This window comes from Streptomyces sp. NPDC029151 (assembly GCF_055564315.1).
In genome coordinates, this window is sequence record NZ_JBVHWQ010000006.1 from 282681 (window position 1) to 393617 (window position 110937).

The 110937-nt window shown below is 72.7% G+C and carries 106 protein-coding genes (2 of these 106 running past the window's edge); 43 read left to right on the forward strand and 63 right to left on the reverse strand.

Going from position 1 to position 110937, the window contains the following annotated elements; all coding sequences use genetic code 11:
- The 5 genes from ACZ4VF_RS23610 to ACZ4VF_RS23630 all read right to left on the reverse strand — a co-directional run.
- Positions 1-166, reverse strand: partial view of an N-acyl-D-amino-acid deacylase family protein gene (locus ACZ4VF_RS23610; protein ID WP_467928310.1) — the 5' end (the start) only. 1565 nt of this gene lie to the left of the window's left edge; the window shows 166 of its 1731 coding nt (coding positions 1-166); its start codon is at positions 164-166; its stop codon lies beyond the left edge, outside the window.
- Between the two features lie 11 nt (positions 167-177).
- Entirely contained in the window at positions 178-1296 is a 1119-nt protein-coding gene (locus ACZ4VF_RS23615; RefSeq protein WP_467928311.1) for an LLM class flavin-dependent oxidoreductase, read from the reverse strand.
- A 96-nt stretch (positions 1297-1392) separates the two neighbouring features.
- Entirely contained in the window at positions 1393-2163 is a 771-nt protein-coding gene (locus ACZ4VF_RS23620) for an SDR family NAD(P)-dependent oxidoreductase (protein ID WP_467928313.1), read from the reverse strand.
- 10 nt (positions 2164-2173) lie between these two features.
- Positions 2174-3088, reverse strand: a complete 915-nt coding sequence (locus tag ACZ4VF_RS23625) for a TIGR03619 family F420-dependent LLM class oxidoreductase (RefSeq protein ID WP_467928633.1) — start codon at positions 3086-3088, stop codon at positions 2174-2176.
- A 5-nt stretch (positions 3089-3093) separates the two neighbouring features.
- Positions 3094-4320 carry an amidohydrolase family protein gene (locus ACZ4VF_RS23630; RefSeq protein ID WP_467928314.1) on the reverse strand — a complete coding sequence of 409 codons (1227 nt, stop codon included), beginning with the start codon at positions 4318-4320 and terminating at the stop codon, positions 3094-3096.
- A gap of 209 nt (positions 4321-4529) precedes the next feature.
- Here ACZ4VF_RS23630 and afsR point away from each other — a divergent pair, with 209 nt between their 5' ends.
- Together afsR and afsS are read left to right on the forward strand one after the other, a co-directional pair.
- Positions 4530-7493, forward strand: coding sequence for an SARP-family global regulator AfsR (afsR, locus tag ACZ4VF_RS23635; protein ID WP_467928315.1), 2964 nt, complete (start codon positions 4530-4532; stop codon positions 7491-7493).
- 200 nt (positions 7494-7693) lie between these two features.
- A complete protein-coding gene (afsS, locus tag ACZ4VF_RS23640) occupies positions 7694-7873 on the forward strand; it encodes a regulatory protein AfsS (protein ID WP_467928317.1) in 180 nt (59 codons plus the stop codon).
- A gap of 187 nt (positions 7874-8060) precedes the next feature.
- Here afsS and ACZ4VF_RS23645 read toward each other — a convergent pair whose 3' ends face one another.
- Complete coding sequence (locus tag ACZ4VF_RS23645; protein ID WP_467928318.1) at positions 8061-8681, reverse strand: ATP-binding protein; 621 nt, start codon at positions 8679-8681, stop codon at positions 8061-8063.
- A 116-nt stretch (positions 8682-8797) separates the two neighbouring features.
- On the opposite strand from ACZ4VF_RS23645, the gene ACZ4VF_RS23650 reads away from it, so the two are divergent.
- Genes ACZ4VF_RS23650 through ACZ4VF_RS23660 form a run of 3 tightly spaced genes read left to right on the forward strand, consistent with a single transcriptional unit; the run spans position 8798 to position 10833 of the window.
- Positions 8798-9652 carry a helix-turn-helix domain-containing protein gene (locus ACZ4VF_RS23650; RefSeq protein WP_467928319.1) on the forward strand — a complete coding sequence of 285 codons (855 nt, stop codon included), beginning with the start codon at positions 8798-8800 and terminating at the stop codon, positions 9650-9652.
- The gene (locus tag ACZ4VF_RS23655) at positions 9630-9836 is read left to right on the forward strand and encodes a DUF397 domain-containing protein (protein WP_467928320.1); all 207 of its coding nucleotides are present in this window, start codon (positions 9630-9632) and stop codon (positions 9834-9836) included. The genes ACZ4VF_RS23650 and ACZ4VF_RS23655 overlap by 23 nt, the downstream gene beginning before the upstream one ends.
- A gap of 58 nt (positions 9837-9894) precedes the next feature.
- Entirely contained in the window at positions 9895-10833 is a 939-nt protein-coding gene (locus ACZ4VF_RS23660) for a hypothetical protein (protein ID WP_467928321.1), read from the forward strand.
- A gap of 1371 nt (positions 10834-12204) precedes the next feature.
- On the opposite strand, the gene ACZ4VF_RS23665 is transcribed toward ACZ4VF_RS23660, so the two are convergent.
- Complete coding sequence (locus tag ACZ4VF_RS23665) at positions 12205-13785, reverse strand: FadD3 family acyl-CoA ligase (protein WP_467928323.1); 1581 nt, start codon at positions 13783-13785, stop codon at positions 12205-12207.
- An 84-nt stretch (positions 13786-13869) separates the two neighbouring features.
- Here ACZ4VF_RS23665 and ACZ4VF_RS23670 point away from each other — a divergent pair, with 84 nt between their 5' ends.
- The 3 genes from ACZ4VF_RS23670 to ACZ4VF_RS23680 are packed head-to-tail and all read left to right on the forward strand — an operon-like array spanning position 13870 to position 16207.
- Positions 13870-15024, forward strand: a complete 1155-nt coding sequence (locus ACZ4VF_RS23670) for a lipid-transfer protein (RefSeq protein WP_467928324.1) — start codon at positions 13870-13872, stop codon at positions 15022-15024.
- A 5-nt stretch (positions 15025-15029) separates the two neighbouring features.
- The gene (locus ACZ4VF_RS23675) at positions 15030-15437 is read left to right on the forward strand and encodes a Zn-ribbon domain-containing OB-fold protein (protein ID WP_467928325.1); all 408 of its coding nucleotides are present in this window, start codon (positions 15030-15032) and stop codon (positions 15435-15437) included.
- On the forward strand, positions 15434-16207 hold the full coding sequence (locus ACZ4VF_RS23680; protein WP_467928326.1) for an enoyl-CoA hydratase/isomerase family protein: 774 nt from the start codon (positions 15434-15436) through the stop codon (positions 16205-16207). The genes ACZ4VF_RS23675 and ACZ4VF_RS23680 overlap by 4 nt, the downstream gene beginning before the upstream one ends.
- A 3-nt stretch (positions 16208-16210) precedes the next feature.
- Here ACZ4VF_RS23680 and ACZ4VF_RS23685 read toward each other — a convergent pair whose 3' ends face one another.
- From ACZ4VF_RS23685 to kbpA, 3 genes are all read right to left on the reverse strand, one after another.
- The gene (locus tag ACZ4VF_RS23685) at positions 16211-16762 is read right to left on the reverse strand and encodes a hypothetical protein (RefSeq protein WP_467928328.1); all 552 of its coding nucleotides are present in this window, start codon (positions 16760-16762) and stop codon (positions 16211-16213) included.
- 195 nt (positions 16763-16957) lie between these two features.
- Positions 16958-19318 (reverse strand): protein serine/threonine kinase AfsK, encoded by a 2361-nt coding sequence (gene afsK / locus ACZ4VF_RS23690; RefSeq protein WP_467928329.1) that lies wholly within the window; start codon positions 19316-19318, stop codon positions 16958-16960.
- A 179-nt stretch (positions 19319-19497) separates the two neighbouring features.
- Complete coding sequence (gene kbpA / locus ACZ4VF_RS23695; protein WP_467928330.1) at positions 19498-20232, reverse strand: AfsK-binding protein KbpA; 735 nt, start codon at positions 20230-20232, stop codon at positions 19498-19500.
- Between the two features lie 122 nt (positions 20233-20354).
- Here kbpA and ACZ4VF_RS23700 point away from each other — a divergent pair, with 122 nt between their 5' ends.
- A complete protein-coding gene (locus tag ACZ4VF_RS23700; protein ID WP_467928332.1) occupies positions 20355-21002 on the forward strand; it encodes a TetR family transcriptional regulator in 648 nt (215 codons plus the stop codon).
- A gap of 73 nt (positions 21003-21075) precedes the next feature.
- Here the strand turns inward: ACZ4VF_RS23700 and ACZ4VF_RS23705 are convergent, their stop codons facing one another.
- Complete coding sequence (locus ACZ4VF_RS23705; RefSeq protein ID WP_467928333.1) at positions 21076-21528, reverse strand: Lrp/AsnC family transcriptional regulator; 453 nt, start codon at positions 21526-21528, stop codon at positions 21076-21078.
- A gap of 82 nt (positions 21529-21610) precedes the next feature.
- Here ACZ4VF_RS23705 and ACZ4VF_RS23710 point away from each other — a divergent pair, with 82 nt between their 5' ends.
- Positions 21611-22228 (forward strand): LysE family translocator, encoded by a 618-nt coding sequence (locus ACZ4VF_RS23710; protein ID WP_467928334.1) that lies wholly within the window; start codon positions 21611-21613, stop codon positions 22226-22228.
- Between the two features lie 86 nt (positions 22229-22314).
- On the opposite strand, the gene ACZ4VF_RS23715 is transcribed toward ACZ4VF_RS23710, so the two are convergent.
- Both ACZ4VF_RS23715 and ACZ4VF_RS23720 read right to left on the reverse strand, forming a co-directional pair.
- On the reverse strand, positions 22315-22794 hold the full coding sequence (locus ACZ4VF_RS23715; RefSeq protein ID WP_467928335.1) for a nitroreductase/quinone reductase family protein: 480 nt from the start codon (positions 22792-22794) through the stop codon (positions 22315-22317).
- Positions 22794-23978, reverse strand: a complete 1185-nt coding sequence (locus ACZ4VF_RS23720; RefSeq protein ID WP_467928337.1) for an acyl-CoA dehydrogenase family protein — start codon at positions 23976-23978, stop codon at positions 22794-22796. Before ACZ4VF_RS23720 ends, ACZ4VF_RS23715 begins: the two co-directional genes overlap by 1 nt.
- 75 nt (positions 23979-24053) lie before the next feature.
- Here ACZ4VF_RS23720 and ACZ4VF_RS23725 point away from each other — a divergent pair, with 75 nt between their 5' ends.
- On the forward strand, positions 24054-25223 hold the full coding sequence (locus ACZ4VF_RS23725) for a thiolase C-terminal domain-containing protein (RefSeq protein ID WP_467928338.1): 1170 nt from the start codon (positions 24054-24056) through the stop codon (positions 25221-25223).
- Between the two features lie 31 nt (positions 25224-25254).
- Here the strand turns inward: ACZ4VF_RS23725 and ACZ4VF_RS23730 are convergent, their stop codons facing one another.
- Positions 25255-26229: a CorA family divalent cation transporter gene (locus ACZ4VF_RS23730; RefSeq protein WP_467928339.1), complete on the reverse strand. Its 975-nt coding sequence runs from the start codon at positions 26227-26229 to the stop codon at positions 25255-25257.
- A gap of 135 nt (positions 26230-26364) precedes the next feature.
- Between ACZ4VF_RS23730 and ACZ4VF_RS23735 the strand changes: the two genes are divergently transcribed.
- Positions 26365-27030 carry a pyridoxine/pyridoxamine 5'-phosphate oxidase gene (locus tag ACZ4VF_RS23735; RefSeq protein WP_467928341.1) on the forward strand — a complete coding sequence of 222 codons (666 nt, stop codon included), beginning with the start codon at positions 26365-26367 and terminating at the stop codon, positions 27028-27030.
- A 106-nt stretch (positions 27031-27136) separates the two neighbouring features.
- Entirely contained in the window at positions 27137-27643 is a 507-nt protein-coding gene (locus tag ACZ4VF_RS23740) for a carboxymuconolactone decarboxylase family protein (protein WP_467928342.1), read from the forward strand.
- Here the strand turns inward: ACZ4VF_RS23740 and ACZ4VF_RS23745 are convergent.
- Together ACZ4VF_RS23745 and ACZ4VF_RS23750 are read right to left on the reverse strand one after the other, a co-directional pair.
- Entirely contained in the window at positions 27624-28103 is a 480-nt protein-coding gene (locus tag ACZ4VF_RS23745) for a Zn-ribbon domain-containing OB-fold protein (RefSeq protein ID WP_467928343.1), read from the reverse strand. The genes ACZ4VF_RS23740 and ACZ4VF_RS23745 overlap by 20 nt on opposite strands.
- Positions 28103-28552, reverse strand: a complete 450-nt coding sequence (locus ACZ4VF_RS23750) for a DoxX family protein (protein WP_467928345.1) — start codon at positions 28550-28552, stop codon at positions 28103-28105. The genes ACZ4VF_RS23745 and ACZ4VF_RS23750 overlap by 1 nt, the downstream gene beginning before the upstream one ends.
- 234 nt (positions 28553-28786) lie before the next feature.
- Between ACZ4VF_RS23750 and ACZ4VF_RS23755 the strand changes: the two genes are divergently transcribed.
- The 4 genes from ACZ4VF_RS23755 to ACZ4VF_RS23770 all read left to right on the forward strand — a co-directional run bounded on the left by ACZ4VF_RS23755 (position 28787) and on the right by ACZ4VF_RS23770 (position 33708).
- Positions 28787-29965 carry a flavin-containing monooxygenase gene (locus tag ACZ4VF_RS23755; protein WP_467928346.1) on the forward strand — a complete coding sequence of 393 codons (1179 nt, stop codon included), beginning with the start codon at positions 28787-28789 and terminating at the stop codon, positions 29963-29965.
- Positions 29966-30072: 107 nt separating this feature from the next.
- Positions 30073-32292, forward strand: coding sequence for an acetate--CoA ligase family protein (locus ACZ4VF_RS23760; protein WP_467928347.1), 2220 nt, complete (start codon positions 30073-30075; stop codon positions 32290-32292).
- A complete protein-coding gene (locus ACZ4VF_RS23765) occupies positions 32289-33074 on the forward strand; it encodes an enoyl-CoA hydratase/isomerase family protein (RefSeq protein WP_467928348.1) in 786 nt (261 codons plus the stop codon). The genes ACZ4VF_RS23760 and ACZ4VF_RS23765 overlap by 4 nt, the downstream gene beginning before the upstream one ends.
- A gap of 34 nt (positions 33075-33108) precedes the next feature.
- Positions 33109-33708, forward strand: coding sequence for a flavin reductase family protein (locus ACZ4VF_RS23770; protein WP_467928350.1), 600 nt, complete (start codon positions 33109-33111; stop codon positions 33706-33708).
- A gap of 364 nt (positions 33709-34072) precedes the next feature.
- Here the strand turns inward: ACZ4VF_RS23770 and ACZ4VF_RS23775 are convergent, their stop codons facing one another.
- A complete protein-coding gene (locus ACZ4VF_RS23775) occupies positions 34073-35413 on the reverse strand; it encodes an MFS transporter (RefSeq protein WP_467928351.1) in 1341 nt (446 codons plus the stop codon).
- Positions 35414-35451: 38 nt separating this feature from the next.
- Here ACZ4VF_RS23775 and ACZ4VF_RS23780 point away from each other — a divergent pair, with 38 nt between their 5' ends.
- Positions 35452-36474, forward strand: coding sequence for a GlxA family transcriptional regulator (locus tag ACZ4VF_RS23780; protein ID WP_467928352.1), 1023 nt, complete (start codon positions 35452-35454; stop codon positions 36472-36474).
- On the opposite strand, the gene ACZ4VF_RS23785 is transcribed toward ACZ4VF_RS23780, so the two are convergent.
- The 4 genes from ACZ4VF_RS23785 to ACZ4VF_RS23800 form a co-directional block, all read right to left on the reverse strand.
- Entirely contained in the window at positions 36379-37650 is a 1272-nt protein-coding gene (locus tag ACZ4VF_RS23785; RefSeq protein WP_467928354.1) for an MFS transporter, read from the reverse strand. The genes ACZ4VF_RS23780 and ACZ4VF_RS23785 overlap by 96 nt on opposite strands.
- 102 nt (positions 37651-37752) lie before the next feature.
- Positions 37753-38808 (reverse strand): alcohol dehydrogenase catalytic domain-containing protein, encoded by a 1056-nt coding sequence (locus ACZ4VF_RS23790; protein WP_467928355.1) that lies wholly within the window; start codon positions 38806-38808, stop codon positions 37753-37755.
- The gene (locus ACZ4VF_RS23795; RefSeq protein ID WP_467928356.1) at positions 38808-39965 is read right to left on the reverse strand and encodes an acyl-CoA dehydrogenase family protein; all 1158 of its coding nucleotides are present in this window, start codon (positions 39963-39965) and stop codon (positions 38808-38810) included. Before ACZ4VF_RS23795 ends, ACZ4VF_RS23790 begins: the two co-directional genes overlap by 1 nt.
- Positions 39966-40101: 136 nt before the next feature.
- Entirely contained in the window at positions 40102-41013 is a 912-nt protein-coding gene (locus ACZ4VF_RS23800) for an SDR family oxidoreductase (RefSeq protein WP_467928358.1), read from the reverse strand.
- A 99-nt stretch (positions 41014-41112) separates the two neighbouring features.
- Here ACZ4VF_RS23800 and ACZ4VF_RS23805 point away from each other — a divergent pair, with 99 nt between their 5' ends.
- Positions 41113-42039 carry a cyclase family protein gene (locus tag ACZ4VF_RS23805; protein ID WP_467928359.1) on the forward strand — a complete coding sequence of 309 codons (927 nt, stop codon included), beginning with the start codon at positions 41113-41115 and terminating at the stop codon, positions 42037-42039.
- A 264-nt stretch (positions 42040-42303) separates the two neighbouring features.
- Here ACZ4VF_RS23805 and ACZ4VF_RS23810 read toward each other — a convergent pair whose 3' ends face one another.
- From ACZ4VF_RS23810 to ACZ4VF_RS23830, 5 genes are all read right to left on the reverse strand, one after another.
- Positions 42304-42777, reverse strand: a complete 474-nt coding sequence (locus ACZ4VF_RS23810) for an ATP-binding protein (RefSeq protein WP_467928635.1) — start codon at positions 42775-42777, stop codon at positions 42304-42306.
- Between the two features lie 18 nt (positions 42778-42795).
- Positions 42796-42933 carry a hypothetical protein gene (locus ACZ4VF_RS23815; protein WP_189294915.1) on the reverse strand — a complete coding sequence of 46 codons (138 nt, stop codon included), beginning with the start codon at positions 42931-42933 and terminating at the stop codon, positions 42796-42798.
- Positions 42934-43330: 397 nt separating this feature from the next.
- Entirely contained in the window at positions 43331-44530 is a 1200-nt protein-coding gene (locus ACZ4VF_RS23820) for an acyl-CoA dehydrogenase family protein (RefSeq protein WP_467928360.1), read from the reverse strand.
- Between the two features lie 2 nt (positions 44531-44532).
- On the reverse strand, positions 44533-45666 hold the full coding sequence (locus ACZ4VF_RS23825) for an acyl-CoA dehydrogenase family protein (RefSeq protein WP_467928362.1): 1134 nt from the start codon (positions 45664-45666) through the stop codon (positions 44533-44535).
- Positions 45666-46862, reverse strand: a complete 1197-nt coding sequence (locus tag ACZ4VF_RS23830; RefSeq protein ID WP_467928363.1) for an amidohydrolase family protein — start codon at positions 46860-46862, stop codon at positions 45666-45668. Before ACZ4VF_RS23830 ends, ACZ4VF_RS23825 begins: the two co-directional genes overlap by 1 nt.
- A gap of 117 nt (positions 46863-46979) precedes the next feature.
- Between ACZ4VF_RS23830 and ACZ4VF_RS23835 the strand changes: the two genes are divergently transcribed.
- On the forward strand, positions 46980-48488 hold the full coding sequence (locus ACZ4VF_RS23835; protein ID WP_467928364.1) for a class I adenylate-forming enzyme family protein: 1509 nt from the start codon (positions 46980-46982) through the stop codon (positions 48486-48488).
- A gap of 92 nt (positions 48489-48580) precedes the next feature.
- On the opposite strand, the gene ACZ4VF_RS23840 is transcribed toward ACZ4VF_RS23835, so the two are convergent.
- Positions 48581-49234 (reverse strand): TetR/AcrR family transcriptional regulator, encoded by a 654-nt coding sequence (locus tag ACZ4VF_RS23840; RefSeq protein ID WP_467928366.1) that lies wholly within the window; start codon positions 49232-49234, stop codon positions 48581-48583.
- Between the two features lie 154 nt (positions 49235-49388).
- On the opposite strand from ACZ4VF_RS23840, the gene ACZ4VF_RS23845 reads away from it, so the two are divergent.
- The 4 genes from ACZ4VF_RS23845 to ACZ4VF_RS23860 all read left to right on the forward strand — a co-directional run bounded on the left by ACZ4VF_RS23845 (position 49389) and on the right by ACZ4VF_RS23860 (position 51569).
- Entirely contained in the window at positions 49389-49781 is a 393-nt protein-coding gene (locus tag ACZ4VF_RS23845; protein WP_467928367.1) for a VOC family protein, read from the forward strand.
- Positions 49782-49850: 69 nt separating this feature from the next.
- The gene (locus ACZ4VF_RS23850; RefSeq protein ID WP_467928369.1) at positions 49851-50507 is read left to right on the forward strand and encodes a CatB-related O-acetyltransferase; all 657 of its coding nucleotides are present in this window, start codon (positions 49851-49853) and stop codon (positions 50505-50507) included.
- 143 nt (positions 50508-50650) lie between these two features.
- Positions 50651-50998, forward strand: a complete 348-nt coding sequence (locus tag ACZ4VF_RS23855; protein WP_467928370.1) for a YciI family protein — start codon at positions 50651-50653, stop codon at positions 50996-50998.
- A gap of 103 nt (positions 50999-51101) precedes the next feature.
- Positions 51102-51569 (forward strand): nuclear transport factor 2 family protein, encoded by a 468-nt coding sequence (locus tag ACZ4VF_RS23860; protein WP_467928371.1) that lies wholly within the window; start codon positions 51102-51104, stop codon positions 51567-51569.
- A 17-nt stretch (positions 51570-51586) separates the two neighbouring features.
- Here the strand turns inward: ACZ4VF_RS23860 and ACZ4VF_RS23865 are convergent, their stop codons facing one another.
- Together ACZ4VF_RS23865 and ACZ4VF_RS23870 are read right to left on the reverse strand one after the other, a co-directional pair.
- Positions 51587-53098, reverse strand: coding sequence for a zf-HC2 domain-containing protein (locus ACZ4VF_RS23865; RefSeq protein WP_467928373.1), 1512 nt, complete (start codon positions 53096-53098; stop codon positions 51587-51589).
- The gene (locus ACZ4VF_RS23870; RefSeq protein ID WP_467928374.1) at positions 53095-53652 is read right to left on the reverse strand and encodes a sigma-70 family RNA polymerase sigma factor; all 558 of its coding nucleotides are present in this window, start codon (positions 53650-53652) and stop codon (positions 53095-53097) included. The genes ACZ4VF_RS23865 and ACZ4VF_RS23870 overlap by 4 nt, the downstream gene beginning before the upstream one ends.
- A gap of 335 nt (positions 53653-53987) precedes the next feature.
- Here ACZ4VF_RS23870 and ACZ4VF_RS23875 point away from each other — a divergent pair, with 335 nt between their 5' ends.
- Both ACZ4VF_RS23875 and ACZ4VF_RS23880 read left to right on the forward strand, forming a co-directional pair.
- Entirely contained in the window at positions 53988-54368 is a 381-nt protein-coding gene (locus ACZ4VF_RS23875) for an STAS domain-containing protein (protein WP_467928375.1), read from the forward strand.
- A gap of 149 nt (positions 54369-54517) precedes the next feature.
- A complete protein-coding gene (locus ACZ4VF_RS23880) occupies positions 54518-55030 on the forward strand; it encodes an EF-hand domain-containing protein (protein ID WP_467928376.1) in 513 nt (170 codons plus the stop codon).
- Between the two features lie 13 nt (positions 55031-55043).
- Here ACZ4VF_RS23880 and purU read toward each other — a convergent pair whose 3' ends face one another.
- Complete coding sequence (gene purU, locus ACZ4VF_RS23885; RefSeq protein ID WP_467928378.1) at positions 55044-55931, reverse strand: formyltetrahydrofolate deformylase; 888 nt, start codon at positions 55929-55931, stop codon at positions 55044-55046.
- Positions 55932-56003: 72 nt separating this feature from the next.
- Entirely contained in the window at positions 56004-56501 is a 498-nt protein-coding gene (locus ACZ4VF_RS23890; RefSeq protein ID WP_467928379.1) for an SCO4402 family protein, read from the reverse strand.
- Positions 56502-56633: 132 nt separating this feature from the next.
- Between ACZ4VF_RS23890 and ACZ4VF_RS23895 the strand changes: the two genes are divergently transcribed.
- A complete protein-coding gene (locus ACZ4VF_RS23895) occupies positions 56634-57959 on the forward strand; it encodes an ABC transporter substrate-binding protein (RefSeq protein WP_467928380.1) in 1326 nt (441 codons plus the stop codon).
- A 61-nt stretch (positions 57960-58020) separates the two neighbouring features.
- On the opposite strand, the gene ACZ4VF_RS23900 is transcribed toward ACZ4VF_RS23895, so the two are convergent.
- Together ACZ4VF_RS23900 and ACZ4VF_RS23905 are read right to left on the reverse strand one after the other, a co-directional pair.
- Entirely contained in the window at positions 58021-59709 is a 1689-nt protein-coding gene (locus ACZ4VF_RS23900; protein WP_467928381.1) for a hypothetical protein, read from the reverse strand.
- 201 nt (positions 59710-59910) lie between these two features.
- Complete coding sequence (locus ACZ4VF_RS23905; protein ID WP_467928382.1) at positions 59911-61296, reverse strand: transcriptional regulator; 1386 nt, start codon at positions 61294-61296, stop codon at positions 59911-59913.
- A 286-nt stretch (positions 61297-61582) separates the two neighbouring features.
- Here ACZ4VF_RS23905 and ACZ4VF_RS23910 point away from each other — a divergent pair, with 286 nt between their 5' ends.
- Entirely contained in the window at positions 61583-62248 is a 666-nt protein-coding gene (locus ACZ4VF_RS23910; protein ID WP_467928384.1) for a bifunctional DNA primase/polymerase, read from the forward strand.
- Positions 62249-62365: 117 nt separating this feature from the next.
- Here ACZ4VF_RS23910 and ACZ4VF_RS23915 read toward each other — a convergent pair whose 3' ends face one another.
- Together ACZ4VF_RS23915 and ACZ4VF_RS23920 are read right to left on the reverse strand one after the other, a co-directional pair.
- Complete coding sequence (locus ACZ4VF_RS23915; RefSeq protein ID WP_467928385.1) at positions 62366-63250, reverse strand: alpha/beta fold hydrolase; 885 nt, start codon at positions 63248-63250, stop codon at positions 62366-62368.
- 345 nt (positions 63251-63595) lie between these two features.
- A complete protein-coding gene (locus ACZ4VF_RS23920) occupies positions 63596-64288 on the reverse strand; it encodes a metal-dependent transcriptional regulator (protein WP_059250541.1) in 693 nt (230 codons plus the stop codon).
- Between the two features lie 226 nt (positions 64289-64514).
- On the opposite strand from ACZ4VF_RS23920, the gene ACZ4VF_RS23925 reads away from it, so the two are divergent.
- Complete coding sequence (locus tag ACZ4VF_RS23925; RefSeq protein ID WP_467928386.1) at positions 64515-65270, forward strand: SIS domain-containing protein; 756 nt, start codon at positions 64515-64517, stop codon at positions 65268-65270.
- A gap of 111 nt (positions 65271-65381) precedes the next feature.
- Here ACZ4VF_RS23925 and ACZ4VF_RS23930 read toward each other — a convergent pair whose 3' ends face one another.
- Both ACZ4VF_RS23930 and pdxH read right to left on the reverse strand, forming a co-directional pair.
- Positions 65382-66779: a PAS domain-containing protein gene (locus ACZ4VF_RS23930; RefSeq protein ID WP_467928387.1), complete on the reverse strand. Its 1398-nt coding sequence runs from the start codon at positions 66777-66779 to the stop codon at positions 65382-65384.
- Between the two features lie 529 nt (positions 66780-67308).
- Positions 67309-67995: a pyridoxamine 5'-phosphate oxidase gene (gene pdxH, locus ACZ4VF_RS23935; RefSeq protein WP_467928389.1), complete on the reverse strand. Its 687-nt coding sequence runs from the start codon at positions 67993-67995 to the stop codon at positions 67309-67311.
- 176 nt (positions 67996-68171) lie between these two features.
- On the opposite strand from pdxH, the gene ACZ4VF_RS23940 reads away from it, so the two are divergent.
- A complete protein-coding gene (locus ACZ4VF_RS23940; protein WP_467928390.1) occupies positions 68172-69272 on the forward strand; it encodes a citrate synthase 2 in 1101 nt (366 codons plus the stop codon).
- Between the two features lie 37 nt (positions 69273-69309).
- Here ACZ4VF_RS23940 and ACZ4VF_RS23945 read toward each other — a convergent pair whose 3' ends face one another.
- The 13 genes from ACZ4VF_RS23945 to ACZ4VF_RS24005 all read right to left on the reverse strand — a co-directional run bounded on the left by ACZ4VF_RS23945 (position 69310) and on the right by ACZ4VF_RS24005 (position 88189).
- Positions 69310-70335, reverse strand: coding sequence for an isopenicillin N synthase family dioxygenase (locus ACZ4VF_RS23945; RefSeq protein ID WP_467928391.1), 1026 nt, complete (start codon positions 70333-70335; stop codon positions 69310-69312).
- Positions 70336-70575: 240 nt separating this feature from the next.
- On the reverse strand, positions 70576-71184 hold the full coding sequence (locus ACZ4VF_RS23950) for a TetR/AcrR family transcriptional regulator (RefSeq protein WP_467928392.1): 609 nt from the start codon (positions 71182-71184) through the stop codon (positions 70576-70578).
- Positions 71172-71948: an enoyl-CoA hydratase family protein gene (locus tag ACZ4VF_RS23955; RefSeq protein ID WP_467928394.1), complete on the reverse strand. Its 777-nt coding sequence runs from the start codon at positions 71946-71948 to the stop codon at positions 71172-71174. The genes ACZ4VF_RS23950 and ACZ4VF_RS23955 overlap by 13 nt, the downstream gene beginning before the upstream one ends.
- Positions 71945-73513, reverse strand: coding sequence for a 4-coumarate--CoA ligase family protein (locus ACZ4VF_RS23960; RefSeq protein ID WP_467928395.1), 1569 nt, complete (start codon positions 73511-73513; stop codon positions 71945-71947). The genes ACZ4VF_RS23955 and ACZ4VF_RS23960 overlap by 4 nt, the downstream gene beginning before the upstream one ends.
- A 24-nt stretch (positions 73514-73537) precedes the next feature.
- Complete coding sequence (locus tag ACZ4VF_RS23965; RefSeq protein ID WP_467928396.1) at positions 73538-74728, reverse strand: acyl-CoA dehydrogenase family protein; 1191 nt, start codon at positions 74726-74728, stop codon at positions 73538-73540.
- Positions 74729-74735: 7 nt separating this feature from the next.
- The gene (locus tag ACZ4VF_RS23970; RefSeq protein ID WP_467928397.1) at positions 74736-76583 is read right to left on the reverse strand and encodes an acetyl/propionyl/methylcrotonyl-CoA carboxylase subunit alpha; all 1848 of its coding nucleotides are present in this window, start codon (positions 76581-76583) and stop codon (positions 74736-74738) included.
- Positions 76584-76591: 8 nt separating this feature from the next.
- On the reverse strand, positions 76592-78190 hold the full coding sequence (locus tag ACZ4VF_RS23975; protein WP_467928398.1) for an acyl-CoA carboxylase subunit beta: 1599 nt from the start codon (positions 78188-78190) through the stop codon (positions 76592-76594).
- A complete protein-coding gene (locus ACZ4VF_RS23980) occupies positions 78187-79863 on the reverse strand; it encodes an acyclic terpene utilization AtuA family protein (RefSeq protein WP_467928399.1) in 1677 nt (558 codons plus the stop codon). Before ACZ4VF_RS23980 ends, ACZ4VF_RS23975 begins: the two co-directional genes overlap by 4 nt.
- Entirely contained in the window at positions 79860-80654 is a 795-nt protein-coding gene (locus tag ACZ4VF_RS23985; RefSeq protein WP_467928400.1) for a TIGR03084 family metal-binding protein, read from the reverse strand. Before ACZ4VF_RS23985 ends, ACZ4VF_RS23980 begins: the two co-directional genes overlap by 4 nt.
- A gap of 783 nt (positions 80655-81437) precedes the next feature.
- A complete protein-coding gene (locus ACZ4VF_RS23990; protein WP_467928402.1) occupies positions 81438-82415 on the reverse strand; it encodes an EamA family transporter in 978 nt (325 codons plus the stop codon).
- Between the two features lie 87 nt (positions 82416-82502).
- Positions 82503-84575, reverse strand: a complete 2073-nt coding sequence (locus tag ACZ4VF_RS23995; protein ID WP_467928403.1) for an ABC transporter ATP-binding protein — start codon at positions 84573-84575, stop codon at positions 82503-82505.
- 85 nt (positions 84576-84660) lie between these two features.
- The gene (locus tag ACZ4VF_RS24000; protein WP_467928404.1) at positions 84661-84792 is read right to left on the reverse strand and encodes a hypothetical protein; all 132 of its coding nucleotides are present in this window, start codon (positions 84790-84792) and stop codon (positions 84661-84663) included.
- A 199-nt stretch (positions 84793-84991) separates the two neighbouring features.
- Positions 84992-88189 carry an FAD-binding and (Fe-S)-binding domain-containing protein gene (locus ACZ4VF_RS24005; protein ID WP_467928405.1) on the reverse strand — a complete coding sequence of 1066 codons (3198 nt, stop codon included), beginning with the start codon at positions 88187-88189 and terminating at the stop codon, positions 84992-84994.
- Between the two features lie 156 nt (positions 88190-88345).
- On the opposite strand from ACZ4VF_RS24005, the gene serC reads away from it, so the two are divergent.
- Positions 88346-89464 (forward strand): phosphoserine transaminase, encoded by a 1119-nt coding sequence (serC, locus tag ACZ4VF_RS24010; protein ID WP_467928407.1) that lies wholly within the window; start codon positions 88346-88348, stop codon positions 89462-89464.
- Positions 89465-89538: 74 nt separating this feature from the next.
- On the opposite strand, the gene ACZ4VF_RS24015 is transcribed toward serC, so the two are convergent.
- From ACZ4VF_RS24015 to ACZ4VF_RS24025, 3 genes are all read right to left on the reverse strand, one after another.
- Positions 89539-90441: an RpnC/YadD family protein gene (locus ACZ4VF_RS24015; protein ID WP_467928408.1), complete on the reverse strand. Its 903-nt coding sequence runs from the start codon at positions 90439-90441 to the stop codon at positions 89539-89541.
- 159 nt (positions 90442-90600) lie between these two features.
- Positions 90601-90780, reverse strand: coding sequence for a DUF397 domain-containing protein (locus tag ACZ4VF_RS24020; protein ID WP_467928409.1), 180 nt, complete (start codon positions 90778-90780; stop codon positions 90601-90603).
- Positions 90781-90798: 18 nt separating this feature from the next.
- A complete protein-coding gene (locus ACZ4VF_RS24025) occupies positions 90799-91644 on the reverse strand; it encodes a helix-turn-helix domain-containing protein (RefSeq protein ID WP_467928410.1) in 846 nt (281 codons plus the stop codon).
- Between the two features lie 138 nt (positions 91645-91782).
- Between ACZ4VF_RS24025 and ACZ4VF_RS24030 the strand changes: the two genes are divergently transcribed.
- Together ACZ4VF_RS24030 and ACZ4VF_RS24035 are read left to right on the forward strand one after the other, a co-directional pair.
- A complete protein-coding gene (locus ACZ4VF_RS24030; RefSeq protein WP_467928412.1) occupies positions 91783-92205 on the forward strand; it encodes an ATP-binding protein in 423 nt (140 codons plus the stop codon).
- Positions 92198-92377 carry a hypothetical protein gene (locus tag ACZ4VF_RS24035; protein ID WP_467928413.1) on the forward strand — a complete coding sequence of 60 codons (180 nt, stop codon included), beginning with the start codon at positions 92198-92200 and terminating at the stop codon, positions 92375-92377. The genes ACZ4VF_RS24030 and ACZ4VF_RS24035 overlap by 8 nt, the downstream gene beginning before the upstream one ends.
- Here the strand turns inward: ACZ4VF_RS24035 and ACZ4VF_RS24040 are convergent.
- Both ACZ4VF_RS24040 and ACZ4VF_RS24045 read right to left on the reverse strand, forming a co-directional pair.
- Complete coding sequence (locus tag ACZ4VF_RS24040) at positions 92367-93215, reverse strand: helix-turn-helix domain-containing protein (RefSeq protein WP_467928414.1); 849 nt, start codon at positions 93213-93215, stop codon at positions 92367-92369. The genes ACZ4VF_RS24035 and ACZ4VF_RS24040 overlap by 11 nt on opposite strands.
- An 18-nt stretch (positions 93216-93233) precedes the next feature.
- Complete coding sequence (locus ACZ4VF_RS24045) at positions 93234-94001, reverse strand: DUF6879 family protein (RefSeq protein ID WP_467928416.1); 768 nt, start codon at positions 93999-94001, stop codon at positions 93234-93236.
- Positions 94002-94175: 174 nt separating this feature from the next.
- Between ACZ4VF_RS24045 and ACZ4VF_RS24050 the strand changes: the two genes are divergently transcribed.
- Both ACZ4VF_RS24050 and ACZ4VF_RS24055 read left to right on the forward strand, forming a co-directional pair.
- Positions 94176-94409, forward strand: a complete 234-nt coding sequence (locus tag ACZ4VF_RS24050; RefSeq protein WP_467928418.1) for a DUF397 domain-containing protein — start codon at positions 94176-94178, stop codon at positions 94407-94409.
- Between the two features lie 83 nt (positions 94410-94492).
- Positions 94493-94963 carry a hypothetical protein gene (locus ACZ4VF_RS24055; protein ID WP_467928420.1) on the forward strand — a complete coding sequence of 157 codons (471 nt, stop codon included), beginning with the start codon at positions 94493-94495 and terminating at the stop codon, positions 94961-94963.
- Positions 94964-95013: 50 nt separating this feature from the next.
- Here ACZ4VF_RS24055 and ACZ4VF_RS24060 read toward each other — a convergent pair whose 3' ends face one another.
- Both ACZ4VF_RS24060 and ACZ4VF_RS24065 read right to left on the reverse strand, forming a co-directional pair.
- Positions 95014-96582, reverse strand: a complete 1569-nt coding sequence (locus tag ACZ4VF_RS24060; protein ID WP_467928422.1) for an alpha/beta fold hydrolase — start codon at positions 96580-96582, stop codon at positions 95014-95016.
- A 193-nt stretch (positions 96583-96775) separates the two neighbouring features.
- Positions 96776-97756 carry a WD40 repeat domain-containing protein gene (locus ACZ4VF_RS24065; RefSeq protein WP_467928423.1) on the reverse strand — a complete coding sequence of 327 codons (981 nt, stop codon included), beginning with the start codon at positions 97754-97756 and terminating at the stop codon, positions 96776-96778.
- A gap of 212 nt (positions 97757-97968) precedes the next feature.
- On the opposite strand from ACZ4VF_RS24065, the gene ACZ4VF_RS24070 reads away from it, so the two are divergent.
- Both ACZ4VF_RS24070 and ACZ4VF_RS24075 read left to right on the forward strand, forming a co-directional pair.
- Positions 97969-98652, forward strand: a complete 684-nt coding sequence (locus tag ACZ4VF_RS24070; RefSeq protein ID WP_467928425.1) for an SGNH/GDSL hydrolase family protein — start codon at positions 97969-97971, stop codon at positions 98650-98652.
- Positions 98653-98729: 77 nt separating this feature from the next.
- Positions 98730-99287 carry a Uma2 family endonuclease gene (locus ACZ4VF_RS24075; protein ID WP_467928636.1) on the forward strand — a complete coding sequence of 186 codons (558 nt, stop codon included), beginning with the start codon at positions 98730-98732 and terminating at the stop codon, positions 99285-99287.
- Here the strand turns inward: ACZ4VF_RS24075 and ACZ4VF_RS24080 are convergent.
- Positions 99284-100393, reverse strand: coding sequence for a hypothetical protein (locus tag ACZ4VF_RS24080; protein WP_467928426.1), 1110 nt, complete (start codon positions 100391-100393; stop codon positions 99284-99286). The two genes, ACZ4VF_RS24075 and ACZ4VF_RS24080, sit on opposite strands and share 4 nt — an antisense overlap.
- 198 nt (positions 100394-100591) lie before the next feature.
- On the opposite strand from ACZ4VF_RS24080, the gene ACZ4VF_RS24085 reads away from it, so the two are divergent.
- Both ACZ4VF_RS24085 and ACZ4VF_RS24090 read left to right on the forward strand, forming a co-directional pair.
- Entirely contained in the window at positions 100592-101077 is a 486-nt protein-coding gene (locus ACZ4VF_RS24085; RefSeq protein ID WP_467928428.1) for a carboxymuconolactone decarboxylase family protein, read from the forward strand.
- Positions 101078-101229: 152 nt separating this feature from the next.
- A complete protein-coding gene (locus tag ACZ4VF_RS24090; protein WP_467928429.1) occupies positions 101230-102225 on the forward strand; it encodes an aldo/keto reductase in 996 nt (331 codons plus the stop codon).
- A 176-nt stretch (positions 102226-102401) separates the two neighbouring features.
- On the opposite strand, the gene thpR is transcribed toward ACZ4VF_RS24090, so the two are convergent.
- On the reverse strand, positions 102402-102974 hold the full coding sequence (thpR, locus tag ACZ4VF_RS24095) for an RNA 2',3'-cyclic phosphodiesterase (protein ID WP_467928430.1): 573 nt from the start codon (positions 102972-102974) through the stop codon (positions 102402-102404).
- Between the two features lie 53 nt (positions 102975-103027).
- On the opposite strand from thpR, the gene ACZ4VF_RS24100 reads away from it, so the two are divergent.
- The gene (locus ACZ4VF_RS24100; protein ID WP_467928431.1) at positions 103028-103552 is read left to right on the forward strand and encodes a GNAT family N-acetyltransferase; all 525 of its coding nucleotides are present in this window, start codon (positions 103028-103030) and stop codon (positions 103550-103552) included.
- Between the two features lie 132 nt (positions 103553-103684).
- Here ACZ4VF_RS24100 and ACZ4VF_RS24105 read toward each other — a convergent pair whose 3' ends face one another.
- A complete protein-coding gene (locus tag ACZ4VF_RS24105; RefSeq protein ID WP_467928433.1) occupies positions 103685-104956 on the reverse strand; it encodes an MFS transporter in 1272 nt (423 codons plus the stop codon).
- A 102-nt stretch (positions 104957-105058) separates the two neighbouring features.
- Positions 105059-105496 carry a MarR family winged helix-turn-helix transcriptional regulator gene (locus tag ACZ4VF_RS24110; RefSeq protein ID WP_184965703.1) on the reverse strand — a complete coding sequence of 146 codons (438 nt, stop codon included), beginning with the start codon at positions 105494-105496 and terminating at the stop codon, positions 105059-105061.
- 154 nt (positions 105497-105650) lie between these two features.
- Here ACZ4VF_RS24110 and ACZ4VF_RS24115 point away from each other — a divergent pair, with 154 nt between their 5' ends.
- A complete protein-coding gene (locus ACZ4VF_RS24115) occupies positions 105651-105833 on the forward strand; it encodes a ribbon-helix-helix protein, CopG family (RefSeq protein WP_189294974.1) in 183 nt (60 codons plus the stop codon).
- Between the two features lie 16 nt (positions 105834-105849).
- On the opposite strand, the gene ACZ4VF_RS24120 is transcribed toward ACZ4VF_RS24115, so the two are convergent.
- Entirely contained in the window at positions 105850-107301 is a 1452-nt protein-coding gene (locus ACZ4VF_RS24120; RefSeq protein WP_467928434.1) for an NCS2 family permease, read from the reverse strand.
- A 150-nt stretch (positions 107302-107451) separates the two neighbouring features.
- On the opposite strand from ACZ4VF_RS24120, the gene ACZ4VF_RS24125 reads away from it, so the two are divergent.
- Positions 107452-107718, forward strand: coding sequence for a DUF2530 domain-containing protein (locus tag ACZ4VF_RS24125; protein WP_467928435.1), 267 nt, complete (start codon positions 107452-107454; stop codon positions 107716-107718).
- Positions 107719-107767: 49 nt separating this feature from the next.
- Positions 107768-110134, forward strand: coding sequence for an HAD-IC family P-type ATPase (locus ACZ4VF_RS24130; RefSeq protein ID WP_467928437.1), 2367 nt, complete (start codon positions 107768-107770; stop codon positions 110132-110134).
- A 36-nt stretch (positions 110135-110170) separates the two neighbouring features.
- Here ACZ4VF_RS24130 and ACZ4VF_RS24135 read toward each other — a convergent pair whose 3' ends face one another.
- A protein-coding gene (locus ACZ4VF_RS24135; protein WP_467928438.1) for a hypothetical protein crosses the window boundary here: on the reverse strand, positions 110171-110937 show its 3' portion. 16 nt of this gene lie beyond the right edge of the window; the window shows 767 of its 783 coding nt (coding positions 17-783); the start codon falls outside the window, past its right edge; its stop codon occupies positions 110171-110173.

The following is a 110937-nucleotide window of genomic DNA, read 5'->3' on the forward strand; positions in this document are numbered from 1 at the left end:
AGCCGGGGGTGAGGACGAGGCCGTGCGCGTCCTCGGTGCCGCGGGCCGCCTCGGTGACCGTGCCGACGGCGGCGACCCGGCCGTCGCGGATGCCGACGTCGGCGGTGACGGCGGGCGCACCGGTGCCGTCCACGACGGTGGCGCCCCTGATCAGGTGGTCCAGCATGCCGGGCCCCCTCACACAGCCTGGCGGAACCGCGAGGTCCGGTGCACCGGATCGGTGTCGATCTTCGGGATCACGTGCTCCCCGATGAGCCGGATCGTCCGCAGCGTCTCCTCCTTCGGCACCCCCACCGGGAGCCCGAAGCTCAGCTGGTCCGCCCCCGCCTGCTCCCAGCGCTTGCACTGGCGCAGCACCTCGTCCGGATCGCCGCAGATCAGCAGCTCCTCCTCGATCAGCAGCTCCACGAACTCCGGGGTGTACGGGGGCAGCGTCTCGGGCCACACCGGGAACCCCTCCGGCCGCGGGAAGGTGTCGTGGTAGCGGAAGACCAGCGACGGCAGGTAGTGCAGCCCGCCGTTCACCGCGGTCTCGACGGCCTCGGCGTGCGTGGGCGCGCAGATCGCGGTGGTCGTGACCATCACGTTGTCGTTGACGAAGTCCCCGACCGGCTCGGCGTCGACGATCGCCGTCTTGTACTGCTCCAGCACCCATTCCATGTCGGACACCTTCTGGATGCTGAAGCCGAGCACCCCGAGTCCCTTCTTCGCGGCCATGGCGTACGACGGCGGGGACCCGGCCGCGTACCACATCGCCGGGTGCGACTTCCCGTACGGCTTCGGCAGGACCTTGCGGGGCGGCAGCTGCCAGTGCTTGCCCTGGAAGCCGGCGTACTCGTCCTGGAGCCACATCTTCGGGAACTCGGCGATGGTCTCCTCCCAGATCTCCTTGGTGTGGTTCATGTCGGTCACACCCGGTATGAACCCGAGGATCTCGTGGCTGCCCGCACCCCGCCCGCTGCCGAACTCGAAGCGGCCCTCGCTGAGGTGGTCCAGCATGGCGACCTTCTCGGCGACCTTCACGGGGTGGTTGACCTGGGCCAGCGGGTTGAAGATCCCGGAGCCCAGGTGGATCCGCTCGGTGGCGTGGGCGAGGTAGCCGAGGAAGACGTCGTTGGCGGACAGGTGCGAGTACTCCTCCAGGAAGTGGTGCTCGGAGGCCCAGGCGTACTTGAAGCCGGACCTGTCCGCCTGGATGACGTACTCGGTCTCCTCCATCAGCGCCTTGTGCTCGGCCAGCGGGTCGGTCTCGGCGCGCTTGCCGACGTATCCCTGTACGAAGAGCCCGAATTCCACGGCGGTTCACCCTCCCCGGTCCCGAACTATCTGACACATCGTCAGTTTCGATGACTGTCGCACCGGCCGCACGGAGGGTCAATAGCTGACGATCGGTCAGATCACGCTGATCCCGGCCAGCCACCCGCCGTCGATGACGAACGGCTGCCCGGTGATGTACGACGAGTCGTCGCACGTCAGGAACAGCGCCAGCCGCGCCACCTCCTCCGGCCTCCCGATCCGCCCCAGCGGCACCAGCCCCCGGTACAGCTCGTCCAGGGCGCGGCTCGTCTCCTCCGGGTCGGCGTCCGGGTCCAGCCGGGCCGGGTTCGACATCGCGGTGTCGACGGCGCCCGGGCAGACCGCGTTGACCCGGATCCGCCGGTCCGCCAGCTCCAGCGCCGCCACCCGGGTCAGCCCCAGCACCGCGTGCTTGGTGGCGGCGTACGTGCCCACGGCCGCCATGCCGGTCAGCGCGGTGTAGGAGGCGGTGTTGACGATCGTGCCCCCGTCGGCCATCCGGGGCGCCACCGTCTTCATCCCCAGGAAGCAGCCGACCTGGTTCACCTGCACCACCCGCATGAACTCGTCCAGCGGCGTGTCCACGAGGGCGTTGAACCGCAGGATGCCCGCGTTGTTGACCAGCCCGTCGACGCGCCCGTACTCCCGCACGACGGCGGCCACGGCCTCCCGCCAGCCGTCCTCCGTCCCCACGTCCAGATGGACGTACAGCGCCCCGATCTCCTCGGCGAGCGCCTTGCCCTGGTCGTCCAGCACGTCCGCCACGACCACCCGCGCGCCCTCCGCCCGGAACAGCCGCGCCTCCTGCTCTCCCTGTCCCCGCGCCGCGCCGGTGACGATCACGACGCGTCCGTCCAGCTTGCCCATGCCGTACTCCTCAGAGGTCGGGGGCCACTTCGGCTCCGAAGGCCGCCATCTGGTCGGTGAGTTCGGTACGGCCGCGGCTGCGGAACCGCACCTGGATCTGGTCCACGCCCATCGCGCGGTACGCGCGCAGGGACTCGGCGAGCGCCCGCGGCGGCCCGCTGAGCGTGCGCCGCCCCACGTCCCAGCCGGGCCGGCCGACGTACAGGGGCTCGGTGATCGCGCCGACGGTGAACGGCGCCTCGACGCCCGCCTCCTCCCGCAGCGCCCTCAGCCGGGTGACGGCGGCCGGCAGCCGCTCCCGCGGGTCCCCCTGCGGCAGCCAGCCGTCGCCCTTCAGCGCGGCCCGGCGCACGGCGGCGGGCGAGGAGCCGCCGACCCAGAGGGGGACGGACGGCTGGGCGGGGCGCGGCCGCTGCCCCAGTCCGGCGAAGTCGTAGCGCTCCCCGTGGTGTTCGGGGAACTCGTCGGGTCCCAGGGCGGCCCGCAGCGCGTCGATGGTCTCGTCCAGCACGGCCCCGCGCCGCTCGAAGTCGGCGCCGAGCACCTCGAACTCCTCCCGCACGTGCCCGGCCCCCACCCCCAGCACGAGCCGCCCGCCGGAGAGGTGGTCGAGGGTGGCGTACTGCTTGGCGGTGAGCAGCGGATGCCGCAGCCCCACGACCGCCACATGACTGAGCAGCCGCACCCGGCCGGTGACGGCGGCGAGATGGGCGAGGGTGGCCACCGGGTCGTACCAGACGGTGCTCATGGCCGGGGCGAGGCGGCGCGGTACGCCCACGTGCTCGCAGCAGGCGACGTACGCGAACCCCGCCGCGTCGGCCGCCCGCGCCACGGCGACCAGGTCCTCCGGTCCGGCCGCGGTCTCCCAGGGCTCGGTGTAGAGGGTGCTCTGCGACTGGACGGGCAGCTGGATGCCGTAGGCCAGGGCGCTCACGCCCGCCACAGCCCCTCCGGGGTGAGCCCGAGCAGCTCGATGGCGTTGCCCCGGACGATCCGGGTCACGGTCTCCGGGTCCAGGTGCCCCATCTGGGCCTCGCCTACCTCGCGGGACCTGGGCCAGGTGGAGTCGGAGTGCGGGTAGTCGGTCTCGTACAGGACGTTGCCGACACCGATGGCGTCGAGGTTCCCGAGCCCGAAGGCGTCGTCGAAGAAGCAGCCGTGGACGTGCTCGGCGAACAGCTCGGACGGCGGCCGGGTGACCTTGCCGGCGACCCCGCCCCACCCCCGGTTCTCCTCCCACACCACGTCGGCGCGCTCGAGGATGTACGGGATCCAGCCGATCTGCCCTTCCGCGTACATCACCCTCAGGTTCGGGAAACGCTCGAACTTGCCGCTCATCAGCCAGTCGACCATCGAGAAGCAGCAGTTGGCGAAGGTGATCGTGGAGCCCACGGCGGGCGGAGCGTCGGCGGAGGTGGACGGCATCCGGCTGGACGACCCGATGTGCATGGCGATGACGGTGCCGGTCTCGTCGCAGGCGGCGAGGAACGGATCCCAGTCGTCGGTGTGGACGGACGGCAGCCCCAGATGCGGCGGTATCTCGGAGAAGGCGACGGCCCGGACGCCGCGTTCGGCGTTCCGCCGCACCTCCCGCGCGGCCAGACGGGCGTCCCAGAGGGGTATCAGGGTCAGCGGCACCAGCCTCCCGCGCGCCCGGTCCCCGCACCACTCCTCCACCATCCAGTCGTTGTAGGCCCGGACGCAGAGCAGGGCGAGTTCCTTGTCGGCGGCCTCCGTGAACGTCTGCCCGCAGAAGCGGGGGAAGGTCGGGAAGCAGAGCGCCGACTGGACGTGGTTGACGTCCATGTCCGCGAGCCGGGCGGGCACGTCGTACGACCCGGCCCGCATCTGCTCGTAGGTGATGACTTCCAGCCGCACCTCGTCCCGGGCGTACCCCACGGCGGTGTCGAGACGTGTGAGCGGCCGGCGCAGGTCCTCGTACACCCACCAGTCGCCGACCGGCCCCTCGTCGGAGCCCGGGGTGCCCATCACGGGCTTGAAGCGGCCGCCCAGGAAGGTCATCTCCTTCAGCGGCGCCCGCACGATCCGGGGCCCGACGTCCCGGTACTTCCTGGGCAGGCGGTCCTGCCACACGCCGGCGGGTTCGACGGTGTGGTCGTCGACGGAGATGATCAGCGGGAACTGTGTGGTCTCCATACGCCTCACCGTAGCGCCGATCTGACGAACCGTCAGCTACGCTGCCGGGCGACCGGAGTGCGGAGGGAATGTGAGGACCTTGTGGACCACCGCGCGAACCCCGGTGATCGGCCATGATCGGCTGTGATGGGCGTCTCGCACGGCTGACGCAACCGCCCCGAACAAGGCAAACTGACGGGGTTGTTCGTGATGCCGAGGGGGGCGAACGCATGGACGGTGGGCCGCGAGTGCCGCAGCAGCGGCGCGCCGACTCCGTGACCGTCGCGGAGCCGGCGGCGTTGCGCTTCGGCGTGCTCGGTCCGGTGCGTGCCTGGCGCGGCGAGGAGGCGCTCCCGACGGGCTCCCCCCAGCAGCGCGCCCTGCTGGCCGCACTCCTGCTGCGCGAGGGCCGCACGGCCACGGCCGCGGAACTGATCGACGCGCTGTGGGGGTCCGAGCCGCCCTCCCAGGCCCTGGCGGCGGTCCGCACCTACGCGTCCCGGCTGCGGAAGGCACTCAGCCCCGGGGTCCTCGTCAGCGAGTCCGGCGGTTACGCCGTCCGCGGCCTGCGCGAGGGCGCCCTGGACCTGGCGGTCGCCCAGGACCGGGCGGCGGAGGCGGAGAAGGCGCGGGGGACGGGTGACCTGGGCCGGGCCCGCACGCTCCTGAACCAGGCCCTCGACCTGTGGGACGGCGAACCCCTGGCCGGAGTCCCCGGCCCGTACGCCGAGGCTCAGCGGGCCCGCCTGGAGGAGTGGCGCCTGGTCCTCCTCGAATCCCGCCTCGACCTCGACCTGGAACAGGGCTGCCACGCCGAGGCGGTCTCGGAACTGACGGCGCTGACCGCGGCACACCCGTTGCGTGAACGGTTGCGGGAACTGCTGATGCTGGCGCTGTACAGAAGCGGGAGGCAGGCGGAGGCACTGGCCGTGTACGCCGACACCCGCCGCCTGCTGGCGGAGGAACTGGGCGTCGACCCCCGCCCCGGCCTCAGCGAGCTCCAGCAGCGCATCCTCCAGGCGGACCCGACCCTGGCGGAGCCGTCGGCCCCCGCGGCGGGACCTTCGTCGCCCCCGGTCCGCCCGGCCCAGCTCCCGGCCTCCGTCCCCGACTTCACCGGCCGCTCCTCCTTCGTCTCGGACCTGACGGAGGTCCTCGCCTCGGCGTCCGAGGCGGAGGGCCGGATCATGGCGGTGTCGGCCCTCGCCGGCATCGGAGGCGTGGGCAAGACGACGCTGGCGGTGCACGTGGCCCACCGGGCCAGGGGGGCCTTCCCGGACGGCCAGCTGTACGTGGACCTCCAGGGCACGGGGCCGAGGCCGGCGGAGCCGGAGACGGTACTGGGCTCCTTCCTGCGGGCCCTGGGCACGGCGGACGCGAACATCCCCGACAGCATGGAGGAGCGGGCGGCCCTCTACCGCTCGGTCCTGGACGGCCGCAGGGTCCTGGTCCTGCTGGACAACGCCAAGGACGCGGCACAGGTCAGGCCCCTGCTGCCGGGAACCGAGGGCTGCGCGGCCCTGGTCACCTCCCGCGTCCGCATGCTGGACCTGGCCGGCGCCCATCTGGTGGACCTGGACGTCATGTCTCCCGACGAGGCGCTGGCGCTGTTCACGCGGATCGTGGGCGAGGAACGGGTGTCCTCGGAACGGAAGGCCGCGCTGGATGTCGTGGCCGCGTGCGGTTTTTTGCCCCTGGCGATCCGCATCGCCGCGTCCCGCCTGGCGGCGCGCCGCACGTGGACGGTGTCCGTCCTGGCGGCCAAGCTGGCGGACGAACGCCGCCGGCTGGACGAGCTGCAGGCCGGCGACCTGGCGGTGAAGGCGACCTTCGAGCTGGGCTACGGGCAACTGGAACCGGCCCAGGCCCGCGCGTTCCGGCTCCTGGGCCTGGCCGACGGCCCGGACATCTCGCTGGCCGCCGCGGCCGCGGTCCTGGACCTCCCCGCCGAGGACACCGAGGACCTGCTGGAGTCCCTGGTGGACACGTCGCTGCTGGAGTCCGCGGCGCCCGGACGGTACCGGTTCCACGACCTGGTACGGCTGTACGCGCGGGCCTGTGCGGAGAGGGACGAGCGGTCGCCCGGTGAGCGGGGGGCGGCTCTGTCCCGGTTGCTGGATTTCTACCTGGCCACGGCGGCGCGGGTGTACGCCATCGAGCGGCCGGGGGACCGGCTGGTCGAGCATCTGGAACCCACCGAGTACCCGGGACTGCGTTTCAGCGATCGCCAGGAGGCGCTGGACTGGTTGTATTCCGAGGCCAACTGCCTCCTGGCATCGGCTCGCCAGGCCTTGGGCGGTTCCAGGATCCGCCGGGGGGTGGACCTGCTGTGGGCTGCGAAGGATCTGGGAGAGTCCGGGGCCAACTCCAAGCAGTACGAGTCCGTCGCACTCACCGCCAGAGACGCCGCACAGGCCTCGGGCGACGCACACTGCGAAGGCCGTGCACGCACGGTCCTGACCAACGTTCACCTCGTCGCCGGGCGTTACGGCGAGGCCGACGAGGAAGCCCGGCTGGCGGGCCTGCTCGCGGACACGGCCGACGATCCCACGCCGGTCTTCTGGACGAGTAACGACCGGGGGATCATCGGCCTCAACCAAGGCCGGTACGCGGACGCCGAACAACATCTGATCCGGGCCATCGAGGCATCGCGCTTCGACGGGAACCTCGCCGGTGAGGCGAGCGCTCTCTGCAACCTGTCGCGCGTTCACCTGGCCATGGGACGGACAGGCCATGCCATCACGCTGGCGCAGCAGGGCATCGACCTGTACGACCGCCTCGGAGCCGCCGTACGTCTGGCCAACGCACGGTACGCCCTGGGACTCGCGCTGACCCAGGCCGGACGCCCCTCCGAGGCTCTCGCGGAACTCACGGACGCCCTGAACACGTTCCAGATGAACCGGCAGCGCCTGTGGGAAGGCACGACCCACTTCCGTATCGCGCAGGCCCATCTCGCGGCGCGACAGCACACGTTGTCCGCCACGCACGCCGAACAGGCACTGGCCATCGGGTGCATCGGCGGTGACCGGGTACGCGCCGGCGTCCTCACCACCCTGGGCCGTTCGCTGTCCGCCTTGGGGCAGGTCGATCGCGCACGGGTCTGCTGGCTCGAAGCACTGCCTCTGTACGAGCAATCGGGCTCCCCGGAGGCCGACGGCGTACGGACGCTGCTGTCGCCGCTCTCCACGGCCTGAGGGACGACGGCCGCGTTCATCGATTGTTTATGCCGCGCTGACATGCTCAACGCATCGATCCGTCGCGTCGGGGGGCAGGCGGGTCGCCGAGGGACTCAGCCGGTATGCGAGAGTCCTGTCAGGTCCCTGCCCGGCGATCTCGGGGGAGTTGCCGGGCGGGGACCGCTCAGACCCAACTCATCTTCAGGGGAGCTGCGCACATGGCCGAGGCCAAGAAGCCCGAGGACATCACCACGATGGACAACCACTCGCCGGTCCCGCCGATCGACGAAGTGATCACCACGATGGACAACCACTCGCCGGTCCCGCCGAGCGACGCGATCACCACCATGGACAACCACTCGCCGGTCCCGCCCGCCCTGGACCTGAAGGGCAAGTAGATCCGGAGAACTTCCATCCCGACGGGGGGCGGCCGCGGCGGCGCGGAGGGGGAGCCGTCGCGGCCGAGGTGTGTTCGGGGCAGGATCCACAAGCCCGGCACCGGCGGACGGCAACGCGCCCGTGAGCGGACGAGGGGCCGGGCGACAGCCCGGCCCCTCGGCGTGTCCGCCCCGCCGAGGTGACCGGTCACTCCACCTCCGCCAGCTCGCACCACACCGTCTTCTCCGCCCCCTGCTCCACCCCCCACCCGACGGCCACCGCGTCGATCAGGGCGAGTCCGCGGCCCGTCTCGTCGGCGTCCGAGGCGGATACCAGCACGGGGAGGGCCTTCGCCTCCGGGTCGGTGACCTCGACGCGGATGCGCCCACCGCCCGTCCGGTACACCCGTACGCGGACGCAGACCCCCTCCCCCACGTGCCGGATGACGTTGCCGACCAGTTCGGTGACACAGAGCTGTACGTCCGCGCAGGGCGCGTCCAGGTAGCGGCGGACGGTACGGCGCAGCCCCTGGAGCGCCTTCGGTACCGCGACGACCTCCACGTCCAGGGGCTGCCGACTCCCTGCGAGCCCTTCACCCCGCAGCACACTCGTGAGTCTGCGCGCCGTCGCCGTGTTGCAGTTGCCGAGCGCGACCAGGCCCGCCGGCGACTGGTACGCGCCCGCGAAGCTCGGCAGGTCCACCCGGAGGGAAGGCAGGGTGATGCCGTATGCGGACAGCGCGTCGCGCAGGTCGTCCACGCAGAGGGTGGTGTCGCAAGCGGAGCTGCCGCGCTGGGCTGAGGGGGTGTTCGAGGACGCCACGGTCACGCACGCCTTCCTTTGCTTCTCTCTGTGATGAAACGGCTACAGAGTGATGCCCGCGTCGGTACCTTTTGAAGAGGTTTCGGCTGCGCAGGCGCAAGTGGCAAACGGCGGTGACGAGCATGCCCCCACGCAAGGACCCGGACGCCTCGGCGAACGTGCCCTCCTTCTACGGCGCCGAGTTGCGCTACCAGCGTGAGCTGGCGGGGCTCACCCTGGAGCAGTTGGCGGAGGGAAGCTTCCGGGGCGTGCCGTTCCTGAGCCAGATCGAGCGGGGCGAGCGGCGGATGCCGGTGGATCTGGCCCGGCACGTCGACAAGATGCTGGGGACGGACGGGTTTTTCGAGCGGCGGTGTGAAGACGCCGCCAAGGCACGGCGGTCGGGGCACCCGCTCTATTTCGAGGACATGCCGGACCTGGAGAAACAGGCGGAGACTCTGGAGGAGTGGGCACCCAACGTCATTCCTGGGCTTCTGCAGACCGAGCCGTACATGCGGGTGCTCATGCGTCACGTGCAGCCGTTGCCCTCACAAGAGCTGATCGAGAAGCGTGCCCGCGCACGGTTGAAGCGGGCGGAGCTGTGGAACCGCGCGGACCGCCCTTCCTACTGGGCGATCCTCCACGAGGCGGTCATCCGAAATCCGCTGCTCCCCCCTGCGCAGATGGTCGCACAGTTGGAACACATCCTCGCGGTGATCCAGTCCACGGGCAGCGTTTTACAGGTCGTCCCGCAAACAACCGCCGCGCACCCGCTCATGTACGGCATGGCCAAGATCATGACCTTCCCTGACGCACCCCCGCTGGTGTGGACGGAGAGCAACTTCGACGGGCAGGTTGTCGACTATCCGGCCCTCGTGAAGAGGTACCGCAGCTCTTACGATCTGCTCAGGGCCGTCGCACTTCCGCCTGAAGCGTCCCTGTCCCTGATCGAAGAAGCAGCGAGGAACTACGGACATGAAGCGCAGCAAGGAGATTGACCTGAGTGCTGGCACCTGGTGCAAGAGCAGCTACAGCAACGGAGAGGGCGCCGACTGCGTGGAGGTCGCCCACGGAGTACCCCACGTCATCCCCGTCCGCGACTCCAAGAGGCCCCAGGAGGGACCCGTACTCCTCTTCCACCCCCGCGCCTGGAGCACTTTCCTCGGCTCCCTGAAGGACTGACGCCGCCCGGTTATCCACAGGGCAAGCGACAGGCGACGATCTCTGCGATCTTGCCCGAGTGGAGCGGACCGACCTGAGGGCGCTGGCGGACAGAGGCGTCCTCCTCACCTCACGTGCCGTGGAGGCCGGCTGGCCTCGGCGCAGCCTGACACGGGTGCTGCGCGGGGAGGGCTGGACGCAGCTCCGGCACGGCGCCTGGGCCGAGCCGGGGCGTGACCCGGACCTGCTTACCCACCTCCGGGCCGTCCAGCTCCGCGTGCCGCAACTCGTGGTGAGCCACGGTTCGGCGGCCGCTCTCTGGCGGATCGAGTTGCTCGGCGGTGGCCGCGAGGCGCTGCTGGACTTCACCGACCCGCACCGCAGCATGCACCGGCTGGGCGACGGCGTGCGCGTGCACCGGATGACGCTCGGCGGAGGTGACGTGGTGGAGCGGCAGGGACTACGGCTCACCACCCCGATCCGGACGTGCGCCGACCTCCTCCGACGCGGCCCCAGGCACGAGGCGGTCGTCGCCGTGGACTCGGCCCTGACGTACCGCAGGGTCGGGCGGGTCCGACGCGCACCGCTGGTCCGGCGGAAGGACGAGATCGCCGCCGCGCTGGAGAACGCCTCGCAGAGGTCGGTCCGGGCCCTGGACTGGCTCCGGCTGACTGACCCGCTCGCCGGCTCCCCCGCCGAGACGGTCGCCCGACTGCGCATGTACGACGCCGGGCTCCATCCCGAGAGCCAGGCCGAGCTGCGCACCCCGGACGGCAGTCGCCGCGTCGTCGACTTCCTCTTCCGGGCGGCGGGGCTGGGCGTGGAGATCGAGGGGTACGCCTACCACGGCACTCGTGAAGCCCACCGTCAGGACATCCACCGTTTCAACCAGCTCCTCCGCTGCCCCGAGATCCGCAGCCTCCTCCGCTTCAGCGCCGAGGACGTCTTCCGGCGGCCTGCGTACATGGTCGCGGAGGTCAGGGCCACGCTGGTTTCACTGACCGGAGATTCCACGTGACCGTCGGACCGCTCGCTTCCCGGCCAGTGTCGGGCTTCCGCGAGGTGCGTCAAGGGCGCTCCCGTTCCGCTGCGCTCCACTCCCGCGTCGCCTTCGGCGATGGGCCTCCGGCCCACCCTTGACCCACCTCACTCCAGCCCGGGGAAGAAGCGAGCGAGCGCCCCGAAAAGGCGGTGGCCCAGCCCGGCACCGGGCCCCCGGGTCACTCGCCCGGCCCCGTCGGGAGGGGGCGCGGTCCGACCGTGCGGGGACGCCGGGCGGGCCTGGCGGCGAACGGGCAGTGGGGCGGGCGCGGACCGGCCACGGGGACACCGGGTGGGCCTGGCGGCTAACGGCCGGTGGGGCGGGCGCGGTCTCGCCTCGCCAGCACGCCGGGCAGGCCTGGCGGCTGGCGGTCGGTGAGTGGGGCGCGGTCCGGCCGTGCGGGGACGCCGGGCAGGCTCGGCGGCGAACGGCCGGCGGGGCGGCCGCGGTCCGACCGTGCGGGGACGCCGGGCAGGCTCGGCCGCTGAGGTCGGTGAGTGGAGTGCGGTCCGGCCCCGAGGACGCCGGGCGGGCCTGGCGGCTGCGGGTTTTCGGGGTTCCGGGAGCCTCGGCGAGTCCACGGAGATGCCTTTTCACCCCCTCAGATGATGAATGGCGGATTTGGGCCGGGAGGCGGGGGAGGCTGGACAGGTCGGGCACGTCGGGAACGTCGGGCAGGCGGGAGGGTTGGTGGAGGTGGCCCAAGTCCGCCAATCACCGCTTCCGTGTGACGCCTGGGGCTCATGAGACGCCCGACCCGGTGTGCAGGCGAGGCAGGGACGCGCCCCACCCACCGGACCGCAAGCCGCCATGGGCACCCAGCGTGCAGGCGGAACGGCGCCCCACCCACCGGACCGCAAGCCACCCGGCCCATCCGGCGTCCCCGCACGGCCGGACCCCGCCCCACCCACCGGACCGCAAGCCGCCCGGCCCACCCGGCACGCCGACGCTCGGCTGGCGCGCCCCGCCCACTACCCGGAAGCCGCCATCCGAGTCGGCTTGCCAGCGAGATGGCGACGCGTCCCACCCACCCGCCGCAAGCCGCCAAGCCGACCCGGCGTCCATGTGAGCCGCGACTGCGCCCCCACCCACGCCACGAACGCAGCCGACCTCGGGGCCGGCGGGCCTGAGGCGGCCACTTTCCCCGGGCTGCCCGCTCGCTTCTTCCCCGGGCTGGAGCGAGGTGGGTCAAGGGTGGGCCGGAGGCCCATCGCCGAAGGCGACGCGGGAGTGGAGCGCAGCGGAACGGGAGCGCCCTTGACGCACCTCGCGGAAGCCCGACACTGGCCGGGAAGCGGGCGGCCCAACGGTCACTTCGAAGCGCCGGGTGCGGTCATTCCCTCCCCTTCAGCTCCCCCTCAGCTCCCCCTTCAGTACCTTCCCGCTCGCGTTGCGCGGAAGGGACCGTACGAACTCCACCGACCTCGGCACCTTGTAGTTGGCCATCTCGCGGCGGGACCAGGCGATCAGGTCGTCCGCGGTCAGGTGGGATCCGGGGCGGCGTACGACGTAGGCCTTGCCGACCTCGCCCAGGCGGGGGTCGGGGACGCCGACGACCGCCGCGTCGGTGACGTCGGGGTGGGTGAGCAGGACCTGCTCTATTTCCGCCGGGTACGCGTTGAAGCCGCCGACGATGAACATGTCCTTCAGGCGGTCCGTGATGCGCAGGTTGCCCGCCGCGTCCAGGACGCCCACGTCGCCCGTGCGCAGCCAGCCGTCCGCGGTGATCGCCTCCGCGGTGGCCTCCGGGTCGTCGTGGTAGCCCCGCATGACGTTGAAGCCCCGGACCAGCACCTCGCCGGGGGTGCCGGGAGGGGCGGCCACTTTCACCTCCGTGCCGGGGATCGCGCGGCCCGACGTGGCGGCGATCAGGGCCGGGTCGTCGCCGCGGCGGCACATCGTGACGATCCCGGTGGCCTCCGAGAGGCCGTACGCGGTGAGGACCGTGCCGACGTGCAGTTCCTCGCGCAGGCGTTCCACCAGCCGCAGGGGGACCACCGCGGCGCCCGTCACCACCAGGCGCAGGCTCGACAGGTCGTGGGCGTGGCGGGCGGGGTGGTCGAGGAGTTGCTGGTGCAGGGTGGGCGGGCCGGGGAGGACCGAGACGCGTTCCGCCACGATGTTGGCCAGGGCCGTGTCCACGTTGAACACCGGCTGCGGGATCATCGTCGCCCCGCGCGTCAGGCAGGCGAGCACGCCGGCCTTGTAGCCGAAGGTGTGGAAGAACGGGTTGATGATGAGGTAGCGGTCGGATCCGTGCAGGCCGGCCAGGTCCGCCCAGGTGTCGTAGGCGCGCAGGGTCTGGCCGTGGGTGGTCGTCACGCCCTTCGGGCGGCCCGTCGTACCCGAGGTGAAGACGATGTCGGAGGGGGCCGAGCCGGTCAGCCCGTCGGCGCGGGCCCGTACCTTCCGTCCCGGTACGCCGTCGCCGGCCGCCAGGAAGTCCTGCCAGGTCTCGAAGTCGGGCGGCGCGTCGTCCGAGAGGACCACCACCCGCTCCAGGGCCGGCAGGGCGGGGAGCGGGCGCCCACCGGCCGGTTTCCCGGCGCCGGCCGCTCGCCGTAGCGAGGCCACGTACGACGTCCCCAGGAAGGTGCCCGTCACGAACAGCAGCCGCGTCCCGCTGCGGCGCAGTACGTCCGCCGCCTCGGTGCCCTTGAAGCGGGTGTTCAGTGGTACGAGGACCGCGCCGGCCGACACCGCACCGAGTGCCGCGACGATCCAGTCCAGGGAGTTCGGCGCCCAGACGGCCACCCGGTCGCCCGCGTCGACCCCGCGGGCCAGGCAGGCCGCGGCCGCCCGCTCGATCCGGGCGCCCAGTTCGGCGTAGGTGATCCGGGTGCGGCCGTCGACCACGGCTTCGGTGTCCGGGTAGCGCCCGGCCGCCCATCGCACCAGTTCCGGGATGGTTCCCCATGACGCCGTCACGGTCCGGCCTCCCCCCGCGCACGCCTTGCTGACTGGCCGTCAGATTAACGCTAACCTGACGAACTGTCAGGAGAGGGGGCGCACATGACCGGGGCAGGGATCAAGGACGCCGTCGCCATCGTCGGGATCGGGCAGACCGCGTTCGCCAAGAACCTCGCCGAGGACGAGAAGATGCTCGCCTGTCGGGCCGTGCTCGCCGCGCTCGATGATGCGGGGATCGCGCCCGGCGAGGTCGACGCGCTCGCCTCCTACACGATGGAGGAGACCGACGAGGTGGAGCTGGCGAAGGCCGTCGGGTTCGGCGACCTGACCTTCTTCAGCAGGGTGGGGTACGGAGGGGGCGGGTCCTGCGCGACCGTCGCTCATCTCTCCGCCGCCATCGCCTCCGGGCAGGCCACCGTGGGGGTTGCCTGGCGGTCGCGGAAGAGGGGGAGCGGGACTCGGCCGTGGACCAACACCACGAACCAGTTGCCCACCCCTGCCCAGTGGACCCGGCCCTTCGGCCTCCTCCGCCCCGCCGACGAGATCGCCATGCTCACGCGCCGCTACATGCACGAGTACGGCGTCACGCGGGATCACCTGTTCAATGTCGCTCTCGCCTGCCGGAACCGGGCCAATCAGAATCCCGCCGCCGTCATGTACGAACGGCCCCTCACTCGGGAGATGTACATGACCTCCCGGTGGATCAGCGAGCCGCTCTGCCTCTACGACAACTGTCTGGAGACGGACGGCGCCCTGGCCTGTGTGGTCGTCGGCAGGGAGCGGGCCCGGGACTGTGCCAGGAAGCCCGTGTACGTCCACGCCGCCGCGCAGGGGCTGCCCGCCCAGCACCACGGCATGGTCAACTACTGGAACGACGACCCGCTCACCGGCCCCGCCTGGACCGCCGCCCGGCACCTGTGGAAGCACGCCGACTTCACGCCGGAGGACGTCGACGTGGCGCAGATCTACGACGCCTTCACCGCCCTCGTGCCGCTCTCGCTGGAGGGGTACGGCTTCTGTGCGCGCGGCGAGGGGGGCGCGTTCACCGAGCAGGGCGCCCTGGAGATCGGCGGGCGGCTGCCCCTCAACACCGGCGGGGGCGGGCTCAGCGAGGCGTACGTGCACGGCTTCAACCTCGTCAACGAGGGCGTCAAGCAGCTGCGCGGGACCAGTACCGCCCAGGTCCCGGGTGCCGCGACCTGCCTGGTCACGGCCGGTGAAGGCGTCCCCACCTCCGCTCTCCTCCTCAGGAGCTGACCGCCATGCTGAGTCCCGTCGCCGACACCGACGGCGCCCCCTTCTGGGAGTACGCGGCCCGTGGCGAGCTGCGCGTCCAGGCGTGCGGCGACTGCGGTGAACTCCGCTTCCCGCCCCGGCCCTGCTGCCCGCACTGCCAGTCCTTCGCGAGTGAGTGGCGGGCGGTGTCGGGGCGCGGGCGGGTGTGGTCGTACGTCGTGCCGCATCCGCCGCTGCTGCCCGACTACGCGGAGCAGGCCCCGTACAACGTGGTCGTCGTGGAGCTGGAGGAGGCTCCTCGGATACGGCTCGTCGGAAATGTGGTCGCGTCCGCCGGGGCGCCGCTGAACTCCCTTGATCCTGCGCGGTTGCGGATCGGTGCCCGGGTGCGGGTGGTCTTCTCGGGTGGGCTGCCGCAGTGGGTGCTCGCGTGAAAACCGTCCGCCTCGACGTCGACGAGGGTGCGGGAGTCGCCGTCGTCACGCTGGACCGGCCCGAGCGGCTCAACGCCATCGATCTGGAGATGGTCCGGGAACTGGCCGAGGCCTGGCGCGCGTTGCGGTTCGACGACTCCGTGCGGGCCGTCGTGCTCGCCGGGAGCGGGGGGCGGGCGTTCTGTACGGGCATCGACCGGGACGCCGTGGTGCCGCAGCCCAACTCGCCGTACATGCAGGACGATCCGCTGCTGGGCGTCGGACCCAAGGCGAACGGGCTGTGGAAGCCGGTTGTCGCGGCGGTGGAGGGGATGGCCTGCGGGGGCGCCTTCTATCTGCTCGGGGAATGCGAGTTCGTCGTCGCCGGGGCCGACGCCACCTTCTTCGACCCGCACACCACCTACGGCATGGTCAGTGCCTACGAGTCGATGCTCATGGCGCAGCGCATGCCGTACGGGGAGGTCGCGCGGATGGTGCTCATGGGGAGCGCGGAGCGGCTGTCGGCTCGGCGGGCCTACGAGGTCGGCCTCGTCTCCGAAGTCGCGGAGAGCGGCGGGGCCTTGGGGTCCGCCGTCGACTGCGCCGCCGTCATCGCCGGGTATCCGGCCGAGGCCGTGCAGGGGACCGTGCGGGCGTTGTGGGCGGCCCGGGAGGCCTCTCTCGCCCCGGCGTTCGCGCAGGCGCCGCATCTGATCTCGCTGGGGAACCTGCCGGGCGCCCGGCAGGCGGAGTTGTTCGCCGCCCGCCGGGCCCGGTTCAGGAAGCGGTGAGGTTCACCAGTTGTAGGAAGCCACCTCGTCCAGGTCGCAGTGGTCGACCTGCGGGGCGCTCTCCTTGGCGTTGTCCACCGGCACCTGGACGGTCTTCGTGCCGTTCGCGGGCACGGTGACCTCCTTGATGGTGCCGTTGACGGTCATGTCGTCCGCGTCCTCGAAGACGATGTGGACGTCGAAGCTGCTCTCGGTGGCGTTCGGGTTGGTGACCTCGATGGTCGCGTAGGGCTTCTTCACCGTCGCGCAGCTCACCAGCCGGGCCGTGCCGTCCTCGTGGTCCGAGGGGGACGAGCCGGACGATCCGCCGGAGGTGTCGTCGCCGTAGTCGTCGTCATCGTCGTAGTCGTGGTGCGTGCCCGAGCCGTAGTAGCCGCCGCCCGACGACGTGGACGTGGAGGTGTCGTGGTCCTGGCTGGAGCTGCTGCACCCACCACCGCCGCCGCTGCCATGGCTGTGGCCGTGGCCGTGCCCTCGGCTCCTGAATCCGGTCAGCGCCAGGACGACCAGGACCGATACCGCCGTGAGTCTGAGCATGTGTCCCCGTCGATGCATGCCCGGAACTCTAGGGGATGGCTGTCACGGTCATGTCACTGTGTGGCGACCGCAGCGTACCCGGCGTAGCGTCTGCCCTGGGAGCGGCGGACGCGCCCCGCTCCCCCGCGACGACGGCCGCCGTCCCAGGCCCTTCCGTGCAACCGGTACGACGGCCGTCACCCACCCGGCGGACCACCCGTGACCGGTACCCGCTCAGGCGGTCCGCGCCGTCCCCGTCCCCTTCTCCGCGTCCAGCGCGTACACGCACCGGTCCTTGCTGCACGCGTACACCACGCCGTCCTTGACCACCGGGGAGCCGGTGATCTCGCCGCCGGTCGCCAGCTTCCAGCGCAGCCGGCCGTCGTCGGCCTTCAGGGTGTAGAGGAGGTGGTCGGTGGAGCCGAAGTGGATGCGGCCCTCGGCGACGGCGGGCGCGCCCACGACCTCGCCGCCCGCCTGGAAGCGCCACTTGGGGGTGCCGGTGACCGCGTCCAGGGTGTAGAGGCCGGTGCCGCTGCCGACGTGCACGTGCCCGGCGGCCACGAGGACCGGCTCGATGGAGGAGCGGGCCTCGGTGGCGATGCGCCAGCGGTCGCGGCCGTCGGTGGCGTCGAGGGCGTAGACCGTGCCGAGGTAGTCGGCGAGGTACACACCGCCGCCGGTGACGGCCGGGCCGGGGGCGAAGGCGGGCGGGCTCAGGAAGACCGCCGGGGCCTCGAAGTGCCAGCGGACCATGCCGCTCACCGCCTCGACGGCGAGCACGCGGGTGCCGGCGGAGACGTAGACGTGCCCGTCGGGGGCGGGGGTCAGACGGACCGGGACGCCACCGCAGGAGGCCGCGTCGCCGATCGGGTACGACCAGCGCTCCTCGCCGGTGCGGGCCTCCAGGGCGCGCAGCCGGGCGTCCTGCCAGACGTACACCGTGCCGTCGTGCACGGCCGGGCCCGCCTCGGGGGACTCGAAGTCGGTCTGGCAGCCGGTGATCTCCCACAGCTTCCGTCCGGTGGCGGCCTCCCAGGCCTGGACGCCGCCGCCGCGGGTGCCGGTGACGACGGTGCCGCGGTCGGCCTTGAGGCAGTACACCCAGGCGTCCGTGGACAACCGCCACAGGTCGGTGCCCTCGCGGGCGTCCAGCGCGAACAGGGTGGGGCCGTCGGAGGCGTGGATTCGGCCGTCCGCCACCGCCATGGACCAGGCGACGTCCCGGGTCTTGAAGCGCCGACGGCCGGTGCCGACGTCCAGGGCGTGCACCTCGAAGGAGGTGACGTAGACCAGGTCGTCGGCCACGGCGGGGGTGCCCCACACGTCGTTGGACATGCGGAAGCGCCAGGGGCGCCAGCCGTTCGCCGTCTCCGGGGGCGTCGGCGGTACGGGCGGTACGGCGGGGTCGGCGCCGGCCACGCCGGGGCGGGGCCGGGACCAGCTGGCGACCAGGCCGGCCTCGGGCGGGGGCGCCTTGACGGCGGCGGCGCGGGCGTCGGCGACCCGGGGACCGGGGCCGATGGGCACCTGGGCGCCGGCCAGCCGGACCGGGCCGGTGTCGGGTCCGACGCCGGCGGGCACGGACACCGGGGCGGGGGCCGGGACCGGGGGGTCGTAGGACGGGGGCGGGGGTACGGCCTGCCGGTCGCCGCTGCGCGGGCCGCCGGTCGGGGCCGGGGCGGGCTTGGCGGCGGGGCGTCCGCCGCGGCGGGACTCGATGAGGGCGACCGCCTTCTCGGGCAGCCAGGCGGAGGCGGTGCCGCTGTCGTCGGAGCCGGAGCCGAACAGGTGCGGGGCGAGCTGGGCCTGGAGGTCGGCCGGGGAGGGGCGGCCGGTGGCCTCCATCTGCATGCAGGCCTCGATCAGCGGGCGCAGCTCGTCCGGGAGGCCGGTGAGGTCCGGGCCCTCGCGGAGCAGCATGAAGACGGTCTCGACGGGGTTGGCGCCGTGGAAGGGCGGGTGGCCGGTGGCCGCGAAGACGAGGGTGGAGCCGAGGGAGAAGACGTCGCTGGCGCCGGTGACGCTGCGGGAGTCCTTGGCCTGCTCGGGGGACATGTAGGCGGGGGTGCCGACGGCGACGTTCGTCATGGTCAGGCGGGTGTTGGAGACGCCGGAGGCGATGCCGAAGTCGATCACCCGGGGGCCGTCCTCGACCACGAGCACGTTGGAGGGCTTGAGGTCGCGGTGGACCAGCCCGGCACCGTGGATGGACTGGAGGGCTTCGGCGACGCCCGCCGCGAGCCAGCGCACGGCCTGGGCCGGGAGCGGCCCGCACTCGTTCACTATCTCTTCCAGCGAGGGCGCGGGGACGTAGGCGGTGGCCAGCCAGGGCACGGCGGCGCGCGGGTCGGCGTCGACCACGGCCGCGGTGTAGAAGCCGGAGACCGCGCGGGCCGCCTCCACCTCACGGGTGAAGCGGACGCGGAAGAGCTGGTCCTCGGCCAGCTCGGTGCGCACCGTCTTGATCGCCACGCGCCGGCCGGACGCCGAGCGCGCGAGATAGACCAGCCCCATGCCGCCGGCGCCCAGCCGGCCCAGCACCTCGAACGGCCCGATCCGCCGCGGATCGTGCTGCGTCAGCTGATCCACCACTTGCCTGCCACCTCCCCGTACGAGCCGCGCCACTCTCCATAGGTACGCGACCGGAGTGCAGCGTCTCACCACCGCACCGCCATGGCGGCACGCACCCCGATTCTTCCTGGCCGGGCGGCCGGTTGCGAACCCGGTGACAATCAGGGTGTCTCATGCCCAATCCGGCCAAACCGGATGGATCAGCGGTGCAGCAGTGCGAACGACGCCCCCTGATTGTCGGTGACGACGGCCACTCGTCCGTACGACGTCTCGAAGGGTGGAGCCTGGACGCGCCCGCCGAGCCGCTGTACGGCACCCAGGGCGTCGTCCAGGTCCGTGACCCGGAAGTGGACGAGGAAGTGCGGAGGCATCTCGGCCGGGAAGACGTCGGTGACGTGCGCGCGGCCGAAGTCGGGCTGGGCGTCGGTGCCGAACAGGGCGTCGTGGAAGAGGCCGCCGTAGAAGGCGTTGGCGGCTGCGGTGTCCCGGGTGTACAGCTCGGCCCAGACGAAGCTGCCCGGCGCGTGCCGCCGCCCGAAGCCGGGGTGGGTGCCGGGCTGCCACAGCCCGAAGACCGCGCCGTCGGGGTCGGCGGCGAGGGCGGCGGTGCCGAGGTCGCCGACCGGGAACGGGGCCATGACCACCTGTCCCCCGGCCGCCGTGATCCGCCGGCCGAGGGCGCCCGCGTCGGAGGTCGCGAAGGACACCGTCCAGACGGTGGGCATGCGGCCGTCGGTCTTGGGCGCGAGCGAGGCGACGCGGTCGCCGTCGAGCACGGCCCACACGGAGGAGCCGTACGACTCCTCGAAGGCCCATCCGAAGAGCTCACCGTAGAACCGCTTGCCCGCCTCGACGTCGGGCAGCTGGGCGTCCACCCAGCAGGGGACGCCCTCCCGGTATGCCTCTTCGTTCGCGGATGCCCTGTTTTCGGCCATGCCGCCAAAGTAACCGGGCCGCGCGCACCCCGCAGACCAGGCACACCATCCCCGATGCCCCCGCGCACCCCATTTGCAGTCGGCCGAATCGCGCTCCGATCACCCCTCGGTAAGCTGACGGCATGACAGGACAAGTGCGTACCGTCGACGGCCGCGTGGCCGGCCGGCGTGGGCAGGCGACCCGGCAGAAGCTGCTCGACTGCCTCAGCGAGATGCTCAGCTCCTCCCCCTACCGGGACGTCAAGGTCATCGATGTCGCCCGGAAGGCGGGCACTTCGCCCGCGACCTTCTACCAGTACTTCCCCGACGTCGAGGGCGCCGTCCTGGAGATCGCCGAGCAGATGGCGGCCGAGGGGGCCGGGCTGACCGAACTGCTCGAAGGGCGCAGCTGGGCCGGCAAGTCCGGCTGGGCCACCGCGCAGGAACTCGTGGACGGGTTCCTGGAGTTCTGGCGCAAGAACGACGCGATCCTGCGGGTGGTCGACCTCGGCGCGGCCGAGGGGGACAAACGGTTCTACAAGATCCGCATGAAGATCCTCAACTCGGTGAACAACTCCCTCGCGGACTCCATCGCGGAACTCCAGTCCAAGGGCCGGGTCGACAAGGACGTGAACCCCGCTGCGGTGGCCGGTTCCCTGGTCGCGATGCTCGCGGCGGTGGCGGCCCACCAGAAGGGATTCTCCTCCTGGGGTGTGAAGCAGGCCGAACTGAAGCCGAACCTGGCCCTGTTGGTGCACCTGGGCGTGACCGGCAAGAGACCTTCCAAATAAGCACGCACCCGTTGTCAGGGTCCAAGTCCTGTCTGGCAGGCGGTGGTTCACACGGTGAACCACCGCCTGCCGTCTACGCCGGCAACGGCCGGTCCCGCACCACGTGCTTCATCACCAGCGTCGACGTCAGCCGCTGCACACCGGGCAGGGTCGCCAGCCGCTCGTCGTACAGCCGCTGGAAGGCGGCCAGGTCGGCGGTGGCCACCCGGAGCAGGTAGTCCGGCTCGCCGAACAGCCGCTGGGCGTCCAGCACGTGCTCCAGCCCGCCGACCGCCCGCTCGAACTCCGCGACCGTGTCCCGGTCCTCCTGGCGCATGGACACGAAGACCAGCGCCTCGAAGTTCAGGCCGAGCGAGGCCCGGTCCACCACCGCGCGGTAGCCCTGGATGGCGCCGGACCGCTCCAGCTCGCGCAGCCGCCGGTGGCAGGGCGAGACGCTCAGCCGCACCCGGGCGGCCAGCTCGGTCACGGTCAGCCGCCCGTCCTGCTGCAGCTCGGCAAGGATTTTCCGGTCCACGTCGTCCATGAAGAAGATATTTGCTCAGAAGTGGCGATCATGAGCAAACTACGGGAACACTTTCGGGCCATTCACGCCTAATGTCCCCGGTATGGACTCGGCACTGCTCCTCTCCTTCCTCCTCGTGGACCTGCTGCTGGTGTGCGTACCGGGCGCCGACTGGGCGTACGTCGTCACGACCGCGCTGCGCGGCGGCTCGGTCCTGCGCGCGGTGGCGGGCCTGGTCTGCGGCTACGCCCTGCACACCGCCCTGGCGGCCGCGGGCCTCGCCGTGCTGGTGGCCGGCTCGCCCCGGCTGCTGACGGTCCTGACGGTGGCGGGCGCGGGCTATCTGCTCCGGCTCGGCTGGGGCGTCCTGCGCCGCCCGGCGGTCCCGGACGCGGACACCAGGGCGGCACCCGAGGGCCGGCTCTTCCTGCGCGGCGCCGCGATCAGCGGCCTGAACCCCAAGGGCCTGCTGCTCTACCTCTCCGTACTCCCCCAGTTCCTCACCCTCCGGGACGGCCACCTGCCCGTCCCCGCCCAGACGGCGGCCCTCGGCCTCCTCCACATGGCCTGCTGCGCGGCCGTCTACCTGACGGTGGGCGCCCTCGCCCGCGTCCTCCTCTCGGCGCGGCCCGCGGCGGCCCGGGCGGTGACGCGGACGTCCGGGGCGGCGATGCTGGGGATCGGCGCGTTCCTGCTGGTGGAGCGGCTGGCGACGCTCTAGGCCGCCGGACGGCTGCGGCTGCCGCGGACACCGGCCGCCGTACGGCCGCGACCGCTCGCACGGTGGCCCGCGCCCCTTCTGGGGCGCTACCTGCGGGTCAGCCGGAACAGCCGGATCTCCCGCTCCACCCGCGCCTGGTACACGCCGTACGGCGGCCAGAACACCAGCAGTGCCTGCCAGGCGGCGGCCCGTTCCTCCCCCGTGAGCAGCCGGGCCGTGACCGGGACGTCCCGGCCCTGCCGGCTCACCGAGGCCTCCGGGTGGGCGAGGAGGTTGTGGGTCCAGGCGGGATGGCCGGGGCGGCCGAAGTTGGAGCCGACCAGGATCCAGCTGGTGCCGCCCTCCTCCGGCATGCAGGCCAGCGGGGTCCGGCGGGGCCGTCCGGTCCTCGCCCCCGTCGAGGTGAGGACCACACCGGGCAGCATCCGGGCGCTGAGCAGCACCCGGCCCCGGGTGAGCCGGTGGACACCCCGGTCGAGTGCCGGGACGACATGGGGGGCGACCTTGGCGAACAGCCGGGTGGAGGACACCTTCCGGACGAGCCGGACGCCGAGTGCCGTGCCCATCAGACGGTCACCTCCCCGCCCGCGAACAGCCCGGCCGTCTCGGCGGCCCGGTCGCGCAGCCGGTGCACCGGGCCGAACAGCAGCTCGTCGCCGGCCGCCCGCTTGAAGTACAGGTGGGCGTCGTGCTCCCAGGTGAACCCGATCCCGCCGTGCAGCTGGATGCCGTCGGCGGCGGCCCGGCGCAACGCCTGGAGCCCCTGCGCGAGGGCGAGTCCGCCGGCCCGCTGCCCCTGGCCGGCCGCCCAGGCGGCGTAGTACGCGGCGGACCGGGCCGCCTGGACCTCGACGTACACGTCCGCCAGCCGGTGCTTGACGGCCTGGAAGGAGCCGACGGGGCGGCCGAACTGCTCGCGCCGGCCGGCGTACTCGACGGTCCGCTCCAGTATCCGGTCGGCCGCCCCGACGGCCTCGGCGGCGAGCACGGCGGCGAGGGTGTCGCCGAGCGCGGCGAGGGCGGGGCGTACGTCGGTGTCGGCCGAGCCGAGCAACTCGGCGTCCACGTCCCGCAGTTGCACACGGCCCTGGGGGCGGGTGGCGTCCAGCGCGGCCTGCCGGGCCCGGGTGAGGCCGGTCGCGTCCCCCGGGACGAGGAACAGCAGGGTCCGCGAGCGGGCGAAGCCTCCGGTGTGCGCGGGGACGAGCAGCAGCCCGGCGCTGTGCCCGTCCAGCACCTGAGCGGCCTCCCCGTACAGCCGCCAGCCGCCCTGCACCGGCCGCGCCTGCACCCCGCCGGCCCGTCCGCCCCCGGCGCTGTAGCCGTCGTTCCCGCGGGTCAGGGCGAGGGCGGTGGTGAGGACGGGCCCGGGGACGGCGAGAGCGGCGGTGAGGGTGCCGGCGGCGATGCGGGGCAGCAGGCCGGCGCGCTGCCCCGCGGTGCCGAGGGCGAGGAGCAGCGGGGCGGTGAGGACGGAGGTGGCGAGCAGCGGCGAGGGGGTGAGCGCCCGCCCCGTCTCCTCGCAGGCGAGGGCCAGTTCGGTGACCGTGCAGCCGACGCCGCCGTACCGCTCGGGCAGGGCGAGCCCGGGCAGGCCCAGCCGGCCGGCGAGGGCCGGCCACAGGAGGGGGTCGTGTCCGGCGGGGGTGTCGGCGGCGGCTCGCACCTCGGCCGGGCCGCAGCGTGCGCGCAGCAGCTCGCGCAGGGTCCGGCGGATCTCGTCCTGCTCGGCGGTGAGGCGCGTGTCCATGGCCTTCCCTCCTCATCTGACGGGGCGTCATATTAGGAGGGCCGCAACGAGATGCCCAGAGGGAGGAGCCCGCTCATGGGCCGAGGGAGCAGGAAGGCCGCCGTGGTGGGCGTGGCCCTCTCCGACTGCGGACGGGTGGACGGCGCGACACCGTACGCGCTGCACGCCCAGGCGGCCCGCCGGGCCCTCGCCGACGCGGGCCTGGACCGGGCGGTGGTCGACGGCTTCGCCTCCGCCGGACTCGGCACGCTCGCGCCGGTGGAGGTCGCCGAGTACCTGGGCCTGCGCCCCACCTGGGTGGACTCCACCTCGGTCGGCGGCGCGACCTGGGAGGTGATGGCGGCGCACGCGGCGGACGCGATAGCGGCCGGCCACGCGAACGCCGTCCTGCTGGTCTACGGCTCCACGGCCCGCGCGGACATCAGGGCGGGCCGCCGCACGGGCACCCTGTCCTTCGGCGCGCGCGGCCCCCTCCAGTTCGAGGCGCCGTACGGCCACACGCTGATCGCGAAGTACGCGATGGCGGCCCGCCGGCACATGATCGAGTACGGCACCACGATCGAGCAGCTGGCCCAGGTGGCGGTCCAGGCGAGGGCGAACGCCGCGCTGAACCCGGAGGCGATGTTCCGCGATCCGGTCACCGTCGACGACGTCCTGTCCGGCCCGATGGTCGCGGACCCCTTCACCAGGCTGCACTGCTGCCTGCGCTCGGACGGCGGCGCGGCGGTCCTGCTGGCGTCCGAGGAGTACGCGCGGGACTGCCGTACGGTCCCCGTCCGCATCCTCGGCACCGGCGAGCACGTCTCCCACGCCGCCATGTCGGAGTGGCCGGACTTCACGGTCTCCCCGGCGGCGGTGAGCGGCCGGCTGGCCTTCGAGCGGGCGGGGGTGACCCCGGCGGACGTCGACTTCGCCGAGATCTACGACGCCTTCACCTACATGACCCTGGTGACCCTGGAGGACCTGGGCTTCTGCGCGAAGGGCGAGGGCGGGGCGTTCGTGGAGGAGGGCCGGCTGCTGGTGCGGGGCGGGGAGCTGCCGGTGAACACGGACGGGGGCGGGCTGTCGGCCCAGCATCCCGGGATGCGGGGGCTGTTCCTGCTGGTGGAGGCGGTACGGCAACTGCGCGGGGAGGCCGGGGAACGGCAGGTGCGGACCCGGGACGGACAGCTGCCGAGGCTGGGGGTGGCGTCCGGGACGGGCGGGTGGTTCTGCTCGTCGGGGACGGTGGTGCTGGGCCGGTGAGGGCGGCCGGGAGCGGTCGGTGGGGGTCTCTTCAGTTCTCGTCCCGCAGGCGGCGCCAGATGCGGGTGCGGTGCAGCACGTAGACGGAGCCCGCCAGGGCGGCCGCCTGGAGCCCCACGGCGAGCAGCCAGAACTCCTCCCTGGTCTCCAGCTTGTCCGACAGGAAGGTGAAGTTCATGCCGAAGAACCCGGTCAGGAAGGACAGCGGCAGGAAGATCACCGACACGATGGCCAGCCGGTTGATCACGGCGTTCTGCTCGCCGGCGACGAGCGAGGAGTAGCTGGCGAACGCCCGCCGGGTGGCGTCCTGGAGGGACTCGATGTCGGCGAGCACCAGCAGCCCGGCGTTCTGGAACTCCTGGGCGCTCCGCTGCCTGTCTTCCGGGAAGGTGGGGTTCATCATCCGCCGGGTGAGGATCTCGTCGACCACCCGGAGGTAGGGCAACAGCGCATGGTGCAACAGGGCGGAACGGCGGCGCAGCCTCGCCAGCCGGTAGACCTGCTCGGGCCGCCGGTCCTCGAACAGGTCGTCCTCCAGTTCCTCGGTCTCCAGCAGAGCCCGCACGGCGGCCCGGCGGAACGTGTCCAGGGCCTCCTGCAGCACGAGGAAGAGCGCGGCCACGCTGTCGGCGGGACGCTCGTGCCGGAACGCGGTGGTGAGGGCGTCGGCCAGACCGAGCCGCCGCCGGTGCACGGTGACCAGGAACCGCTCGGCCACCACCGCGTGGACGTGGTCGATCTCGTCCCCGTGCACCACGGGTACGACGAAACCGGCCCGGTCACCCAGGAACACGGCCCGTGCCGGCTCCCCCTCCCTGCCGAACCAGTCGAGTTCCTCGGCGTCCAGGCCCAGCCGGCCGGCGATCGGCGTCCCCGGCGCCGGATCCCCCTCCGGCAGTTCGATGTCGACGATGACGAACGGGGCTTCGGCCAGCCGTTCCCGCGCCCCCGGGAGATCCGTACGGGTGACGGCCGCCCCCGGCATCGACACCACCGTTACGATCATCGCCCCTCACCGTCGTTCCCGAAGCCCGTGGCTCCGAGCGTCCCCGGCTTCGGGTGTTCCCGCACGCCGAGGCACTCGCGCGCGTCGCGGGAGGCCTGCCGAACGGATGACGGCGCCCGTGGGGATACTCGGCACATGGAAACGGATCTCCACGCCATTCTGAGGTCGCTGCGGGTCTGGGACCCGGACGCCACGGACCTGCGCCCCTTCGACCCCGACACCGCCCCGCCGACCCCGCTGCCCCTGTTCACGACCTGGTTCGCGGAGGCGGTGGCGGCGGGGCAGCGGGAGCCGCACACCATGTCGCTGGCGACCGTGGACGAGGAGGGCAGGCCGGACGTGCGGATCGTGATGCTGCACGGCGCCGACCCCGACGGCTGGTCCTTCGCCACGCACTCCACCAGCCGCAAGGGCCGCGCGCTGGCCGCCCGGCCGTATGCCGCCCTCGCCTTCTACTGGCCGGTGCTGGGCCGCCAGGTGCGGGTGCGGGGGCCGGTCGTCTCCGCGCCGTCCGAGGAGAGCCAGGCCGACCTGCACGCCCGGTCCACGGGCGCGCTGGCCGCGGCCCTGACCGGCCGGCAGAGCGAGGAGCTGGCCTCGGCGGCGGAGCTGCGGCGGGCGTCGGAGGCGGCCTGGGAGCAGGCCCGGGCGAACCCCGGGGAGCCGTCGCCGACCTGGACCCTGTACCGGCTGCGCCCGGAGACCGTGGAGTTCTTCCAGGGGGACCCGGACCGGCGGCACGTGCGCCTGGAGTACCGCAGCACGGGGTTCGGCTGGAGCCGGGCGCTGCTGTGGCCCTGAGGAGTCTGCCGCCGCGGTCCTGAAGATTCCTCTTCCCCGCCGTCACACTTCCGCGCCGCGGTCCGTCAGGGCGGTGACAGCAGTTCACGAGCAGGAGGAGACGGCGATGCAGAAGCGTTCGATCACGGCCGAGGTCCCGATGGCCCCCCGTATGCCCGAGGACCCGGCGCAGCTGGTGCCCGAACTGGCGGAGGTGTCGGCGGCGCTGTTCCGGGTGACCGGCAACGGGTCGGTGCCGCGCTCCACGATCAGCCTGGTCCAGCTGCGGGCCGGCCAGATCGTCGGCAGCACCTACCTGACGGTGCTGCACACGGGCTTCCTGCGCAAGGCCGGGCAGTCCGAGGAGCGGATCACCTCGGTGGCGTCCTGGCAGGACTCGCCGTACTTCACCGCCGCCGAGCGGGCCGCGCTGGCCCTGGTGGAGGCCGTGCTCCAGCCGTCCGCGTCCGGCGAGCGGGTCTCCGACGAGCTGTACGCGCGGGCGGCCGAGCACTACGAGGGCAAGGCGCTGGCCACGCTGATGTTCGCGATCGGCCAGGTGAACTTCTTCGTGCCGATCGCGCTCATCGCCAAGCCGGTGCCGGGCAGGTCCTTCACCGACCCGTGGAACTGAGCCGGGCCGGGGCGGGCCCGTCGGCGCGCGGGCCGGGCCCGTTGCCGCCCGGTCCGGGCCGGAACACCGGGATGCCGTCCCGGAACGCCACCTCAAGCGGCATCCCGGCCCGCACGGTGTCCTCCGGGCAGTCCACCAGTTCCGTCATCATCCTGGGGCCCTCGGCCAGGTCGACCACGGCGGCCAGGTAGGGGACGCGGGCCGCGAAGGGGAGCAGGTCGTTGCGGTGGACCGTGGACCACGTGTACAGCGCCGCCCGGCCGCTCGCCTCCTCCCAGCCGACCCGCTCGCTCCAGCAGTGCGGGCAGAACTCGCGGGGGTAGTGGTGGGCCCGGCCGCAGTCCCCGCAGCGGCGGACCAGCAGGCGGCCCGCTGCGGCCGCCTCCCAGTAGGGGCGGGTGAGGGCGTCGGTCTCCGGGAGGTCGTGGCGCGGACCGTCCGTCACGTCGCGGCCGCCCATCAGAACCATCCCAGTGCCGCGTCCAGCGACCAGGTCTGCCAGGACATCCCGAAGAACCCGACGAGGGAGATCAGCGCCATCATCGAGTTCTGGCCCTGTTCCGCCCAGTCGTGGACCATGAGGACGAAGTACAGCGCGTTGAGGAGCAGACCGCCGATCAGGGCGGCCGGGGTCAGGAAGCCGGCGATCAGGCCGAGGCCCAGGGAGAGTTCGGCGTAGGCGACCACGTACGCCATCAGCCTCGGGTGGGGTTTCACCACCGTCTCGAAGCCCGCCCGGACCGGGGTCCACCGGTGCTCGGCCGCGACGTCCGCCGCCCAGGCGATCCCGCTGCCCCGCTCGAACCACGCCTTCTTGTCCTTGTGCCGCCAGCTCTCCAGCCACCACAGGCCAAGTCCGATCCGCAGCACCGCCAGCCACTCCGCGCCGTCGAGCCCTATCGCATCCATGTACCTGACGGTACGTCAGGTGATGCGGGAAGCCCACCCCGCGCGTCGGCCGCGGGCACCGGCCGCGGCGCCTTCACCGCCTGGAGCGCCGAGGCCACGGGACACCGCGCCGGGAAGCGGCAGAACGCCGTCAGGCCACCGCCGGGTGCGGGAAGCGGCAGGCGTGATCAATCCGCAACCAATTCCGGTCTTGACCGAGACCCATCAACCGGGTGTGTGATTACGCTCCCGCTCATGGCCGTCTCCCGTCCCTCGCCCGCCCGCCCCGCACCGACCCCCGCCGACCGCCCGGTCTACGTGATAGGCGCCGGCCCGGGCGGTCTCGCCGCCGCGTACGCGCTGCGCGCGCGGGGCGTACGGGCCGTGGTCCTGGAGAGATCCGACCGGGTCGGCGCCTCCTGGCGGCGGCACTACGACCGGCTGCACCTGCACACCACCCGGCGGCTGTCCGCGCTGCCGGGGCTGGCCATCCCCCGCAGGTTCGGCCGCTGGGTGTCCCGGGACGACGTGGTGCGCTACCTGGAGAAGTACGCCGAGCACCACGAGCTGGAGATCGTCACCGGGGTGGAGGTGCACCGCGTCGAGCGGACCGCGGACGGCACCGGGTGGCTGTTGCACGCCTCCGGCGGCCGGGAGCTGACCGGCAGCGCGGTCGTCGTCGCCACCGGTTTCAACCACACCCCCCGGCTGCCCGACTGGCCGGGCCGGGAGGGGTACGGCGGTGAGCTGCTGCACGCCGGCGACTATCGCAACGCCGAGCCGTACCGGGGCCGGGACGTGCTCGTCGTCGGGATCGGCAACACGGGCGCGGAGATCGCGGTGGACCTGGTGGAGGGCGGGGCGGCGCGGGTGCGGCTGGCGGTGCGCACGCCGCCGCACATCCTGCGCCGCTCCACCCTCGGCTGGGCCGCCCAGTACACGGGCGTGCTGGTCCGGCGGCTGCCGGTGTGGCTGGTGGACCGGCTCGCCGGGCCGGTGGGGCGGCTCAGCACCCCGGACCTGTCCGCGTACGGGCTGCCGCGTCCGGAGACCGGCCTGTACAGCAGGGTGCGGCAGGGTGCGATCCCGGTGCAGGACGTCGGCCTGATCGACGCCGTACGCAAGGGCGAGGTGGAGGTCGTGGCCGCCGTGGAGGCGTTCGAGGAGGGCAAGGTCGTCCTCGCCGACGGCAGCCGGATCTCGCCCGACGCGGTGATCGCGGCGACGGGGTACGAGCGCGCGCTGGAGGGGCTCGTCGGGCATCTCGGGGTGCTGGACGAGCGCGGCCGGCCGGTGGCGCACGGCGGCCGTACGCCCGCTCAGGCGTCCGGCCTGTACTTCACCGGGTTCACCAACCCGATCAGCGGGATGCTCCGGGAGCTGGCGATCGACGCGGGCAGGATCGCGAAGGCGGTCGCGCGCCGGCTGACGTAGACGCCCGGTAACTTTGCCGTTCCGAGCCGTTCCTGATGCTCCGTCAGTTCAGTAGCCTGACAGAGCGTCAGTTGCTGGTGGCTGTCTCACAGGAGGCGGGCGGAACGATGCTCGGATCGACCCACGGCACCCTCACCACCGACTCCCGCCGGGCCCGGGTCATCGCCTGCGGCGAGGACCGGCCCGGCCCCGCCGTCCACGACCGGGTGGCGGACCTCGATGTCAGCGGGCGCCCGCTGTACGCGGACGTCCCGGACCTGACCCGGCTCTTCCGGCCGGAGTCGGTCGCCGTGATCGGCGCCTCGGACACCGAGGGGCGGCCGAACACCGGGATCACCCGGCAGCTGCTGGACTGGGCCGGGCGCGTGGGCGCACGGGTGCACCCGGTGCACCCGTCCCGGTCCTCCGTCTTCGGCCTGCCCTGCACGGCCTCCGTCGCCGAACTGCCGGGGCCGGTCGACCTGGCCGTGCTGCTGGTCGCCGACCCGCTCCCGCTGATCGGCGAACTCGCCGAGGCCAAGACCAAGTTCGCGGTGGCGTTCGCCTCCGGGTTCGCGGAGACGGGGCCGGCGGGCGCGGAGGCGCAGGAGCGGCTGGCCGAGGCCGTACGGCGCTCGGGGCTCAGGCTGCTCGGCCCGAACACCAACCTCAACGCCTTCGAGCGGTTCCGTGAGGACCTCACCGGACCGGCCATCGCACTGATCACCCAGTCCGGGCATCAGGGCCGGCCCGTCTTCGCCCTCCAGGAACTCGGGATCCGGCTGTCGCACTGGGCCCCCACCGGCAACGAGGCCGACCTGGAGACCGCCGACTTCCTGTCCTGGTTCGCCGAGCAGCCCGGGACCGGCGCGATCGCCGCCTACGTCGAGGGGCTCAAGGACGGCCGTGCCTTCCTGCTGGCCGCCGACCGGGCCGCCCGCCGTGGGGTGCCGGTGGTCGCCGTGAAGGTGGGCCGGACCGAGGCCGGCGCCCGGACGGCCGCCACGCACACCGGCAAACTCACCGGCGCCGACGACGTGGTGGACGCGGCCATGCGCCAGTACGGCGTGATCCGTGTCGACGCCCTGGACCAGCTCCAGGACACGGCGGCGCTGCTGGCGCGCGCGAAGCCTCCGCGGGCCGAGGGGGTGGTCGTCTACTCCATCTCGGGCGGCACGGGCGCACACGTCGCCGACCTGGCCGCGGGGGCGGGGCTGCGGCTGCCGGGGCTGTCGCCGGAGAAGCAGGCCGAGCTGCACCAGTGGATCCCGCCGTACCTGAGCGTGGCCAACCCGGTGGACAACGGCGGCCACCCGGTCGGTGACGAGCGCGGCCGGAGGATCATCGACGCGCTGCTCGCCGACCCCGCGGTCGGGGTGCTGATCTGCCCGGTGACCGGACCCTTCCCGCCGCTCAGCGACAAGCTCGTCCGCGATCTGGTGGACGCCGCGGAGGAGACGGACAAGCTGGTGTGCGTGGTGTGGGGCTCGCCGGCCGGCACCGAGCCGGCGTACCGGGAGGTGCTGCTCGGCTCCTCCCGTGTGGCCACCTTCCGGACCGTGGGCAACTGCTTGTCCGCCGTCCGCGCCTGGCTGGACCACCACCGCTTCGTGGCCGGCTACCGCTCTCCCTTCGACGCGGCCCCGCGCACCCCCTCCCCGTCCTTCCGCAAGGCGGAGGCGCTGGTGCAGCCGGGCCGGCAGCTCAGCGAGCACGCGGCCAAGCAGCTGCTGCGGGCGTACGGCGTCCGGGTGCCGCGCGAGCAGCTGGTGACCAGCGCGGCCGCGGCCGTACGGGCGGCCGGGCAGGTGGGCTATCCGGTGGTGATGAAGGCGTCCGGCGCGCAGCTCGCCCACAAGACGGAACTGGGGCTGGTGAAGATCGGGCTGACCTCGGCGAGCCAGGTCCGCGACGCCTACCGGGAGCTGAACGACATCGCCCGCTACGAGGGCGTCGGGCTGGACGGCGTCCTGGTGTGCCAGATGGTCGGGCAGGGCGTGGAGATGATGGTCGGCGTCACCCACGACGAGCTGTTCGGGCCGACGGTGACGGTCGGGCTCGGCGGGATCCTGGTGGAGGTGCTGCACGACGCGGCGGTCCGCGTCCCGCCCTTCGGGGAGGACCAGGCCCGCGCCATGCTCGGCGAACTCCGCGGCCGAGCCCTGCTGTCCGGCGTCCGAGGGCGCCCGCCGGCCGACGTGGACGCGCTGGTGGAGGTCGTCCTGCGGGTCCAGCGGATGGCCCTGGAACTGGGTGACCGGATCGCCGAGCTGGACATCAACCCGCTGATGGTGCTGCCCCGGGGGCAGGGCGCGGTGGCGCTGGACGCACTGGTGGTGTGCCGATGAGGGAGGTCCGGCACGACATCCACGACCGGATCCTCCACGTGACCCTGGACCGCCCCGAGTCCCTGAACGCGCTGACCCCGGCGATGCGCGACCACCTCATCGACCTGCTGGCACAGGCTTCCGCCGACCCGGACATCCGGGCGGTGCTCCTCACGGGCACCGGCCGGGGCTTCTGCGCGGGCGCGGACCTGCGGGGCGGCACCGGCTCCGGCCGGCGAACCCCCGGCGACGTGGCCCGTCTGCTCCGTGTGGGCGCGCAACGCCTGGTGGCGGCCGTACTGGACTGCGAGAAACCGGTCCTGGCCGCGGTGAACGGCACGGCGGCCGGTCTCGGCGTCCACCTGGCCCTCGCCTGCGACCTGGTCCTGGCCGCCGAATCCGCCCGCTTCGTCGAGGTGTTCGTCCGCCGGGGCCTGGTCCCGGACGCCGCCGGCACCTACCTCCTCCCCCGCCTCACCGGCCTTCAGCGGGTGAAGGAACTCCTGTTCTTCGGCGACCCGCTCCCGGCACCGGAGGCGGAACGCCTGGGCCTGGTCAACCGGGTCGTCCCCGACGCCGATCTCGACAGGACGGCCCGCGCCTGGACGCTCCGCCTGGCCTCCGCGCCGACCAGGGCCCTCGCCCTGACCAAGCACCTGCTGAACACCTCCCTCGACACCGACCGCACCACCGCCTTCGCCGCGGAGGCCTGGGCCCAGGAGATCAACATGACGACCGAGGACGCCCGAGAAGGCCTACGGGCGTTCACCGAACACCGGGAGCCGGGGTTCCGGGGCCGGTGACGGTGACGGTGAGGGGGACGGGGAGGACGACGCCATGATGGGACACGCGGGAGCGGCCGCTGCCGCCGTGCGGTATCTCGGCCCCGGCGCCGTTACGCCGTCGCCGCGGCCGGAGTTGCGGTGCGTGCGGGAGGGGGAGCGGGCGCCGGTCGGGGCGGGGGAGTTCCGGCGGGTGCTGGGGAGCTTCGCGAGTGGTGTCACGGTGATCACCGCGCCGGCCGCCGCGGGGGAGCCGGGGCCCGCCGGGTTCGCCTGTCAGTCGTTCTCCTCGCTCTCCCTCGAACCACCCCTGGTGTGCTTCATGGTGGGCCGTACGTCCACGACATGGCCGCGTATCGCCCGGGCCGGTGTCTTCTGCGTCAACGTGCTCGGTGCCGGCCAGGAGGAGCTGTGCCGGGGCTTCGCGGTGAGCGGCGGGGACAAGTTCGCGGGGGTGGCGTACGCCCCCGCGCCCGTGTCCGGGGCGCCGCGGCTGGCCGGCGCCGCCGCCTGGATCGACTGCACCGTCCACGCCGTGCACACCGGGGGCGACCACCTCATCGTCGTGGGACGGGTGGACGCCCTCGGTGCGGACGGGCCGGACGAGCCCCTGCTCTTCCACCGGGGGCGGTTCGTGCGGCTCGGCGGCGGGTGAGCCGGCCGGCCGCCAGGGGGACGTGACCTCGGCGGCGCGGGCCGTGCGCGGCGCGCCGGCCGCCCGGGGCTGGCGGAGGCGGGTGTCCGTCCGGCCACTGACCCGCAGGGCCGCCGCGTCGGTCCGCCGTCGGCGGGTCGGCGCGGGGGCGCAGGTCCAGGTGCCCGGCCGGGCCGCGCGGCCGGGCGGGAGGAGGCCGGGTCCGGTGACGCGAGGGGCGAGGCCGAGGCGGTGCTCCGGGGTGCGCGGCAGCCGGCGCGGGCTCTGGTGGCCGCCCCGCCACCGCGGCCCGGGGCCCTCACCGGCGAGCCGGTGCGCGGAGGCGGCGGGGTGTGGGCGGACCTCCCTTCGCCCGGCGGCGCGTTCAGGGCACGGCGGGCGCGAGGGGGGCCGGTCCGGTACGCCGGATGACCAGGGACATCAGGGCCGCCGCCGCGCACAGGGTGCCGGCCGCGTACCAGACGACGTCGTAGGAGCCGAAGACGTCCCGGGCGGCTCCGCCGAGGTAGGCGACGACGGCCGCGCCGACCTGGTGGGAGGCGAGCACCCAGCCGAAGACGATGGCGCTGTCCTCGCCGAACTGCTCGCGGCACAGGGCCAGCGTGGGCGGGACGGTGGCCACCCAGTCGAGGCCGTAGAAGACGATGAAGAAGAGCATCGGCGGGTGCACGGCGGGGCCCAGCAGCATCGGCAGGAAGAGCAGGGACAGGCCGCGCAGGGCGTAGTAGACGGCGAGCAGGCGGCGCGGCTCGAAGCGGTCGGTGAACCAGCCGGAGGCGATCGTGCCCACGACGTCGAACACGCCGATCACCGCGAGCAGCGAGGCCGCCGTCGTCACGGGCATGCCGTGGTCGTGCTCGGCGGGCACGAAGTGGGTCTGGACCAGGCCGTTGGTGGAGGCACCGCAGATCGCGAAGGTGCCGGCGAGCAGCCAGAAGGTGCCGGTGCGCACGGAAACGGACAGCACGGAGAGCGTGCGGCGGGCGGCGCCGGTGACCGGGGGCGGCTTGGGCACGAACTCCTTTGCCCCGTACGGCGCGACGCCCGCGTCGGCCGGGTGGTCGCGCAGCAGCAGCCAGACGAAGGGGACCACGGCGAACGCGGACAGGGCGACCGTGACCGCGGCGGGCCGCCAGTGGTGGTGCTCGACGATCCAGGACAGCAGCGGCAGGAAGACCAGCTGACCGGAGGCGGAGGCCGCGGTGAGGATGCCGCTGACCAGGCCGCGCCGCTCGGTGAACCAGCGGTTGGTGACCGTGGCGGCGAAGGCCAGCGCCATCGAACCGGTGCCGAGTCCCACCAGCAGCCCCCAGCACAGCAGCAGCTGCCAGGCCGCCGTCATCCACACGGTCAGGCCCGAGCCGAGCGCGATCACGGTCAGCGCGGTGGCGACCACCCGGCGGATGCCGAAGCGGTCCATCAGCGCGGCGGCGAACGGCGCGGTGAGACCGTACAGCGCGAGGTTGACGGAGACGGCCGCGCCGATCGTGCCGCGTGACCAGCCGAACTCCTGGTTCAGCGGATCGATGAGCAGGCCGGGCAGGGAGCGGAACGCCGCCGCGCCGGTGATCGTGACGAAGGTGACGGCGGTGACGAACCAGGCGCGGTGTACGCGGTGGCGCCGGGCGGGCGGGGCCTGGACGGGGGCGGCTGCTGGGCTTGTCTGAGTCACGTCACCCAGCCTCCGATGCGCATGCCCGTGCATCGAGTGGCCCGGAGGACAGCCTTCGGTAGGATCGGGCCATGACGACCACCGGGGAGTTCCGGCCGCACCGGGTCGCCGTCCTCGCCCTGGACGGCCTGCTGCCCTTCGAACTGGGCATCCCGCACCGGATCTTCGGCCGCCCGCGGGACGCGCGGGGCAGGCACCTGTACGAGGTCCTGACCTGCTCGGTACGGCCGCCGGGGCTGGTCGAGACGGACGCCGACTTCGCCGTGCGCGTCCCCCACGGCCCCGAGCTGCTCGCCACGGCCGACACGGTGATCGTCCCGGCGTCGTACGAGCGCGGCCCGCTCTACGACGAGGGACGGCTCACCGACGAACTGGCCGACGCCCTGGCCCGGATCCGCCCCGGCACCCGGCTCGCCTCCATCTGCACCGGCGTCTACGTCCTCGCCGCCGCCGGCCACCTCGACGGCCGCCCCGCGACCACGCACTGGGCCGACGCCGAGCACTTCCAGCGGCTGTTCCCGGCCGTCAGGGTGGACCCGGACGTGCTGTTCATCGACGACGGGGACGTGCTGACCTCGGCCGGCGTGGCCGCCGGGATCGACCTGTGCCTGCACATGGTCCGCCGCGACTTCGGCACGGCCGTCGCCAACGACGTGGCCCGCCGCACGGTCGTACCGCCCCACCGCGACGGCGGCCAGGCCCAGTACATCCACCGCCCGGTCCCCGACCCCCAGGTGGCCACGACGACCGCGGCCCGCGCCTGGGCGCTGGGCCGGCTGCACGAGCCGATCCAGCTGCGGGACCTGGCCGAGCAGGAGGCGATGTCGGTACGCACCTTCACCCGCAGGTTCCGCGAGGAGGTCGGCGTCAGCCCCGGCCAGTGGCTCACCCAGCAGCGCGTGGAGCGCGCCCGGCACCTGCTGGAGTCCACCGACCTGTCGATGGACCAGGTGGCCCGGGAGTCCGGCTTCGGCACGGCCCAGTCGATGCGCCAGCACCTACAGGCGGCGCTCGGCGTCACGCCCACCGCCTACCGGCGCACCTTCCGCACCGGCGGCGCCGAGCGCGACGGCGGTGTCGGCAGCCTGCGCTGACCGGCCGGCGCGTATCTCCCCCCACCAGCCGACCGACGTCAGCAGCAGGGTCAGGGCCACTCCGGCGAGGATCGCCGTCGAGGGCGCGGCGAGCGGCAGCAGGGCACCGGCGAGGGAGCCGGTGGCCGCGTAACCGGCGCCGACGGCGGCGTACATCACCGAGTAGCCGGCGGCCAGCGCGGCCGGCGGGAGCACCTCGCGCAGGGACAGGTTGCGGGTGAGCATCGCACCGGACTGGAGCAGTCCCGCGAGGGCCAGCGCCACCGCGATGCCCGCCGCGCCGGGCGTCAGGGCGACCGCGGCCACCGCGGCCGACATCCCCGCCATCAGGACCGCGCTGCGGGTCCTGAGCCGCCCCGGCCAGGACCGCAGGCCGTACAGGAAGGCGCCGGCGGCGGAGGACACCGACATCACGGTGAGCAGCGGGCCCGCCCAGCCCACGCCGATGCCGCGCTGTTCGAGCAGCGCGGGCAGGACGAGTTCGGCGAGGGCCAGCAGGGACAGGCTCGCCGCGCCCGTGACGTACACCGGCCAGGCACGGGCCAGCACCCGCAGCCGCGAGACGCCCTCGCCCTCCCGCCCGCCGCGGTCGTCCTGCCCGTCCGCGGCCCAGCCGGCCGGCAGGACCCACAGGCCCCCGACGGACGCCGCCATCAGGGCGGCTTCGAGCAGCAGCGGGAAGCGGGGGCCCGCGCCGAGGGCCAGGCCGGTGACGGTGGCCGGGGAGACGGCCCAGATACCGAACGTCAGCATCGACTCCACGGACAGCGCCTGGGCCGCCGCGTGCCCCGGGACCAGGGAGGTGAGCAGCGCGCGCAGTCCGCCGGGCGCCGCGGCGGGACCGGCTCCGGCGAGGAAGGCGAAGGCGGCGAGTACCGCGGCGGGCGCACCCGGGAACGCGCCCAGGCCCGCGAAACCGGCCGCGCCCACGAGGAGACCGGCGGCCAGGTGCGGCCGGGCCTCGCGGGGGTTCAGCCGCATGCCGAGGACGGGAGCGCCGATGATCTCACCGATCACGTAGGCGGCGGCCAGGGCCGCGCCCAGGGAGTAGCCGCCGGGGCGCTCGCGCACCAGGAAGACGAGGGCCAGCGGAGCCATGGCCACCGGCATGCGGGCGCCGACGGCCACCAGGGCCCAGGTCAGGACCGGCCGGGAAGCGACATCGCGATAACTCATGCCTCGACGGTAGGGGCCGGCACCGACAACCGGCTCCCCGCCGTCCCGGGCCTGTGGACAACCTCGCGTCCGCCGCACCCGACGGCTCCTCGAGCGACCGGCTCAGAAGGTGAGCACCGCCCGCGCCACCCGCCCCGCCTCCGCCTCGGCCCGGGCCTTGTCGAAGTCCTCCACCGGGAACACCGCGGTCACCAGCTCGTCCAGCATCAGGCGCCCTCGGCGGTACAGCTCGGCGTACAGGGCGATGTCCCGCTGGGGGCGCGAGGAGCCGTAGCGGCAGCCGAGGATCGCCTTGTCCAGGTAGAGGGAGGAGACCAGGAAGGAGGCCTCGGCCGTGGCCGGGGGCACGCCCAGCAGGACCGCCTGGCCGCGCCGGCCGAGCAGGTCGACGGCCTGGCGGATCAGCTCCACCCGGCCCACGCACTCGAAGACGTGGTCCGCGCCCGTCGGCAGCAGCTCCCGCACCCCTTCCGCCGACGTCAGGAAGCCGGTCGCGCCGAACCGCCGGGCCACCGCCTCCTTGGCCGGATTGGCGTCCACGGCGACGACGGTGAGGGCGCCCGCGAGCCGCGCGCCCTGCAGGACGTTCAGCCCGATCCCGCCCGTGCCGATGACGACCACGCTGTCCCCGCGGTCCACCCGTGCCCGGTTCAGCACCGCCCCGACGCCGGTGAGGACCCCGCACCCGATCAGCGCGGCCGAGGTCAGGGGGATGTCCCGCGGGATCTTCACCGCCTGCACGGCCTTGACGACGGTACGTTCCGCGAACGCCGAGCTGGCGGCGAACTGGTACACCGGGTCCGCGTCCGCGCCCCACGTGAACGGCTTCCCCGGGTGCCCGATCGCCTGCCGGCACATCGTCGGCCGCCCCCGGTCGCACTCCGCGCAGGTTCCGCAGTGGGCGAGCGTCGACAGGGCCACATGGTCACCGGGCACGACATGGGTGACGCCCACACCCACGGCCTCCACGACCCCCGCGCCCTCATGGCCGAGCACCACCGGTGCCGGGAACGGGATGGTGCCGTCCACCACCGACAGATCGCTGTGGCACAGCCCGGCCGCCGCGATGGCGACCCGCACCTCGCCCGGCCCCGGTTCCCGGACCGCCAGGTCGTCCACGACCCGGACCCGCTCGCCGTCGAACACCACACCGCGCATCACACGGCCCCCTTCGGCTCACCCGGCAGACCGAGCACGCGCTCGGCGATGATCGTGCGCTGGATCTGGTCCGAGCCGCCGTAGACGGTGTCGGCCCGGGAGAACAGGAACAGGTGCTGGGCGGCGTCGAGCGGGTACGGCGACGCCGGCGACCAGTCCGCGGGACCGACGGCCGCCGCGGCGCCCCGGACCTCGACGGCCAGCTCGCCCAGCCGCTGGTGCCAGTTCGCCCACAGCAGCTTGGCCACGCTGGGCGCGCCCGGGACGGCGGGGCCGGTGGCGTGGCCGAGGGTGCGCAGCGCGTTCCAGCGCATGACGCGCAGCTCGGCCCACTGCCGGACGAGCCGGGCCCGCAGCACCGGGTCGTGCACGGCTCCGGTCCGCTCGGCGGCCCGGACGACCTCCGCCAGTTCCCGGGCGAAGCCGATCTGCTGGGCCAGGGTGGAGACCCCCCGCTCGAACCCGAGCAGGCTCATCGCCACCCGCCAGCCCTGCCCCTCTCCGCCGACGACGTGTTCCACGCGCGCGCGTGCCCCGTCGAAGAAGACCTCGTTGAAGTCGCTCGTGCCGGTCAGCTGCCGGATGGGCCGCACCTCGATCCGGCCGGGCTGGTCCATCGGCACCAGCAGGAAGCTCAGCCCGTGGTGCCGGCGCGCGTCCGGGTCGGTCCGGGCCAGGACGAAGCACCAGTCGGCCTCGTGGGCGAGGGAGGTCCAGATCTTCTGCCCGGTGATCCGGTGGTACGGCCCCTCACGCACCGCCGTGGTCCGCACCCCGGCGAGGTCGGAGCCGGCACCGGGTTCGCTGTACCCCTGGCACCACAGCTCCTCCCCGGCCGCGACGGGCGGCAGGAACCGCCGCTTCTGCACGTCGTCGCCGTGGGCGAGGAGGGTCGGGGCCAGCAGGTTCTCCCCGATGTGCCCCGAACGGGGAGGCGCCCCCGACCGGGCGTACTCCTCGGCCCAGACGACCTGCCGGGTGAGCCCCTCGGTCCGGTTCCCGTACCCGGACTCCGGCCAGCCGAGCCCGATCCAGCCGGCGGCGCCGAGGGTGCGTTCCCAGGTCCGTCGGTCATCCGACGCGCCGGCGTGCCCGGACAGCCAGCCCCGGACCTCGGCCCGGAACGCCTCGTCCTCTTCACTGAACCCGAACTCCATGTCCACCGCCTCTGCTTGACGAGCGCGTCGGTACCGCCGGGGGCCGGCCGGGGGCAGCACCCCCAAGGGCGCGGGGCACTGCGCGACCAGCGGCACACGACCCGCGGTCGCCGCACCGGGACGCGCACCGGGGCTCCTAGGCGTTCGGCCGGGCCGAATTCCGGGCCGCCTCCTCCATCGCCGCCACCTCGGAGAGCATCGGCATCGGATCCACCCCCACCGACCCCGGCAGGAACGCGGCGAGGGTCTCCGGGGTCCATCCGCCGGAGGCGTACGCGGCGCGCAGTTCCCTCGGCTGCGCCCAGACCGCGATCTTCGGCCCGGCGACCGTGTACACCTGCCCGGTGACGCCCTGCGCGGCGGCGCGGTCGGAGAGCAGGTACACCACGAGGGCGGCCACGTCCTCCGGCTCGCCGATCTCCGCCAGCCGGACGGGCACGTTGGCCGACATCCGGGTGCGGGCCACCGGCGCCACGGCGTTCGCGGTCACCCCGTACTTGTGCAGGCCCAGCGCGGCGCTGCGGACGAGGGAGATGATCCCGCCCTTGGCGGCGCTGTAGTTGGCCTGGGAGACGGAGCCCTGGTGGTTGCCGCTGGTGAAGCCGATCAGTGTGCCCGAGCGCTGCCCGCGCATCACCGCGGAGGCCGCCCGGAACACGGTGAACGTGCCCTTGAGGTGGGTGGCGATGACCGGGTCCCACTCCTCCTCGGTCATGTTGAACAGCATCCGTTCACGCAGGATGCCCGCCACGCACACGGCCCCGTCGATGCGGCCGTAGGTCTCCACCGCCGTGTCCACGACCCGCTGTCCGCCCGCCATGGTGGAGATGTCGTCGGCGACCGCGACGGCCTCGCCGCCCGCCGCCCGGATCTCCTTGACGACGGACTCGGCGACCTCTCCGGCGGGTGAGGCGCCGTCCACGGCGACGCCGTGGTCGTTGACGACGACCTTGGCGCCCTCGGCCGCCGCCGCCAGGGCGACCGCGCGTCCGATGCCGCGCCCGGCACCCGTCACGGCGACGACCCTGCCTGCCAAGAAGTTCCCCATCCCCGGCCCCTTCCCGCAGTTTCTGACGGTCCGTTAGATTTACGGCAACGCCAGACTGGCCCGCCGAAGGCGCGGACACAAGCCCCGGGGAGGCACCGGATGGCACTGCCGGAGGAGTTCCACGACATCGCCGGGCGGGTGAACAACTGGGGCCGCTGGGGTGCCGACGACGAGATCGGCACCCTGAACCTGATCACGGACGAGGTCGTCCGGGCGGCCGCCCGCGACGTGCGCACCGGGCGCCGCGTGCCGCTCGCCCTCCCCCTCCGGCAGGACGGCGTGCAGACGGGGATGATCCCGGGCCGGATCGACCCGCTGCACGCGATGGTGCAGGTCAACCAGGAGCTGTTCGGGCCGGGCACGGTCGCGTGCAGCGACGACGTGGTGACCATGGGCCTGCAGGCCGGCACCCACTGGGACGCGCTGACCCACGTCTCGCACTCGGGGAAGCTCTACAACGGCCGTCCCGCGCACACCGTCACCGCGCACGGCGGCGCGGAGTTCGGTGGCATCGACAAGGTCCGGCACCTCGTCTCGCGCGGGCTGCTGCTGGACGTGGCCCGCGCGCGGGGCGTGGACCGGCTGGCGGGCGGGCACGCGGTGACGCCGGAGGACCTGGAGGCCGCCGAGGAGTTCGCGGGTACGCGCGTGCGTGCCGGTGACATCGTGCTCGTACGCACCGGTCAGGTGCAGGTCCTCCTGGCCGGGGACCGGCACGGGTACGGCTATCCGTCGCCGGGGCTCTCGGTGCGCTGCCCGGAGTGGTTCCACGCGCGCGGTGCGGCGGCGGTCGCGAACGACACGCTCACCTTCGAGATCTTCCCGCCCGAGATCGAGGGCCTGTGGCTGCCGGTCCACGCACTGCACCTGGTGGAGATGGGCATGCTGCAGGGCCAGAACTGGAATCTCGAAGAGTTGTCCACAGCCTGTGGAGAAACCGGGCGGTACACGTTCCTGCTGTCGGCGATGCCCGAGCCGTTCGTGGGCGCGACGGGGACACCGGTGGCGCCGGTGGCGATCCTCTGAGAGACGGGTGGCGGTCCGCCGGGGAGACCGGTGGGCGGCGCGTCCCCCCACCGTCACACGCACGCGCCGCCGCCCCGGGGCGACCCGCCTTCGACGAGGACGGCCGGGGGCCCCGGGCCCTCGCCGTCCCCTCGCGGCGAATCGTCGCCCCCAGCCTGATCAGCCGCTCAGGGCACGTCAACGCCGGTGCGCACCCGTGTCGTGGCACCCCGGTCACGGCGCCCGCGCACGGTCGCACGACCGGCGCACCACCGCTCCGGGCGGCTACACCGCTTCAAAGGCGAGATCCTCGTACGCGGGCAGTCCGCCCCCGTACGCCGTCGCCGCGCTCTCCCGGGGCTGTGCACAGCGGTCCAGCTCGCACCAGATGCTCTTGCCGGCCCCCTCCGGGCTCCAGCCCCAGCGGTCGGCGAGGCAGTCCACGAGGGCGAGGCCCCGGCCACCGGTGGCCTCACTGCCGGCGCAGCGGGGGACGGGGGCGCGGGAACTGCCGTCCGCGACCTCCACCCGCACCGTCGCCGACGCGCGGTTCTCGGCAGCCGGGGCCGGCAGACACAGCCGCAGCACGGCCGGCCGCCCGGTGTGCACCACGGCGTTGGTCACCAGCTCGGAGACGAGCAGGATCAGGGTCTCGGCCAGCGGCTCGTCGGCCGTTATCCCCGATCCGGCGAGCCGCGAGCGGGCCCACCGCCTCGCCCGGCCCACCTCTGCGGGGTCGGGCCGGATCTCCAGCTGCACTTGAAGCACCTGCACCGCTCACACCATCCGAACCGGCGGACACATGACCCCGTACCGGCCGCGCGCCACGGTGTCAGCCGCGGCGGCGATCACGGCGAGGGCCACGATCGTAGCCATTTTCTGCATGGCCAGGACAACGGCCAGAGCAAGGGTCACGGACTGTGACTCCCTTGCGAGACAGCATGGTTGACGTACAGTCACCCCAACAAGCGCTTCGGGCATATTCCCGCGCGAAGGAGTACGCGTACGGCATACTGTGCGACGCGCGTGCCGGGGAGTCGAACAGGCGGGCCTGGCCACCCGGTCCGCCCAGCGAGCGGCGCTGCGCACCGCACGGCCCGGCACCACCCCAGGGGCACCGCCGGCCCGGCTCGTACGCGCAGCCACTCGCATCCCACACAAGGTACCCGAGCACCCACCCGACTCCGGGCTGTGACGAGTCTCGGGCAGGACACAACCCGGTATCAACGCTCCGTGATTCCGGTTCGCCACGATCCGCGACATCGTGGGCCAAAGCTTGTCGGGTACGGCGGCCCGGGACACCCCCGCCGGCTCAGCCCGCGAGGGCGGCGGCGAGCAGTTCCGCACCCTGTGCGCTCCCTCCGGCACGCCGGGCCCGCACCCAGGCCCGTTTCAGGTGCAGATGCACGTCCGCCTCCCAGGTGAACCCCATCCCGCCGTGCACCTGGAGGCAGTCGCGGGCCCCCCGCACGGCGGCCTCGTCGGCGAGCAGCCGGGCGGCGGCGATGTCGGCGGGATCGGCCGTGACGGCGGCGGCGTAGACGGCGACGCGCGCGGTCTCGGCCCGCACCAGCAGGTCGGCGCAGAGGTGCTGGACGGCCTGGAAGGCCCCGATCGGCCGCCCGAACTGCTCTCGCGCCCGGGCGTGTTCCACGGCCAGCTCGCACACCCGTCCAGCCGTGCCCAGCTGTTCGGCGGCGGTGAGCAGCACGGCGACGGGATCCGGGGGCGGCGTGACGGGACCGGGGGGCGCGGAGACGGCATCCACGGGCGCGGAGACGGGAACGGGGGACACCGCGCCGGCGACCGGAGGCACCGCGACGGAATCCGGGGGCACGCGGCCGGCATCCGAAGGCACCGCGACGGAATCCGGGGGCACGCGGCCGGCATCCGAAGGCACCGCGACGGAATCCGGGGGCACGCGACCGGGATCCGAAGGCACCGCGACGGAATCCGGGGGCACGCGACCGGGATCCGGAGGCACCGCCACAGGAACCGTGGGCGCCACGCCGGGACCCGAGGGCTCCGGCGCGCGACCCGTGGGCGCCGCGACGGTTCCCGCAGGCCCGGCGGTCACCCGGTGCAGCGGCGTCAGCGGGTCCACCGACCGCAGCGCCACCGCGCCGGACACCTGCCCGCGGACGACGTCCGCCGCGTCCAGCCACTCCACCAGCCCCCCGTCGGCGGCCGCCACGACCGTCTCCCCGCTCGCCGCGCCGGGCACGGTGCCGGCCGCGAGGTGGGTGGCGATCAGCGGGCCGGGCAGCAGGGCCCGCCCCGCCTCCTCGAAGGCCAGCACCGCCTCCGGCAGTCCCAGCCCGACCCCGCCGTCCGCCTCGGGCAGCCGCAGGGCGAAGAACCCCGCCTCCCCCAGGGTCCGCCACAGCGCCCGGTCGAGCCGGCCCGGTGCGTCGACGGCCGCGCGCAGTGCCTCCCGCCCGAAGCACCGCTCCAGCAGCTCCCGCACCCCCGCCCGCAAGGCCGCCTGGTCGTCGGTGAGTCGGAAGCGCACGGTCACCTCCCCCTGGGCAGGCCGAGGATCCGCTCGGCCACGATGGTCCGCTGGATCTGCGAGGTCCCGGCCGCGATCGTGTACGACAGCGAGGACAGCCGGTCCAGCACCCAGGGCCGGTCCAGGTCGAGGCAGTCCGGCCCGAGGACCTCGGCGGCGGTGTCGTACAACTCCTGCCGGGCGTGCGAGTAGCGGAGCTTGAACACCGAGCCGCCCACGCCCGGCACCCCGCCGGCCGCCTCCGCCTCGCTCACGTTCCACTGGGTCAGTCGCCACAGCGCCCGGAACTCCGCGTCGAGCCGGCCCAGCCGCCGGCGCAGCTCCGGCTCGTCCCAGCGTCCGTTCGTCCGGGCCGTACGGGCCAGTTCACGCAGCACCCGGCGGCAGGCGACGACCTCGCCGACGAAGGCGGTGCCGCGCTCGAAGGAGAGGGTGACCAGGGTGACGCGCCAGCCGTCGTTCTCCTCCCCCACCCGGTTGGCGACCGGCACCCGCACCTCGTCCAGGAACACCTCGGCGAACTCCGCCGACCCCGCGAGGGTGCGCAGCGGCCGTACGGTGACGCCCTCGGCGTCCATGGGCATCGCCAGCCAGGTGATGCCCCGGTGCCGGGGCGCCGCCGGGTCGGTGCGGACCAGCAGCTCGCACCAGTCGGCGACTTCGGCGTGCGAGGTCCAGATCTTGGACCCGGTCACCACGTAGTGGTCGCCGTCCCTCCGCGCGCGCGTGCGCAGCGAGGCGAGGTCGGATCCGGCGTCCGGTTCGCTGAACCCCTGGCACCACACGTGCTCGCCGCGCAGGATCGGCGGCAGCCAGCGCGCCCGCTGCCCGGCTGTCCCCTCGGCGGCGATGGTCGGCCCGGCGTGGAGCAGCCCGACGAAGTTGGCGCCCACGTAGGGCGCGCCGGCCTTCTCGGTCTCCTCCAGGAAGATCAGCCGGGTGGTCGGGGAGGCGTCCCAGTGCACGTCGGCGTACCCGGCGTCGTACAGCATCCGCTGCCAGCCGAGGTCGTAGGCGCGGCGGCCGGGCCAGTCGTCCGGGGACGGCCTGTCCGGCAGGGCGGGCAGCACCGTGGCGAGCCACTCCCGCAGTCGCCTCCGGAACTCCTCCTCCTCCGGCGAGTACGACAGGTCCACTACCGGTCCAGGTCCAGGCCGAGCATGCGGATGGCGTTGCCCCGCATCAGCTTGTACACGGTCTCGTCGTCGAGCCCCTTCACGTGGTCGAGGGCGACCTCCTTGGTGTGCGGGAAGGTCGAGTCGACGTGCGGGTAGTCGGTCTCGAAGGTGGCGTTGTCCCGTCCGACCACGTCCAGCGAGGCGACGCCGTGCCTGTCGCGGAAGAAGCAGCAGTAGATCTGCCGGTAGTAGTACGTCGACGGGGGCTCGGGGACCAGGTCCCGGACCCCGCCCCAGGCGCGGTGCTCCTCCCACACGTCGTCGGCGCGTTCCAGGGCGTACGGGATCCAGCCCATCTGCCCCTCGGAGTAGGCGAGTGTGAGCCGCGGGAACTTCACCAGGACGCCGCTGAAGAGGTAGTCCATCATCGAGGCCATCGCGTTGTTGAAGCTCAGCGAGGCCTGCACGGCGGGCGGTGCGTCCGGGGAGGCGGCGGGCATCTGGGAGCTGCTGCCGATGTGCATGTTGACGACCGTGCCGGTCTCCTGGCAGACGGCGAAGAACGGGTCCCAGTAGCCGGAGTGGATGGAGGGCAGCCCCAGGTGGGTGGGGATCTCCGAGAAGGTGACGGCCCGCACCCCGCGCTGCGCGTTCCGCCGGATCTCGGCGACGGCCAGCTCCACGTCCCACAGCGGGATCAGGCACAGCGGGATCAGCCGGCCGCCGCTGTCCCCGCACCACTCCTCCACCATCCAGTCGTTGTAGGCGCGCACGCAGGCGAGGGCGACCTCCTTGTCGTGGGCCTCGGCGAAGGTCTGCCCGCAGAAGCGGGGGAAGGTGGGGAAGCAGAGGGAGCCCTCCACGTGGTTGAGGTCCATGTCCGCCAGACGCGCCTTCGGGTCCCAGCAGCCGCGCCGCATCTGCTCCCGGGTGATCCCCTCCAGGGTCATCTCGTCCCGGTCGAATCCGACGGCGGCGATGTTCCGCTTGTACGGGAACTTCAGGTCCTCGTAGATCCACCAGTCCGTGGGCGGCCCCTCCGGGTCCATGGTGATCTGGTATTTGCCGCCGACGTAGGCCAGCTCCCCGATCCCGGCGGTCAGCGGCTGGGGCCCGCGCTCGCGGTACCTGGCCGGAAGCCAGGTCTCGAAGAGGTGGGCGGGCTCGATCACGTGGTCGTCGACGCTGATGATGCGGGGCAGTTCGGTCGCCATGGGTCCCTCCGCCGTACGGTGCGTCGCCTGCTCGGCTGCTCGACTGGACTCTGCTGATCTGATGGGCCGTCAGATAGCATGGCAGCTGACGAGTCGTCAGCCAAGCAGGGGGCAGCCGTGAACGAGACCCCGCACGCCCTGAGTTCCGCCCGCACACTGTGGGAGCTGGTCACCCGCCGGGCCGCCCTCACCCCCGACCGCCCGGTCCTGCTCCAGGGGGACCGCGCCCTCACGTTCGACGCCCTGCGCACCCGCTCCGAACGCGTCGCGGCCGGCCTGTACGGCATGGGCGTGCGCCCCGGCACGGTGGTCGCCTGGCAGCTGCCCACCCGCATCGAGACCGCCCTGCTGTCCTTCGCCCTGGCCCGCCTGGGCGCCGTACAGTCCCCGCTGATCCCCTTCTACCGGGACCGCGAGGTCGGCTTCGCGCTGCGCGAGTCGAAGGCGGAGTTCTTCGCCGTACCGGGCGTCTGGCGCGGCCACGACCACACGGAGATGGCGCGGCGGCTCGGCGCGAGAGGCGTCTTCGAGGCGTACGACACCCTCCCCGACGGCGACCCGGCCACGCTCCCCCCTCCTCCCGCCGAGGGCACCTCGGTCCGCTGGATCTACTGGACCTCCGGGACGACCTCCGACCCCAAGGGCGTCCTGCACACCGACCGTTCCCTCGTCGCGGGCGGCTCCTGCCTGGCCCACGCCCTGCGGCTGTCGTCGGACGACGTCGGCTCGATGGCCTTCCCCTACGCCCACATAGCGGGCCCCGACTACACGGTGATGCTCCTGCTGTACGGCTTCCCGGCGGTGATGTTCGAGCACTTCTCGCTGCCGGAGGCGCTGGCGGAGTACCGGCGGCACGGGGTGACGGTGGCCGGCGGTTCCACGGCCTTCTACTCGATGCTCCTCGCCGAGCAGCGCAGGCGGCCGGGGGTGAAGGTGATCCCCACCCTGCGGCTCCTCGCGGGCGGCGGCGCCCCCAAGCCGCCAGCGCTGTACCACTGCGTGGTCCGCGAGATGGGCGTCCAGCTCACCCACGGCTACGGCATGACCGAGGTCCCGATGATCACCATGGGCGATCCGGAGGACACCCCGGAGAACCTGGCGACGACCGAGGGCCGCCCCCCGGCCGCCATGGAGATCCGCATCGTGGACGGCGAGGTACGCCTGCGCGGCGAGGCCGTCTGCCGGGGTTACCTGGACCCCGCCCAGACGGCCGCGGCCTTCGACGCGGAGGGCTTCCTGCGCACCGGCGACCTGGGCCGGCTGACCGACTCCGGCCACCTGGTCCTCACCGGCCGCCTCAAGGACGTGATCATCCGCAAGGGCGAGAACATCTCCGCCCGGGAGATCGAGGACCTCCTCACCGCGCATCCGGCGGTGGCCGACGCGGCCGTGATCGGACTCCCGGACCACGACCGCGGGGAGATGGTCTGCGCGGTGCTCGAACAGCTCCCGGACGCGGACCCGCCGACCTTGCCGGAGGTCGTCTCCTTCCTCCGCGCGAAGGGGCTGTCCGTGCACAAGCTGCCGGAGCGGCTGGAGGTGGTGGAGGCGTTGCCGCGGAACGACACGTTGCGCAAGGTGCTGAAGTACAAGCTGCGGGAGCGGTTCTCAGGACCGCTGCCGTGACGGCGCCGCCACGGGCTCGCCCTCCCTCCGGCGCGCGCGCCCGGACCCGGTGACCCGCCCGACTCGCCGGTCCCGTTCGCCGGGACGGCGGTTCAGGCGACGGCGTAGCCGGCGAGGGCCGGTTCGAGCAGGCCGAAGGCGTCGGCGGCTTCCGCGGTGACGGTGTCGGCGATGTCGTCGTCGGGATGCCCGGCCAGGGTGAGCTCCTGGATGCGCTGGAACAGGATGCGGTGGACGGCGCCGAGCAGCCCGGCGGCCGTCTGGACGGTGATGTCGTCCCCTGGTGCGCCGACGGCCGCCGCGAGGGCGTCGGCGAGGGCGCGTTCACGCTGGTCGTGCAGGCCGCGCAGGCAGGCCGTGAGGGTGGGACTGTCGGTGATCATGCGGGCGAAGGCCGGGCCGGAGAATCCGGAGACCGGGTCCCTGGTCGCGACGGCGTCGGCGAAGGCGCGCCGCAGCGCCGCCAGTGCGGACTCGCCCGGGCGCCGGGCGGCCACCGTGTCCGCCAGGGACGCGATGAACGCGTCCTGGTGGTCGAGCGCCAGGTCCTCCTTGCGCGGGAAGTAGTTGGTCACCGTCTTCTTGGCGACGCGTGCGGCGGCGGCGATCTCGGCGATCGTGGTCCGCTCGAAGCCCTGGTCGACGAAGAGACGGGTGGCGTGGTCGGAGATGAGCTGCCGGGTCTCCTGCTTCTTCGTTTCGCGGAGGCCGGCCGGCTGCGCGGGCGAGGCGGCGTCAGTAGACATGGAGCAATCTTACCCTCGTAGCATTTTTATGTTGACACCCTTGGGTCGGTCCGGATAACTTTACGTCCGTCGTAAGTTTGCGTCGGGGGTGGGCCGGTTCGGCTCGCCCTGGCCCACCGGGGCAGACCGTTCCGCGTCTCCGAGGAGAACCGCCGTGCAGATCACCGCGTCCACCGTGAGCCTCACCGTCGACGACGTCGCCGCGTCCCAGCGGTTCTTCACCCGCCACCTCGGCTACGCCGAACAGGCCGCCGCCGAGGGCTTCGCCTCCCTGACCCGCGGCGGCGCCGCGGTGGACGTGGTCCTGCTCGCACGCGGCACCGACGTGCTGCCGGCGGAACAGCGCGACCAGCACGCCTCCGGAGTGATCCTCGCCTTCACCGGCACCCGCATCGACGACGAGGAGAGGCGACTGCGCGCCGAGGGGGTCGAGATCACCATGCCGTTGCGCGAAGAGCCGTGGGGCGAGCGGCTGTTCCAGATCCAGGACCCGAACGGAGTGGTCATCCAGTTCGTCGAATGGGTCACCCCTTCCGTCCGCGCCTGACCACCCTGGCGAGGACAGCCGCCGACCACATCCCGAAGGCCACGGGCCGAACGTCCCAAGGAAGATCCCTTGTCACCTGATCCCACCACCGTCCACCCGCTGCCCGCGCACGACCGGGTGGTGTTCCTCAAACCCCTGGTCACCTCGCCGAACGTCGTCGTGGGCGAGTACACGTACTACGACGACCCGGACGGGGCCACCGAGTTCGAGCGCCGCAACGTCCTGTACGCGTACGGCCCCGAACGACTGGTCATCGGCAAGTACTGCGCGATCGCCATGGGAACCAGGTTCCTGATGGCGGGCGCGGAGCATCCGACGATGGGCGTGTCCACGTTCCCGTTCACCATGTTCGGCGGCCGCTGGGCCGAGGAGACCCTGGACATCGTCACCTCCATGCCCAGCCGCGGTGACACGGTGATCGGCAACGACGTCTGGATCGGTCACGGGGCGACCGTCATGCCCGGCGTCCGCATCGGTGACGGCGTCGTCGTCGCGGCCGGCGCGGTGGTCACCGCCGACGTCCCGCCCTACACGATCGTCGGCGGCAACCCGGCCCGGCCGATCCGGCAGCGGTTCGACGACGCGGACATCGAGCGCCTGCAGCGCGCCGCGTGGTGGGACTGGCCCGCCGCCCTCGTCACCGAACACGCCCGGACCATCATGGCCGGAACCCCCGACGACATCGCCCGCGTCGCCGCCGAGCACGGCGTGGGGAAGCCCCTCTGACGCCCCCTGGGGCACCCTGGGCGGCGCACGGGAGACCGGCGCGCTCGGCCCTCATCGTCTTCGCGGGACCGCGGCACCTGAGCGGCCGTCCCCACCACACGTTCACCGGTGGCCGCCCGTGCGGCGGTCCGGGAGGAGCCTGCATGAAATGCGCACTCGTGATCTTCGAGACGGACGCGTCACGCCGCCGGATCCGGGCCGACCGGTCCGCCTACCGCAAGGCGTACGAAAGCTGGATCGGCGGCCTTGCCGCGGCGGGGAAGCTGGTCGGCGGCGAGGCCCTGGAGACCGAGCACACAGCCCCGGTGACGGTGCGCACGGCGGCCGACGGCACACCGGCCGTGACCGACGGGCCCGCACAGCCGGGTGAGGAGTCTCTCGGAGGCTGGTTCGTCGTCGACGTCGCCGACCTCGACGAGGCCGTCGAACTCGCCAGGAGCCTCCCCACCCCGGAGACCGTCGAGATCCGCCCGGTCCTCGAATCCGCCTGAGCCGGGCGGGTCGGGGGCCCGCCATCCGCCGGGGGCCGACCACTGCGCGGATGACGTCCGAATGCCGCCGGTAAGGGTTCACCGTGGTGCTCATGCTGGCGGCATGACGATGTCATCCCCCACCGAGTCGACGAGAGTTCTCGCCGGCATGTACGCGGCCGAGGCTCAGTACCTGGCGGCAGGAGGCCCCGGCGAGGCCTCGTTCGACCTGCTCGCCCCCTTCTTCGCACCGGATGTCCGGCTGCATCAGGCAGAGGCTCTGCCCTACGGCGGCACGTGGCGCGGGCACGACGGCATGGCCCGGTTCTTCCACAGGATGGGAGAGGTGTGGGAGTCGTTCGAGATGCTGGAGCAGGAGTTCCTCGCCACCGGTGAAACCGCCGTCGTGCTCACACGGGTTCGTGCTCGCGCTCGCGCGACGGGCCGTGAACTCGACTTTCCGATCCTGCAGGCGATCACGGTCAGGGACGGGCGGATCACCGAGGTCCGGCCGTTCTACTGGGACACGCGCGCCGTCGCCGACGCCTGTGCCGGGTCCGACCCGCCGCGCGACGAGGCCGGGTCACGGTGAGCCGGGCCCCGTGCCCCTCACATCCGGCTCAGCGAGGCCACCGCGAACAGGACGTCCCTGATCGCCTGGCGGTCGCCGTTCTGGCCCACCGCCGCGTCCTCCGGTGACACATGGCCGGCGGCCAGGTGGCAGAACTCCACGCCGTCCAGGGCCACATGGGCCACCTCCAGCTCCGCGGAACCGACCGCGGCCGGTGAGTCCAGCGGGATCAGCCACTCACCGCCGGCCGCGCCCTCGATCTCCAGGCGCAGGCTGCGGCCGGGCGCTCCGGCCGGAACCAGGTGCGGGGTCCGGTACCCCGGCGCGGACAGGCCCGCACGGCGGCGCTCGGCGAGTACCGTCGGCAGCAGGCGGGCCGCGAGGGTGATCATCCGGTGGAGGTGGCGCGGCGCCGGCGGCTTGTACGGGTAGTCCACCGCCTCCGCGATGTCCGCGGCGTGCACCCAGCACTCGAAGGCGCGGTCCAGCATCGCGTCGTGCAGCGGCAGTGCGAAGTCGCCGTACGACACCTCGAGGCCGCCCGCGTGACCGCCGGTGAAGGACACCGTCCGCACCAGGCTGTGGCTCTGCTCCCGCCACGGCCCCCGTACCGACCGCGTCGGCGGGAAGTGCGAGGCCCGCCAGAACGCCTCCGTACGGCCGGCCGGGCCCGCGGCATCCGGCTGCGCGGCCCCGGCGACACCGGCCAGCGGGTCCTCCAGGCCGAGCGCGGCGGCGATCAGGCCGTCCACCGACAGCAGGTGCGCGATCACCCCGGCGACGGTCGTACGACGGCTCGTCTGCGTGTCCCGCTCGAACCAGCGCAGCCGCACCGGCGCGTGCCACTCCGCGTCGCCGAAGTCCTGGAGCAGCGCGTCCAGCCGCGCGGTCTCGGCGTCGTACGGCGCCGCCCAGTCGGGCACCGGAATGCGCGGCGGCCGGCGGTTCAGGCAGCTCTCCAGGACGCGCGTGCGCAGCCCGGGGTCCAGGTCCAGGCTCTCCGGCTGGTGCAGCAGGCCGACCGCCTCGCGCAGCCGGCGGGCCTCGTCGGCGCACGCGCCGCAGTCACCCAGGTGTTCCTCCACGGCCGCCGTCTCCGCCGCCGAACAGGCGGCCAGCGCCCAGGCACCGAGCAGCGACTTCAGGACGTCGTGCGACAGGTCGAGCGGCACGGGTGCGAGGTCCCCCAGGTCGGCGAGGTCGGGCAGCGGAACCCCGCTGTCCTCCACGGAGGTGCGGGGCGTGGGTATGCGCGGGGCGTGCGCGGGTCCGTTCCCGCCGACTCCGCCGTGCCCCGCGTCACCGGCGCCACCGGAACCGCCGGGGCGGCCGGAACCGCCGTGTCCGGCACCGCTGTCGGACGCGCCGTGACGACCGTCAGGGAAGCGCCCCTCGTCCGCCGCGCCCGGCCCGCTCGAGCCGGCTTCCCCGTGTGACCGTCCGCCGTGAGGCCGTTCGTCGTGCGCGTCATCCCCGCGGCGCCCTTCCCCTCCCCGGCCGTCGTGCTCGTCGTACCCGTCCCGTGCCCCGAACCCACCCGCCCCCGTCACACCGCACCCCGGTATCCCGGCGGTGTGCCGGTGTCGTGGGCGGTGGAGAGGAGTTGGAGGCCGAGGCGGAGCCGGCGGCGGGCCTCCTCCTCGGTGACGCCGAGGTCGGCCGCGGTCTGGCGGTAGTCGAGGCGCTGGACGTAGGCCCGGTCCAGGGCGGCGCGCAGCGGGGCCGGCATGGAGTGGACGATGTAGTCGGCGCGGGCGGCGACGGAGGCGCGGCGGACGGTGCTCTCCAGTTCCTCGCGCCGCGGCTGCTCCCGTTCCTCCCGGTCCCGCAGCCGCTGCACGGCGACCCGGTGGGTGACGGCGGCGACCCAGGAGCGCAGGGGTCCCTGCCGGGGGTCGTAGGTCTCGGGGTGCTCCCAGACGTGGGCGAAGACCTCGCGGGTGACGGCGTCGGCGGCCTGTTCGTCGGCGAGGACGCGGTGGGCGAGGCTGTGCACGAGGGAGGCGAAGCGGTCGTACAGCTCTCCGAGGGCGGCCGCCTCTCCGCGCGCGAGCCGCTGCTGCATCTTGCGGTCCCAGCGGGGCGGTACGTCCTTCCCGGCCATGCGGTCCCCTCCCCTCACCGTGTCCGGCCCGTCCAGCCTGTCGGTCCTGTCCTCTCGAATGTAGTCGGCACGTCCGACAACGCACGCCCCTTTGGGGCAATGTGCGCCCCCGGCGACGCCGCAGGTGATAGTGCCCTCTTCACACAACCTTCACACCAGGCGCGTACACCTCTGATCGAACACGATCGATAGTGACCGAAACAAGCCCCTTGTGGATCACCTGCCGTTTGCCACACCACGTTTCAGGGAACGGCCGCTGGGCAGCCGCGCGGAATGAAACGTAGGAACTGCTTCCGTTTCCGGGCGGTTCCGCGGGATCCGGCGAGCGGAGGGGCATGGCCGTGACATTCAAGGTGACCGGCGCCGAACGGGGCGAGTGGGCCGTGCTCCGGGTCTCCGGGGAACTGGACCTGATGACCTCTCCGGTACTGCGCCAACGGGTGCACGACATCGTCGCCGAGGGGCACCACAGCCTCGTCGTGGACCTCTCCGACGTGTTCTTCTGCGACTCCAGCGGGGTCGGCGTCCTCATCGCCGCCCGTCGGCTGATCCGCTCCTGCCGGGGACGGCTGCGGCTGATCCTGCCGGACCGGGGCGCCGAGGACGGCTCGCACGTCAACCGGGTCCTCGGCGCGCTCGGTGTCCGCCGGCTCTTCGACGTCCGCCCCGACGTCGAGTCCGCCACCACCGATGACGCGGACCCCCTGTCGGCCTGAGCACGTTTCCCGGCCCGACGCCACACAGTTGTCGCGGAATTCCCCCGGTCTTGGCACAACCGCCGCTTCGCCGCCACCTTCCCGCCCCCCGCGACGTACGCTCCCACCCGGACCAACCCCCACGTCAACGGAAGGCGGCCCGAACAGCCATGGTCAGCACCGAGTACGAGCGCAGGATCGCCGCCCGGTTCGCCACCTTCGACCAGGACGGCAACGGCTCCATCGACCGTGAGGACTTCAGCGCGGCGGCCAAGGCACTGCTCGCCGAGTTCGGCGTGCCCGCGCGCTCCGACAGGGGCCAGGCGCTGTACGCCGGAGCGGAGGCGTTCTGGCAGGGCATGGCCGGCATCGCGGACCGGGACGGCGACCAGCGCATCACGCGCGAGGAGTTCGTCGACGGCGCGGTCAAGCGGCTGCGCGACAACCCCGACCGCTTCGCCGAGATCGCCCGTCCCTTCCTGCACGCGGCCCTGGCGGTGGCGGGCGACGGCGAGGACGGCAGGGCCCGTGTCGCCGACGCGGCGCGGGTGCTCCGCGTCCTGCACGTCCCGGCGGACCAGGCCGAGGCGATCGCCGCCGCCCTGGACACCGACGGCGACGGAACGGTCGGCGAGCCGGACGTCGTCCCCGCGTTCGCCCGCTACTTCACGGTGCCCGAGTAGGCGCGCCGCCTCCTCAGGCGAACACCACCGTCCGCCGCCCATTGAGCAGAATGCGTCGTTCCGCGTGCCACTTCACGGCCCGCGCCAGCGCCTGGCACTCCACGTCGCGCCCGATGGCCACCAACTGGTCCGGCGTCACGCCGTGGCCGACGCGCTCGACCTCCTGCTCGATGATCGGTCCCTCGTCGAGGTCCGCGGTGACGTAGTGCGCCGTCGCGCCGATCAGCTTCACGCCCCGGGCGTGCGCCTGGTGGTACGGCTTGGCGCCCTTGAAGCTCGGCAGGAAGGAGTGGTGGATGTTGATGATCCGGCCGCTGAGCTGCTTGCACAGGTCGTCCGAGAGCACCTGCATGTAGCGGGCGAGGACGACCAGCTCGACCTTCTCCTCGCGCACCAGCTCCAGCAGCTTCGCCTCGGCCTCCGCCTTGTTCTCCTTCGTCACCGGGATGTGGTGGAAGGGGATGTTGTAGGAGGCCACCAGTTCTTCGAAGTCGGTGTGATTGGAGACCACAGCCACGATCTCCACCGGCAGCGCACCGATCCGCGCCCGGAACAGCAGGTCGTTCAGGCAGTGCCCGAACTTGCTGACCATCAGCACGATGCGCATCTTCTGGTCGGCCCGGTGGATCTGCCAGTCCATGTGGAAGGTGTCACCGATCGCCGCGAAGCTCGCCCGCAGCTTGTCCACCGTCACCGGCGCCTCGGCCGAGAAGTGGACGCGCATGAAGAACAGTCCCGTGTCGTGGTCGCCGAACTGCTGGCTGTCCTCGATGTTGCAGCCGGTCATGAACAGATAGCTGGACACGGCGTGCACGATGCCCTTTTTGTCCGGGCAGGAGAGCGTGAGGACGTACTGGTCGGCCGGGGTGGCGGCGGCGGAGGAGGCGGACTGTTCGGTCATGCACCACAGGGTCCCATACCGGCCACCCCGCGGGGATCGCCGTCCGCCACGCGGACCTCGTCAGGAACCCGTTCAGGACCTCGTCAGGATCCGCAGCACTTCCAGGCTCTTCGGCGCCGCGTCCGGGTCCTCCCCGTCGCTCGCCGACATCCGCACGTGCGCGTCACGCGCCGCCCGCACCGCGTCCGGCCAGCCCGGGTGGTCCAGGTAGGCGGAGACCGGCGCGTCCGGGCCCACCTGGTGCATGATCCGCAGCACCCGCAGCACGGCGGTGTCGACGAGCGCCGCCTCCTGCGAGTCCCGGAATATGGTGCCGACGTACTTCTCGGCCGACCAGTTGTCCAGCCAGGTGTCCTCCACCAGCCGGTACACGGCGTCCGTGACGTCGCCGTAGCCGTCCGTGCCGGCCAGCCAGACGTCTCGCTGGAACACCGGGTCCGAGAGCATGTGCAGCGCCGAGCGCACGTTGCTGCGCCACCGCCACCACGGCATGTCGTTCAGGGGCATGCCGCCCATGGTGGAGGAGCGACGGCCGCGACGGGAAGAGTTCTCCGAACCTTGCACGGTCATCGATCGTACGTTCCCCGCCGCACCGGCCTCGCCGGCCCCTCCCGTTCCGGCCCCTCCAATTCACCTCCGGGTCACCTTTCGTCGACCCAGGGTCACTCCCAGGTTGGTCCTGTGAGGGAATCGTGCGGGTACATGACCGGCAGGCGACGCACCCGCAGTACGTTCCTCCCCGCCCTTCCCCGCCCCGTCCGGGCCACCGCCCTCGCCGGGGGCGCCCTGGCCCTCTGCGCGTCGCTCACCGCCGCATGCGGGGTCGTCCCCGGTGCCACGGGGGGCTCCGGGGACGACCCGGTCAAGGTGATGACCTGGGCCCCGCAGGACACCGACGCCACCAACAAGCCGGGCATGCCCGCGATGGCCCGCGCCTACGCGAAGTGGGTCAACGCCCACGGCGGCATCAACGGCCGCCGGCTGGAGGTGCTGACCTGCAACGACCACAACGACGGCGTGGGCGCCGCCCGGTGCGCCCGGCGTGCGGCGGACGAGAACGTGGTCGCGGTCGTCGGCTCCTACAGCCAGTTCGGCGACTCCTACCTGGCCCCGCTGGAAGGCGCCGGCATCCCCTACATCGGCGGCTACGGCGTCACCAACGACGAGTTCACCGGCGCCATGTCGTACCCGGTCAACGGCGGCCAGCCCGCCCTCCTGGCCGGCCTCGGCAAGGCCCTCGCCACCACCTGCGGCCACGTCGCCCTGGTCCGCCCCGACAGCATCGCCGGCGACCAGCTGCCCGCGATGCTCGACTCGGGCCTGAAGACGGGCGGCCACCCGGACGCCGGCGACCAGCTCGCCGCCGACGACGCCACCGAGTACGCCGGCCAGTCCGAGCAGGCGCTGCGCTACGCCACCAAGGGGGCGGAGAGGGAGGGGTGCGTGGTGCCCGCGCTCGGGGACCGCACGGACACCTTCATGGACTCCTTCCGGCGGGCCCGGCAGAACTTCCCGAAGGTGCGGACCGCGACCGTGCTCGGCAGCGTCGACCAGACCGTGATCAACGCCACGGGCGGGGCGTCGGGGCCGTACGAGGGGGCGTACATCACCGGCTGGTACCCGGTCGCCTCCGACCCGCGCTGGGACCCCATGAAGAAGGTGATCAACGAGGCGGCCTTCGGCGACAACCGCATCGACCCCGCGGACGCCGGTGTGCAGACCACGTGGATCGCCTACACCGTGCTCCGGGCCGCCCTGGAGAGGATCGGCGACGGCGAGGTGAGCGCCGACGCCGTGCGCCGCACCCTCAACGACGGCCTGCGGGTCTCCACCGGCGGTCTCACCCCGACCCTGCACTGGCCCTACGAGGGCAGGCTCGCCGCGGTCGGCTTCCCGCGGCTGGTGAACGCCGACGTCACCCTCCAGGTGGTGCGGGACGGCAAGCTGGTCGCGGCCCGCAGGGGCATCGGCGGTGCCGACGGCATCGCCGACATGACCTCGACGCTGGAGGCGGCCGACGTGCCGTGACGGGCCCCGCGCCGACGCCACGGCCACGGCTGCGGTCGCGGGGAGGGGCCCGGCGGGGCGGTCACAGCTGGGTGGGCTGGCGCTGGGTCAGGCCGTACTTCTGCGCGATGGTGTTCCACAGCGCCGCCGCCCTCGTCTTCTGCGCGCTGGCGGTGCCGCTCTCCCGGTTGCCGGCCTGGGTCTCCCCGGTGGTGCGGGCGTGCCCCTTGTGGCAGACCCTGCGGTTCTTGGCCTGGTCGGCCCAGGCCGCGTAGTGGTTGTCGGCCGCGGCGGACGCCTGCCAGGCCTTGGTCAGCGCGGCCGTCAGGTCGGCGTTGCCCGGGAGCTTGTCCACGGACAGCTTGCCGAGCCGGGTGACCAGCTGGCCGCGCTGCCCGGCCGCGTCCCGCAGATCGGCGGCGGCCTGGTCGAGGTTGTCGCACCGCTTGACGTCGGCCACCGCCTGGATGACCGAGGACCGGCTGCTGCCGCTGTCCGCGAGGAGCTTGTCCAGCTCGACCGCCTGCTGCCGGGCGGGGTCGACGGCGGGCGAGGCGGAGTCCTGGGTGGACGGGGAGGCGGCGGCGACCGTCTTGTCGTCCCCGCCCTTGTCGCTGCCGCCCCCGGTGCTGAGCAGCGCGCCGGCGCCGACGCCGAGCACGACGAGGCCCACGCCGACCGCGGCGATCAGCGGCACCCGCGACCGGCGCCGCCCGCCACCGTCGTCGTCGTACGTCCCGTCGTCGTACGACGACTGCGCCGGGCGGTACGACGCCGGGCCCGGGCCGGGGTAGGCGTCCGGCTGCTGGACGCGCGGGAGCTGCTGGGTGGACCCGGCCGGACCGTCACCGCCGGCGGGGCCGCCGCGGAAGAGGTTGTCGAACTCGGCGGGCGGCTGCCGGTCCCCGCCCTGCCCCCGCGCCTGGGCGGTGTAGGGCGGGATGTACTGGGTGGCCTCGGCGTCGGAGGGCGCGGGCGCCGCCTGCCGGGGCACCTGGCCCAGGTACCGGGTCTCCTCGCCGGCCGACTCCGGCGGAAGCGCGCCTGAGGTGGCGGGCGGGAGGTGCTGGGTGGCGGGCGGGATGTACTGACTGGCGGGCGGGATGTACTGGGTGGCCGCCTCGTGGACGGAGGCCGCCGCCGGGTCCGCGGGGACCGGCGGTATGTACTGGGTGGCGCCTTCGGACGGTGCGGCCTGCACCGGCGGCAGGTACTGGGTCGCGCCGTCCGCCGCCGGGGGCAGCGGGGCGGCTGCGGGCGGGTACGGATGCTGACCATGGGACGCCTGCTGTCCCTGCTGCTGGTGCTGCTGGTGCTGCTGGTGCTGCTGGTGAGCGTCGGCGGTGCCGTACGCGGGCTGCTGCCGGGCCGCCTCGTAGCCGCCCGGCGCGGCCTGGCCGCCGTAGGACGGTGCCTGGCCGCCGTAGGAGGATCCGGGGCCGCCGTAGGCCGGTGCCTGGCCGCCGTACGACGGGGCCGGGGCGCCCTCCGGGGGCAGCGGGCCCGGGTTGGCGGCGGACGGGGGCTGCTGGGAGCCGGTCCACTGCGGGGCCGCGGAGGGGGCCCAGCCCTGGTCCTGCCCGGGGGCCTGCTCGGGCGTCTGCCCGGCGGGGCCCCAGGAACCGTCCCAGGCCTGTCCGCCGGCCGGGCCGGCGGGGGCGGGCGTCGCGGTCATGCCCGGCAGCAGGGGCTCGCCTCCGTCGGAGGGCAGCACGATGCCTTCGCGCGCGGGCCGCGCCGAGGGCTCCTCGCCCTGTCCACTCTGCGTCACCGGGACTCCTACTAATGGGGGACCTTGTGAATCGTCGGCTCACGCTACCGGGTCCCCCGAGCCGCGTGCCACGCAGCGCAGGACGCGACCTCCTTCCCTGTGACGGCAGTAACACGTCGGCCCCGCGATGCGCTGTTCATGGCACCCCGGCGCACTCCGGGTGCCGTTTCCCTCCCGTTCACGCCCGCGCGGGGCCGGTGTTCACGCGGCCTGCTGCAGGTCGAGGCGCGCGCCGAACTCCCTCACCACCGCCTCCTCACGGAACGGCTCCAGTCGCTGCTGGAGGTCTTCCAGGTACTCCGCGCCCCGGTTGGAGCGGAGCGTCTCCAGCAGCTCCACCGCTCTCGTACCGGTGCTGCAGGCCTGCTCGATCTCGCGCTGCTGCACCTGGGCCGTGGCGAGCAGCACGTAGCCGATGGCACGCCGGCGGGCCCGGGACTCGGGGTGCCCGGCCAGCGACTGCTCGGCGTACCGCGCCGCCTGCTCGGGCTGCCCCAGGTCGCGGTGGCAGTGCGCCAGCTCGTCGGCGAGGTAGGCGTCGTCGAAGTGCCTGATCCACACCGGGTCGTCCCCGGCGGCGCCGTCCGCGCGCTCCATCGCGTCGACCGCCCGGCCGGCGGCCGCCTGCGCGGCACGCACGTCACCGAGCAGGGCGTGCCCGCGTGCCTCGGCGGCGTGGAACATCGCCTCCGCGCGCGGGGTCACGTGCCCGCGCGCCCCCTCCTGCGCCGCCCGCGCCAACTGGGCGATCTCGCGCGGGTTCCCGAGCTGCGCGGCGAGGTGGCTCATGGAGGCGGCGAGGACATAGCCGCCGTACCCGCGGTCCCCGGCGGCCTGTGCGAGCCGCAGCGACTGGATGTAGTACCGCTGCGCGAGGCCCGGCTGGCCGGTGTCGACGGCCATGTACCCGGCCAGCTCGGTCAACCGGGCGACGGCGGCGAAGAGTTCCCGGCCGACCGCCTCCCGGTACGAGCCCGCGAGCAGCCCGGAGACGACGCTGTTGAGGTAGTGCACGACGACCGGGCGGACGTGCCCGCTGCCGTACTGGTGGTCGAGGTCCACCAGCGCCTGGGTCATGGACCGTACGGCGGCCACGTCGGCCTGGCCCACGCGCGGGCCGGCCTGCCGGGCCACCTGGGCGTCCGGCGCCGAGATCAGCCAGTCGCGGCTGGGCTCGACCAGCGCGGAGGCGGCGACGGAGGAGCCGGACAGGAAGTCCCGGCGCCCCACGTCGCTGCGCCACAGCTCGCAGACCTGCTCGATGGCTCCCAGCACCGTCGGCGAGAACTGGAGACCGACTCCCGAGGCGAGGTTCTTGCCGTTGGCCATGCCGATCTCGTCGATCGTGACCGTCCGGCCGAGCTTGCGCCCGAGCGCCTCGGCGATGATCGCCGGGGCCCGGCCCCGCGGCTGCTGGCCGCGCAGCCAGCGGGCCACGGACGTCTTGTCGTAGCGCAGGTCGAGCCCGTGCTCGGCGCCGCACATGTTGACCCGCCGGGCCAGCCCGGCGTTCGAGCACCCCGCTTCCTGGATGAGTGCCTGCAGCCGTTCGTTCGGCTGCCTCGCCACGAGAGGCCTTGCGGCCATTGCTACCCCCTGCGTTGCGGTCCCCTGGAACGTGTCGGGATCTTCCGGAGCACGGAATGTTCCGGCCGGGAAGATCACTGCCCAGCTGACATACCGTCAATGCGTGACATGTGCGGTTTGCCGGGGTAAAGACGGTTGCCCCCCTTCCCTGGCTACCCATCGCACGCCCCGTCTCCTCCCACGCGCCCCCGGACGTGCACCCATGCGCCCCGACTGCGGAAGCGATGCTCCTCCCCCGCGCGCGGTACAGCCGTAACTCGTGGTGACCGTGGGAGTTGAGTGGAACGTGGAAGAGACGATCGCGGGCGCCCAGAACAGTCAGATGGCCGGTCACATTCCGCAGCAGCGCGGGGAAACGCTGCTGGAGACCGCCGTGCGGTACGCCGAGGAGCGGCACTGGGACGTGTTCCCGGGCACCTGGCTGGAAGCCGTCGACGGGATGCAGCGCTGCTCGTGCGGTGACGCCTCCTGCCCTGCGCCGGGTGCGCACCCCACGCGCCCCGACTGGGCGACCCAGGCGACCGGCAGCGCGACCGTCGCGCGCCGGATGTGGCACAAGCAGCCGACGGCGTCGATCCTGCTGCCGACGGGGCGGACCTTCGACACGCTGTCCGTCCCGGAGAGCGCGGGCTTCCTGGCGCTGGCCCGGATGGAGCGGATGGAGCTGACGCTCGGGCCGGTCACCCTGACCCCGGACCGGCGGATGCACTTCTTCGTGCTGCCCGGCGCCTCCGCGAAGGTGCCGGAGCTGGTGCGCAGGCTCGGCTGGTCGCCGTCGTCGCTGGACCTGGTGACGCAGGGCGAGGGCGCGTACGTCGCCGCTCCGCCCACGCGGTTCGGATCGCGGGGGGCCGTGCAGTGGGCCTGCCGGCCGACGCCGGCGAACCGGTGGCTGCCGGACGCGGAGGAGCTGATCTCGGCGCTGGCCTATGCGTGCGGGAGGGACCGGTAGCCGGTTCGCCCGCTCGTCCGGCCGTTCCGGGCCGTCGGTGACCGTGGCCCCGTCGTGGCCGTCCGCGCGGTTTCCCGCGTCCGCCGGCGAAGGGGACCCGGCGGACGCGCAGGCGGCTCAGTCCCCGAGCAGGCCGTCGAGAAACGGTGAGACGGCACCCCGCCAGGCCACCGGCGTGTCGTAGTGCGCGAGGTGGCCGGCGTCGGCGATCTCCGCGTACTCGCCCCGCGGCAGCACCCGCACCATCTCCTGCGCCTCCGCCCTCCCCAGCTCGCCGTCCACCCCGCGCACCACCAGGGTCGGGCAGCGCACCTGGGCCAGTTCCTCCCAGTGGGCGTCGTAGACCCAGGTCTCGCGGGAGCTGAGCATGTGCCGGGGGTCGAAGACGGGACGCCAGCCGTCCGCGCACTCGTGCATCACCTCGGCGTAGAACGCGCCGCGCGCCGGGCTGGGCCGCTCCACCCAGGGGTCGTCCTCGCCGAACCACGTGCGGACGTCGGCGAGGCTGGCGAAGGGAACGGGCCAGGACGTGAACCAGTCGGCCCACTCGCGCTGCGAGGCCGCGCCGAGCGCGGAGGCCCGCATGTCGCAGATGATCAGACCGCGGACCAGGTCGGGGCGCTTGGCGGCGAGCTGCCAGGCGGTCAGCGCGCCCATGGCGTGGCCGACGAGGACGACGGGGGCGAGGCCGAGCTGTTCCACGGCGGCCTCGGCGTCCTCGACGTAGGCCTCGCGCGTGTAGGCGGCCGGCGGGGGCTTGTCGCTCTGGCCGTGGCCGCGCTGGTCGAGCGCCACGGCGCGGTGGCGCCCGGCGAGCCAGCGGGCGGTGGACGCCCAGTGGGAGGCGCGGCCCATCAGGCCGTGGAGTAACAGCACTCCCGGAGGGCCCGGCTCCGCCGCCGCTCCACCGCCCGGCTCCGCCTCCGCTTTCGGAGGGTCGGCGAACTCCCAGGCGGCCAGGCGCAGCCCGCCCGCTCCCGTCACATCGATACGCCGTGCCATCGGCCTGGCACCCCCCAGTGCTCCGCCTGCCTCGTCGTCCAGCTCGTGTCGTCGACTCGTGTCGTCAGCTCGCCCGCTCGTCGGCCGGTGTCGTCCAGCCCGTACCGTCCAGCCGCCTCAGGCTATCGAATGCGCATTCGAAAATTCCGTCTCCCTGGACAACACCCCTCATTTGAGTGACATCCCCCAAGGAATGATCGCCGCCCCCGAGGGGATCTTTCTGGCAGGAGGCGGACCGCTCGGGGAAAAACGGTCCGAAGGGGATGACCCTGAGAGCTCGGGGCTCCGGGTCAGCACAGGGGAGGACAGGCCCCGGCGCCACACGCGCCGGGGCCCTCTCCTTGCTCAGCGCTTGGCGACGAACACGTGGGAGGCGATGTCCGCCTCCAGCTCGGCCGCCTCGCCGCCGCTGCCCACCAGCACGCCACCGGGCGACTCCGTCACGCTCACCACCGACCCGGGCTGCACACCCGCCCGCCGCAGCGTGTACATCAGCTGGGCGTCCGTCTGGATCGGCTCGCCGATACGGCGGACGACGACCGTCTTGCCGTCCGTGCCCGGGTCCAGGTCGGCCAGCGACACCATGCTCTCGTCCAGGAACGGGTCCGCCCCGTCCTTCTCGCCCAGCTCCTCCAGGCCCGGGATGGGGTTGCCGTACGGCGACTCGGTCGGATGCCGCAGCAGCTCCAGCACGCGGCGCTCGACGGCCTCGCTCATCACGTGCTCCCAGCGGCACGCCTCCGCGTGCACCTGCTCCCACTCCAGCCCGATCACGTCCACGAGCAGGCACTCCGCCAGGCGGTGCTTGCGCATCACACGGGTCGCGAGCCGACGGCCCTCGTCGGTCAGCTCCAGGTGCCGGTCGCTGGCCACGGAGACCAGGCCGTCACGCTCCATCCGCGCCACCGTCTGGCTCACCGTCGGCCCGCTCTGGTCCAGCCGCTCCGCGATGCGGGCGCGCATGGGGACGACGCCTTCCTCTTCGAGTTCGAGGATGGTGCGGAGATACATCTCCGTGGTGTCGATCAGTCCGGACATACGTGCCCCTCGATTACCTCTGCCGGCAGCCGGCCGCTTGCGCAGGCCCTGGCACCAATTCTGCCGGATCCCACTGACAAGCGGGCGGCAGCGGGAAAACGGACGCGCCCGGGCCGCCCGTGGCCGCGCCCGGCCGCCCGCGGACGCGCTCCGGCCGTCGTATTGACACCGAGATGGTCCAGACCGCACCGTGATCCGCGACACAGACGCTGCGAAGGGGCACCGCATGAGCGACGGCACGCCTGCCGACCTGTTCTTCGACGCCGCCATCGGCCTGCTGCACCGGGTCCGTGACGAGGAGGCCGGGGCCATCGCCGCTGCCGGCACCCTGCTCGCCGACACCGTCACGGCCGGCGGCCGCCTGTTCGCCTTCGGCGCCGGGCACTCCTCGCTGGCCGCCCAGGACGTCGTCTACCGCGCGGGCGGCCTCGCGCTGATGAACCTGCTCGCCGTACCCGGCGTCGTCGGCGTCGACGTCACCCCCGCCACCCTCGGCTCCGCCCTCGAACGGGTCGACGGACTCGCGAGCGCCGTCCTCGGCACCTCCCCGCTCCGCGCCGGCGACGCCCTCGTGATCGTCTCGCTCTCCGGGCGCAACGCCCTGCCCGTCGAGATGGCCCTGAGCGCCCGCGCCCTCGGCGTGAAGGTCGTCGGCGTCACCTCGGTGGCGTACGCCTCGCAGACGACGTCCCGGCACAGCTCCGGCACCTTCCTCAAGGACCACTGCGACGTCGTCCTCGACTCGAAGATCGCCGTCGGCGACGCGGAACTCGCCCTCGACACCATCCCGGCGCCCTTCGCCCCCGCCTCCACCGTCGTCACCACCGCCCTGATGCAGGCCGTCATGGCGACCACCGCCGCCGCCCTCGCCGACCGCGGCATCGAGCCCCCGCTGCTGCGCTCCGGCAACGTCGACGGCGGCCACGAGTGGAACGGCCGGGTGATGGCGGAGTACGGGGACCGGATCTTCTACCGCCGCTGACAGCCGTGCGGCCGGCCGCCACGGACCGGCCGCCACGGACCGGCCGCCGAAGACCACGGACCGCCGCACGACTCGCACGCAGGCCCCGGCCGCTCCTCCGGCCCTCCCCGGCTACTCCCCCGGCCGTCCCCGCACCGCCTCCGCCAGGTCCAGCGCCGTCGCGATCCGTACGGCGACGTCCTCCGCGTAGGCGGCGTCGGACCGCTCGAAGCGGCTGCGGCCGGCACCACGCAGGAAGGTCACCACGCCCAGCGTCCGCCCCCGGCTGCGCAGCACCGCGCACAGCGCGTGCACCGCGTCGCCGGGCCACTGCCGCTCCAGCGCCCACTCCCGCGCCCGCTCCGCCGCGGCCGGCCCGGCGTCCGCGCGCACGGTCCCGCCCCGCTCCGCGCACCGCAGCGCCGGATGCCCCTCCGGGTAGCGCACGGGCAGCCCGGCCGCGCCCGTGAGCAGGCTCGGGCCCGGCGCCCCGGCGGGCGTCGCGGCGAGCCGCACCAGCCGCACGGAGGGTTCCGCGCCCTCCGCGCGCGGGGCGCCCGCCACCCGGTCGACGAGGGCGTGGTCGGCGAAACCGGCGAGGGCGAAGTCGAGGTGGACGGTGGCCGCCTCCACCGGGTCCTCGCACTCGGCCGCGGCCCGCGCCGCACGGTGCAGCTGGTTCGTCCGGAACCGCAGCAGGGACGCCTCCTGCTCGGTCTGCTTGGCCTCGGTGACGTCCTCGAACAGCCACCCCACCCCGAGCGGCACCGGCTCCTCCGCGAGCGGGGAGGCCAGCCGCACGAACCCGCTGCGCCAGCAGCGGCGCTTCTCACCCTCCGGGGTCCGCACGGTCACCCACATCTCGGCGGGCGCAGGCGGCGCGCCCTCGGCGAGGACGTGGGTGAGCGCGGCCTCCAGCTCCTCCACGCCCTGCGCGAGCAGCTCGCCCAGCGGACGCCCCAGCACGGACGTACGGCCCACCCCGAGCGTCCGCGCCGCGTGCGCGTTCACGACGGCGGGCCGCAGATCCGCGTCGACCAGGACGACCCCCCAGGCGGCGGTCTCGAACAGCGCCTCGCTCAGCGCGATCGACCGCTCCAGGTCGATCTGCGCGTGCACCTCGCTGAACGCGCAGTACACGCCCGCGGGCTCCCCGTCGGGACCGCGCACGGCGGCCGACTGCGTCCGTACGAGCACCCGCCCGCCGTCCTTGGTGACGAGCGCGAACTCGTGCACCTGCCGCCCCGGCGCGCGCATCGCCGACATCAGCCGGGCCTGCACCTCCTCGGCGTCGGCGGTGCGCACCGCCCATCCGGCGAACCCGTGCCGCCCCACCGCCTCCGCCGCCGTCCAGCCGAGGATCCGCTCGGCCTCCCGGTTCCAGTGGGTCACGACCCCGTCGGCGTCGAAGGCGCACAGCGCCGCGTCCATGCCGTCGAGCAGTGCGGCGAGCAGATCGGATCCGCCGGGCTCACCGGGCTCGTCCGGCCCCAGCTCGTCAGTGGCCCCACTCCGTCGCGAAGCACTCACCTGGACCCCCTGGAAGCCGCGTCCGCGCACACACGGCGCTCGGTTCGCTCACTGGCCTTCATTCAACTGGAACGTGACTCAGCCCACAGCATGTTCCCGGAAGATTCCGGAGATCAATGTGCCGTCCCATCCAGCGGCACCCGCAGGTCGACCCACCCGTTCCCCCTCTCCGTTCCAGCACACATCGCACGGTCTCCGCAGCGCGGACAACACGGCGGACCGCAGCGACCCGAAGCCGCGCCGCCGGCGTTCCCGGAAAAAACAGTTGAGCCCGCGCCGGCGACTTCCTAGGGTTGCGGTTACACGGTGAAAGGAGGTGATCCGGCAGATGTGTGAATCCCGGACGCGTGAGGTGGCTGCGGGCTAGCGGCCCGTCACCACGCCATGTGCGGTGCCGGACCAGCGCGCGACAGATGCGTGCAGCCGGCCAATCCCAAGCAGTCACCCGACCCGCGGGCTGCCGGTACGTCCGGCCGGCTCCTCCTCGGAGGAACCCAGCCCGCGGGTCGTCTGCGTGTGTGGGGGCCCGTCAGGGGCCGAGGCGTTCGACCTTCCAGGTGCCGTCCGGCCGGGCCACGTAGCGCAGGCGGTCGTGGAGGCGGTTCACGCGGCCCTGCCAGAACTCGATCGTCTCCGGGGTGACGCGGAAGCCGCCCCAGTGCGGCGGCACCGGGACCTTCTCGTCCTCGGGGTAGCGGGCCGCGAGGTCGGCGTAGGCCGTGTCGAGTTCGGTGCGCGAGGTGATCACCCGGGACTGCGCGCTGGCCCAGGCGCCCAGTTGGGAGCCGTGCGGGCGGGTGCGGAAGTAGGCGGCGGTCTCGTCGCGGCCGGTGCGCCGGGCGGTGCCGGTGACGATGACCTGGCGGGCCAGCGGGTGCCAGGGGAAGAGCAGCGAGATGTGCGGGTTCTCGGCCAGGTCGCGGCCCTTGCGGGAGTCGTAGTTGGTGAAGAAGACGAAGCCGTCGGTGTCGTACTGCTTCATCAGGACCGTGCGTGAGCTGGGGCGGCCCTGCGCGTCCGCGGTGGAGACGACCATCGCGTTGGGTTCGTAGAGCGTGCCGTGCAGGGCCGCGCGGGCGGCGTCCTCGAACCAGCGGGTGAACTGGTCCATCGGATGGGTGGCGAGGTCCTCCTCGGCGAGGCCGTCGGCCCGGTACTGCTTGCGCATGGCGGCGGGATCGAGGACGGGATCCAGGAGCGGGTCGCGGTCGGTCACGCGGTCATCTTGCCGTATCGAACGGGTATGGCACTGAGTGTCGTGTGGTCTCCCCAATCGTGGCACCGGGGGTTATCGTGCTGCTCCCTTTGCGGTTGGGTTGACCACGGGTGACCACCGGCGGATCGGGGCATCACCGGGGTGACCACCGCCCACACATCACGAGGAGCCGCCTGATGTCCGATTTCGTACCCGGGCTCGAAGGAGTCGTCGCGTTCGAGACGGAGATCGCCGAACCGGACAAGGAGGGCGGCGCCCTGCGTTACCGGGGCGTCGACATCGAGGACCTGGTCGGGCACGTCTCCTTCGGGAACGTGTGGGGTCTGCTGGTCGACGGCGCCTTCAATCCCGGTCTGCCGCCCGCCGAGCCGTTCCCGATCCCCGTGCACTCCGGTGACATCCGGGTGGACGTGCAGTCGGCGCTCGCCATGCTCGCCCCCGTCTGGGGGCTGCGTCCCCTGCTGGACATCGACGAGCGGCAGGCCCGGGAGGACCTGGCGCGGGCCGCCGTCATGGCCCTGTCGTACGTCGCCCAGTCCGCGCGCGGCCAGGGGCTGCCGATGGTGCCGCAGCGGGAGATCGACAAGGCCGCTTCCGTGGTCGAGCGGTTCATGATCCGCTGGCGCGGCGAGCCGGACCCCAAGCACGTCGCGGCCGTCGACGCGTACTGGACCTCGGCCGCCGAGCACGGCATGAACGCCTCCACCTTCACGGCGCGGGTCATCGCCTCCACCGGTGCGGACGTCGCCGCGGCGCTGTCCGGCGCGGTGGGTGCGATGTCCGGTCCGCTGCACGGCGGTGCGCCGTCGCGGGTGCTGGGGATGATCGAGGAGATCGAGCGCACGGGGGACGCGGAGGCCTACGTCAGGCAGGCGCTGGACCGGGGCGAGCGGCTGATGGGCTTCGGGCACCGGGTGTACCGGGCCGAGGACCCACGGGCGCGGGTCCTGCGGCGTACGGCACGGGAGCTGGGCGCGCCGCGGTTCGAGGTCGCCGAGGCGTTGGAGAAGGCCGCGCTGGAGGAGCTGCACAACCGCCGTCCGGACCGGGTGCTGGCCACCAACGTGGAGTTCTGGGCGGCGATCGTCCTGGACTTCGCGGAAGTGCCGGCCCACATGTTCACGTCCATGTTCACGTGTGCCCGCACGGCCGGGTGGTCGGCGCACATCCTGGAGCAGAAGCGGACCGGGCGGCTGGTGCGGCCTTCCGCCCGGTACGTGGGGCCGGGGGCGCGGCGGCCCGAGGACATCGAGGGGTACGGGGAGATCGCCCACTAGTGGAGGCGGTGCGGCCCCGCACCCCGAGGCCGGCTGCTCACGCCGGTGCCAGAAGGCTCCCGTGGTGTCGCCGCGCCACCAGCGGGTGGGCCCTGAGCTTGCCCTTCAGTTCGTTGTAGCCGTACTCGGCGTACAGCGGGTTCGTCGGGTCGGTGGTGACGCCGGGGGCCTTCGGCGCGTGCGGGAACGGCAGCGGGGCGATCCTCGCGTCCAGGCGGGGGTTGTAGAAGAACGGGACCGAGAAGCGTTCCGTCGCGCCGGGCGGGCTGACCACCCGGTGGTTGGTGGCGAGCAGGTAGCCGTCGGTGGCGACCTCCAGGAGTTCACCGAGGTTGACGACGAACGCCCCCTCGACGGGCGGTACGTCGTGGAAGCGGCCGTCCTCGCGCTGGACCTGGAGGCCGCCGACCGTGTCCTGGAGGAGCAGGGTGAGGAAGCCGTAGTCCTTGTGGGCGCCGACGCCCTGGTCGGTGCCGTCGCCCGCGCTGCCCGGGTAGCGGACGAGCTTGAGGTGCGGGTGGGCGTAGGGGCCGAAGACCGGGTCGTAGAAGTCGGCCGGGGCGCCGATCGAGGCCAGGAGTTCGTGCAGGAGGCGGTGGGCGACGTCGCTGAGCCTGTCGATCCATGCGAGGGCGGCCGTACGGAGCTCGGGGAGGGCGGCCGGCCACTGGTTGGGACCCTGGAGCCACCAGTACGGGGGTTCGCCGGGGCCGGGGATCCGGGCGGGGCGTTCGGCGCCTATGTCGAGCTGGTCGCGCCAGTCGCGGGCGCCGCCGGTGCGTTCGTCGCCGGTGCGGGTGTAGCCGCGGAAGTGCGGGGAGCCGGTGTTGTCCAGGGCGAGCCGGTCGGCCTCGGGGAGGGCGAAGAAGGCGCGCATCGCGGTGAGCAGCGCGTCGGTCTCGGCCCGGGTCACGCCGTGTCCGACGAGCTGGAAGAAGCCGACGTCGTGGGCGGCGCTGTGCAGCTGCGCGTGGAGGAGGGAGCGGGCCTGGGGACCGCGGTCGGCGGCCGACAGGTCGATGATCGGGAGCTGGTGGTACGACGTCGCTGTGTGCGTGGTCATGGTGCGTCCGCGGGTGTACGGGGCACGGGTGGCCGCCGAGGGGTGTGAGCGGCCCCCTGGTGCCGGAAAAAGGGAAGAAAAGCGCGAAAGGGGGGCTTGTCAGGCGGAGAGGGGCCGACAGCCCATGCTCGTGACGCGCACGTAGTCCACGTGGCGTCGGCGAACGAGCATCGGAAGCATGCGCCAAGGGTAACGCGCCCCCGCGGCAGCACCCCCGGCCGGACGCCCCGCCGTGGAGCGCTAGCCGAGCGCGTCCTCCAGCAGGGCCGCCCACTGGGCGACGACCCGTTCGCGGCGGGCGGTGTCGTCGGTGAGGAGGTTGGCGAGGCCGAGGCCGCGGGCCATGTCGAGGAGGCCCTGGACGGTCTCGCGGACGCCGGGGCGGGACTCGTCGGCGTGGAGGAGGTCGACGGCGATGCGGTGGGTCTCGCGGCCGACCCGGGCCTCCAGCTCGGTCACCCGGGGGCGCAGCTGTTCCTCGTCGGAGGCGGCGACCCACAGGTGGAGGGCGGCGCGGAAGAGAGGGCCCGTGTAGAGGTCGACCAGGGCGGACACCACGGCCCGGCGGTCGGCGGGGCCGTCGGGGAAGAGGGCGCGCAGCGCCAGGGAGCGTTCCTCGGAGACGTACTCGACGGCGGCGGTGAACAGGTCCTCGCGGGTCGGGAAGTGGTGCTGGGCGGCGCCCCGGGAGACGCCGGCGCGTTCGGCGACGGCGGCGACCGTGGAGCCCGCCCAGCCGTGCTCGGCGAGGCAGGCCACGGCGGCTTCCAGGAGCCGCTGCCGGGTGGCCCGGCTGCGGTCCTGCTTGGGGACACGCTCGCGTTCGGTCGTCGTACTCACACCACCCATGCCGCATCACGTCTTTCCAGGAAGGCCGTCATCCCCTCCCGGGCCTGAGGGGAGGCGAACAGCCGGGCCGAGAGCGCGGTCAGCCCGGCCGCGTCCCGGTCGAATGTCTCCAGCACCCTAGCCGTGAGCAGCCGTTTCGTCTCGGCCAGGGCCTCGGGGGACGAGCGGCGCAGGCCGTCCAGGATGGGTGCGAGGACGTCGTCCACGTCTTTCGCGTCCTTCGCGTCCTTCGCGTCGTCCGCCACCGCGGCCGTGAGCAGGCCGAGGCGTACGGCCTCGGCGGGGGCGAAGCGTTCGCCGGTGAGGTAGTAGCGGGCGAGGGCGCGGGGGTCGGTGCGCGGGATCACCGGGAGGGAGATCACGGCGGGGGCGACTCCGATGCGTACCTCTGTGAAGGCGAAGGTGGCCGCGGGGCCGGCCACGGCGATGTCGCAGGCGGCGAGCAGGCCGAGGCCGCCGGCGCGGACGTGCCCGGTGACGCGGGCGACGACCGGTTTGGGCAGCTCGGTGATCTGCCGGAGGAGGGCCACGAGGGCGTCGGGATCGGGCGGGTCGCGCAGGTCGGCACCGGCGCTGAAGGTCGTACCGGTGTGGGTGAGGACCACGGCCCGTACGTCCGGGTCCTCGCCGGAGGCGGCGAGGGCGGTGGCGAGTTCCGTGACCAGGGCCGCCGACAGGGCGTTGCGGGTGTCGGTGGCGTCGAGGCTGAGGGTGTCGACGCCACGCGCGCGGGTGCGGCCGATCAGTGCGGTCGGGTCCGTCATGGGTGCTCCCTGAGCTGTCGGCGCAGGATCTTGCCGGAGGCGGCGCGGGGGACGGTGTCGACGAAGGTGACGCGGCGGACGCGTTTGTAGGGGGCGACGCGTTCGGCGACGTGCAGCAGGACGTCGTTCTCGGTGAGGTCGCCGGCGGTGGGGGCGCGGACGACGAAGGCGTGCGGGATCTCGTTGCCGTCGTCGTCGTACGCGCCGATGACGGCGGCGTCGGCGATGCCGGGGTGGGTGAGCAGGAGGGCCTCCAGTTCGGCGGGGGCCACCTGGAACCCCTTGTACTTGATCAGTTCCTTGACCCGGTCGACGACGAACAGCCAGCCGTCGGGGTCGACGTGGCCGACGTCGCCGGTGTGCAGCCAGCCGTCGGCGTCGATCATGGCGGCGGTGGCGTCGGGGCGGCCGAGGTAGCCCTTCATCACCTGGGGGCCGCGGATGAGGATCTCGCCGGGCTCGCCGGGGCCGAGGTCCTTGCCGGGGTCGTCCAGGGAGACGATCCGCATCTCGGTGCCGGCGACGAGCCGGCCGACCGTGCCGGCGGGGGCCTCGCGCAGCCGGTCGAGGGGGACGACGTGGGTGCCCGGGGACAGTTCCGTCATGCCGTAGGCCTGGCCGATCGGGGGCAGGCCGAGGCGTTCGGCGCAGGCGAGGGCGAGTCGTGCGTCCAGCGGGGCGGCGGCGCTGATCACGTACTTGAGGGAGGACAGCTCGTAGCGGCTGACGGCGGGGTGCTTGGCCAGGGCGAGGACGATCGGCGGGGCGACGTACAGGCCGGTGATGCGGTGGGTCTCGATCGCGGCGAGGAAGGTCTCCAGCTCGAAGCGGGGCAGGACGACGACGGTGGCGCCGTGCCGCAAGGGCGCGTTCATCAGGGCGGTGAGGCCGTAGATGTGGAAGAACGGCAGGACGGCGAGGATGCGGTCGCCGGGCCCGGTGGGGACGGCGGGTTCCAGCTGGGCGAGGTTGGTGGCGATCTGCCGGTGGGTGAGCATGACGCCCTTGGGGGTGCCGGTGGTGCCGGAGGAGTACGGCAGTGCGGCGATGTCCTCGGCCGGGTCGATGGCGACGTCGGGTTCCGGCGCGGTGGTGGCGAGCAGGTCGATCAGCGAGCGGTGCCCGGGCGCGCTGTCGCAGACCAGGATCTCCCGTACACCGCCCGCGGTCACGGCGGCCCGGCGGGCGGTCTGGAGCAGCGGGGAGACGGTGACGATCCAGCGGGCGCCGCTGTCCTCAAGCTGCTTCGAGAACTCCTCCGCGGTGGCGAGCGGGTGCACGGTGGTGACGGCGGCACCCGCGCGCGTGGCCGCGTAGAAGGCGGTGGGGAAGGCGATCGTGTTGGGGCTGTGCAGGGCGAGGACGTCGCCCTTGCGGACGCCGGCGTCGGCGAGGGCGGCGGCCAGGCGTCGGTGGAACCGGTCCACCTGTTCGTACGTGAGGGTGGTGCCGTCCGTGCCGTCGACGAGGGCGGGCTGGTCGCCGAAGGCGGCGGCCCGGCCGAGGACGGCTTCATGGATGGGGAGTGCTACGGGCGGAACGTCTGCGTACTCGCTGCGGAACACGGTTCCTCCTCACGCGGGGGCCGCTCAGTACGACTTGGGCAGGCCCAGGGTCTGGTGGGAGACGTAGTTGAGGATCATCTCCCGGCTCACCGGGGCAATACGAGCCACGCGCGCGGCTGTTATCAGCGAGGCGAGTCCGAACTCCCGGGTGAGTCCGTTGCCGCCGAGGGTGTGCACGGCCTGGTCGACGGCCTTCACGCAGGCCTCCCCGGCCGCGTACTTGGCCATGTTGGCGGCCTCGCCCGCGCCGACGTCGTCACCGGAGTCGTAGAGACGGGCCGCCTTCTGCATCATGAGCCGGGCCAGTTCAAGGTCGATGTGGGCCTGCGCCAGGGGGTGGGCGATGGCCTGGTGGGCGCCGATGGGGGCCTTCCAGACCGTGCGGTCGCGGGCGTACTCGATCGCCCGGGTGAGCGCGTGGCGGCCCATGCCGATCGCGAACGCGGCGGTCATGATCCGTTCGGGGTTGAGCCCGGCGAAGAGCTGGAGGAGCCCCGCGTCCTCTCCCCCACTGCCGGGAGCGTGGGAGGGGCCCGCGCCCACGAGCGCGTCGGCGGGCAGCCGTACGTCGTCCAGGACCAGCTCGAACTGCTTCTCCGCCGCGTTGAGTTCCATGTCGATGGGGTGCTTGTGGAAGCCCTCGGCGTCCGTGGGGACGATGAACAGGCAGGGCTTGAGGGTGCCGGTGCGGGCGTCCTCGGTGCGGCCGACGACGAGGACGGCGTCGGCGAGGTCGACACCGGAGATGAAGACCTTCCGGCCGGTCAGCAGCCAGTCGGTGCCGTCGCGCCGGGCGGTGGTGGTGATGCGGTGGCTGTTGGAGCCGGCGTCGGGTTCGGTGATCCCGAAGGCCATGAGGCGGCTGCCGTCGGCGATCCCGGGCAGCCACCGCCGTTTCTGCTCCTCGGTGCCGAAGCGGGAGATGACCGTGCCGCAGATGGCCGGGGAGACGACCAGCATGAGCAGGGGTGAGCCCGCGGCTCCCAGCTCTTCGAGGACGATGGAGAGTTCGGCTATGCCTCCGCCGCCTCCGCCGTACTCCTCCGGGAGGCTGACGCCGAGGTAGCCGAGCCTTCCTGCCTCGCACCAGAGTTCGGCGGGGGGTTTGCCCTCGGCGACGGTGCGGGCGCGGTAGTCGCGGCCGTAGCGCTTGCCGAGGGCGGCTACCGCGGACCGGAGGGCCTTGTGCTCTTCGGATTCGATGACGGAGGTCATGGGGCTCCTAGGAAGAGGTTTCCTGCACTACTGCCAGCACCTCGCCGGGCTCCACCTGCCGGCCGGGCCTGGCGTACAGGGCGGTGAGGGTTCCGGCGGCCGGTGCCGCGATCTGGTGCTGCATCTTCATCGCCTCCACCCATATGAGGCCCTGACCGGCCCGGACCGTTGCCCCTTCCACGAGGCCCTCGGCGAGGCGTACGACCGTGCCCGGCATGGGGGCGACCAGGGAACCGGGGGCGAGCTGGGCCGTCGGGTCGGGGAAGCGGGGCAGGGCGGTCAGGCGGGCGGCGCCGACGTGGACCTGGTCGCCGTAGCGGGCCACCTCGAACCGGCGGCGGACGCCGTCCGCTTCGAGGACGACGAGCCGCGCGTCGGCGTGGACGACCCGGACCCCGTCCGCGGCGAGCCCGTCCCTGGTGTGCCGGTAGCGGACCTCGTGCTCCTCGCCGCCCATCGCGTACCGCTTCACCTGCGGCTGTGAGGGGACGTTGCGCCAGCCGCCGAAGCGGGAGCGGCCGTGGGCGTCGGCGAGGGCGGCGGCCAGCGGGGCGAGGGGGTCGTGGGCGGGGGCGGTCAGTTCGCGCAGGTGGCGGTCGTAGAAGCCGGTGTCCATGCGGGCGGCCGTGAACTCCGGGTGCCGCAGGGAGCGCACCAGCAGGTCCCGGTTGGTGACCGGGCCGTGGACCACGGCGGACTCCAGCGCGCCGGCGAGCCTGCGGACGGCCTCCGCGCGGGTGGGGGCGTGGGCGACGACCTTGGCGAGCATCGGGTCGTAGTGCACGCCGATGGGGTCCCCGTCGGTGTAGCCGGTGTCCAGGCGGACGCCGGCCGGTACGGCGAGGCGGTGCAGGGTGCCGGTCTGCGGGGCCCAGTCGCGGGCCGGGTCCTCGGCGTAGAGGCGGGCCTCGACCGCGTGGCCACGCGCGCGTGGGGGTTCCTTCCCTAGGGCGTGTCCCTCGGCGATCCGGATCTGTTCGGCGACCAGGTCGAGTCCGAAGACGGCCTCGGTGACGGGGTGTTCGACCTGGAGGCGGGTGTTCATCTCCAGGAAGTGGGCGCGGCCGTCGGCGACCAGGAACTCGACGGTGCCGGCGCCTGTGTAGGAGACGGCGCGGGCGGCGCGCACGGCGAGTGTGCGCAGCTCGTCCGCGAGTTGCCGGCCGAGTCCGGGCGCCGGCGCCTCCTCGATCACCTTCTGGTGGCGGCGCTGGAGGGAGCAGTCGCGGGTGCCGAGGGGCCAGACGGTGCCGTGGGTGTCGGCGAGGATCTGCACCTCCACGTGGCGGCCGTGTTCGAGGTACGGCTCCACGAACACCTCTCCGTCGCCGAAGGCGCTCGCGGCCTCGGCGCGCGCTCCCTCCAGCGCGGCCGGCAGGTCCGCCAGGCGGCGCACGATCCGCATGCCGCGCCCGCCGCCGCCCGCCGCCGCCTTCACCAGGACGGGCAGGTCGGCCTCGGTCACCTCGTGCAGGGGCTCGATGCCCAGCAGCCGCTTGGCGCGGGTCTTGGACGCCATGGCCTCGATGGCCCGCGGGGGCGGACCGATCCAGACCAGACCGGCGTCGAGGACGGCGCGGGCGAAGCCGGGGTTCTCGGACAGGAAGCCGTAGCCGGGGTGCACGGCGTCCGCGCCGGCGGCCAGGGCCGCCTTCGCGACGAGGTCGCCGCGCAGGTAGGTGTCGGCGGGCGCCGCGCCCGGCAGTCGTACCGCCGTGTCGGCCACGCGCGCGTGGAGCGCGTTCTCGTCGGCGTCCGAGTACACGGCGACCGTGCGGATGCCGAGGTCGGCGCAGGTGCGGAAGACGCGGCAGGCGATCTCGCCCCGGTTGGCGACGAGCACAGTGGAAATCACGGGATCCCTCACATCCGGAAGACGCCGAAGCCGCCGCGCGCGCCCTCGTAGGGGGCGGTGTGCAGGGCGGACAGGCACAGGCCGAGGACGGTGCGGGTGTCGCGCGGGTCGATGACGCCGTCGTCGTACAGCCGCCCGGACAGGAACATGGGCAGCGACTCGGACTCGATCTGCTGCTCCACCATGGCGCGCAGGGCCGCGTCCGCGTCCTCGTCGTACGGCTGCCCCTTCGCCGCCGCCGACTGCCGGGCGACGATGGAGAGCACGCCGGCGAGCTGCTGCGGGCCCATGACGGCGGACTTGGCGCTGGGCCAGGCGAACAGGAAGCGCGGGTCGTAGGCCCGGCCGCACATGCCGTAGTGCCCGGCGCCGTACGACGCGCCCATGAGGACCGACAGGTGCGGGACCCGGCTGTTGCTCACCGCGTTGATCATCATGGCGCCGTGTTTGATGATCCCGCCCTGCTCGTACTCCCTGCCGACCATGTAACCGGTGGTGTTGTGCAGGAACAGCAGCGGGATGTCGCGCTGGTTGGCGAGCTGGATGAACTGGGCGGCCTTCTGGGACTCGGCGCTGAACAGGACGCCCTGGGCGTTGGCCAGGATGCCGACGGGGTAGCCGTGCAGGGCCGCCCAGCCGGTGACCAGGCTGGTGCCGTACAGCGGCTTGAACTCGTCGAAGTCGGAGCCGTCCACGAGCCGGGCGACGACCTCGCGCGGGTCGAACGGGATCTTCAGGTCGCCCGGGACGATGCCCAGCAGTTCCTCGGGGTCGTACGCGGGCGGCTGGGCCGGGCCCGGGTCCGGGTACGCCTTGCGGTGGTTGAGGCGGGCCACGACCCGGCGGGCCTGGCGCAGGGCGTCCGGCTCGTCCAGGGCGAAGTAGTCGGCGAGGCCGGACACGCGCGCGTGCATCTCGGCGCCGCCGAGGGACTCGTCGTCGCTCTCCTCCCCGGTGGCCATCTTGACCAGGGGCGGCCCGCCGAGGAACACCTTCGCCCGTTCCTTGACCATGATCACGTGGTCGGACATGCCGGGGACGTAGGCGCCGCCGGCGGTGGAGTTGCCGAAGACGACGGCGATCGTCGGGATGCCGGCGGCGGAGAGCCGGGTCAGGTCGCGGAAGATCGCCCCGCCGGGGATGAAGATCTCCTTCTGGGACGGCAGGTCGGCGCCTCCCGACTCCACCAGGCTGATGCAGGGCAGCCGGTTGGCGAGCGCGATGTCGTTGGCGCGCAGGGCCTTCTTGAGGCTCCAGGGGTTGCTCGCGCCGCCGCGTACGGTCGGGTCGTTCGCGGTGATCAGGCACTCCACGCCCTCGACCACGCCGATGCCGGTGACGAGGGAGGCGCCGACGGGGTGGTCGCTGCCCCAGGCGGCCAGCGGCGACAGCTCCAGGAACGGGGTGTCGGGGTCCAGCAGTAGTTCGATGCGCTCGCGGGCGAGCAGCTTGCCGCGTTCGCGGTGCCGCCGGACGTACTTCTCGCCGCCGCCGGCGAGCGCCTTGGCGTGTTCGGCCTCCAGGTCGGCGAGCTTGGCGAGCATGGCCGCGCGGTGGGCCCGGTGGTCGGGGGCGGTGGGGTCGACAGCGGTCTGCAGAACCGTCACAGCAGGGTCTCCGGGATGTCCAGGTGGCGGGAGCGCAGCCATTCGCCGAGGGCCTTGGCCTGCGGGTCGAAACGGGCCTGCGCGGCGACGCCGGCGCCGAGGATGCCCTCGACGACGAAGTTGAGGGCGCGCAGGCCGGGGAGGAAGTGCCGGGTCACCGGCAGGTCGCGGGTCTCGGGCAGCAGCTGCCGGAACCTGTCGGTGGTGAGGGTGTGCGCGAGCCACCGCCAGGCCTCGTCCGTCCGCGCCCACACCCCCACGTTGGCGTTCCCGCCCTTGTCCCCGCTGCGCGCTCCGGCGACCAGGCCGAGCGGGGCCCGCCGGGCCGGGCCGGGCGGAAGGGGATCCGGGAGGGGCGGAGGCGGTACGGCGCCCAGGGGCCGTGTCTCCTGGGGCGGCGGCACGGGGATACGGCGTCCGTCGTGGAGGACGGCCACATGGTCCACAGCCCCATGGGGCACGTACACGTCCTCGAACACCCCATAAGGGGAGCCCTTTCCGGGTGGGGACACCACATGGAAGCCCGGGTAGCTTCCGAGGGCCAGTTCCACGGCGGCCCCGCTCAGCGCGCGCCCCACGACCCGCTGGTCCGGGTCGCGTACGACGAGCCGCAGCAGGGCGCTGGCCGTCTCCTCGGTGTCGGCGTCGGCCCGGTCGGTCCGCACCAGCTCCCAGCGCACGTCCCGCGGCGGCGACTTGGCGAGCGCGTCGGCGAGCTGCTCGCGCACCAGGGCCGCCTTGGCCTCGATGTCGAGTCCCGTGAGGACGAAGACGACCTCGTTGCGGAAGCCGCCCAGCCGATTGAGCCCGGTCTTGAGCGTCGGCGGCGGCGCCTCCCCGCGCACCCCCTCGATCCGCACCCGGTCCGGCCCGTCCTGGTTCAGCCGTACGGTGTCCAGCCGGGCGGTGACGTCGGGCCCGGCGTACCGGGCCCCGCCGGTCTCGTACAGCAGCTGGGCGGTGACCGTGCCCACGTCCACGAAGCCGCCGGTGCCGGGATGCTTGGTGATCACGCTGCTGCCGTCGGGGTGGATCTCGGCGAGCGGGAAGCCGGGACGGCGTACGTCGCCCTCGCCGAAGAAGGCGTAGTTCCCGCCGGTCGCCTGGGTCCCGCACTCCAGTACGTGTCCGGCGACGACGGCACCGGCGAGCCGGTCGTGGTCCGTGGGGCGCCAGCCGAAGTGGGCGGCGGCCGGCCCGGTGACGAGCGCCGCGTCGGTCACCCGACCGGTGACCACCACGTCGGCGCCGGCCCGCAGGCACTCGGCGATGCCGAAGCCGCCGAGGTAGGCGTGGGCGGCCAGGGTGCCGGGGTGGGCGGCGGTGAGATCGTCCCCCTCGACCCGCGCGACCCGCACCGGTATCCCGAGCCGCTCCGCCAGACCGCGTATCTCCTCGGCCAGTCCGGCGGGGTGGAGACCTCCGGCGTTGGTGACGATCCGCACGCCGCGCTCGTGGGCGAGGCCGAGGCAGTCCTCCAGTTGGCGCAGGAAGGTGCGGGCGTATCCCGCCGACGGGTCCTTCAGCCGGTCGCGGCCGAGGATGAGCATGGTGAGTTCGGCGAGGTAGTCGCCGGTGAGGACGTCCACCTCGCCGCCGGTGAGCATCTCGCGCAGGGCGCTCGCGCGGTCGCCGTAGAAACCGGAGAAGTTGCCGATGCGCAGGGGGGTCACCGGCCGGCCTCCTTCGGCGGGCGGCCGGCGCCGGGCGGGCCCGCGAAGGCCTGGGCGATGTCGAGCCAGCGGTCGGCGTCCGGGCCCACGGCCGTCAGGGCGAGGTCGTGGCGGTGGGCGCGCTGGGTGACCAGGAGGCAGAAGTCCAGGGCGGGACCGGTGACACGCTGGGCGGCTTTTTCGTCGCCGTACGCCCACACCTCGCCCGAGGGCGCGGTGAGTTCCACGCGGAACTCGTCGGCCGGCGCGGTGAGTCCGTGCACACCGAAGGCGAAGTCGCGGGTTCGCACCCCGAGCCGGACCACATGCCGGAGTCGGTCGGTGTGTGTACGCACCACACCGAGGGCGTCAGCGACGTCCAGCGCGTGCGCCCAGGTCTCCATGAGTCGGGCAGTGGCCATGGAGGCGGCGGACATGGGCGGGCCGTACCAGGGGAAACGGGCCCCGCCCGGGGCGGCGCGCAGGGCCTGGTCGAGGGCGTTCCGCCCGCCGCGCCAGGCCGCGAGCAGCTCGGCGGACGGAAGCGCGGCGCCCTCCTCGGCACCCTCGTCCACGAACGAGTCGGGGGCCGCGAGCGCCTTCTCCACCAGCGCCCGGAAGGCGTCGGGGTCGGTGACGGCGACCAGCGCCGAGCGATCGGTCCAGGCGAGGTGCGCGATCTGGTGAGCGACGGTCCAGCCGGGCGCGGGCGTGGGAAGGGCCCACCGCTCAGGACCCAACTCGGCCACGATCAGGTCGAGTTCAGCGCTCTCGGCACGCAGGTCGTCGATGACGGGCGTCGGGTCGGCCATGGGGGGAGCATGGCAGTGGGGGGAGAAACAATCAAGCGTGCTTGCATGAATTTCGGTGGGGGGTCGGTCGTGTGGCTTGGGGGGGTGGCTCGCGTGGCTCAGGGCGGGCGCGCGTGGCTCGGGGGGTGCTCGGGCGGTTCGGGGCGGGCGCGCGTGGCTCGGGAGGTGCTCGGGCGGCTGGGGGTGCGCGCACGGCTCGGAGGGTTGGCTCGTGTGACTCGGGGCTGGCCCGCGTGGCTCGGACTGGGCTCGGGCGGTTCGGGGTGGGCGCGCGTGGCTCGGGAGGCTCGGGGTGCGCGCACGGCTCGGAGGGTTGGCTCGTGTGGCTCGGGGCTGGCCCGCGTGGCTCGGGCGGTTCGAGGCGGGCGCGTGTGGCTCGGGGGTGCGTTCGGGCGGTTCGGGGCGGGCGCGTGTGGCTCGGGGTGGGCTCGGGCGGTTCGGGCGGGCGTCGCCCGGGGAGGCTCACGCGGCGCGGAGCAGGCGCGCATCACCCAGGAGGCGCGCGATCAGCGCGGGCAGGCGTCGCCCGGCGAGGGCTCACGCGGCACGGAGCAGCCACGCATCGCCCAAGGGGCCGGGCAGATCAGGGCGGGCGCGCGTGGCTCGGGGTGGGCTCGCATGGCACGGGGTGGGCGCGCATCTCTCGGGGCCCGCGTCGCTCAGGACGAGTTCATGCCGCTCGGAGCGAGTCCCCGTCGCTCAGGGCGAGCCCGCGCTGCTCGCGGCGGGCCTACGCCGCTGAGTGCGGTCGCTGGTCAGCCGGGGTGGGAGGGCGGGGAGGGGTCACTGGCCCTCGGCCGGGAGCGGCGGGACCTTGTTCCGGCCCACCTGGGTGCGGACCGCGCCGATGCTCGCCGCGATGACGAGCGCGATCGCGGCGGCCTCGGTGGCGGTCAGGGACTGGCCGAGGATGAGGAGGCCGGCGGTGGCCGCGATGGCGGGTTCGAGGCTCATGAGGATGGCGAAGGTGGACGCCGGGAGGCGGCGCAGGGCCAGGAGTTCGAGGGTGTAGGGCAGGACCGACGAGAGCAGCGCCACCGCCGAGCCCAGGGCGACGGTGGTGGGATCGAGGAGCCGGGTGCCGGCCTCGGCGATGCCGATGGGGAGGAAGAGGAGGGCCGCTACGGCCATGGCGAGGGCCAGGCCGTCGGCCTGGGGAAAGCGGCGGCCCGTACGGGCGCTGAAGACTATGTAGGCCGCCCACATGGCTCCGGCACCCAGGGCGAAAGCGACACCCGTGGGGTCCAGGTTGCTGAAACCACCGCCGCCGAGCAGGAAGACGCCGGCGAGCGCCAGGCCGGCCCAGACCGCGTTGACCGCGCGGCGCGAGGCCAGGACCGAGAGGGCCAGCGGGCCGAGGACTTCGAGGGTGACCGCCGGACCCAGCGGGATGCGGGCGACCGCTTCGTAGAACAGGCCGTTCATCGCGCCCATGGTGATACCGAAGACGATCACCGTGCCCCAGTCGGTGCGCGAGTGACCACGCAGGCGGGGACGGCAGACCAGGAGGAGGACGACCGCCGCCGCCAGGAGACGCAGGGTCACCACGCCCAGCGCGCCGGCCCGGGGCATCAGGGTGACCGCCAGCGCACCGCCGAACTGCACCGAGATCCCGCCGGCCAGCACCAGGCCGACCGGCCCGAGTGAGCCGAGTGAGCCGGAACGGCTTCCTCCCGGGGCGGAGGGCGTGGTCGGGGACGGCGAGGTCGTGCTGGGTGCGGCGGTCACGGGCGGTCCTGGTGCTTGATCGAGTGCGTGCATCGCGATGTACTGCCAAGTCCAGGGTAGTGGACTTCGTCAGGTGCGTGAACCCTTTTTGGGACTGTCCCGGATGCCGGACTCCCGGTGTCAGCCGCTGGGCCACCCCTCCTCGTCGCGGAACAGGGGACGGCCGTCCGGGAGGACCGAGGGAACGATGTCCCCCTGCCCGGCGCCAAAGCCGTAGCCGTAGCCGTAGCCGTAGCCGTGACCAGAGCCGGAGCCGTCGCCGTCGCCGGGGTCACAGCCGTAACCGTGTGCGTATCCGCCCTCCTGCACCGGGCCGTTCCCGTTCCCGTGTCCGTACTCGTACGCCGGTGCCGGTGGCCGCGGTTCCCAGAGCGGCATGCGGAGCTCCCCGGTGTCCAGGACCGCGTTGTTCTGGGAGCGGTGCAGGCGGGCGTAGGCCCCGCCCCGGGCGAGGAGTTCGTCGTGGCGGCCGGTCTCCACGATGTGGCCGCGGTCCACGACGATGATGCGGTCGGCGTCGGGGGCCAGGTTGAGATCGTGCGTGATCATGATGGTCGTACGGCCCGCCATCAGGCGGCGCAGCGGCTTGACGATGCGGCGGGCGGCCATCGCGTCCAGGCCGGTGGTCGGTTCGTCCAGGACCAGGACGGGTGCGTCGCGCAGGATGGCGCGGGCGACGGCCAGGCGCTGGAGCTGGCCGCCGGAGAGGCGGGCGGAGTTCGGGTCGACCTTGGTGTCGTAGCCGTCGGGGAGCCGGACGATGAAGTCGTGGGCGTCGGCCGCCTTCGCCGCCTCCACGATCGCCTGCTCGCTGGCACCGGGCCGGCCGCAGGCTATGTTGGCGCGCACCGCGTCGCGCAGCACCAGGGTTTCCTGCGGAAGCAGGGTGACGTACTCGCGCAGCCGGGCCAGCGGGAAGTCCCGCAGCGGGACGCCGTCCAGGAGGACGTCCCCGGAGTCGGGGTCGTAGAAGCGCAGCAGCAGCTTGGACACCGTGGACTTGCCGGCTCCGCTCGGGCCGGTGATGATCACCAGCTCGCCGGGGCGGACGACGAAGGAGAGGCCTTCGAGGGCGGCCCGGTCGGTGCCGGGGTAGCGGAAGGAGACGTCCCGGACCTCGACGGTGCCGTCCGGGCGCCCCACGTCCGCGCCGCGCCGGGGGTCGGTGACGGAGGGGCGCACGTCCAGGATCTCGATGAGCCGTTCGGCGCCCGCGGTGGCCGCGGTGACCGTGAGGCCGAGCTGGGCGAGACCGCGGACGGGCGGGTAGAGGTAGCCGAGGAAGGCGGCGAAGGCCAGGAGCCGGCCGAGGGTCATCCGGCCGGTGGAGATCTCCCAGGCGCCGATGCCGATCACGGCGAGCACGCAGACCGTCTCGATGACCTGGACGAGCTGCTCGTAGGCCTCGTTCAGGCGGGTGGAGCGGACGGAGGCGCGGAACCAGGCGCCCGCCTCCTCGTGCAGCCGGCGGCGCTCGGCGTCCCGGCGGTCGTAGGCCTGGGTGAGGACGATGTTGCCGAGGGACTCCTCCACCACGGAGGTGATCGCGCCGTCGGCGACCCGGCCCGCGCGGGAGACGTCCTTGATGGAGCCGGAGAAGCGGTGGGCGGCCAGCCAGAACAGGGGGGCGAGGACGAAGGTGGCGGCGGCGAGGTCCCAGCGCAGCCAGAACGCGGCGACGGCGTAGAAGAGGGCGGAGAAGGCCGCCGAGGCGGCGCCGACGAGACCGGACACGACCATCGTCTCGATGGCCTCGACGTCACCGGTCAGCCGGGAGAGCAGATCGCCCTGGCGGTGGCGCTGGAAGAAGTGCGGGGGCAGTTGCTGGACGTGGTCGAAGACGTGCTCGCGCAGCCGCATCACGAAGCGCTCGGTGGCCCACGCGGCCAGCGAGTTGCCCGCGTACGCGACGAGCGCGCCGGCCACCGCGATGCCCAGCCACTTGGCGGCGGGGCTCCAGAACGCCGCCGGCGAACCCTCCCGCAGGGCGTGGTCGGTCAGGTCGCTGAACAGCAGGATGGCCTCGGTCTCGGCGAGCGCGGCGAGCACCGTGCACAGCCAGACGACCAGCAGCCATTTCCTGAGACCCTTGGTCAGCGGCCAGAAGCGGCGGAATGCCGTGCGGGCGGAAATGGTCGGCGAGTCGGATTCGTATTCTTCGCCCTCGTCGGCCGTCAGAGCTTGGTCAGCCATCTGGAAACCTTTCCTGATTCTCTTCCCGCGGGAAGAGGAAAAGGGTCGACGGTGCACCGTCGACCCCTTTTCTCTCAGCTGCGGATCACGCGTCCCGGCCGGGCAGCGGCTTCGGCAGCGGCTTGTGCGCGTGCTTCTTCGGCTTCGGCTTCGGCGGCGGGGGGAGCTGCTTCGACTTGGGCTTGGGGGGCAGCGGGGCAAGCTTCTTGAAGCTCATTTCCGTCTCCTCGTTTCGCATTGTTCCGGTGGTGTTGAATTCCGTCTCCGGAACCCGACATCGATGAACTTACACGCCACTCAGGGGCCCGGAACCGCGAAATCGGCAAGGGGGCGCTGTGAATTCCTTTGTGTTTCCTGGGAGACCTGCCCGGAACCTGCTCGAAGCTGAGAGTTCTCTTGGGAAGCTGGGTGCGGCCTTATGAACCGGCCGGTCCGCCACCCCCTGCGGACGCGTCCAGGGCCTCCGCGAGCACCTCCGCCAGGTGCCGGCCCCGGACCCCGGCGAGCTGTTCCAGCTGGGTGCGGCAGGAGAAGCCGTCGGCCAGCACGACCGTGCCCGGGGGTGCTTGCCGGACGGACGGCAGGAGCTGTTCCTCGGCGCAGGCGCGGGAGACCTCGAAGTGGCCCTTCTCGAAGCCGAAGTTGCCGGCCAGTCCGCAGCAGCCTCCGCTCAGCTCGCCGGTGAGTCCCGCGGCGGTTCGCAGCCGGCGGTCGGGGCTGTCGCCGAGCACCGCGTGCTGGTGGCAGTGGGTCTGGCCGGCCACCGGTCGGTCGACGGCGGGCGGGGTCCAGTCCGGGGCGTGGCGTTCCAGGGTTTCGGCGAAGGTGAGGACCGCGGCGGCGAGCCGGGCGGCCCGCGGGTCGTCGGGCAGGAGTTCCGGGAGGTCGCCGCGGAGGGCGGCGGCGCAGCTCGGCTCCAGGACGACGACCGGGACCCCGGCCCGCAGCACCGGTTCCATCAGGTCCAGGGTGCGGCGCAGGACCCGGCGGGCGCGGTCCAGCTGGCCGGTGGAGATGTAGGTGAGTCCGCAACAGACCCGGGCCCGGCGGGCCGTGAGCAGTGCCGTCGCCGCCCCTGTCCGGCCGTCGGCGATGGCTCCGCGGCCCGGCAGCCGGGTGGGCGGAAGCGCCACCCGCAGCCCGGCGGCCTCCAGCACGCGCACGGCGGCCTGTCCGACGGACGGCGAGAGGTGTTCGGTGAAGGTGTCCGGCCAGAGGACCACCAGGTGCCCCGCTGAGCCAGGGAAGTCGGGGAAGTCAGCAGAGTCGGGGGAGACGGCGGATCCGGTGGATCCGGTGGATCCGGTGGATCCGGTGGATCCGGTGGATCCGGTGGATCCGGTGGGCTTTCGCCCGCGCCACCAGGCGCTGAACGTCCGCGTCGCCAGCCGCGGGATCTCCCGTTCCGGTGCCAGCCCGCCCAGCCGTCTGCCGATGCGGGCCAGCGGGCCGACCGCAGCCAGCGCGTTCAGGACCGGCGCCGTGCGGGTGCGGGCCGTCCAGTGGAGCCATTCCGGGAGGCGGCCCATGGTGTGGTGGGCGGCGGGGCGGCGGCGGTCGGCGTAGTGGTGGTGCAGGAACTCCGCTTTGTAGGTGGCCATGTCCACGCCGACCGGGCAGTCCGAGCGGCAGCCCTTGCAGGACAGGCAGAGGTCGAGGGCGTCCCGGACCTCCGTGGACCCCCAGCCGTCGGTGATCACCTCGCCGGCGAGCATCTCGTGCAGCAACCGGGCCCGGCCGCGCGTGGAGTGCTGCTCCTCGCCGGTGGCCCGGTAGGAGGGGCACATCACGGCGGGGCCGGCGGTCGTGGTCGTACGGCACTTGGCGACGCCGACGCAGCGGCGGACAGCCGCGGCGAAGTCGCCGCCGTCCGCCGGATAGCCGAAGGCGACGTCGACGGCCACCCCGGCCGGAGAACCGGAGGTCCCCTCGCCCGGAGAGCCGGAAGCCACCCCTGCCGGGGAACCGCAGACCACGTCCGCCGAAGAATCGGAGGTCCCGTCGGCCGGAGATCCGGAGGTCCCCCCGGCCGGAGAACCGGACGTCATCCCGGCCGACGAACCGGAGACCACGCGGGCCGAGGACCGGGAGGTCACGTCACCCCGGCGGCTCGGCAGGACGGAGAAGCGGAGGTTCGCGTCGAGGGGGGCCGGGCGGACCAGGATGCCGGGGTTGAGCAGGTCGTCGGGGTCCCAGACCGCCTTGGCGCGCTCGAAGAGGCGGACCGTCCGCGCGCCGTACATCCGCGGGAGCAGCTCCGCGCGGGCCTGGCCGTCGCCGTGCTCGCCGGACAGGGAGCCGCCGTGGGCCACCACCAGGTCGGCCAGCTCCTCGGAGAAGCGGCGGAAGCGGCCGATGCCGGCCTCGGTGAGCAGGTCGAAGTCGATGCGGACGTGGATGCAGCCGTCACCGAAGTGGCCGTAGGGCGTGCCGCGCAGGCCGTGGGCCGACAGCAGGGCGCGGAAGTCGCGCAGGTAGGCGCCGAGCCGGGCGGGCGGGACCGCGCAGTCCTCCCAGCCGGGCCAGGCCTCCGTGCCGTCCGGCATCCGGGTGGCCGTGCCGGCCGCGTCCTCGCGGATGCGCCACAGGGCCCGTTGGGCCGCCGGGTCGGTGACGACGAGTGCCTCCACGACGTCCGCGGCGCGCACGATCCGCTCGGCGTGCGCGAGGGCCTCGCCCGCCGTCTCACCGCCGGTCTCCACGAACAGCCAGGCGCCGCCCCCCGGCAGCCCGGACCCGGCCGGCACCAGGTCGGCGGCCATGCCCTCCACGGTGAGCGGCCGCAGCGGCAGCAGGCCGGCGGCGGCTTCGGCGGCCGCGCTCTCGTCGCCGTACGCCAGCACGGCCAGGGCTCGCGCACGGGGCGCCTCGACCAGGCCGACGACGGCCTCGGTGAGGATGCCGAGGGTGCCCTCGGAGCCGCAGAAGGAGCGGGCGACGTCGGCACCCTTCTCGGGCAGCAGCGCGTCCAGCGCGTACCCGGAGATGCGGCGGGGCAGGTCCGGGAAGCCGGTGCGCAGCCGGGCCAGTTCGCCCTCGGCCAGCTCGCGCAGCCCTTCCGGGGCGCCCGCCCACCCGGGACCGAGCCGCAGCCGCCGCCCGCGTGCGGTGACGACGGACAGCTCCCGCACACTGTCCGCGGTCGTGCCCCAGGCGACCGAGTGGGAGCCGCACGCGTTGTTGCCGATCATTCCGCCCAGCGTGCACCGGCTGTGCGTGGACGGGTCCGGGCCGAACCGGAGTCCGTGCGGGGCGGCGGCCTCCTGGAGCCGGTCCAGGACGAGCCCCGGCTGGACGACGGCCGTCCTGCCGCCCGGGTCCAGCTCCACCAGGCCGTTCATGTACCGGGTGAAGTCCAGCACCACACCCGTGCCGGTCGCCTGCCCGGCGATCGAGGTGCCGCCGCCGCGCGCCACCACCGGCACCTTCCGCGTCCGGCACACCTCCAGCGCGGCGGCCACGTCGTCGGCGTCCCTGGGCGCGACGACCCCCAGCGGGACGCGCCGGTAGTTGGACGCGTCCATGGTGACCAGCGCCCGGCTGCCGGCGTCGAAGCCGACGTCGCCCCGGACGGCCCCCCGCAGCTCCGCTTCGAGACCCAAGTGATCCGTCATGCGTCCAGGATGCCTCCCGTCACGGAAAGTCACCGAAACTTATCCACAACCCCGCCCCGATCGTCGTACAACCTCACAAGTTCACGTGCCGGTGATCTCGTCTCATCGAACGGACACGTCTCCACCTGGCAGAACCCCACCGGCTAACCTCGTCCCGTGGCCGACATCCAGATTCCCGCAGACATCAAGCCCGCCGACGGACGCTTCGGCGCGGGCCCCTCCAAGGTGCGGACCGAGGCGCTGGACGCCCTCGCCGCCACCGGTACCTCCCTGCTGGGCACGTCCCACCGGCAGGCGCCGGTGAAGAACCTGGTCGGCAAGGTCCGCGAGGGCATCTCCGAGCTGTTCTCCCTCCCGGAGGGCTACGAGGTCGTCCTCGGCAACGGCGGCTCCACCGCCTTCTGGGACATCGCCACCCACGGTCTGATCGAGAACAAGTCGCAGCACCTCAACTTCGGCGAGTTCTCCTCGAAGTTCGCCAAGGCCGCCAAGCTCGCGCCCTGGCTGGCCGAGCCCACCGTCATCGCCTCCGACCCCGGCACCCACCCGGAGCCGCGCGCCGAGGCCGGCGTCGACGTCTACGCCTTCACCCACAACGAGACCTCGACCGGTGTCGCCATGCCGGTCAAGCGGGTCGAGGGGGCCGACGAGGGCGCGCTGGTCCTGGTCGACGCCACCTCCGGCGCGGGCGGCCTCCCGGTCGACATCGCCGAGACCGACGTCTACTACTTCGCCCCCCAGAAGTCCTTCGCCTCCGACGGCGGCCTGTGGATCGGCGTCTTCTCCCCCGCCGCGATCGAGCGCGCCGAGCGGATCCACGCCTCCGGCCGCCACGTCCCGGAGTTCTTCTCGCTCCCCACGGCGATCGACAACTCCCGCAAGAACCAGACGTACAACACCCCGGCCCTCGCCACCCTGTTCCTCCTCAACGAGCAGCTGGAGTGGCTCAACGGCCAGGGCGGCCTCGCCTGGTCCACCGCCCGCACCAAGGACTCCTCGACCCGCCTGTACACCTGGGCGGAGGAGGCCAAGTACGCCACCCCGTTCGTCTCCGACCCGGCCAAGCGCTCCCAGGTCATCGGCACGATCGACTTCTCCGACGAGATCGACGCCGCCGCCGTCGCCAAGGTGCTGCGCGCCAACGGCGTCGTGGACACCGAGCCGTACCGCAAGCTCGGCCGCAACCAGCTGCGCGTCGCGATGTTCCCGGCGATCGACCCGGCGGACGTCGAGGCGCTGACGAAGTGCGTGGACTACGTGATCGAGAAGCTCTGACCTCTCGGTCGAGTACGACGGCGAAGGGCGCCCGGTGTTCGTCACCGGGCGCCCTTCGCGTGCGGTCCGACGGCTCACTCCCCGGCGAACAGTCCCTCGGCGGTCTCCACGGTCAGGGAACGGTCGAACCAGGTCCCCAGGACCTCAAGGTCGGTGCAGGCCACGACCCGCTCCCGGACGGCGTCGGGGACGGCGATGCCCCGCACTTCCAGGGCCCGCAGGATGGCCTCGGCCTTGCCCTTGGCCTTGCCCTTGGCCTCGCCCTTCGCCTCACCGTCGGAGTGGACCTTGATCCACGCTTCCTCCATCACGCTGCCGAAGCCGGGGAAGTTCGGGGTGTACACGGCCATCAGTTTCCTCCAGTGATCGCGGGCCGGACCTTCGTCCAGACCGGCCTCCATGAATTCCGCCCAGTCCGCGTTGGGCCCCACCACCGGTGCCACCGCATCCAGTATGGCAAGCAGACTCGGATCCTTGGCGTTGACGAGCACGGAAAAAGTGGTCAGCGGCAGGTCCTTCGCCGCCTCTTCCGGGTCGGTGATGGGAGGCACCCTGTCCGGCCCCAGGACCAAGGGGAAGACCTTCATGCTCGTGTGGAAACGGCGCCCGATGCGGATGGGCTCCTCCGCCCACGCCGCCGTCTTCTTGTCCCGGCACACCACCACGAGAATCGGCGGCAACCGGTACTTGGCATACATGTGCGCCAAGTAGTACGACCAACTGTTGTGCTTCTCCGGGTCCGGCTTGGTCTGCGACTCGACAGCGAGAAGAAACGAACCCTCGTCGTCGGCCGTACGGACCCGGAAAAAACTGTCCACCCGACGCTCCAACGGCCTGATCTCGGTGAGATCGGTGTCGAGCGGCTCGATCGCGCTGTACTCGGGAAAGTCGACGTCTGTCTCCGGCACGAGGCGGGCCAGGAGATCCGGCGCCTCCCGGAAGATGCGGTGCACGGCGTCGTGCTGTGAACTGGGCATATGAAAAACGGTAGTGACGCGACTGCCTGACAAACGCCATGCGGCGACAAGGTCAACCGACTGAGTGAATTTGCCGCTGGAATATGCCAACCGGGTCGACGGAAAGGGCGCCCGGCGGAGTACGTACCGCCGGGCGCCCTTCGCCGTTGCGTGCGGTGACTACGTGAACTGCTGGAGGAAGGCCTGCCAGCTGTCGCGGGAGACGGTGAGGAGGGGGCCGTCGTGCTGCTTGCTGTCGCGGACGGCCCGGCCGTTCTCAATAGTGGGGGCCACCTCTACGCAGTTACTCTCCGCTCCCGAGTACGACGACTTCGAGAAGGGGCCTATAACCTCGGTCACGATCGGCCTTCCTCGTGCTCAGCATGCGTTTCGGATGAGCTTCGCGCTCGCGTCCGGTGCCAGTGCTGACGATCGTAGTAGGTCGTACATATTGGCGTAAGCGGCAAGGTCTTCCGGGTCTTCCAGCACCGATGTGCCCCTCAGATTCTCCAGCGCCACGGCCTGAACGGCCGGCTCGGAATCGAAGCTGAACGTCGAGAAGGCCGAGGTCACCGTGGCCAGTGCTCCGACGCTGAACGGGAGTACCTGCACGGTGACGTTCTTCCGCTCAGCCACCTCAAGGATCGCCGCGAGCTGCTCCCGGTGGACGTCGGCGCTCACCAGTGGATGGGTGATCACTGCTTCCCAGATGACGGCGGAGTACGTTGCCCCGCCCTCCTCGATCTTCGCCTGGCGGGCCTGTCGCACCTCGATCATCTGGGCGACACGTTCGGGAGTCATGTAGGTGGGGCTCGTCTGGATGACGGCCGCCGTGTAGGCCGGAGTCTGCAGAAGCCCAGGTACAAGTGCCTGCTGCCACTCGCGGATGTACGTCGCGTCATCCTCCAACGCGATGTGATCCAAGTAGTCCGGTCGCAGATGCTCGGCGTGCTCGAGCCACCAGCCGCGCTTCTTGGAGTGCTTGGCCAACTCCTCCAGCTTCACGCGCGCTTCCGAATCGGTGACGCCGTACGCGTCTAGGAGCAACCGCACTTCGATCACACGCGCGGTGACGTGTCCGCTCTCAAGCCGACTGACCCTGGCCTGGCTCGCGGCAATGATCTCGGCGGCCTCCAGCTGATCCAGCTTCGCGGCCTGCCGGTACTGCCTGAGCGCCGTGCCAAGTCGCCTGCTGCGTACGGTCGGTCGTCCACCTGCGGGCATGGGATCTCCCCTCTCCGCCGGTCACGATGCCACACCTACGGACCACCCTGAGCACCCTTCACTCGATCGAATGAACCAGTGAATCTATTCACTTGAGTGAGTTGTACGTGCTCTGGATCCAGCCGTAGCTTGCCGCCCATGCTCGCAACCGAAAGCTTCCGCATCCCCACCCGCAGCCACCACGTCCCCACCGCCCGGCACTACGTCCGCAAGGCCCTCGCGGACTGGGGCATCACCGACGAACTCGCAGAGCGGGCGCTGCTGTCGGCCAACGAACTCGTCACCAACGCCGTGACCCACTGCCTCGTTTCCCACGCCCGCGTACGGGTCACGCTCCTGCTGGTGGGGAGTGAGCTGGTGCTGGATGTCTCCGACCCGGACCGGGACCGGCTCCCCCGCCTCCGTGACCCCGGCCCCGACGAGGAGGGCGGGCGTGGGCTCGCGCTCGTGGAGGCCTTGGCCGACACGTGGGGGCACCGGCAGGGGCCGTACACCAAGACCGTGTGGGCCCGGTTCACGCTCGTCCCTGAAGAGGTGGCCGGTGTTCCGGACCGTGCGTAAGCCCAGCCCCTACGACGCCCGGTGGCGCCGCTGGTACACACGCTGCCGTGCCGCCGGCCGCTGGCTGCCGTTTCCCCGCGACGAGGAGTGCCGGCAGGCGCCACCCCGGCCGACGGCTCCCCTGTGGGAGACCGCCGACGACGTCGTACGGCCGTACGTGCTCAGACCTTGATGCCGCGGCGGACGCGGGCGATCACCTGCTGGGCCTCGGCGCCGTAGACGGCCGACTCGGCGAAGGTGTCCCAGACGCGGCGGTAGAGAGCGATCGTTTCGGCATCGTCCAGCCAGAGTTCGGCGTGCCAGTCCTCGACCACGACCAGGCGCTCGTCCAGCATGCAGAAAGCGTTGCCCGGCGGGATGCGCAGCTCTGCGTCCAGCGGAAGGATGCCGAGGTGCAGCGTATCCATGCCGACCGCCCCGAGTAGGCGGTCCAGTTGCGCAACCAGCACTTCCGCCGGGCACACCCTGGCCCACAGGGCGCCTTCCCACATGAGCAAGTTCAATCGTTTTCCGGGCCGATACAGCCACTCCTGCCGCTTCATACGAGCCCGCACGGCCTCGTCCATGTCTCTTGGGGAGCAACGGAGATCCGTGTAGCGCTCGAAGACATACCGGGCATACTCAGCGGTCTGGAGCATGCCGCAGACCAAGTGGTTCTCCCACATGTGCAGAACCCGTGACTCCGCAACGAGTGCGTTCCAGGTTTCCTGCACAGGACGATGCCCTGCCGCCAGCTGGCGTCGCCAAGAGCGTATGTGACTTTCGAATCCCTTGAGCCGAGCACGGAGTTCCACAAAAGCATCCGGCTGTCCTACGGCGCTGGTCCACGCGCGCAGGTCCTCGTCCGAGGGAGTCTGTCTGCCGTTCTCCAGCTTGCTGACCTTCGACTGCGGCCACCCCAGCCGCTGGGCCAGCCGGCTACCGGTGAGCCGTCCATCGGGGCTTTCCAGACGCAGTTCCCTGAGCTTGCGCCCAAGTTCCTCACGTGCCCTTTGATAGTCCGTGCTCACCGGTATCCGTTCGTACCCCTATGCGTCGCCGCGCATCTCAGCCGTGAACTGCTTCCACGGTACGGCGTGGTGCCAAGCAGCATCCCTCACCATGCAGCACCGCACCACCTCTGCGGGCTCGGTGATCAGGTCCACGTGGGTGAGCTGGTCGTCGTCATCGAATCGCAGAAGCGCGATGAGGCGGCTGTCGAACAGCCAGAAGTCCTCGGCGGGGAGTCGGAGTCGGTCGGCGTCGGCACGCCACATGTTGCGAATGTCCTCGCCTAGGCCGATGTTCCACCTGGCGCTGTCGAGGAGGTAGCGCTGACCAGTGGTGGCGGGCTGGTCCACGACGCGCACCCGCTCCACCCGCCTGCCCTGCGCGGTGTGGGTGCGGATCGTCTCGGTCCACCAACTGTAGAGCGAGTCTGAATCCTCGCTCTCGCCGATCGTCCCGTTTCGGATGAACCGATCCCACCGGTCGCCCGTTTCGTCGCTCGCATACCGGCGGCGCGTCTCCAACCGCCACGCCGTGTGCTCGAACTTCTCGAACAGGCCGTGGAACTCATCCAGGTCGATCGTCTGCACCTGCCGCGTCCGCTCCTTTGGCGCCCAGTCCACCAGAAGGTCCCGCGGTACCACCACAGCGACCTCCCCCTCCGAGAGGTGCTGAAGCTGTGCGACGTCCTGCGGATCGGTGAGCGGCGGGCCGTGCACGATCACCTCCCCGCTGTCCAGATCCTCATGCACTGCCGGGCATCCCGTGACCCCGCTCCCCGTCCCGTTGAACCGCAACCGACGCGCCATGCCCAACCACCCCCTGGGTGTTGACGATGCTGGCCCCCAGCATGTCGGTGCCTCTGAGTGAATGTCCATGCATCCAGAGTGACTACACGAGAATAATCGGGAATATTCGACTTCTTGCTCCGGTCCTCCCCTCTACGGTCGTCCCCCAAAGCCACGGAGCAGAAAGGTGCACCCATGGTGAACGGAAACGACCTGTACGCCCTCGACCTCAGCGACGTCTCGTTCGTGACGGCGTGCGGGGGCAACACCCACCCGGACGGCGAGTCGTGCCTGGTCCTCGCCCGGATCGGGCAGGACGCCTGGGCCCTCGGGGACAGCAAGCGGCCCGACAAGGAGCCGTTGCGGTTCAGCACGGAGGAGTTGGCCGTGGCCGGGATCGACCCGGTGCGGTTCGGGCTGTCCGTCTGAGCCTGCCCCTCCTCCCACCGGTCCCGGTCAGGCGCGGTCCTGGCCGGGGCCGGTCCACCACACTCGGCGAACTGGACACGCCCGTGCACCACCACGCCTATCTCTGGACAGGCCCCAAGGACCGCTTCGACCAGGAAGCCCTGCGCCGGCCGCCCCACCCCGACCCGCCCCCGGCGGAGAGCAAGCCGGAAGTGATCCTGCGGTACCGGGAGGTGGCCACGGAGTTCCCCACGTCGGATCTGCCGCCGATCGAAACGGCGTACTGGCTCGTCAAGCCGCGTTCGCTGGTGCGTGGCACCTGGCCGGACCCGGACGCGGCCGCGGGGTGGCTGGGTGACCGCCTGGTCGAGTTCGCGCCCCGGTTCGCGTCCTCGACGGAGCGCGGCGGCGTGCGCCTGAAAGCCCTCGTCGTCTCCGCCGCCGAACAGCTGGGCGCGGGAGGCGACGTCTCGCTCGGGTTCTACCTCGAACGTCCCTCCTATCTCTCGCTGGCGCTGGTGACCTGCTCCCCCAACCGTGGGATGCCGGCGCTTCCCTGCCCCCTCGGCACCTGAAAAAGGGGCGCCCGGTGAACCGCACCGGGCGCCCCTCGTCGATCAGCGGGTCAGAAGCGCGGAACCAGCGACGGCTTCACGCCCAGGCCCTGCCGGCCGGACGGCTTGCAGGTGACGTCCCGAGCGGGGAGCTTGCCGGTGCTCAGGTAGGCGTTGACGTTGCTGTCGGCGCAGGAGCGCGGGTCGCCGCCGTAGACGCCGTGGCCCTCGCCGCCCTTGACGTACACCATGCGGGAGCCCTTCAGGGCGCGGTGCATGCCGAGGCCGCTGGCCAGGGGGGTCTGGGAGTCCCACTGGTTCTGGACGGTCAGCAGGCGGACCTTGTTGTCGACCTTGGTGACGGGCTCGACCGGCTCGCCCCAGAACGCGCAGGGAGTGATGTTCGAGCCGAAGTCGCCGTAGAGCGGGTACCTGGCCTTGTCCCGGACGGCGTCGCGCCGGTACTGCTCCGGGTCGTGCGGCCAGGCCGCGGTGTCACCGCAGAGCACCGACCAGAAGGCGGCGCTGCCGTTGTCCACCGGAGGCTGCGCGACCCCGGAGCCCGCCGACGCGGAAGCCCAGCGGGGAGCGGGCCGGACGCCCGGCGGCAGGAGGGAGTGGCGGGAGGAGCCGTGGCCGGCCGCGGCCTTCTTCAGTTCGACGACCGCCTCGGCCGCGTACTTGGGCGAGAAGAACACCGGACGCAGGCCGGACCGGATGTCGTCGCCCGTGTACTTCTGGCCGTCGAGCTTGACGGGGGTGCGGTCGGCGCGGGCGATCAGGTTCCAGAACGTCTTGCGCACCTCGGCCGGGGTGTTGCCGAGCTTGTAGGTGCGGTGGTGCTCAGCCGTCCACTTCGTCCAGCGGGTGAACGCCGGCTCGGTGCCCGACGCCCAGACCTGGATCATGCCGCGCCAGATCCGGGCCGGGTCGACGGAGCTGTCCAGCACGAAGCGGTCGGTGCGCTCGGGGAACATCTGCGCGTAGACGGCGCCGAGGTACGTGCCGTAGGAGTACCCCAGGTAGGAGAGCTTCTTCTCGCCCAGGACGGCACGGATGACGTCCATGTCGCGGGCGGTGTTGCGGGTGGTGATGTACGGCAGCTTGTCGCCGCTCCTGGCACGGCACTTGTCGGCGACGGTCCGGGCCCACTTGACGTCGCGGCTGAACGTCTCCGCCTTGTAGGGGTGCTCGGAGTTCTGCTCGGCGTCCGTGAGGCCGCAGGTGACCGGGGTGCTCCGGCCCACGCCGCGCGGGTCGAAGCCGATGAGGTCGTACTGCTCGCGGACCTTCTTGGGCAGCGTGTCCTTCATCATGGCGGGCATGTCCAGGCCCTCGCCGCCCGGGCCGCCGGGGTTGAAGAGGAGCGAGCCGTGCCGCTTGCCGGGGACGCTGGTCTTCATCCGGGAGACGGCCAGCTTGATGGTCTTGCCGTCGGGGTGGCTGTAGTCGAGCGGGACCTTGATGGTCGCGCACTGGAACGAGGCCGGTTCCGACGCGTCGCATCTGTGCCAGGCGGGCTTCTGGGTCTCGAACCTCCCCAGCGGTACCGCGGCGGAGGCCTGTGCCGGGGCGAGGGCGGGGACGAGGGTCGCCGTGACCCCCACGGCGAGCACGGGCGCCAAGCGTCCTATCCGCACGATGGACGTTCCTTTCCGTCAACTTACGGTTCGGAACGACGATTTCGTGTCGGACGGGGCGTAGGGATCCATCTGGGAGGCGGACTTGATCCACCTTCGGACGGAGACGGAAAGGGACCTGCGGAGGAGAACCGGAACGCGCCGAAATCCGTCCGCCCCCCGCCCGCACGGCGGGTTGTGGCGTACGTCCCGCTCAGCCGCGCCGCAGCCGCCGCAGGCCGAACAGCGCCGCCACGCCGACCACGACGATCACGGCACCGACCTTGAGGCTCCCCCCGCCCCCCTTGTCCGCCGGGTCACCGGAACTTCCGCTCGCGGACGGTGACTTCGCGGCGGGGCGGTCCGGGGCGTCGACCGCCTGTACGGCGCTGTCGGCGCCCTCGCTGCCGTACATCAGCTTGGTGCCGTCGGCGGAGTACGACACCGACTCCCCCTGTCCCTGGAGCGGCACGTCGAGGCGCCCCTTGCGCCGGAGCCGGCCGCCGTTCCAGTCGTAGGCGATGCCACCGAAGTATCCGCGTACGGCGAGGTGCCGGCCGTCCGGGGAGAAGGCGGCGTCGGTCGCCCACAGGTCGACGGCCGCGACGGGCCTGAAGACGTTCGCGCCGGAGGTGGAGAGGGTGGCCGGGCCCTCGTACAGGTGCCCGCCGTCCTGCTTCTTGTCGATGATGTAGACGCGCCCGGTCTTCGGGTGGACGAGCAGCGACTCGGCGTCGCGCGGTCCGTCGGAGTACTTCACGACGTACTGCCTGGCCGTGACCGTCTGGTCGGTGAGCTTCTCCGGCTCGGGCAGCCGGTAGATCCACACGTACGGCCACCGGCCGCCGAAGTTGTCGCCGATGTCACCGACGTAGATCTCGTTGTGCGGTCCGACGGAGATGGCCTCGACGTCCCGTGGGGAGCCGATGCCGCGCAGGGTGATCCGGGCGACGGTCTTTCCGGTGGCGCTGTCCACGGCGTAGAGGTACGGCCCGTCGTCGCTGTCGTTGTGCGTCCAGTAGACGCCGGGGTGCTGCCGGGAGGCGGCGAGCCCGCTGGACTCGGTGATCCGCGGGTCCTTGATGGTGAAGCCCTGGTCCCCGGCCCCCTCGGCGGTTCCCCCGGCGGCGGAGGCGGGCAGCGCGCAGGCACCGGCGAGCAGCACCCCGGCGAGAACGGCGAACGATCGACGCATGGGCCAAGCCTGCCATTCCCGGCGCCGGTTCAGGGAAGGTTGCCGCCCGGGGGCGGGACAGGCGGCCGCCGAAGGCCGGGGTACGTGGCCGCCCAAGACCGGGCACATGGCCGCCCGGGCCCGGGAAGGCGGCCGCCCCGGCACCCGGGACGTGGTCCGCCTCACAGTCACCACCGGCCCCAGGCGCCTCCGGGATCCTTCATCATGAGCGGATGCTGAGGTTCATGCCCGTGGGCGACTCCATGACGATCGGGAGCGCGGGCGAACACACATGGCGTTACCGGCTGTGGCAGCACCTGTGCGCCTCGTACGACGGCCCGTTCACCTTCGTCGGCCCGCGCGAGACGCTGTACGACAAGCAGGCCGACGCCCCGACGTCCCTCGCCTACGCCGAGCCCGGCTTCCCGCGCGCCCACCTCGCGGGCTGGGGCGAGGGCTGGCTGCACATGGCCCCGCTGGTCGGCGACGCGGTCCGCGCCCACCGCCCGGACGTCCTCCTGGTCTCCCTGGGCCTGATCGACCTCGGCTTCTACACCAACGCCGAGCAGACGGCGGAGAACGTGCGCGCCTTCGTCGCGGGGGCCCGCGAGGCCGGCCCGCGCGTCCGGATGGTGCTGCTTCCGGTGATACCCAACATCCGGGCCGCGCAGGACCCGCCGTTCGCCGAGCAGGTCGACCGGTTCAACGTGCTGCTCGCCAAGACGGTCGCCGACCTGGACGAGCCCCGGTCACCGCTGCTGCTGGCCTCACCGCCCAAGGCGTACGACCTCCACGCCGACACCTACGACGGCACGCACCCCAACGCGCGCGGCGAGCACCGGATCGCGGGGGCGTTCGCGGGGGCGATGTGGGAGGCGTGGGGGGTCGGACGGGCGTACGCGGCGGGAACGGGCTGACCGAAATCCGGCGTCTCCCGGGTGCGGTGCCCATCGTTGTACTGCGCGGTTGCACCGTCCTCGAAGACAGGATCGAGATGGCCGAGGAGAGCGGCGGGCTGACTCTGGACGCCCTGTTCGAGTCGCTTGAGCGGACCACCCCCGAGGGATACACGGTCGACATCGTCGAGGGGGCCGTCTTCATGACGCCGAAGCGGGACACCCACTGGGAGGTCATCGCCGGTATCTACGAGCAGCTGCGCACCAAGTTCCCGCGCAAGCGGGTCAAGTCGGACGTCCGCATCGACTACCCGGGCCACCTCAACGGCTTCTGCTCCGACGTCACTCTCATCGCCGAGGGCGCCGAGAAGACGCCCGGGGGACTCTGGCGCTGCGGCGACGTCGAGTTCGTCGCGGAGGTCGTCTCGAAGGGCACGGCGCACAACGACTACGGCCCCAAGCGGACGGCCTACGCCACCGCCGAGGTCCCCGTCTACCTCATCGCCGACCCCTACCAGGGACGGTGCCACATCCACACCGACCCCAAGGACGGCGACTACGCCGTGAGTACGCGGGTGGACTTCGGCACCGACGTCGACCTGACCGGCACCGTGGTCGATCTCGTCCTCAAGACCGACGAGTTCCCCCGCGACTAACCCCGCTCCCACACGTACAACGCCTCCCCCGAGTCGGCCGGCGTCACCCACCTGCCGTCGCCCAGCGCGGCCATGGGCGGCCGGATGCCGACCGGTACCGGATAGGTGACCTCCACCGGGGTGCGCGCACCCGCGGTGTCGAGGAGCCAGTGCCGGCCCCGCCCCCACTCCTCGTCGCCCTCGGTCGTCGAGCAGATCAGGGTCGTCTCGTCCAGGAAGCCGCCCGCCCAGTCCCAGTAGGCCAGTGCCTCGTCGTTGTCCGGCTCGGCCTCCGGATGCGGGGGGACGGCCGTCCCGGCGTCCCACTCCAGGCCCTCCAGCACCGCACCGCCGGTGTCCCGCACCGTCAGCGCGTCCTGGTCGTGGGCCACGGTCATCAGCCGCTCCCCGGACGGGCTCACGCCCATCAGGGTCAGGTCACCGTCGACGTACGTGACGGACAGCTCCGTCCCGTCCCAGCGCCCCCAGCGCAGCGGCGCCCCGTCCTGGCCCTCCCCGATGCTCAGGCCCATCTGGCTTGGGTCCGCCGGGTGCGGCAGGTGGAAGCTGCCCGCCGCCGCGGACTCGGCGTCGGCCCGCGCGAGCACCCGCCCGTCCGCCGGGTCCAGCAGCACCCACTCGTCCAGCGCGTCCGGGTCCGGCTCCCCGACCGCGAGCGGCCCGCGTACGTGCGCCCAGACGAACGACCCGTCCACGGAGAAGCCGGCCGAACCGCTCTCCGGGTGACGGTGGTCGTCGCGGTCGCCGTACTCCCCGTACGACTCGTGCCGCTCACGGCAGGCGCCGTACCAGCAGCCGTGCCGGACCTCCCAGCGCGTGGTGCCCGACGGCTCCACCGCCCGCACCGCGTGCACGCCCGCGAACACCGCCAGGCTCGTGTCCGGCGCCACCGCCCACGTCCCGCGGCGGCGCGGCCACGGCGCGGGCACCCGCACCGGGTCCCCCGCCGGCGCGAAGGCGTCGTCCAGCGGCTGGACCACGAGCGCGTCGTCGCCGCGCTGCACCAGCAGGCGGCTGCCCGGCGGCCCGAGCAGCTCGGGGACGTCCGCCTCGGCGGAGGGAAGCGGCGCGGGGACGACGGCACAGAGCCGGGCGGGGACGGACACGGGACCCTCCAGAGGCGGTGCGGCTCCCCGCACCGTACGACAGGCCTCCGACAGCCCTCCCGTCCGGCCCGACAGTGGCGCAGGTCACACGGGCGCGGCTGTCACGGCGAGGGGCCGGCCGGCATCTCGTGACCGACACGACGCCGCGCCCACCACCGGCGCGGCACCGACTCAACGGATCACGGATGAGGACACTCCATGGAACTCCGTCTCGGCCTGATGGACAACGAGCTCGGCGCCAGGCTCGGCAAGCGGTTCGCGGGCGTCAGCCTGGAGATCGCCCGGTCGGCGCTGCCCCGGACCACCCAGGACCTGGTGATGCTGCGCGCCAGCCAGATCAACGGCTGCGGCTTCTGCGCCGACCTGCACTCCAAGGAGGCCACGGCGGCCGGTGAGACCGCGGTCCGGCTCCACCTGGTGGCCACCTGGCGGCACTCCACCGTGTTCACCGAGGCCGAGCGGGCCGCGCTCGCGCTCGCCGAGGAGGGCACCCGGATCGCCGACGCCCACCCCGGTGTCCGCGACGAGACCTGGGAACAGGTCCGCACGCACTACGACGAGGAGCAGACCACGGCGCTGGTCTACCTGATCGCCATGATCAACGCCGCCAACCGGCTCGGCGTGATCACGAACAGCCAGGGCGGCTCCCCCGCACCGGGCACGCCCGGCGACGTGGGGAACTGAGCCGCCGGGCCGGACGGCACCCCCGGGTGCCCGGCCCGGCACCTGTCCGCCGGGCCGGGCACCTGCCTGCCGGGCCGGGGCACCCGGCCGCAACCCCCTTGATCCACAGAGCACTTGCCTAGAGCGCACTCCAAGCCGTTGGCTAGTGGACCATGGAGTACACGCAGCTCGGACGCACGGGACTCAAGGTCAGCCGGCTCGTCCTCGGGACGATGAACTTCGGTCCGCAGACCGACGAAGCCGACAGCCACGCGATCATGGACGCGGCGCTGGACGCGGGCATCAACTTCTTCGACACCGCCAACGTGTACGGCTGGGGCGAGAACAAGGGCCGCACCGAGAGCATCATCGGCAACTGGTTCGCCAAGGGCGGCGGGCGGCGCGAGAAGACCGTCATCGCCACCAAGGTGTACGGCAACATGGCCGCCGACACCGACAACGCCTGGCCCAACCACGACAAGCTCTCCGCGGTGAACATCCGCCGCGCGGTGGACGCCAGCCTGAAGCGGCTCCAGACCGACCACATCGACCTCTACCAGTTCCACCACATCGACCGGAACACCCCGTTCGAGGAGATCTGGCAGGCGATCGACGTCCTCGTCCAGCAGGGCAAGATCCTCTACGCCGGCTCCAGCAACTTCCCCGGCTACAAGATCGCCCAGGCCAACGAGACCGCCGCCCGGCGCGGCGGCACCATCGGCCTGGTCAGCGAGCAGTGCCTGTACAACCTCGCCGAGCGCCGCGCCGAGATGGAGGTCATCCCGGCCGCGCAGGACTACGGCCTGGGTGTCATCCCGTGGTCGCCGCTGCACGGCGGCCTGCTCGGCGGGATCATCAAGAAGGAGGTCCAGGGCGGCCGCCGCGCCTCCGGGCGGGCCGCCGACACCCTCAAGGACCCGGCCGCCCGCGCGCAGATCCAGGCCTACGAGGACCTGCTCGACAAGCACGGTCTGGAGCCCGGCGAGGTGGCCCTGGCCTGGCTGCTCACCCGCCCCGGAGTGACCGGCCCCATCGTCGGCCCGCGCACCGCCGGCCAGCTGGAGTCGGCCCTCAGGGCGGTGGAGCTGGAGCTGGGCGAGGACCTGCTGAGCAGCCTGGACGAGATCTTCCCGGGCCCGGGCCCGTCCCCGGAGGCGTTCGCCTGGTAAGCGGTCGGGCACGGGGAACCGCGCGACCGGCCACGACGCGCCCGCGGTCGGAAGGACGGCCGCGGTTCCCCGGCACCCCCTAACGCATGGCCGACGCCAAGGCCACCACGACGAACATCAGCACGAGCACACCGGCCATGATCCGGTTACGGGTTTTCGGGTCCACGCATGCGAGCCTAACCGCCCCCGCCCAGCACCCACCGCTCGACCACCTCGTACCGCGGCTGCTCCCCCGCCGTCCCGGACGTCGGCAGGCGGCTGCGCACCAGCGACAGCTCGCCCACGGTCCAGCCGCCGCCGGAGAACTCCGCGAGGTCCGCCACATACGGCCGCACATCCACCGCCTCCCGGCTGCGGGCCAGCGTCAGATGGGCCTTGTACCGCCGGTGCTCCGCCATCGGCACCCCGGCCTTCCGCCCCGCCGCCTCCGCCCGGTCGGCCAGCAGCCGCAGCGCCTCCACGTCCCCCTCGGCGCCCGCCCACAGCGCGCGGCCCCGGCCGAACTGGCCGCCGCCCGCCAGGGCGAGGGAGAAGGGGGCCGAGCGCCGGGCCGCGCGGGCCAGGCGGTCCGACAGCGCGGGGACGACCTCGTCGGCGACCTCGCCGTAGAACGCGAGGGTGAAGTGCCAGCCGGGGCGGGCGGTCCAGCGCAGCCGGCCGGCACCCGGCAGCCGCCGCAGCCGGGACACCTCCGCGGCGAGTTCGTCGACGATGTCCTCGGGGGGAAGCACGGCGGCGAAGAGTCTCATGGACCTCACGATCCCACCCCGCGGTCCCGGACCCCGGGCGGCATGATGGGCCCATGGCGATCACCATTCGAGAAGGCGGCCCCGACGACCTGCCCGCGATACTCGGCATGCTCGACAGCAGCGTGGAGTGGCTGGTCTCACAGGGCCGCACCGTGCAGTGGGGCACCGAGCCCCTGTCAGGGCACGAGAAGACGGTGGCGGCGGTCGCGCGGGCCATGGACGAGGGGACCACGTACCTCGCCGAGGTGGACGGCGTACCGGCCGCCACCCTCACCCTCACCGACGGGCCCGGCTCCTACCTGTCCCACCTGCCGCCGCCGGGGGAGCCCGAGCGGTACATCCACTGGCTGGCCTCCGACCGCCGCTTCAAGGGGCACGGCGTGGGCAGCGCGCTGCTCGACCACGCCGCCGAGGTGACCCGGCGGGCCGGCGTGGGACTGCTGCGCGTGGACTGCTACGCGGGCGGCGACCGCAGACTGGTCGCGTACTACGAGGCCAACGGCTTCACCCCGACGCATCCCTACACCCACGGCCCGAACGCCTGGCCGGGCCAGGTGCTGGCCCGGCGGGTGCGGTAGGGGGCAGCGCCCGGGCCCGCCCTCACGCCGGCCGGCACCCCACGCCGGCCGGCACCCCCGCGGCCCGTCCCCGCGACGATGCCTCCCCCGCCGCACCGCCGCACCGCCGCTCCCGCGTCCCGGCCGGCAGGCCTACGCGGCCGTCGTCAGCCGCTCCCGCTCGCGCGGTACGAAGCGGACCCGCGGGTGGCCGTGGTGCCAGCCCACCGACACGCGCAGGCCGCCGATGCGGACGAGGGCCAGGCCGATCGCGGCGGCCGCGACGGCCGACACGACGCCGCCGGCCGCGAAGCCGATCCGGGCGCCGTAGGTGTCGGTGACCCAGCCGACCACCGGCGCGCCCAGCGGCGTACCGCCCATGAACACCATCATGAACAGGGCCATCACCCGGCCGCGCATGGCCGGGTCGGTGGCCATCTGCACGGCCGTGTTCGCGGTGACGTTCACCGTCAGGCCGAAGACCCCGATCGGGACCATGAGCAGCGCGAACAGCCAGTACGACGGTGCCACGGAGGCCACGATCTCCAGCGTGCCGAAGGCCAGCGCGGCGGCGATCAGGACGCGCAGCCGGGCCGTGCCGCGCCGGGCGGCCAGCAGGGCACCGACCAGGGAGCCGACGGCCATCAGCGTGTTGAAGAGGCTGTACGCGCCGGCTCCGGCGTCGAAGACGTCGTCGGCGTAGGCGGAGAGCCACACCGGGAAGTTGAAGCCGAAGGTGCCGATGAAACCGACCAGGACGATCGGCCAGATCAGCTCGGGCCGCTTGGCGACGTAGCCGAGGCCCTCGCGCAGCTGGCCCTTGCCGCGCGGCGCGCGCTCGACCACGTGCAGTTCGCGGGCGCGCATCAGCAGCAGGCCGGCGATGGGCGCGGCGAAGGACAGGCCGTTGGCGAGGAACGCCCAGCCGGTGCCCACGCCGGTGATCATGAGGCCGGCGACGGCGGGGCCGACCAGCCGGGCGGACTGGAAGTTCGCCGAGTTCAGGCTGACCGCGTTCTGCAGCTGCTCCGGGCCGACCATCTCGGAGACGAAGGACTGACGGGCCGGGTTGTCGACCACGGTGGCGAGGCCGACGGCGAAGGCGGCGACGTAGACGTGCCAGACCTGGACCTGGCCGGAGAGGGTCAGCGCGGCGAGCGCGAGTCCCGTGACGCCCATCGAGGACTGGGTGACCAGCAGGGCGGGCCGCTTGGGCAGGCGGTCCACGAGGACGCCGCCGTACAGCCCGAACAGCAGCATCGGCAGGAACTGCAGGGCCGTCGTGATGCCGACGGCCGCGGAGGAGCCGGTGAGGCTGAGGACCAGCCAGTCTTGGGCGATGCGTTGCATCCAGGTCCCCGTGTTGCTGACGACCTGGCCGGCGAAGAAGAGGCGGTAGTTCCTGATCCTCAGCGAACCGAACATCGAGGACTTACGGGAAACGGGGGTGGCAGGAGTGGCCGGTGCGGGGGCGGAAGGTGTTCCGGATCCCGTACTCAAAAGGGTTCGCCTCCTTCGGTGGTGCGCTTACAGGTGTGCGAGCTTCTCCAGTACGGGGGCGGCGGCGCGCAGGGCGGCCCACTCGTCCTCGTCGAGGCCCTCGACCAGGCCGGCCAGGAAGGCGTTCCGCTTGCGGCGGCTCTCTTCGAGCATGGCCTCGGCCTGTTCGGTCTGGGTGACGACCTTCTGGCGCCGGTCCTCGGGGTGCGGCTCCAGCCGGACCAGCCCCTTGGCTTCGAGCAGCGCGACGATGCGGGTCATCGACGGCGGCTGGACGTGCTCCTTGCGGGCCAGTTCGCCCGGGGTGGCGGAGCCGCAGCGGAAGAGGGTGCCGAGCACCGACATCTCGGTGGGGCTCAGCGACTCGTCGACCCGCTGGTGCTTGAGGCGACGGGACAGCCGCATCACGGCGGAGCGGAGAGCGTTCACGGCGGCAGCGTCGTCGCCATGGGTAAGGTCCGGCATGTTCCTTAGAGTAACTCATTACTCTCTCTAAAGACCAGTCGGACGCGCCTGCCTGCCCGTGATGCCCGCCACTGAACCCTCCGATCACCCGTATGAGTGAGCCGGTTCCGGAAAGCGGCGCACCGCGCGGCCGGATGTGGCGACCCTCGTACGCATGGGGACCAGTGTGCTCAGCCTGCGGATAGACGGGGAGCTGCTCGAAAGGCTCCGGCACCACGCGGCGAAAAGAGGAATGAGCGTCCAGGACTATGTCGTCCGGACGCTCATTCGCGATGACTTCGACCAGCGGTTCCAGACCGCCGTCGAGGAGACGGAGAGGTTCTACGGGGTCACCTGACGGCTCCCGCCGGGGGTCAGGTCAGGCCCAGGGCCGGCATCAGGTAGTAGAAGGCGAAGACGGCCGAGACGGCGTACATCGCCACCGGGACCTCCCGGGCCCGCCCGGCGGCCAGCCGCAGCACCGTGAAGGTGATGAAGCCCATGCCGATGCCGTTCGTGATCGAGTACGTGAACGGCATCATCAGCATCGTCACGAAGGCCGGGATCGCGAGGGTGTAGTCGGCCCAGTCGATCTCCTTGATGGAGTTCGACAGGATCAGGAAGCCGACCGCGATCAGTGCCGGGGTGGCCGCCTGGGACGGGACCATCGTGGCGACCGGGGTGAGGAACAGGGCCACGGCGAAGAGGCCGCCCGTGACGATGTTCGCGAGGCCGGTGCGGGCCCCCTCGCCGACGCCGGCCGTGGACTCCACGAAGGCCGTGGTGGCCGAGGAGGAGCTGGCACCGCCCGCCGCGACCGCGAGGCCGTCCACGAAGAGGACCTTGTTGATGCCGGGCATGTAGCCCTCGGCGTCGGTCAGCTTGGCCTCGTCGCTGACGCCCATGATCGTGCCCATCGCGTCGAAGAAGCACGACAGCAGGACCGTGAAGACGAAGAGGATGCCGGTCAGCACGCCGACCTTGGAGAACCCGCCGAACAGGCTGACCTGGCCGACCAGGCCGAAGTCGGGGGTGGCGAGCGGGTTGCCGGGCCACTTCGGGACCGTCAGGCCCCACGAGGGGACCGTGGCGACCGCGTTGACGATCACCGCGAGGACGGTCATGCCGACGATGGAGATGAGGATCGCGCCCGGCACCTTGCGGACGATCAGGGCGAAGGTGAGCAGCGCGCCCAGGATGAACACCAGCACCGGCCAGCCGGTGAGGTGGCCGCCGGTGCCGAGCTGGACCGGGACGGTGGTCTGGGCGACGTCCGGCATCCGGGTGACGAAGCCGGAGTCGACCAGGCCGATCAGCATGATGAACAGGCCGATACCGATCGAGATCGCCTTGCGCAGCCCGAACGGCACGGCGTTCATCACGCGCTCGCGCAGACCGGTGGCGACCAGCAGCATGACCACGATGCCCGCGAGGACGACCATGCCCATGGCGTCGGGCCAGGACATGCGCGGCGCGAGCTGGAGCGCGACCACCGAGTTCACGCCGAGGCCGGCGGCGAGCGCGATCGGCACGTTGCCGATGACACCCATCAGCAGCGTGGTGAACGCCGCCGTCAGCGCCGTCGCCGTCACCAGCTGGGCGTTGTCCAGGTGGTGCCCGTACATGTCCTTCGCGCTGCTGAGGATGATCGGGTTCAGCACGATGATGTACGCCATCGCGAAGAAGGTGGCGAAACCGCCCCGGACCTCGCGGGCGATGGTGCTGCCGCGCTCGGAGATCTTGAAGTAGCGGTCGAGGGCGCCGTAGGCGGACGCGCCGCCCGGCTTCTCGGGGGTGGGGACCTTGGCGGGTGCCGAGGTGGACATGGAGGACCTCATCCCCAGCGGAGTTCCCCCGAGCCCCGTTGGAGTTTCCTACGATCAGATGCGGTCAAAGACAAACGGTTTCAGTATGAACACATGAGCCGGAGATCGCTATCTCCGCGCGTAGACAGGGACGGCGCTTAAGCTGTGCGCATGGCTAAGTGGACCCCGAAGCACGAGGCGCCGGAGCCCCTGGAGGGGCCCGTGGTCGCCACCATCACCGGCGGCACCCTCGTGTGGTTCGTCCTCTTCCTGGTCCAGCTCCCCTTCTACGGCTGGTTCGAGGACCACGGGCACCTGTGGTGGCTGTGGACCTGCCTGGCCGGGGGCGGGCTGGGGCTGATCGGCGTCTGGTACGTCCGCAGGCGGGACGCGGCGATCAAGAGGGACGCGGCCCTGAAGTCGACGGCGGCGAAGTAGCGACCCGTTCGGCAGGTGAACGGGCGGAGCGGCACGTACCGTCGATGGCATGAGCCATATGGACGTGGCCCTGCCGAAGAGCCGTGCGGCCGGGCTGACCGGTGCCGAGGTCGCCGACCGCGTCGCCCGCGGCCTCGTCAACGACGTGCCGGTGCGCAGCAGCCGGTCGCTCGGCCAGATCGTCCGGGCCAACGTCCTCACCCGGTTCAACGCGATCATCGGCGTGCTCTGGCTGGTCACGCTGTTCGTCGCGCCGGTCCAGGACAGCCTCTTCGGCTTCGTCATCCTCGCCAACACCGGCATCGGCATCGTGCAGGAGTGGCGGGCCAAACAGACCCTGGACTCCCTCGCGGTGATCGGGGAGGCCCGGCCGACGGTACGGCGGGACGGGGTGGCGACCGAGGTGGCCACCCACGAGATCGTGCTCGACGACCTCGTCGAGATCGGGCCCGGCGACAAGGTCGTCGTCGACGGGGTGTGCGCCGAGGCGGACGGGCTGGAGATCGACGAGTCGCTGCTCACCGGCGAGGCCGACCCCGTCGTCAAACAGCCCGGGGACCCGGTGCTGTCCGGCAGCTTCGTGGTGGCCGGCGGCGGCGCCTTCACCGCCACCAAGGTCGGCCGCGAGGCCTACGCGGCGCAGCTCGCCGAGGAGGCCTCCCGGTTCACGCTGGTCCACTCCGAGCTGCGCACCGGCATCTCCGTCATCCTCAAGTACGTCACCTGGATGATGGCCCCGGCGGCCGTCGGACTCGTCATCACCCAGCTCGTCGTCAAGAACGACGACCTGAAGGACGCCGTGGCCCGCACGGTCGGCGGGATCGTGCCGATGGTCCCCGAGGGGCTGGTGCTGCTCACCTCCGTCGCCTTCGCGATCGGCGTGATCCGGCTCGGCCGCAGGCAGTGCCTGGTGCAGGAGCTGCCGGCCATCGAGGGCCTGGCCCGCGTCGACACCGTCTGCCTGGACAAGACCGGCACCCTCACCGAGGGGCGCATGGACGTCACCGAGCTGCGGCTGCTGGACGGGGCCGAGGAGCCGTACGTCCACAAGGTGCTCGGGGCGCTCGGCGAGTCCGACCCGCGCCCGAACGCCTCCCTCCAGGCGATCATCGACGCCTACCCGGACAGTGACGACTGGCGCTGCGTGGAGTCGCTCCCCTTCTCCTCCGCCCGCAAGTACAGCGGGGCCTCCTTCAGCGAGGGCGACGGCGAGACCAGCACCTGGCTGCTGGGCGCCCCCGACGTCCTGCTCGGCCCCGACGACCCGGCGCTGACCGAGACCGAGCGGCTCAACGAGCAGGGGCTGCGCGTACTGCTGCTGGCCCGCGCCCGCCGCGACCTGGACGACACCGAACCGGCCCGGGGCGCGCGTCCCACCGCCCTGGTCGTCCTGGAACAGCGGCTGCGGCCCGACGCCTCCGACACCCTGCGCTACTTCGCCGAGCAGAACGTCCGCGCCAAGGTCGTCTCCGGGGACAACGCGGTGTCGGTCGGCGCGGTCGCGGCGAAGCTGGGCCTGGACGGTACGGCGGTGGACGCGCGGCGGCTGCCCGCCGACCGGCCGGCCATGGCCGAGGCGCTCGACTCGGGCACCGTCTTCGGGCGGGTCAGTCCGCAGCAGAAGCGGGACATGGTCGGCGCGCTCCAGTCGCGCGGGCACACGGTCGCGATGACCGGCGACGGTGTGAACGACGTGCTGGCGCTGAAGGACGCCGACATCGGGGTCGCCATGGGCTGCGGTTCGGAGGCCGCCCGGGCGGTGGCCCAGATCGTGCTGCTGGACAACAGCTTCGCGAGCCTGCCCTCGGTGGTCGGCGAGGGCCGCCGGGTGATCGGCAACATCACGCGGGTGGCGACGCTGTTCCTGGTGAAGACGGTCTACTCGGTGCTGCTCGCGGTGCTGGTGGTGTGCTGGCAGGTCGAGTACCCGTTCCTGCCCCGGCACCTGACTCTGCTGTCCACGATCACCATCGGCGTCCCGGCCTTCTTCCTGGCGCTGGCGCCGAACACGGAGCGGGCGAGACCCCACTTCGTGCGCCGGGTGATGCGGTACGCGGTCCCCGGCGGCGTGCTGGCCGGCGTGGCGACCTTCGTGACGTACCTGCTGGCCCGGCACCACTACTCCGGGCCCGGCGCCCTGGACGCGGAGACCAGCGCGGCCACCCTGACCCTGTTCCTGATCTCGATGTGGGTGCTGGCGATCATCGCCCGTCCCTACACCTGGTGGCGGGTGGCCCTGGTGGCCGCGATGGGCGCGGCCTTCCTGCTCGTCCTCGCCGTCCCGGCGCTCCAGGACTTCTTCGCCCTCAGGCTGGTCGGTGTGGAGCTGCCGTGGACGGCGGTCGGCGTGGCGGTGGTGGCGGCGGCCGTCCTGGAGTACCTGTGGAGGTGGATCGACCGCCGCTTCCCGGCCTGAGGGGGCCCTGGGACCCCGGTGAGTCCGGAGCAGGTGTTACTGCACGTCGACGTAGTCACCCGCGGCGCTGACGCCGGACGTGGTGGACGTCCCCGCGAAGCTGTAGCGGTAGTAGCCGTCCGAGCCGGCCGTGACCGTCGTCTTCAGGGCACCCGTGGAGGACGAGGTGATCGTCTTGACGGTGGTGTAGGTGCTGCTGCCGGCCTTGCGGAACTGGAGCGTGACGGACTGGCCGCCGAAGCCGGCGTACGTGCCGTGCTGCCAGTCGGCGCGGGTCAGCTTGCCGGTGACGGTGAGGGTCCCGCCCTTCTTCACCGGCTCCGGGGTGGCGTCGGCGGTGAGCTTGGCCGCGCGGCGGACCGGGACCGTGCCGAGGTCGCTCTGCCACTTGGCGGCGTTGGTCTTCCTGTCGACCGCGAGGCCGCCCTGCTTCCAGGTGCCGGCGTCGGAGTTGTACAGCTCGCGGGCGGGGATGGAGATGTAGGCCGTGCAGTTCACGGTGGTGGAGTTCACCGTGGTGCAGGTGCCCGGGTCGTCGCTGACGACCTCGGTGTCCGCGTCCGTGGCCGAGGTGCCGCGGTAGAGCACCGGGCCGGTGTCGACGTTGGACAGGGAGACGGTGGCGGGGTGCGTGACGGTGTAGGTCGCCTTGACCTTGACCGTGGAGGTGGCCCCGATGGTGATCGCCTTGCCGCTGTTGACCTTCACGTTCGAGAAGGTGACGTTCGGCGCCGTGCCGGCCGCGTGGGCGGCGGGGACGGCGAGGGCGGAGAGGGCCAGGGCGCCGGAGACGGCGGCCACGG

Coding starts and splice junctions, on each gene's coding strand:
- ACZ4VF_RS23620 (WP_467928313.1), bottom strand. CDS start 2,163: ATGGGCAAGCTGGACGGACGCGTCGTGATCGTCACCGGCGCGGCGCGG.
- ACZ4VF_RS23630 (WP_467928314.1), bottom strand. CDS start 4,320: ATGGAGACCACACAGTTCCCGCTGATCATCTCCGTCGACGACCACACC.
- afsR (WP_467928315.1), top strand. CDS start 4,530: ATGGACGGTGGGCCGCGAGTGCCGCAGCAGCGGCGCGCCGACTCCGTG.
- afsS (WP_467928317.1), top strand. CDS start 7,694: ATGGCCGAGGCCAAGAAGCCCGAGGACATCACCACGATGGACAACCAC.
- ACZ4VF_RS23650 (WP_467928319.1), top strand. CDS start 8,798: ATGCCCCCACGCAAGGACCCGGACGCCTCGGCGAACGTGCCCTCCTTC.
- ACZ4VF_RS23655 (WP_467928320.1), top strand. CDS start 9,630: ATGAAGCGCAGCAAGGAGATTGACCTGAGTGCTGGCACCTGGTGCAAG.
- ACZ4VF_RS23670 (WP_467928324.1), top strand. CDS start 13,870: ATGACCGGGGCAGGGATCAAGGACGCCGTCGCCATCGTCGGGATCGGG.
- ACZ4VF_RS23675 (WP_467928325.1), top strand. CDS start 15,030: ATGCTGAGTCCCGTCGCCGACACCGACGGCGCCCCCTTCTGGGAGTAC.
- ACZ4VF_RS23685 (WP_467928328.1), bottom strand. CDS start 16,762: ATGCATCGACGGGGACACATGCTCAGACTCACGGCGGTATCGGTCCTG.
- kbpA (WP_467928330.1), bottom strand. CDS start 20,232: ATGGCCGAAAACAGGGCATCCGCGAACGAAGAGGCATACCGGGAGGGC.
- ACZ4VF_RS23700 (WP_467928332.1), top strand. CDS start 20,355: ATGACAGGACAAGTGCGTACCGTCGACGGCCGCGTGGCCGGCCGGCGT.
- ACZ4VF_RS23705 (WP_467928333.1), bottom strand. CDS start 21,528: ATGGACGACGTGGACCGGAAAATCCTTGCCGAGCTGCAGCAGGACGGG.
- ACZ4VF_RS23710 (WP_467928334.1), top strand. CDS start 21,611: ATGGACTCGGCACTGCTCCTCTCCTTCCTCCTCGTGGACCTGCTGCTG.
- ACZ4VF_RS23715 (WP_467928335.1), bottom strand. CDS start 22,794: ATGGGCACGGCACTCGGCGTCCGGCTCGTCCGGAAGGTGTCCTCCACC.
- ACZ4VF_RS23720 (WP_467928337.1), bottom strand. CDS start 23,978: ATGGACACGCGCCTCACCGCCGAGCAGGACGAGATCCGCCGGACCCTG.
- ACZ4VF_RS23725 (WP_467928338.1), top strand. CDS start 24,054: ATGGGCCGAGGGAGCAGGAAGGCCGCCGTGGTGGGCGTGGCCCTCTCC.
- ACZ4VF_RS23730 (WP_467928339.1), bottom strand. CDS start 26,229: ATGATCGTAACGGTGGTGTCGATGCCGGGGGCGGCCGTCACCCGTACG.
- ACZ4VF_RS23735 (WP_467928341.1), top strand. CDS start 26,365: ATGGAAACGGATCTCCACGCCATTCTGAGGTCGCTGCGGGTCTGGGAC.
- ACZ4VF_RS23740 (WP_467928342.1), top strand. CDS start 27,137: ATGCAGAAGCGTTCGATCACGGCCGAGGTCCCGATGGCCCCCCGTATG.
- ACZ4VF_RS23745 (WP_467928343.1), bottom strand. CDS start 28,103: ATGGGCGGCCGCGACGTGACGGACGGTCCGCGCCACGACCTCCCGGAG.
- ACZ4VF_RS23750 (WP_467928345.1), bottom strand. CDS start 28,552: ATGGATGCGATAGGGCTCGACGGCGCGGAGTGGCTGGCGGTGCTGCGG.
- ACZ4VF_RS23755 (WP_467928346.1), top strand. CDS start 28,787: ATGGCCGTCTCCCGTCCCTCGCCCGCCCGCCCCGCACCGACCCCCGCC.
- ACZ4VF_RS23760 (WP_467928347.1), top strand. CDS start 30,073: ATGCTCGGATCGACCCACGGCACCCTCACCACCGACTCCCGCCGGGCC.
- ACZ4VF_RS23765 (WP_467928348.1), top strand. CDS start 32,289: ATGAGGGAGGTCCGGCACGACATCCACGACCGGATCCTCCACGTGACC.
- ACZ4VF_RS23770 (WP_467928350.1), top strand. CDS start 33,109: ATGATGGGACACGCGGGAGCGGCCGCTGCCGCCGTGCGGTATCTCGGC.
- ACZ4VF_RS23775 (WP_467928351.1), bottom strand. CDS start 35,413: ATGCACGGGCATGCGCATCGGAGGCTGGGTGACGTGACTCAGACAAGC.
- ACZ4VF_RS23780 (WP_467928352.1), top strand. CDS start 35,452: ATGACGACCACCGGGGAGTTCCGGCCGCACCGGGTCGCCGTCCTCGCC.
- ACZ4VF_RS23785 (WP_467928354.1), bottom strand. CDS start 37,650: ATGAGTTATCGCGATGTCGCTTCCCGGCCGGTCCTGACCTGGGCCCTG.
- ACZ4VF_RS23790 (WP_467928355.1), bottom strand. CDS start 38,808: ATGCGCGGTGTGGTGTTCGACGGCGAGCGGGTCCGGGTCGTGGACGAC.
- ACZ4VF_RS23795 (WP_467928356.1), bottom strand. CDS start 39,965: ATGGAGTTCGGGTTCAGTGAAGAGGACGAGGCGTTCCGGGCCGAGGTC.
- ACZ4VF_RS23800 (WP_467928358.1), bottom strand. CDS start 41,013: ATGGGGAACTTCTTGGCAGGCAGGGTCGTCGCCGTGACGGGTGCCGGG.
- ACZ4VF_RS23805 (WP_467928359.1), top strand. CDS start 41,113: ATGGCACTGCCGGAGGAGTTCCACGACATCGCCGGGCGGGTGAACAAC.
- ACZ4VF_RS23830 (WP_467928363.1), bottom strand. CDS start 46,862: ATGGCGACCGAACTGCCCCGCATCATCAGCGTCGACGACCACGTGATC.
- ACZ4VF_RS23840 (WP_467928366.1), bottom strand. CDS start 49,234: ATGTCTACTGACGCCGCCTCGCCCGCGCAGCCGGCCGGCCTCCGCGAA.
- ACZ4VF_RS23855 (WP_467928370.1), top strand. CDS start 50,651: ATGAAATGCGCACTCGTGATCTTCGAGACGGACGCGTCACGCCGCCGG.
- ACZ4VF_RS23860 (WP_467928371.1), top strand. CDS start 51,102: ATGACGATGTCATCCCCCACCGAGTCGACGAGAGTTCTCGCCGGCATG.
- ACZ4VF_RS23870 (WP_467928374.1), bottom strand. CDS start 53,652: ATGGCCGGGAAGGACGTACCGCCCCGCTGGGACCGCAAGATGCAGCAG.
- ACZ4VF_RS23875 (WP_467928375.1), top strand. CDS start 53,988: ATGGCCGTGACATTCAAGGTGACCGGCGCCGAACGGGGCGAGTGGGCC.
- ACZ4VF_RS23880 (WP_467928376.1), top strand. CDS start 54,518: ATGGTCAGCACCGAGTACGAGCGCAGGATCGCCGCCCGGTTCGCCACC.
- purU (WP_467928378.1), bottom strand. CDS start 55,931: ATGACCGAACAGTCCGCCTCCTCCGCCGCCGCCACCCCGGCCGACCAG.
- ACZ4VF_RS23890 (WP_467928379.1), bottom strand. CDS start 56,501: ATGACCGTGCAAGGTTCGGAGAACTCTTCCCGTCGCGGCCGTCGCTCC.
- ACZ4VF_RS23895 (WP_467928380.1), top strand. CDS start 56,634: ATGACCGGCAGGCGACGCACCCGCAGTACGTTCCTCCCCGCCCTTCCC.
- ACZ4VF_RS23905 (WP_467928382.1), bottom strand. CDS start 61,296: ATGGCCGCAAGGCCTCTCGTGGCGAGGCAGCCGAACGAACGGCTGCAG.
- ACZ4VF_RS23915 (WP_467928385.1), bottom strand. CDS start 63,250: ATGGCACGGCGTATCGATGTGACGGGAGCGGGCGGGCTGCGCCTGGCC.
- ACZ4VF_RS23920 (WP_059250541.1), bottom strand. CDS start 64,288: ATGTCCGGACTGATCGACACCACGGAGATGTATCTCCGCACCATCCTC.
- ACZ4VF_RS23925 (WP_467928386.1), top strand. CDS start 64,515: ATGAGCGACGGCACGCCTGCCGACCTGTTCTTCGACGCCGCCATCGGC.
- ACZ4VF_RS23940 (WP_467928390.1), top strand. CDS start 68,172: ATGTCCGATTTCGTACCCGGGCTCGAAGGAGTCGTCGCGTTCGAGACG.
- ACZ4VF_RS23945 (WP_467928391.1), bottom strand. CDS start 70,335: ATGACCACGCACACAGCGACGTCGTACCACCAGCTCCCGATCATCGAC.
- ACZ4VF_RS23950 (WP_467928392.1), bottom strand. CDS start 71,184: ATGGGTGGTGTGAGTACGACGACCGAACGCGAGCGTGTCCCCAAGCAG.
- ACZ4VF_RS23955 (WP_467928394.1), bottom strand. CDS start 71,948: ATGACGGACCCGACCGCACTGATCGGCCGCACCCGCGCGCGTGGCGTC.
- ACZ4VF_RS23965 (WP_467928396.1), bottom strand. CDS start 74,728: ATGACCTCCGTCATCGAATCCGAAGAGCACAAGGCCCTCCGGTCCGCG.
- ACZ4VF_RS23985 (WP_467928400.1), bottom strand. CDS start 80,654: ATGGCCGACCCGACGCCCGTCATCGACGACCTGCGTGCCGAGAGCGCT.
- ACZ4VF_RS23990 (WP_467928402.1), bottom strand. CDS start 82,415: ATGCACGCACTCGATCAAGCACCAGGACCGCCCGTGACCGCCGCACCC.
- ACZ4VF_RS23995 (WP_467928403.1), bottom strand. CDS start 84,575: ATGGCTGACCAAGCTCTGACGGCCGACGAGGGCGAAGAATACGAATCC.
- ACZ4VF_RS24000 (WP_467928404.1), bottom strand. CDS start 84,792: ATGAGCTTCAAGAAGCTTGCCCCGCTGCCCCCCAAGCCCAAGTCGAAG.
- ACZ4VF_RS24005 (WP_467928405.1), bottom strand. CDS start 88,189: ATGACGGATCACTTGGGTCTCGAAGCGGAGCTGCGGGGGGCCGTCCGG.
- ACZ4VF_RS24015 (WP_467928408.1), bottom strand. CDS start 90,441: ATGCCCAGTTCACAGCACGACGCCGTGCACCGCATCTTCCGGGAGGCG.
- ACZ4VF_RS24025 (WP_467928410.1), bottom strand. CDS start 91,644: ATGCCCGCAGGTGGACGACCGACCGTACGCAGCAGGCGACTTGGCACG.
- ACZ4VF_RS24030 (WP_467928412.1), top strand. CDS start 91,783: ATGCTCGCAACCGAAAGCTTCCGCATCCCCACCCGCAGCCACCACGTC.
- ACZ4VF_RS24045 (WP_467928416.1), bottom strand. CDS start 94,001: ATGGCGCGTCGGTTGCGGTTCAACGGGACGGGGAGCGGGGTCACGGGA.
- ACZ4VF_RS24050 (WP_467928418.1), top strand. CDS start 94,176: ATGGTGAACGGAAACGACCTGTACGCCCTCGACCTCAGCGACGTCTCG.
- ACZ4VF_RS24065 (WP_467928423.1), bottom strand. CDS start 97,756: ATGCGTCGATCGTTCGCCGTTCTCGCCGGGGTGCTGCTCGCCGGTGCC.
- ACZ4VF_RS24070 (WP_467928425.1), top strand. CDS start 97,969: ATGCTGAGGTTCATGCCCGTGGGCGACTCCATGACGATCGGGAGCGCG.
- ACZ4VF_RS24075 (WP_467928636.1), top strand. CDS start 98,730: ATGGCCGAGGAGAGCGGCGGGCTGACTCTGGACGCCCTGTTCGAGTCG.
- ACZ4VF_RS24085 (WP_467928428.1), top strand. CDS start 100,592: ATGGAACTCCGTCTCGGCCTGATGGACAACGAGCTCGGCGCCAGGCTC.
- ACZ4VF_RS24090 (WP_467928429.1), top strand. CDS start 101,230: ATGGAGTACACGCAGCTCGGACGCACGGGACTCAAGGTCAGCCGGCTC.
- thpR (WP_467928430.1), bottom strand. CDS start 102,974: ATGAGACTCTTCGCCGCCGTGCTTCCCCCCGAGGACATCGTCGACGAA.
- ACZ4VF_RS24100 (WP_467928431.1), top strand. CDS start 103,028: ATGGCGATCACCATTCGAGAAGGCGGCCCCGACGACCTGCCCGCGATA.
- ACZ4VF_RS24105 (WP_467928433.1), bottom strand. CDS start 104,956: ATGTTCGGTTCGCTGAGGATCAGGAACTACCGCCTCTTCTTCGCCGGC.
- ACZ4VF_RS24110 (WP_184965703.1), bottom strand. CDS start 105,496: ATGCCGGACCTTACCCATGGCGACGACGCTGCCGCCGTGAACGCTCTC.
- ACZ4VF_RS24115 (WP_189294974.1), top strand. CDS start 105,651: ATGGGGACCAGTGTGCTCAGCCTGCGGATAGACGGGGAGCTGCTCGAA.
- ACZ4VF_RS24120 (WP_467928434.1), bottom strand. CDS start 107,301: ATGTCCACCTCGGCACCCGCCAAGGTCCCCACCCCCGAGAAGCCGGGC.
- ACZ4VF_RS24125 (WP_467928435.1), top strand. CDS start 107,452: ATGGCTAAGTGGACCCCGAAGCACGAGGCGCCGGAGCCCCTGGAGGGG.
- ACZ4VF_RS24130 (WP_467928437.1), top strand. CDS start 107,768: ATGAGCCATATGGACGTGGCCCTGCCGAAGAGCCGTGCGGCCGGGCTG.